The organism is Streptomyces europaeiscabiei, from assembly GCF_036346855.1.
GTDB classification, from domain to species: Bacteria; Actinomycetota; Actinomycetes; order Streptomycetales; family Streptomycetaceae; genus Streptomyces; species Streptomyces europaeiscabiei.
Map to the genome: position 1 here is coordinate 3,444,708 of NZ_CP107841.1, position 115,343 is coordinate 3,560,050.

94 protein-coding genes and 2 pseudogenes (1 of these 96 only partly in view) are annotated in these 115,343 nt (G+C 71.2%); 42 read left to right on the plus strand and 54 right to left on the minus strand.

Annotated features, from left to right (window positions below; genetic code table 11):
• Positions 1 to 138: 138 nt before the first annotated feature.
• From OG858_RS14900 to nirD, 3 genes are read left to right on the plus strand one after another with little or no spacing between them, the layout of a single operon-like run.
• Positions 139 to 1,356, plus strand: coding sequence for an NAD(P)/FAD-dependent oxidoreductase (locus OG858_RS14900; protein ID WP_319064767.1), 1,218 nt, complete (start codon positions 139 to 141; stop codon positions 1,354 to 1,356).
• A complete protein-coding gene (gene nirB, locus OG858_RS14905) occupies positions 1,357 to 3,960 on the plus strand; it encodes a nitrite reductase large subunit NirB (protein ID WP_319064768.1) in 2,604 nt (867 codons plus the stop codon).
• Entirely contained in the window at positions 3,957 to 4,307 is a 351-nt protein-coding gene (gene nirD / locus OG858_RS14910; RefSeq protein WP_086750621.1) for a nitrite reductase small subunit NirD, read from the plus strand. Before nirB ends, nirD begins: the two co-directional genes overlap by 4 nt.
• 232 nt (positions 4,308 to 4,539) lie before the next feature.
• Here nirD and OG858_RS14915 read toward each other — a convergent pair whose 3' ends face one another.
• From OG858_RS14915 to OG858_RS14925, 3 genes are all read right to left on the minus strand, one after another.
• A complete protein-coding gene (locus OG858_RS14915) occupies positions 4,540 to 5,472 on the minus strand; it encodes an oxidoreductase (protein WP_086750620.1) in 933 nt (310 codons plus the stop codon).
• Between the two features lie 504 nt (positions 5,473 to 5,976).
• Positions 5,977 to 7,857: a SulP family inorganic anion transporter gene (locus tag OG858_RS14920; protein WP_408059402.1), complete on the minus strand. Its 1,881-nt coding sequence runs from the start codon at positions 7,855 to 7,857 to the stop codon at positions 5,977 to 5,979.
• 65 nt (positions 7,858 to 7,922) lie between these two features.
• Complete coding sequence (locus OG858_RS14925) at positions 7,923 to 8,564, minus strand: carbonic anhydrase (protein WP_086754124.1); 642 nt, start codon at positions 8,562 to 8,564, stop codon at positions 7,923 to 7,925.
• A gap of 274 nt (positions 8,565 to 8,838) precedes the next feature.
• Between OG858_RS14925 and OG858_RS14930 the strand changes: the two are divergent.
• The 6 genes and pseudogenes from OG858_RS14930 to OG858_RS14955 form a co-directional block, all read left to right on the plus strand.
• A pseudogene (locus OG858_RS14930) lies at positions 8,839 to 9,111 on the plus strand (response regulator); the annotation flags it as partial.
• Between the two features lie 978 nt (positions 9,112 to 10,089).
• A pseudogene (locus OG858_RS14935) lies at positions 10,090 to 10,548 on the plus strand (winged helix-turn-helix domain-containing protein); the annotation flags it as partial.
• Positions 10,545 to 12,176, plus strand: a complete 1,632-nt coding sequence (locus OG858_RS14940) for a sensor histidine kinase (protein WP_328544797.1) — start codon at positions 10,545 to 10,547, stop codon at positions 12,174 to 12,176. The pseudogene OG858_RS14935 and the gene OG858_RS14940, both read left to right, overlap by 4 nt.
• A gap of 308 nt (positions 12,177 to 12,484) precedes the next feature.
• Positions 12,485 to 13,645, plus strand: coding sequence for an alkaline phosphatase PhoX (locus tag OG858_RS14945; RefSeq protein WP_319064770.1), 1,161 nt, complete (start codon positions 12,485 to 12,487; stop codon positions 13,643 to 13,645).
• 185 nt (positions 13,646 to 13,830) lie between these two features.
• A complete protein-coding gene (locus OG858_RS14950; protein ID WP_319064771.1) occupies positions 13,831 to 15,165 on the plus strand; it encodes a glycosyltransferase in 1,335 nt (444 codons plus the stop codon).
• 54 nt (positions 15,166 to 15,219) lie between these two features.
• Positions 15,220 to 16,698 (plus strand): condensation domain-containing protein, encoded by a 1,479-nt coding sequence (locus OG858_RS14955; protein ID WP_327724016.1) that lies wholly within the window; start codon positions 15,220 to 15,222, stop codon positions 16,696 to 16,698.
• Between the two features lie 32 nt (positions 16,699 to 16,730).
• On the opposite strand, the gene OG858_RS14960 is transcribed toward OG858_RS14955, so the two are convergent.
• The 4 genes from OG858_RS14960 to OG858_RS14975 all read right to left on the minus strand — a co-directional run bounded on the left by OG858_RS14960 (position 16,731) and on the right by OG858_RS14975 (position 22,242).
• Positions 16,731 to 17,084, minus strand: a complete 354-nt coding sequence (locus tag OG858_RS14960) for a hypothetical protein (RefSeq protein WP_319259555.1) — start codon at positions 17,082 to 17,084, stop codon at positions 16,731 to 16,733.
• Between the two features lie 167 nt (positions 17,085 to 17,251).
• Positions 17,252 to 17,398, minus strand: coding sequence for a hypothetical protein (locus OG858_RS14965; protein WP_319064774.1), 147 nt, complete (start codon positions 17,396 to 17,398; stop codon positions 17,252 to 17,254).
• 188 nt (positions 17,399 to 17,586) lie between these two features.
• Positions 17,587 to 20,334: a pyruvate, phosphate dikinase gene (ppdK, locus tag OG858_RS14970; protein WP_408059403.1), complete on the minus strand. Its 2,748-nt coding sequence runs from the start codon at positions 20,332 to 20,334 to the stop codon at positions 17,587 to 17,589.
• Positions 20,335 to 21,021: 687 nt separating this feature from the next.
• On the minus strand, positions 21,022 to 22,242 hold the full coding sequence (locus OG858_RS14975; RefSeq protein ID WP_179201053.1) for an ROK family protein: 1,221 nt from the start codon (positions 22,240 to 22,242) through the stop codon (positions 21,022 to 21,024).
• A gap of 155 nt (positions 22,243 to 22,397) precedes the next feature.
• Between OG858_RS14975 and OG858_RS14980 the strand changes: the two genes are divergently transcribed.
• Together OG858_RS14980 and OG858_RS14985 are read left to right on the plus strand one after the other, a co-directional pair.
• Complete coding sequence (locus OG858_RS14980; protein ID WP_319259562.1) at positions 22,398 to 23,987, plus strand: MGH1-like glycoside hydrolase domain-containing protein; 1,590 nt, start codon at positions 22,398 to 22,400, stop codon at positions 23,985 to 23,987.
• Positions 23,984 to 25,924 carry an amylo-alpha-1,6-glucosidase gene (locus OG858_RS14985; RefSeq protein WP_319259565.1) on the plus strand — a complete coding sequence of 647 codons (1,941 nt, stop codon included), beginning with the start codon at positions 23,984 to 23,986 and terminating at the stop codon, positions 25,922 to 25,924. The genes OG858_RS14980 and OG858_RS14985 overlap by 4 nt, the downstream gene beginning before the upstream one ends.
• Before the next feature lie 261 nt (positions 25,925 to 26,185).
• On the opposite strand, the gene OG858_RS14990 is transcribed toward OG858_RS14985, so the two are convergent.
• Together OG858_RS14990 and dusB are read right to left on the minus strand one after the other, a co-directional pair.
• The gene (locus tag OG858_RS14990; RefSeq protein ID WP_328544795.1) at positions 26,186 to 27,367 is read right to left on the minus strand and encodes a polysaccharide pyruvyl transferase family protein; all 1,182 of its coding nucleotides are present in this window, start codon (positions 27,365 to 27,367) and stop codon (positions 26,186 to 26,188) included.
• Between the two features lie 112 nt (positions 27,368 to 27,479).
• Positions 27,480 to 28,622, minus strand: coding sequence for a tRNA dihydrouridine synthase DusB (gene dusB, locus OG858_RS14995; RefSeq protein ID WP_086752749.1), 1,143 nt, complete (start codon positions 28,620 to 28,622; stop codon positions 27,480 to 27,482).
• Positions 28,623 to 28,703: 81 nt separating this feature from the next.
• Between dusB and OG858_RS15000 the strand changes: the two genes are divergently transcribed.
• The 3 genes from OG858_RS15000 (at position 28,704) to OG858_RS15010 (ending at position 31,140) form a co-directional block, all read left to right on the plus strand.
• On the plus strand, positions 28,704 to 30,149 hold the full coding sequence (locus tag OG858_RS15000) for an MFS transporter (RefSeq protein ID WP_328544794.1): 1,446 nt from the start codon (positions 28,704 to 28,706) through the stop codon (positions 30,147 to 30,149).
• A gap of 86 nt (positions 30,150 to 30,235) precedes the next feature.
• The gene (locus OG858_RS15005) at positions 30,236 to 30,763 is read left to right on the plus strand and encodes a hypothetical protein (RefSeq protein WP_319259569.1); all 528 of its coding nucleotides are present in this window, start codon (positions 30,236 to 30,238) and stop codon (positions 30,761 to 30,763) included.
• Positions 30,764 to 30,933: 170 nt separating this feature from the next.
• Positions 30,934 to 31,140 carry a hypothetical protein gene (locus tag OG858_RS15010; protein ID WP_037699770.1) on the plus strand — a complete coding sequence of 69 codons (207 nt, stop codon included), beginning with the start codon at positions 30,934 to 30,936 and terminating at the stop codon, positions 31,138 to 31,140.
• A 13-nt stretch (positions 31,141 to 31,153) separates the two neighbouring features.
• Here the strand turns inward: OG858_RS15010 and OG858_RS15015 are convergent, their stop codons facing one another.
• Complete coding sequence (locus OG858_RS15015) at positions 31,154 to 31,558, minus strand: SRPBCC domain-containing protein (protein ID WP_256960262.1); 405 nt, start codon at positions 31,556 to 31,558, stop codon at positions 31,154 to 31,156.
• A gap of 41 nt (positions 31,559 to 31,599) precedes the next feature.
• Positions 31,600 to 32,271, minus strand: coding sequence for a CGNR zinc finger domain-containing protein (locus tag OG858_RS15020; RefSeq protein ID WP_319064781.1), 672 nt, complete (start codon positions 32,269 to 32,271; stop codon positions 31,600 to 31,602).
• 21 nt (positions 32,272 to 32,292) lie between these two features.
• Here OG858_RS15020 and OG858_RS15025 point away from each other — a divergent pair, with 21 nt between their 5' ends.
• Positions 32,293 to 32,751: a VOC family protein gene (locus OG858_RS15025; RefSeq protein WP_086747285.1), complete on the plus strand. Its 459-nt coding sequence runs from the start codon at positions 32,293 to 32,295 to the stop codon at positions 32,749 to 32,751.
• Between the two features lie 117 nt (positions 32,752 to 32,868).
• Here OG858_RS15025 and OG858_RS15030 read toward each other — a convergent pair whose 3' ends face one another.
• On the minus strand, positions 32,869 to 33,819 hold the full coding sequence (locus OG858_RS15030) for a DUF4394 domain-containing protein (protein ID WP_328544793.1): 951 nt from the start codon (positions 33,817 to 33,819) through the stop codon (positions 32,869 to 32,871).
• Positions 33,820 to 34,031: 212 nt separating this feature from the next.
• On the opposite strand from OG858_RS15030, the gene OG858_RS15035 reads away from it, so the two are divergent.
• Entirely contained in the window at positions 34,032 to 35,168 is a 1,137-nt protein-coding gene (locus tag OG858_RS15035) for an endonuclease/exonuclease/phosphatase family protein (RefSeq protein WP_086747284.1), read from the plus strand.
• A gap of 115 nt (positions 35,169 to 35,283) precedes the next feature.
• Here OG858_RS15035 and OG858_RS15040 read toward each other — a convergent pair whose 3' ends face one another.
• The gene (locus OG858_RS15040) at positions 35,284 to 36,666 is read right to left on the minus strand and encodes a glycine--tRNA ligase (protein ID WP_037699777.1); all 1,383 of its coding nucleotides are present in this window, start codon (positions 36,664 to 36,666) and stop codon (positions 35,284 to 35,286) included.
• 216 nt (positions 36,667 to 36,882) lie between these two features.
• On the opposite strand from OG858_RS15040, the gene OG858_RS15045 reads away from it, so the two are divergent.
• The 4 genes from OG858_RS15045 to OG858_RS15060 all read left to right on the plus strand — a co-directional run bounded on the left by OG858_RS15045 (position 36,883) and on the right by OG858_RS15060 (position 40,091).
• A complete protein-coding gene (locus OG858_RS15045) occupies positions 36,883 to 37,845 on the plus strand; it encodes a metal ABC transporter substrate-binding protein (protein ID WP_086747283.1) in 963 nt (320 codons plus the stop codon).
• 19 nt (positions 37,846 to 37,864) lie between these two features.
• Positions 37,865 to 38,632: a metal ABC transporter ATP-binding protein gene (locus tag OG858_RS15050; protein ID WP_319123774.1), complete on the plus strand. Its 768-nt coding sequence runs from the start codon at positions 37,865 to 37,867 to the stop codon at positions 38,630 to 38,632.
• 20 nt (positions 38,633 to 38,652) lie between these two features.
• Complete coding sequence (locus tag OG858_RS15055) at positions 38,653 to 39,597, plus strand: metal ABC transporter permease (RefSeq protein WP_086747281.1); 945 nt, start codon at positions 38,653 to 38,655, stop codon at positions 39,595 to 39,597.
• Positions 39,598 to 39,677: 80 nt separating this feature from the next.
• Entirely contained in the window at positions 39,678 to 40,091 is a 414-nt protein-coding gene (locus OG858_RS15060; protein ID WP_037699787.1) for a Fur family transcriptional regulator, read from the plus strand.
• Between the two features lie 76 nt (positions 40,092 to 40,167).
• Here the strand turns inward: OG858_RS15060 and OG858_RS15065 are convergent, their stop codons facing one another.
• The 5 genes from OG858_RS15065 to OG858_RS15085 form a co-directional block, all read right to left on the minus strand.
• Entirely contained in the window at positions 40,168 to 41,532 is a 1,365-nt protein-coding gene (locus OG858_RS15065) for a histidine-type phosphatase (RefSeq protein WP_327724021.1), read from the minus strand.
• A gap of 355 nt (positions 41,533 to 41,887) precedes the next feature.
• Positions 41,888 to 42,412 (minus strand): YcxB family protein, encoded by a 525-nt coding sequence (locus tag OG858_RS15070; RefSeq protein WP_319064786.1) that lies wholly within the window; start codon positions 42,410 to 42,412, stop codon positions 41,888 to 41,890.
• A gap of 3 nt (positions 42,413 to 42,415) precedes the next feature.
• Positions 42,416 to 43,252 (minus strand): isoprenyl transferase, encoded by an 837-nt coding sequence (locus tag OG858_RS15075; protein ID WP_086747278.1) that lies wholly within the window; start codon positions 43,250 to 43,252, stop codon positions 42,416 to 42,418.
• A gap of 110 nt (positions 43,253 to 43,362) precedes the next feature.
• A complete protein-coding gene (gene recO, locus OG858_RS15080; protein ID WP_086747289.1) occupies positions 43,363 to 44,112 on the minus strand; it encodes a DNA repair protein RecO in 750 nt (249 codons plus the stop codon).
• 29 nt (positions 44,113 to 44,141) lie between these two features.
• Positions 44,142 to 44,372 carry a hypothetical protein gene (locus OG858_RS15085; RefSeq protein ID WP_086747277.1) on the minus strand — a complete coding sequence of 77 codons (231 nt, stop codon included), beginning with the start codon at positions 44,370 to 44,372 and terminating at the stop codon, positions 44,142 to 44,144.
• 298 nt (positions 44,373 to 44,670) lie between these two features.
• Here OG858_RS15085 and OG858_RS15090 point away from each other — a divergent pair, with 298 nt between their 5' ends.
• Together OG858_RS15090 and OG858_RS15095 are read left to right on the plus strand one after the other, a co-directional pair.
• On the plus strand, positions 44,671 to 45,264 hold the full coding sequence (locus tag OG858_RS15090) for a phosphohydrolase (protein WP_086747276.1): 594 nt from the start codon (positions 44,671 to 44,673) through the stop codon (positions 45,262 to 45,264).
• Between the two features lie 310 nt (positions 45,265 to 45,574).
• A complete protein-coding gene (locus OG858_RS15095) occupies positions 45,575 to 48,673 on the plus strand; it encodes an AfsR/SARP family transcriptional regulator (protein ID WP_327743804.1) in 3,099 nt (1,032 codons plus the stop codon).
• On the opposite strand, the gene OG858_RS15100 is transcribed toward OG858_RS15095, so the two are convergent.
• Positions 48,624 to 49,463, minus strand: a complete 840-nt coding sequence (locus OG858_RS15100; protein ID WP_086747274.1) for a hypothetical protein — start codon at positions 49,461 to 49,463, stop codon at positions 48,624 to 48,626. The two genes, OG858_RS15095 and OG858_RS15100, sit on opposite strands and share 50 nt — an antisense overlap.
• A gap of 463 nt (positions 49,464 to 49,926) precedes the next feature.
• Between OG858_RS15100 and OG858_RS15105 the strand changes: the two genes are divergently transcribed.
• Positions 49,927 to 50,583: a M15 family metallopeptidase gene (locus tag OG858_RS15105; protein WP_319064789.1), complete on the plus strand. Its 657-nt coding sequence runs from the start codon at positions 49,927 to 49,929 to the stop codon at positions 50,581 to 50,583.
• 224 nt (positions 50,584 to 50,807) lie between these two features.
• Here the strand turns inward: OG858_RS15105 and OG858_RS15110 are convergent, their stop codons facing one another.
• Entirely contained in the window at positions 50,808 to 51,656 is an 849-nt protein-coding gene (locus OG858_RS15110; protein WP_406196351.1) for an AraC family transcriptional regulator, read from the minus strand.
• Between the two features lie 56 nt (positions 51,657 to 51,712).
• Here OG858_RS15110 and OG858_RS15115 point away from each other — a divergent pair, with 56 nt between their 5' ends.
• On the plus strand, positions 51,713 to 52,285 hold the full coding sequence (locus OG858_RS15115; protein WP_086746925.1) for a class I SAM-dependent methyltransferase: 573 nt from the start codon (positions 51,713 to 51,715) through the stop codon (positions 52,283 to 52,285).
• A gap of 20 nt (positions 52,286 to 52,305) precedes the next feature.
• Here OG858_RS15115 and OG858_RS15120 read toward each other — a convergent pair whose 3' ends face one another.
• The gene (locus OG858_RS15120) at positions 52,306 to 52,746 is read right to left on the minus strand and encodes a protein-tyrosine phosphatase family protein (protein ID WP_086746926.1); all 441 of its coding nucleotides are present in this window, start codon (positions 52,744 to 52,746) and stop codon (positions 52,306 to 52,308) included.
• A 224-nt stretch (positions 52,747 to 52,970) separates the two neighbouring features.
• Between OG858_RS15120 and OG858_RS15125 the strand changes: the two genes are divergently transcribed.
• The gene (locus OG858_RS15125; RefSeq protein WP_086746927.1) at positions 52,971 to 53,906 is read left to right on the plus strand and encodes a dihydrodipicolinate synthase family protein; all 936 of its coding nucleotides are present in this window, start codon (positions 52,971 to 52,973) and stop codon (positions 53,904 to 53,906) included.
• Between the two features lie 152 nt (positions 53,907 to 54,058).
• Here the strand turns inward: OG858_RS15125 and OG858_RS15130 are convergent, their stop codons facing one another.
• Both OG858_RS15130 and leuA read right to left on the minus strand, forming a co-directional pair.
• Positions 54,059 to 54,790 carry a TerB family tellurite resistance protein gene (locus tag OG858_RS15130; RefSeq protein ID WP_406196354.1) on the minus strand — a complete coding sequence of 244 codons (732 nt, stop codon included), beginning with the start codon at positions 54,788 to 54,790 and terminating at the stop codon, positions 54,059 to 54,061.
• A 219-nt stretch (positions 54,791 to 55,009) separates the two neighbouring features.
• Positions 55,010 to 56,731: a 2-isopropylmalate synthase gene (gene leuA, locus OG858_RS15135; protein ID WP_086747976.1), complete on the minus strand. Its 1,722-nt coding sequence runs from the start codon at positions 56,729 to 56,731 to the stop codon at positions 55,010 to 55,012.
• A gap of 430 nt (positions 56,732 to 57,161) precedes the next feature.
• On the opposite strand from leuA, the gene OG858_RS15140 reads away from it, so the two are divergent.
• From OG858_RS15140 to OG858_RS15160, 5 genes are all read left to right on the plus strand, one after another.
• Positions 57,162 to 58,232 (plus strand): M4 family metallopeptidase, encoded by a 1,071-nt coding sequence (locus OG858_RS15140; RefSeq protein WP_319064790.1) that lies wholly within the window; start codon positions 57,162 to 57,164, stop codon positions 58,230 to 58,232.
• Positions 58,233 to 58,291: 59 nt separating this feature from the next.
• Complete coding sequence (locus OG858_RS15145) at positions 58,292 to 58,558, plus strand: protealysin inhibitor emfourin (protein WP_086747974.1); 267 nt, start codon at positions 58,292 to 58,294, stop codon at positions 58,556 to 58,558.
• A gap of 88 nt (positions 58,559 to 58,646) precedes the next feature.
• Positions 58,647 to 59,972 carry a GH1 family beta-glucosidase gene (locus OG858_RS15150; protein ID WP_319064791.1) on the plus strand — a complete coding sequence of 442 codons (1,326 nt, stop codon included), beginning with the start codon at positions 58,647 to 58,649 and terminating at the stop codon, positions 59,970 to 59,972.
• Positions 59,973 to 60,027: 55 nt separating this feature from the next.
• Positions 60,028 to 61,260 carry an MFS transporter gene (locus tag OG858_RS15155; protein WP_107482304.1) on the plus strand — a complete coding sequence of 411 codons (1,233 nt, stop codon included), beginning with the start codon at positions 60,028 to 60,030 and terminating at the stop codon, positions 61,258 to 61,260.
• Between the two features lie 234 nt (positions 61,261 to 61,494).
• Positions 61,495 to 63,435, plus strand: a complete 1,941-nt coding sequence (locus OG858_RS15160; RefSeq protein ID WP_319064792.1) for a protein-arginine deiminase domain-containing protein — start codon at positions 61,495 to 61,497, stop codon at positions 63,433 to 63,435.
• Positions 63,436 to 63,501: 66 nt separating this feature from the next.
• Here OG858_RS15160 and OG858_RS15165 read toward each other — a convergent pair whose 3' ends face one another.
• Together OG858_RS15165 and era are read right to left on the minus strand one after the other, a co-directional pair.
• Positions 63,502 to 64,212, minus strand: a complete 711-nt coding sequence (locus OG858_RS15165) for a bleomycin resistance protein (protein WP_328544792.1) — start codon at positions 64,210 to 64,212, stop codon at positions 63,502 to 63,504.
• A gap of 77 nt (positions 64,213 to 64,289) precedes the next feature.
• Complete coding sequence (gene era, locus OG858_RS15170) at positions 64,290 to 65,252, minus strand: GTPase Era (protein ID WP_319064794.1); 963 nt, start codon at positions 65,250 to 65,252, stop codon at positions 64,290 to 64,292.
• Positions 65,253 to 65,406: 154 nt separating this feature from the next.
• On the opposite strand from era, the gene OG858_RS15175 reads away from it, so the two are divergent.
• Together OG858_RS15175 and OG858_RS15180 are read left to right on the plus strand one after the other, a co-directional pair.
• Positions 65,407 to 66,777, plus strand: a complete 1,371-nt coding sequence (locus OG858_RS15175) for an ammonium transporter (RefSeq protein WP_408059404.1) — start codon at positions 65,407 to 65,409, stop codon at positions 66,775 to 66,777.
• Positions 66,774 to 67,112, plus strand: a complete 339-nt coding sequence (locus OG858_RS15180) for a P-II family nitrogen regulator (protein WP_319069396.1) — start codon at positions 66,774 to 66,776, stop codon at positions 67,110 to 67,112. The genes OG858_RS15175 and OG858_RS15180 overlap by 4 nt, the downstream gene beginning before the upstream one ends.
• An 89-nt stretch (positions 67,113 to 67,201) precedes the next feature.
• Here OG858_RS15180 and OG858_RS15185 read toward each other — a convergent pair whose 3' ends face one another.
• Positions 67,202 to 67,678, minus strand: coding sequence for a hypothetical protein (locus OG858_RS15185; RefSeq protein WP_319069397.1), 477 nt, complete (start codon positions 67,676 to 67,678; stop codon positions 67,202 to 67,204).
• Positions 67,679 to 68,107: 429 nt separating this feature from the next.
• Here OG858_RS15185 and OG858_RS15190 point away from each other — a divergent pair, with 429 nt between their 5' ends.
• Complete coding sequence (locus OG858_RS15190) at positions 68,108 to 69,667, plus strand: oxidoreductase (protein WP_328544791.1); 1,560 nt, start codon at positions 68,108 to 68,110, stop codon at positions 69,665 to 69,667.
• Positions 69,668 to 69,701: 34 nt separating this feature from the next.
• Here OG858_RS15190 and OG858_RS15195 read toward each other — a convergent pair whose 3' ends face one another.
• The 6 genes from OG858_RS15195 to OG858_RS15220 form a co-directional block, all read right to left on the minus strand.
• Positions 69,702 to 70,055 carry a cytidine deaminase gene (locus OG858_RS15195; RefSeq protein ID WP_328544790.1) on the minus strand — a complete coding sequence of 118 codons (354 nt, stop codon included), beginning with the start codon at positions 70,053 to 70,055 and terminating at the stop codon, positions 69,702 to 69,704.
• Between the two features lie 49 nt (positions 70,056 to 70,104).
• Positions 70,105 to 70,464: an MmcQ/YjbR family DNA-binding protein gene (locus OG858_RS15200; protein ID WP_086750314.1), complete on the minus strand. Its 360-nt coding sequence runs from the start codon at positions 70,462 to 70,464 to the stop codon at positions 70,105 to 70,107.
• Between the two features lie 7 nt (positions 70,465 to 70,471).
• Complete coding sequence (locus tag OG858_RS15205; protein WP_086750313.1) at positions 70,472 to 71,779, minus strand: hemolysin family protein; 1,308 nt, start codon at positions 71,777 to 71,779, stop codon at positions 70,472 to 70,474.
• A complete protein-coding gene (gene ybeY / locus OG858_RS15210) occupies positions 71,776 to 72,273 on the minus strand; it encodes an rRNA maturation RNase YbeY (protein ID WP_033530060.1) in 498 nt (165 codons plus the stop codon). The genes OG858_RS15205 and ybeY overlap by 4 nt, the downstream gene beginning before the upstream one ends.
• Positions 72,274 to 72,285: 12 nt before the next feature.
• A complete protein-coding gene (locus tag OG858_RS15215) occupies positions 72,286 to 73,344 on the minus strand; it encodes a PhoH family protein (protein WP_086750312.1) in 1,059 nt (352 codons plus the stop codon).
• Positions 73,345 to 73,582: 238 nt separating this feature from the next.
• Positions 73,583 to 74,374 carry an IclR family transcriptional regulator gene (locus OG858_RS15220; protein ID WP_086750311.1) on the minus strand — a complete coding sequence of 264 codons (792 nt, stop codon included), beginning with the start codon at positions 74,372 to 74,374 and terminating at the stop codon, positions 73,583 to 73,585.
• Between the two features lie 135 nt (positions 74,375 to 74,509).
• Here OG858_RS15220 and OG858_RS15225 point away from each other — a divergent pair, with 135 nt between their 5' ends.
• The 4 genes from OG858_RS15225 (at position 74,510) to OG858_RS15240 (ending at position 80,024) form a co-directional block, all read left to right on the plus strand.
• Complete coding sequence (locus OG858_RS15225; protein WP_086750310.1) at positions 74,510 to 75,547, plus strand: 5-dehydro-4-deoxyglucarate dehydratase; 1,038 nt, start codon at positions 74,510 to 74,512, stop codon at positions 75,545 to 75,547.
• 14 nt (positions 75,548 to 75,561) lie between these two features.
• Positions 75,562 to 76,857, plus strand: a complete 1,296-nt coding sequence (locus OG858_RS15230) for a glucarate dehydratase family protein (RefSeq protein WP_319259700.1) — start codon at positions 75,562 to 75,564, stop codon at positions 76,855 to 76,857.
• A 507-nt stretch (positions 76,858 to 77,364) separates the two neighbouring features.
• Complete coding sequence (locus tag OG858_RS15235) at positions 77,365 to 78,474, plus strand: carbohydrate kinase family protein (protein WP_319069400.1); 1,110 nt, start codon at positions 77,365 to 77,367, stop codon at positions 78,472 to 78,474.
• A 356-nt stretch (positions 78,475 to 78,830) separates the two neighbouring features.
• Entirely contained in the window at positions 78,831 to 80,024 is a 1,194-nt protein-coding gene (locus tag OG858_RS15240; protein ID WP_319069401.1) for an MFS transporter, read from the plus strand.
• 10 nt (positions 80,025 to 80,034) lie between these two features.
• Here OG858_RS15240 and OG858_RS15245 read toward each other — a convergent pair whose 3' ends face one another.
• The 10 genes from OG858_RS15245 to hrcA form a co-directional block, all read right to left on the minus strand.
• Positions 80,035 to 81,027 carry an adenosine deaminase gene (locus tag OG858_RS15245; protein ID WP_086754120.1) on the minus strand — a complete coding sequence of 331 codons (993 nt, stop codon included), beginning with the start codon at positions 81,025 to 81,027 and terminating at the stop codon, positions 80,035 to 80,037.
• 20 nt (positions 81,028 to 81,047) lie between these two features.
• Positions 81,048 to 81,956 (minus strand): ribonuclease Z, encoded by a 909-nt coding sequence (locus OG858_RS15250; protein ID WP_328544789.1) that lies wholly within the window; start codon positions 81,954 to 81,956, stop codon positions 81,048 to 81,050.
• A gap of 6 nt (positions 81,957 to 81,962) precedes the next feature.
• Positions 81,963 to 82,316: an HIT domain-containing protein gene (locus OG858_RS15255; protein WP_037699849.1), complete on the minus strand. Its 354-nt coding sequence runs from the start codon at positions 82,314 to 82,316 to the stop codon at positions 81,963 to 81,965.
• A 244-nt stretch (positions 82,317 to 82,560) separates the two neighbouring features.
• Entirely contained in the window at positions 82,561 to 85,806 is a 3,246-nt protein-coding gene (locus tag OG858_RS15260) for a S41 family peptidase (RefSeq protein ID WP_328544788.1), read from the minus strand.
• 66 nt (positions 85,807 to 85,872) lie between these two features.
• Positions 85,873 to 86,436, minus strand: coding sequence for a hypothetical protein (locus OG858_RS15265; protein ID WP_319069405.1), 564 nt, complete (start codon positions 86,434 to 86,436; stop codon positions 85,873 to 85,875).
• An 85-nt stretch (positions 86,437 to 86,521) separates the two neighbouring features.
• Complete coding sequence (locus OG858_RS15270) at positions 86,522 to 86,914, minus strand: VOC family protein (protein WP_037699853.1); 393 nt, start codon at positions 86,912 to 86,914, stop codon at positions 86,522 to 86,524.
• Positions 86,915 to 86,958: 44 nt separating this feature from the next.
• Entirely contained in the window at positions 86,959 to 87,699 is a 741-nt protein-coding gene (locus tag OG858_RS15275) for a 16S rRNA (uracil(1498)-N(3))-methyltransferase (protein WP_086750395.1), read from the minus strand.
• Entirely contained in the window at positions 87,696 to 88,802 is a 1,107-nt protein-coding gene (locus OG858_RS15280; RefSeq protein ID WP_086750394.1) for a nitronate monooxygenase, read from the minus strand. The genes OG858_RS15275 and OG858_RS15280 overlap by 4 nt, the downstream gene beginning before the upstream one ends.
• A gap of 147 nt (positions 88,803 to 88,949) precedes the next feature.
• Positions 88,950 to 90,083, minus strand: a complete 1,134-nt coding sequence (gene dnaJ, locus OG858_RS15285; protein WP_037699860.1) for a molecular chaperone DnaJ — start codon at positions 90,081 to 90,083, stop codon at positions 88,950 to 88,952.
• Positions 90,084 to 91,100, minus strand: coding sequence for a heat-inducible transcriptional repressor HrcA (gene hrcA, locus OG858_RS15290; protein ID WP_028796968.1), 1,017 nt, complete (start codon positions 91,098 to 91,100; stop codon positions 90,084 to 90,086). It abuts the gene before it with no gap.
• A gap of 337 nt (positions 91,101 to 91,437) precedes the next feature.
• On the opposite strand from hrcA, the gene OG858_RS15295 reads away from it, so the two are divergent.
• Positions 91,438 to 92,175 carry an MBL fold metallo-hydrolase gene (locus OG858_RS15295; RefSeq protein ID WP_086750393.1) on the plus strand — a complete coding sequence of 246 codons (738 nt, stop codon included), beginning with the start codon at positions 91,438 to 91,440 and terminating at the stop codon, positions 92,173 to 92,175.
• A gap of 129 nt (positions 92,176 to 92,304) precedes the next feature.
• Positions 92,305 to 93,120, plus strand: a complete 816-nt coding sequence (locus OG858_RS15300; RefSeq protein ID WP_086750392.1) for a DUF3097 domain-containing protein — start codon at positions 92,305 to 92,307, stop codon at positions 93,118 to 93,120.
• Between the two features lie 39 nt (positions 93,121 to 93,159).
• Here OG858_RS15300 and OG858_RS15305 read toward each other — a convergent pair whose 3' ends face one another.
• The 3 genes from OG858_RS15305 to OG858_RS15315 all read right to left on the minus strand — a co-directional run bounded on the left by OG858_RS15305 (position 93,160) and on the right by OG858_RS15315 (position 97,541).
• Entirely contained in the window at positions 93,160 to 93,687 is a 528-nt protein-coding gene (locus OG858_RS15305; protein ID WP_143677350.1) for a hypothetical protein, read from the minus strand.
• A 158-nt stretch (positions 93,688 to 93,845) separates the two neighbouring features.
• Positions 93,846 to 95,078, minus strand: coding sequence for a radical SAM family heme chaperone HemW (hemW, locus tag OG858_RS15310; RefSeq protein WP_086750390.1), 1,233 nt, complete (start codon positions 95,076 to 95,078; stop codon positions 93,846 to 93,848).
• Between the two features lie 135 nt (positions 95,079 to 95,213).
• Complete coding sequence (locus OG858_RS15315; RefSeq protein WP_327743812.1) at positions 95,214 to 97,541, minus strand: ATP-binding SpoIIE family protein phosphatase; 2,328 nt, start codon at positions 97,539 to 97,541, stop codon at positions 95,214 to 95,216.
• 104 nt (positions 97,542 to 97,645) lie between these two features.
• Here OG858_RS15315 and OG858_RS15320 point away from each other — a divergent pair, with 104 nt between their 5' ends.
• Complete coding sequence (locus OG858_RS15320) at positions 97,646 to 101,806, plus strand: HAMP domain-containing protein (protein WP_319069411.1); 4,161 nt, start codon at positions 97,646 to 97,648, stop codon at positions 101,804 to 101,806.
• Positions 101,803 to 102,381 carry a response regulator gene (locus OG858_RS15325; protein ID WP_319069412.1) on the plus strand — a complete coding sequence of 193 codons (579 nt, stop codon included), beginning with the start codon at positions 101,803 to 101,805 and terminating at the stop codon, positions 102,379 to 102,381. Before OG858_RS15320 ends, OG858_RS15325 begins: the two co-directional genes overlap by 4 nt.
• 77 nt (positions 102,382 to 102,458) lie before the next feature.
• Here the strand turns inward: OG858_RS15325 and OG858_RS15330 are convergent, their stop codons facing one another.
• Both OG858_RS15330 and lepA read right to left on the minus strand, forming a co-directional pair.
• The gene (locus OG858_RS15330) at positions 102,459 to 104,336 is read right to left on the minus strand and encodes an AMP-dependent synthetase/ligase (protein ID WP_179201211.1); all 1,878 of its coding nucleotides are present in this window, start codon (positions 104,334 to 104,336) and stop codon (positions 102,459 to 102,461) included.
• Positions 104,337 to 104,636: 300 nt separating this feature from the next.
• Positions 104,637 to 106,505 (minus strand): translation elongation factor 4, encoded by a 1,869-nt coding sequence (gene lepA / locus OG858_RS15335; RefSeq protein WP_086750304.1) that lies wholly within the window; start codon positions 106,503 to 106,505, stop codon positions 104,637 to 104,639.
• 273 nt (positions 106,506 to 106,778) lie between these two features.
• On the opposite strand from lepA, the gene rpsT reads away from it, so the two are divergent.
• Positions 106,779 to 107,045 carry a 30S ribosomal protein S20 gene (rpsT, locus tag OG858_RS15340; protein WP_086750302.1) on the plus strand — a complete coding sequence of 89 codons (267 nt, stop codon included), beginning with the start codon at positions 106,779 to 106,781 and terminating at the stop codon, positions 107,043 to 107,045.
• A 418-nt stretch (positions 107,046 to 107,463) separates the two neighbouring features.
• On the opposite strand, the gene holA is transcribed toward rpsT, so the two are convergent.
• The 7 genes from holA to OG858_RS15375 all read right to left on the minus strand — a co-directional run.
• Complete coding sequence (gene holA, locus OG858_RS15345) at positions 107,464 to 108,450, minus strand: DNA polymerase III subunit delta (RefSeq protein ID WP_199845995.1); 987 nt, start codon at positions 108,448 to 108,450, stop codon at positions 107,464 to 107,466.
• Between the two features lie 142 nt (positions 108,451 to 108,592).
• Entirely contained in the window at positions 108,593 to 108,838 is a 246-nt protein-coding gene (locus tag OG858_RS15350; RefSeq protein ID WP_037699972.1) for a hypothetical protein, read from the minus strand.
• 117 nt (positions 108,839 to 108,955) lie between these two features.
• Positions 108,956 to 109,774 (minus strand): arylamine N-acetyltransferase family protein, encoded by an 819-nt coding sequence (locus OG858_RS15355; protein WP_319069413.1) that lies wholly within the window; start codon positions 109,772 to 109,774, stop codon positions 108,956 to 108,958.
• Positions 109,775 to 109,778: 4 nt separating this feature from the next.
• Positions 109,779 to 112,283, minus strand: coding sequence for a ComEC/Rec2 family competence protein (locus tag OG858_RS15360; RefSeq protein WP_328545332.1), 2,505 nt, complete (start codon positions 112,281 to 112,283; stop codon positions 109,779 to 109,781).
• A 62-nt stretch (positions 112,284 to 112,345) separates the two neighbouring features.
• The gene (locus OG858_RS15365) at positions 112,346 to 113,248 is read right to left on the minus strand and encodes a ComEA family DNA-binding protein (protein ID WP_328544787.1); all 903 of its coding nucleotides are present in this window, start codon (positions 113,246 to 113,248) and stop codon (positions 112,346 to 112,348) included.
• A gap of 479 nt (positions 113,249 to 113,727) precedes the next feature.
• On the minus strand, positions 113,728 to 114,573 hold the full coding sequence (locus OG858_RS15370) for a DegV family protein (protein ID WP_327724038.1): 846 nt from the start codon (positions 114,571 to 114,573) through the stop codon (positions 113,728 to 113,730).
• A 90-nt stretch (positions 114,574 to 114,663) separates the two neighbouring features.
• On the minus strand, positions 114,664 to 115,343 hold the 3' portion of the coding sequence (locus OG858_RS15375; protein WP_319069416.1) for a hypothetical protein. It continues 106 nt past the right edge of the window; only the last 680 of its 786 coding nucleotides appear in the window; the start codon falls outside the window, past its right edge; the stop codon is at positions 114,664 to 114,666.

A 115,343-nucleotide genomic window follows, 5' to 3' on the forward strand; every position in this document is an offset into this window, starting at 1 on the left:
ATCCCGGGCGTCCTCACACCCCACCCAGGCCTTCCGGAAACCCCTCACACCGCGCTCGGGGCCGCGGGGAGGGCAGCGTTCCTCGTGGGAAACAGACGCGATGCGGTCGGGTAACACCGGCACCGCACGCTCAAGGACATGACCTCGAATGAGCGTGTGGTGGTGATCGGCTCCGGCCTCGCGGGTGCACGTCTCGCCCGGCGGCTCGGAGAGCTCGGCATGCCCGCCACCCTGGTCGGCGAGGAGGAGCACACACCCTACAACCGGGTGCTGCTCGCCGAAGTCCTGGCCGGGCGGTACGCGCCCGAGGTCATCGCGTTGCCCGCCCCCGCCGAGCTGACGCACGGCCGGGTGGTCCGTATCGACCGCGAGATGCGAGCCGTACATCTCGCGGACGGTACGGAGATCGCGTACGGCAAACTGGTCCTCGCGACCGGCTCGAACCCGGTGCTGCCGCCGCTGCGCGGCCTCTGGGACCCGGAGCGGCACGAGTTCCCCGACGGGGTGCACGCCTTCCGGACCATGGACGACTGCCTGCGCCTGTCCAAGGCCGTACGGCCGGGCGTGCGGGCCGTCGTCATCGGCGGCGGGCTCCTCGGGGTCTCCGCCTCCCGCGCGCTCGCCCTGCGCGGCGCACAGGTCGTTCTCGCCCAGCAGGGCGAACGGCTGATGGAGCGTCAACTCGACCCGTCCGCCTCGAAGTTGGTCCGTCGGCACCTCGCCGACCTCGGCGTCGAGGTGCACACCGAGACACGCGTACGCGCCGTCCGCAGCCTCGGCGGGACCGTACGGTCCGTGTCGATGGCCGACGGTTACGCGCTCGACGCGGACCTGGTCGTCATCGCCTGCGGGGTCCACCCCCGCGTGGGTCTCGCCCAGGAGGCGGGACTCGCCGTGCACAAGGGCGTCATCGTCGACGAGGAGCTGCGCAGCTCCGACCCGCACATCCACGCGATCGGCGACTGCGCCCAGTTCGAGGGCACGGTGTACGGGCTCGCCACCCCGGCACTCGAACAGGCCGACGTGCTGGCCGAGTTGCTGGCGGGGAACACCGCCTCCCGTTACACCGGAACCCGCGCCCTGACCCGACTGACGCTCGCCGGAGCGGACTTCCTCGATCTCGCGGCGTTCGGCGAGCCCGAGCCGCTGCCCGGTGACGACGTCATCCAGCTCACCGACGCCACCCGCGGCACCTACCGCAAGGTCGTCGTCCGCGACGACCGCCTGGTCGGCGGGGTGCTCGTCGGCGAACTCGGCACCGTGGGCGCGCTCGCCCGCGCCTGGGAGGGAGCGGAGCCGCTCCCCACGAACGGCGCTCCCCTGCTCCACCTGCTCACCAACGATGGAGGCTCCTGAATGTCCGCCACCCTGGGGCCCACCCCCACGATCGTGCTCGTCGGCCACGGCATGGTCGGCCAGCGCTTCCTCGAGGCGCTCGCCGAGCGCGGCCTGACCGCCACGCACCGCGTGGTCGTGCTGTGTGAGGAGCCGCGCCCGGCGTACGACCGGGTGGCGCTCACCTCGTACTTCGCGGGCAAGACGCCCGAGGACCTGTCGATGACCGACATGGAGTTCATCGAGACGCACGGCATCGAGCTGCTCGTCGGCGACCCGGCCGAGACGATCGACCGCGAGGCCAAGAAGGTCACGGCCCGCTCCGGGCAGGTCTTCGAGTACGACACCCTCGTCCTCGCCACCGGCTCGTTCCCCTTCGTTCCGCCGGTCCCGAACAAGGACGCCAAGGGCTGCTTCGTCTACCGCACGATCGAGGACCTGCTCGCGATCGAGGAGTACGCGAAGACGGCCGAGACCGGTGCCGTGGTCGGCGGTGGTCTGCTCGGCCTTGAGGCGGCCGGTGCGCTGAAGGGCCTCGGACTCACCTCGCACATCGTGGAGTTCGCGCCCCGGCTGATGCCGGTGCAGGTGGACGACGGCGGTGGCGCCGCCCTCCTGCGCACGATCCAGGACATGGGCCTGTCGGTCCACACCGGTGTGGGCACGCAGGAGATCGTCGTCGGCGAGGACGGCGCGGTCACCGGCATGAAGCTCTCCGACGGCTCCGAACTCAGCACCGACCTGGTGGTGTTCTCCGCCGGTGTCCGCCCCCGCGACCAGCTCGCCCGCGACTGCGGTCTGACGGTCGGCGAGCGCGGCGGCATCAGCGTCGACGAGCAGTGCCGGACCGTCAACGACCCGCACGTGTTCGCGATCGGCGAGTGCGCGCTGGCCTCGGACGGCCGCGTGTACGGGCTGGTGGCCCCCGGCTACGAGCAGGCCGAGACGGCCGCCGCGACGATCGCCGCCGACGAGGCCTCGTTCACCGGCGCCGACCTGTCCACCAAGCTGAAGCTTCTCGGCGTCGACGTGGCCTCCTTCGGTGACGCGCACGGCGCGACCGCCGACTGCCTGGACGTCGTGTACTCCGACTCCCGCTCGGGCGTCTACAAGAAGCTGGTCATCGGCCGCGACGGCGAGCTGCTCGGCGGCATCCTGGTCGGCGACGCGGAGGCGTACGGCACGCTGAAGGCCTTCACCGGGTCCGTCCCGCCGGTCTCGCCCGAGTCGCTGGTGCTGCCCGCCGGCGCCGGGGAGTCGGTCCAGCTCGGCCCGACCGCGCTGCCCGACGACGCGATCATCTGCTCCTGCAACAACGTCCGCAAGGGCACGATCCGCGGTGCGGTGACCGAGCACAACTGCACCACCGTGCCCGAGGTGAAGAAGTGCACCAAGGCCGGTACGACCTGCGGCAGCTGCGTCAAGGTTCTCGGCCAGCTGGTCACGGCCGAACTGGAAGCCGGCGGTGTCGTCGTCGACAAGGGCCTGTGCGGCTGCTTCTCGCAGACCCGCGAGGAGCTGTACGAAATCGTCCTCGCGCTGCGGATCAACACCTACCAGCAGCTGCTGGACCGGTACGGGCGGGACGAGGCCAAGGGCGGCGACGGCTGCGAGGTCTGCAAGCCCGCGGTCGGCTCGATCATCGCCTCCCTCGCCCCGACCATCGGCGTGAGCGGCTACGTCCTGGAGGGCGAGCAGGCGGCCCTGCAGGACAGCAACGACCACTTCCTGGCCAACCTCCAGAAGAACGGCTCGTACTCCGTCGTCCCGCGCATCCCCGGCGGTGAGATCACCCCCGAGGGTCTGATCGTGATCGGCGAGATCGCCCGCGACTTCGGTCTCTACACGAAGATCACGGGTGGTCAGCGGATCGACATGTTCGGCGCACGCGTCGAGCAACTGCCCATCATCTGGGCCCGGTTGGTGGACGCCGGCTTCGAGTCCGGGCACGCCTACGGCAAGTCGCTGCGGACCGTGAAGTCCTGTGTCGGGCAGACCTGGTGCCGCTACGGCGTCCAGGACTCGGTCCGCATGGCGATCGACCTGGAGCTGCGCTACCGGGGGCTCAGGTCGCCCCACAAGCTCAAGTCGGCGGTCTCCGGATGCGCCCGCGAGTGCGCCGAGGCCCAGTCGAAGGACTTCGGCATCATCGCCACCTCCAACGGCTGGAACCTCTACGTCGGCGGAAACGGCGGCGCCACCCCTCGCCACGCGGACCTCCTGGCCCAGGACCTCGACGACGCCGAACTGATCAAGCTGATCGACCGGTTCCTGATGTTCTACATCCGCACCGCGGACCGCCTGGAGCGCACCTCGACGTGGCTGGAGCGGATCCCAGGCGGTCTGGACCACGTCCGGGACGTGGTCGTGGAGGACTCCCTCGGCATCTGCGAGGAGCTGGAGTCCCTGATGACGGACCACGTCTCGCACTACGCCGACGAGTGGGCCTCCACCATCAACGACCCCGAGAAGCTCGCCCGGTTCGTGTCCTTCGTCAATGCCCCGGACACCCCGGACCCGGTCGTCGGCTTCGTCCCCGAACGCGACCAGATCAAGCCCGACCTGCCGCTGCTGTCCATCGGCCTGCGGCCCGCCGATGTCCTGGAAGGAAGCGCCCAGCGATGACCCTCGCTCCCGAGAAGACCGATGTGAAGGTCCAGCTGCGGCTGGCGGACGGCTGGTTCACGGTCTGCGACCTGACCCTGCTGATCCCGGGCCGCGGCGTGGCCGCCCTGCTCCCCGACGGCAACCAGGCCGCGCTCTTCCTCGACCGCGCGGGCAGGCTGTACGCCGTCGACAACCGCGACCCCTTCGGCGGCGCCGCCGTCCTCTCCCGCGGCCTCACCGGCTCCCACCAGGGCCGCCCGTTCGTGGCCTCCCCGCTCCTGAAGCAGCGCTTCGACCTGGCGAGCGGGGAGTGCCTGGACGACGAGACGGTACGGATCACGGCGTACGAGGTGCGCGCCGCGTAGCGTTCGCCCCGGGCCCTCACCCCTGCTGTGGCGCGCGAGCCGTACGAGGCTACGGTTCGCGCGTCACGACTTCGGCTCGTGTCTCACGACTTCGGCTCGTGTCTCACGACTTCGGCTCGTGTCTCACGACTTCGGCTCGCGTCTCACGCTTTCAGCTCGTCGCGTCTCACGCCTTCGGCTCGTCGTGTCTCACGCCTTCGGCTCGTCGTGTCTCACGCCTTCCGCTCGCGTCTCACGCTTTCAGCTCGTCGTACGTGACCCCTGTCAGCTCCTCGGAAGCCGTCCAGAGGCGTTCGCCGGCCCGGTCGTTGCGGGCCCAGGGCGCCCGCTTGGCCGGGCCCGGCGCGCCGCGCCACATCAGGAAGGACGGGCCGATGAAGGAGTCGGGGCGTACGTCGGGCGCGGTCGCCGCGTACAGGGTGGGCAGGGCGCCCGCTTCGGCGGACTGGGCGAGGATGCTGTTGCCTACGCGCATGAAGCGCTCAACGCCCTTGCGGCCCTCGGCGGTGGCTCCGGCCGTCTGGAGATTGGTCGCCGCGTAGCCGGGGTGGGCGGCCGCCGCGACGACCTCCGAGCCGTTGGCGGCCAGCCGCCGGGCCAGTTCATGGGTGAAGAGCAGGTTGGCGGTCTTGGAGCGGCCGTAGGCGACCCAACGTCCGTACCGGCGCTCACTGTTGAGGTCGTCGATGTCGATGTTCGCCCTCAGGTGCATGGTGCTGGAGACGGTCACGACCCGGGCGCCCGGTGTGGCCAGGAGCATGGGCAGCAGCAGACCGGTCAGAGCGAAGTGACCGAGGTGGTTGGTCCCGAACTGCGTCTCGAAGCCGTCGGCCGTGCGACTCTGGGCCACGGCCATCACGCCCGCGTTGTTGACGAGCAGATCCAGCCGGTCGCTCGCGCGCCCGTACGCCTGCGCGAAGTCCCGTACGGAACCAAGGTCTCCGAGGTCGAGCCGCATCAACTCGACCCTGGCGTCCGGGACTTCGGAACTCATCCGCTCCAATGCGGCGGCGCCCCGCTCCGGGCTGCGGCAGGCGAGGACGACGTGGGCGCCGCGGCGGGCCAGTTCCCGGGCGGCGGCATATCCGATGCCGCTGTTGGCGCCGGTGACGACGGCGGCGCGGCCGCGCTGATCGGGGATGTCGCCCGCGTTCCAGCCTGCCATGACGCCGCCTTCCCGATGCGTTCCTCAGCCGTTGTCAGCGTAGTCCCGCCGGGGGTGTTGCGGGAGGTGTGACGGCTGCGGGTCCGGTGGGGGCTGGTCGCGCAGTTCCCCGCGCCCCTGAGAGGCAGGGGCTGCGCCCCTGCTTCTCAGGCCCGCAGGCCCGTCGTCTTCAGGCCCGCAGGCCCGTCGTCGTTCAGGCGCACGGGCCCGTCGTCGTTCAGGCCCGCAGGGACTGCTGGCCTTCAGAGGTGCGGGGCCGTCGTCGTTCAGGCCCGCAGGCCCGTCGTCGTTCAGGCGCACGGGCCCGTCGTAGTTCAGGCCCGCAGGGACTGCTGGCCTTCAGAGGTGCGGGGCCGTCGTCGTTCAGGCCCGCAGGGACTGCTGGCCTTCAGAGGTGCGGGGCCGTCGTCGTTCAGGCCCGCAGGGCCTGCTGGCCTTCAGGGGTGCGGGGAACTGCGCGAGAAGCCCCACCGGACCAGCGCCCGCCCACGAACCCCCGTCCTTTCAATCCGCCCAGTCGCGCCCCCGGCGCAGCAACGGCGGTGGAGAATCCGGCACGCCCGGCATGGGGCGAGTGTCGAGATAGAACCACTCGGCGGTGGGCCCGGGCCCACCCCCGGACACCGACGGCATCTGTCCCATACCCCCCACCGCCGCCGTACCGACCGTCGCGTAGTCCCACACCTCCGCCGGATCCAGCTCCACATCCGGCACCGGCACCGGCACCGGCACCGGCATCGGCATCGGCATCGGCTCAGCCGCCGCAGGCACCCGCGTGCCGGTGTCGGTGAGGTCCGGCATCAGCAGTTCCACCCGCAGCCCCGCTCCCCGCTGCTGCGCCACGAACTCCTCGACCTGGCTGCGGCACGCATGGTCGAGGTGGGTCACCCCGAGCAGATCGAGGCGGATGCGCGGCTTGCCGGAGGCGGCCGCGCTCTCCAGCGCGTCGATCAGCTTCGGCAGCCGCAGGAACGTCGCGTTGCCCGCCATGACGACCTTCGCCGTGTCGTCCTCGATGTGCTGCCGCACGACGGTCTGCGACATGCGCAGCGCGGCCAGCACGACACCCGCGGCCAGCCCGAACAGCACCCCTTCGAGCAGCGCGGTCGCCGTGATGACCAGCGTCGTCAGCGTCATCACCGCGAACTCGCCCCGGTCCTGCCGCCACATCTTCGGGAACTCGTCCGGCGCGAACAGCTTCCACCCGCTGTGCACGAGGACACCCGCGAGCACCGAGATCGGGATCAGTGCCAGTACCTGCGGCAGCAGCAGCGCGAAGGCCAGCAGCCAGAGGCCGTGCAGCGTGCGGGACAGGCGGGTCTTGGCTCCGGCCTGGACGTTCGCCGAGCTGCGCGCGACGACCGCCGTGATGGGCAGCGCGCCGAGGATTCCGGCGATCGTGTTGCCCGCGCCCTGGGCGATGAGTTCGGTGTTGTAGCGGGTGCGCGGGCCGTTGTGCATCCGGTCCACGGCGGCGGCGGTGAACAGGCTCTCCGCCGAAGCGATCACCGTGAACGTGAGGATCGCCGTGATGATCCCGGCACTGGCCAGCCCGGACAGCTGCTCCGGCCCGGGTACGTCCACGGACGCCAGCAGATTGCCGACCTGGAGCGTCTTCACCTCGACGCCCGGCAACGATGCGACGGCGATCCCGATCCCGACGGCCACGAGCGCGGCCGGAACCTTCTTGACCGGCCCCGGCGCCTTCTTCCACAGGAAGCTCAGCACGATCGTGACGCCCCCGAGCCCGGCGGCGATCAGCGCCTGCGGGTTCGTCACGGTGTCGGCGATCAGCCCGGGGACACCCGCCATGTTCTCCAAGGGGGTGCCCGGCGCCTTGGAGTCGGACATCGGGTACAGCTGGCTGAACATCAGCGGCAGGCCGATGCCCGCGAGCATGCCCTGGACCACGGCGAGGGAGATCGCCTGGAACATCCGGCCCAGTTTCACCAGGCCCAGCACGATCTGGAGGATGCCGGAGAAGAGGACGATCACGCCGAGCATCGCGACGCCGAACTCCATGACCGTCTCCGCGACGAGCGCGGCGAGACCGGCCGCCGGTCCGCTGACCTGGAGCGTGCTGCCACGCACGGCGCCGACCACCAGACCGCCGATCACCCCGGAGATGATGCCCAGCTCGGCCGGCACCCCGGAGGCCACGGCCACGCCGATACAGAGCGGCAGCGCGACGAGGAAGACGACGAGGGAGGCGGTGATCTCGGTGCCGAAGTCGATACGACCGCGTGGGGCTCCGGCGCGGGTGCCCTTGGGCCCGTTCTGTTCCCGCGAACCGCCGCTGTAGTCAAGCGTGTCGGGAGCGCGGTCGGGCATGTCGGCCGTACCGGTCTGCCTGAACCGCTCGGCCATGCCCGCGATATCGGCCATATCGGCCTGACTGTTCCTGACCGCTCGGCGGGCGCCCCCCGCGTGACGTCGTCCGTGTGCGCCGCTCATGAGTCGTGCACCTGGAAGTCCCCGTCCGCGTCCAGTTCGTGGACCTTGCCCGTGTCGATCTCGTAGTACCAGCCGTGCAACCGGAGCCGTCCGGCGTCGAGCTGCTGCCGGGCGACGGGGTAGTCGCGCAGGACGGCGAGCTGGTTACGGATGTTGAGCTGGACGACCTCGGTCAGGGCAGGGTCCTCGGACGACGAGGTGGCGTCACGAGCGGTGTCCACGCCGCGTTCGCCGAGTACCGGTGCGAGCGCGGGCCGCGCGTGGTCGAGCCAGGCGTCCACCCTGGGCAGGCCGGACAGGTCGGCGCCGTACGTCAGTGCGCCCATCGCGCCGCAGTGGGAATGACCACACACCACGATGTCCTGAACGCCGAGCACCTCCAACGCGTACTCGATGGTGGCGGCCTCACCGGAGGCGGCCCCGTACGCGTCGTGCGGCGGCACGATGTTGCCCGCATTTCGCAGCTCGAATATCTCACCGGGTCGCGCCCCGGTGATCAGGGCGGGAATCACCCGCGAGTCCGAGCAGGTAATGAACAGCGCCTCGGGAAATTGTCCGACGGCGAGTTTCCGGTATTCATCGCTCTCGAAGTCGACCCGTCGCTTGAACGACCGGGCGCGATCCAGCAACGCCTTCATCCTGCCTCCCTGAAGTGGCTCCGACCAGCTCTTTCGACCGTAGAGGGGCGATGACCAGAGGAAGGTTAAGCGAACACTAAAGCGACGCCAGATTTTCCATAGATTTCAGCCAGACACCCCTTCGCCGCAGGTCGGGTGACCGAATACAAGCGATTTCTGAGGGTCATTTCACAATGCTCCGGATTCCCTGCACGTTCGTGTTCGGTCTCTTGTAGCGTGGCGCCCCACAGCACGGGTCTCGTGTTGTCCCGACTTTCTGGAGAGACAGGCGGCCATGGGCGTACGAGTGCTGCTCATCGAGGACGACGAGACGATCGCCGAACCGCTCGCCGACGGGCTGCGGCACTTCGGCCTGACGGTCCACCACGTGGCCACCGGCGCGGACGGGTTGAGAGGTCCGCACGGCGACGTCGTCCTGCTGGACCTCGGCCTGCCCGACATGGACGGCATAGACGTCTGCCGCGGGATCCGCCGGACCTCCGACGTCCCCATCATCATCCTCAGCGCGCGCGGTGAGGAGGCCGACCGCGTACTGGGCCTGGAGCTCGGCGCCGACGACTACCTGGCGAAACCATTCAGCATCCGAGAACTGGTCGCCCGGATACGGGCGGTGTCGCGACGCCATCAGCGACCGGGGGGCGGGGCCGTGCCCGGCGTGGTGGCGGGGGTTGTGGTGGCTGAGGCGGGGGCCGGGGCCGACGTCGAGGGCGGTGCTGGAATCGGGGTCGACGCCGGAAGTGGGGCGTACGCACAACGGCCTCCTTCAGCACAGGAGTTGGCGGTACGGCGGGAGTCGGCCACCGGGGGCGGCCTCGGTGTTCCTGCCGGTGTCGGGGGCCGGTCCCGGATCGGCTTCGGGACCGGGAGCGACTTCACGGCCGCGAGCGATTTCGGGGGCGGCAGCGATCGCGGGGCGGTGGACGACCTCGGCGCGGGGGACGTTCTCGGGGCCGTGGGGTCCGGCCGCGCCGGAGACGGCGGGTCGGGTCGCACCGGCCTCGGGGACGCCGGCGACGGGGCCGGTGTCGGCGACGGGGACGCGGGCCGCCGTAGGGCCGGTTTCGGCGTGGGGGCCGACGGGTCGGAGTACGACTGGTCTGCCACGTACGAGACGCCGCCCCAGGGGGAACCGGCGCACGGGGCATCCCGTCATGGCGCGTCGCCTCATGGCGAGTCGACCCATCGCGCACCGGACTACGAGACATCGGCCCACACGGCGCAGTCGCAGGCAACCCCCGCGCACGGAACACCGATGAGGGGAACGCCCTTCGAAGGCACCTCCGCACACGGAACCCCGACCGCCCCCGGCGACCCGGCGTGGGGAAGCCCGGCGTTCGGCGGCACCCCCGCGCAGGGCACGCCCCCGCACGGCTCGCCGATGTACGGGACCCCAGCGCATGGCAGCCCCGCCTTCGGGAGCCCGGCGTACGGAACCCCAGCGCATGGCAGCCCGGTCTACGAACAACCGCCCGTCTACGAGCCCCCCATGTACGAGCAGGTCCCGCCGCAACCGCGTACCCCCGTCGGCCCGGCCGCCGACGACGACGGCTCGGCTCCGCCGCCGCCCGGCCCGCTGGTCGTGGACCGGCGGACCCGGCAGGTGTGGGTGGGTGAGGTGCCGGTCGCGCTGACTCCGAAGGAGTTCGAACTGCTGGCGCTGCTCACCGAGGACCCCGGCGCGGTCTACTCCCGGCAGCAGATACTCAACCGCGTCTGGGACGACCACTACCATGGCCCGACCAAGACACTGGACGTCCATGTCGCCACCCTGCGCCGCAAGTTGGGCGACCCGGCGTGGATCCAGACCCTGCGCGGTGTCGGCTTCCGACTGGCCGTACGCACCCCCGGGCAGGCGCCGGGCCCGGGCCAGGGCCAGGGCCAGGGCCAGGGCCAGCCCCAGGGTCGCGGGCAAGGGCCGGGGCCAGGCCGGGGCCGCGGTCAGGGATCCGGGAGGCATCGCACACCCGAGGCCAGGGCGTCGTGACCCGGCGCCTGCTGCTGAGCTACCTCAGCCTCGCCGCCCTGGTCCTGCTCGGCCTGGAGATCCCGCTGGGCTTCGTCTACTCCCGGGCCGAACGCGAGCGGATCGTCAACTCGGCCAACGACGAGGCCGAGTCGGTGGCCGCGTATGCCGCGCTGTCCCTCGCCGCCGACCGCCAGGACGAACTCGTCGAACGGGCCAGGCACTGCGCCGAGCGCATCGGCGGCAAGGTCGTCATCGTCGACGCGGACGGGAAACTGCTCGCCTCCTCGCACTCCCTGTCCGACGACGAGGAACAGGCCCTCTCGTCCCAACCCGAGATCTCCGCCGCGCTCCGCGGCCGCGCCACCACGGACGTACGCACGACGACGACCGGCGGCGTCCACTACCTGTCCGTGGCGGCTCCGGTCGGCCACGCGGCGGCGGACACCGGCGCCGACGCGGACACGGACACCGGCTCGATCACAGTCGTCGGCTCGACCACGACCACGACCACAGCCACAGCCACAGCCACAGCCACAAGGACGGTGACAAGGACAGGGGCAGGGACCGGCTCCGACTCGGGCGCGCTGACGCAGGGCGCCGTACGCGTCACCCTCCCGACGACCATGGTGCACGCCCGCGTGTTCGCGGTCTGGCTGCTGCTGGCGCTCGCCGGACTCGCGGTGCTCACCGGGGTGGCAGCGGTGGCGTTCGCGTTCGCGCGCTGGACGGGGCGCCCCATCCGCCAGTTGGAGGAGGCCACGCACCGGCTGGCCGAGGGGGGCGCGGCCACCAGTGTGGTGGTCACCTCGGGCCCGCCGGAGGTACGGAGTCTCGCGGCGGCCTTCAACACGACCGCCGCCCGCCTCGAACACCTGCTGGCCTCCCAGCGGGCCTTCGCCGGCGAGGCCTCGCACCAGCTGAAGACCCCCTTGGCGGCGCTGCGGCTACGGCTGGAGAACCTGGAGCCGGACATCGCCCGGCACGCCCGGCCGAGCCTCGACGCCGCCGTCACCGAGACGGACCGGCTGGCCCGGATGGTCGAGGGGCTGCTGGCGATGGCCCGCCTGGAGGAGGCGGCGGCCATCCCGGCCCAGGTCGACCTGGGCACGGTCTGCGCGGAACGGCACCGTACGTGGGGGCCGTTGTTCGAACGCGAGGGGGTCTCACTGGTCCTCTTCGCCGGGGTGGTCGGGCCGGTGACGGCAGTCCCCGGAGCCGTGGAGCAGATCCTCGACAACCTCCTCTCCAACGCACTGCGCGCCTCCCCCGCCCACAGCACGGTCACCATGGAGCTACGGCTCCTCGTCCCCGCCCGCCGGGCGCTGCGCGACGCCCGGCCCAGCTGGGTCGACCTCCACGTCACCGACGAGGGCCCCGGCATGACGCCCGAACAGCGCGCCCGCGCGTTCGACCGTTTCTGGCGCGCCCCCGGCGCCCCCAAGGGTGGTACCGGTCTCGGTCTCTCGCTCGTCCAGCGCCTCGCGCACGCCAGCGGCGGAGAGGTGGCGCTGCGGGAAGCGGGCACGGGTGGGCTGGACGCGGTGGTCCGCCTTCCGTCGGCCGAGCCGCCGGTTCACCCCCACGGCCACGGCTTCGGAGGGCGCCCGGGGCAACGCCGCCGGGAGGCTCCGCCGCTGCCCGCCTGAGTGGATCGCCCGCCCAAGAGTCGGGGGTGGCGCTTGTACGGCGACGGCGGGTCGTACGTGGCTGATCGCGCGGTTCGCCGCCGCCCCCTTCGGGGCCCTCGACCCGCCCGTCCGTGTGCGTCACTCACACGCCGTCCCTGTGCGTCAACCATGCACCATCCATGCGCGACCCATGTGCCATCCGTGAACGCCGCCGTAGAGTCATGAGTTGTCCATGCTCCGTCAATCACGCTCCCGTAAGTTCCCTCACCGCGCGACCCCGCCGCCGACCGGCAGGCGGGCCGGTCAAGGTACCCCTTGGAGCGACAGTGGAACGTCGTACTCTCCTGCGCGCGGCCGTACTCGGCGGCACATCGACCGCCTTCGGCGGGACCCTGTGGCGCGGTGCCGCGTACGCCGCGCCCGCCCAGCCCGGCGCGGGCCCGTACGGGGCCCTCGGTTCGGCGGACGCCAACGGCATCAGGCTCCCGGTCGGCTTCACCAGCCGGGTGATCGCCCGCTCCGGCCAGACGGTCCCCGGAACGTCGTACGCCTGGCACAACGCCCCCGACGGCGGCGCCTGTTACGCGGACGGCACCGGCTGGATCTACGTCTCCAACTCGGAGATCAATCCGTCCGGCGGGGCGAGCGCGGTGCGGTTCTCGTCGACGGGCGCGGTCACGTCCGCGTACCGCGTCCTGTCCGGCACCCGCCAGAACTGCGCCGGCGGCAGGACCCCGTGGAACACCTGGCTGTCCTGCGAGGAGGTGGACCGGGGGTACGTCTACGAGACCGACCCGTGGGGCACGACGGCGGCGGTCCGCCGGGACGCGATGGGCCGTTTCAAGCACGAGGCGGCGGCCGCCGATCCGGTCCGCCGGGTGGTCTATCTGACGGAGGACGAGACGAACGGCCGCTTCTACCGCTTCGTCCCCACGACCTGGGGCGACCTGTCCTCCGGCACCCTCCAGGTCATGGTCGCCGGCACCGCCGCGTCCGGCTCCTACACCTGGGCGAACGTCCCCGACCCGGACGGCTCCCCCACGACCACCCGCGCCCAGGTCTCGGGCTCGAAGTCCTTCAACGGGGGCGAGGGCTGCTACTACGCCGACGACACGGTCTGGTTCACCACCAAGGGCGACAACCGTGTCTGGCAGCTCAACCTCGCCGCCGGCACCTACGAGTTGGCGTACGACGACTCCCTGGTCACCTCCGGCACGGCTCCCCTCACCGGCGTCGACAACATCACCGGCACCTCCTCCGGCGACCTCTACGTCGCCGAGGACGGCGGCACCATGGAGATCTGCCTCATCACCCCGAACGACACCATCGCCCCCTTCCTCCGCATCGACGGCCAGTCCGCCTCCGAGATCACCGGCCCCGCCTTCTCCCCCGACGGCCGGCGCCTCTACTTCTCCAGCCAACGCGGCACGAGCGGTAGTTCATCGGGCGGAATCACCTACGAGGTGACGGGCCCGTTCCGAACCTGATGGCAGGGACATAAACGATTAGCACATCGAATGCCCCACCTCCGCAAAAAAGAAAATCACAGAACCCGCAGACATCTCAGGAACCGTAGAATCCGCAGACATCGCAGACACCGCAGAAAAGGACTCGAACTCACTGTCGCCCCAGACTTGTTCGATTCTCCTTCTGCTAGGTTCAGCACGTGGTCATGCCCAAAGAATTGGGGCCGGAGAGCCTCGAAGTCGGCGCTCGCTCGCGCAAGGTTCTCCTGGCGGCCTGCGGTACTCGCGGGGACGTACAACCCTTTCTCGCATTGGCCGTGGCGCTGCGTCGGCACGGCCATCACCCGTTATTGGCCGCCCCCTCCTCCTATGCGGCCGACGCCGCCGCCCATGGCGTCGATTTCGCCGCGATCGACGACGGCCCCACCCGCATCCTCGACGAGACGGCGACCCGCAGGATCATCGACAACGGCCTCGTGGGTGTACGCGGCAAAGTCGCGGCCGCACGGACCGTCGCCCGCCTCAAGCACCTGCTCATCGCCCCGTTGCGGGACGTGGCGGCCATCGCCCACGACCACGGTGACGTGGCGGCCGTGGTGCATTCGGCGGCGTTCCCCGTCCAGCATGTGGCCGACATGCTGGACGTACCCGCCTTCGTCGTGGCGCTGCAACCCGGCTGGATCCCCACCGACATGTTCCCCTGCCAGCTGATGCCGCTCCCCCGAGTGCCACGCTTCCTCAACCGGAGCACATACACCCTGGTCACAGCGGCCCAGCGGTCCCGTGAAGTGGAGCGCTGGCGGACGGCCGAACTGGGCCTGGCCCCTCGCCGCCACGGTGCACGGCGGTGGCTGCGGGACCCCGCGGGCCGACGGCGCCCCGTCCTGCAGTCGTTCAGCCGACACATCACACCGACCGACCCGGCGTGGGGTGACGCCGTACGCACCACGGGTTTCTGGTACCTGCCCGCCCGCCCCGACTGGACACCGTCCAGGGAGCTGACCCGCTTCCTGGACGAGGGGCCGCCACCCGTCTACATCGGCTTCGGCAGCATGACCGGCACCCGGGCGCACCGCAACAACGCGCTGGTCACCGAGGCGATCCGCCTCGCCGGTGTTCGGGCCGTGGTCGCGACCGGCTGGGGCGGCATCGCCGCGGCGGCAAGCGCATCCGGCCCCCCGTCGCCGAACATCCTGATGATCGAACAAGCCCCGCACGACTGGCTCTTCCCCCGTACGGCCGCGATCGTCCACCACGGCGGCCCCGGCACCGTCGGCGCCGCCCTCGCCGCAGGCCGCCCTCAGGTCCTCTGCCCCCACATGGGCGACCAGACCCACTGGTCCGCCCGCATGCGTGCCCTGGGTGTGGCCCCCGCTCCCCTCACCCCCCGCACCCTCACCGCACACCGGCTCGCGGAAGCGATCGGTACGGCGGTGACGGACCGAAGCCTGCGACACCGGGCAAGTGAGATCGCGCCCCTCGTCCAGGCCGAGAACGGTGTCGACGCAGCGGTGGATTCGCTCCTGTCCCACCTCGCCTGATCCCCAGAATTCCCCTCGCCTTCCCCCCACAGGTCACGAGCAGAAAGCCCCCGAGTGCTGCAAATCCCTTTCTCCGACGCCACCATCGAGCCCGGAACCGTAATCTCCTGGTCCCTGCGCACGAAGCACTCCTCCCAGGACGGGCAGAATTCCACTTGCACATCAGCCTCGTTCAACCAGGACAAGCACCACTCCTCGTCCGAAGCGACCCGGAGTACGAGCGACGGAATCGCCAGCTCGATCACGGTCACCTTCGAGATCGAGGGCCGACTGGACACCGCCTCCCTGGAATCCGCGCTCCTTCTCCTCGTACGGCGCCACGAAGTGCTCCGCAGTGAGTTCCAGCGCCTGGCAGGTGACCTGAACTGCACGGCACTGGCGCCCGAGTCCATCGTCCTGGAGGCGGAGGAGGTCGGTCACTTCTACACCGGGGACGACCTGCACACCCACCTCGACAAGACGTTCAAGAGCATCGACACACTGTCCTGGCCGCTGTTCCTCATGGGCGCGGTGGTCCGGGAGACGAGCGCGACCGTCTACCTCTGCTTCGACCACATCGTGTGCGACGGCCTGTCCATGCCCGTCGTCGTGAACGAACTCCAGACCGCGTACACCGCTCTCACGGCCAAACGCTCTCCGCAACTCCCCTCCGCGGGCAGCTACTTGACCTTCGGCGACGACCAGCGTCGCCGCCATGCCTCCCTCCGTCCCGACGACGACCGTCTGACGTACTGGAAGGACTTCATCCACGGGAACGGCGGCTTCTTCCCCAGGTTCCCCTTCGACCTGGGCGTGCCGGGAGACCACCTGTACCCCCTCGTGAACCGGGCCCTCCCCCTCCTGGACGCTCACCGGACCGACGCGCTGGCCGCGGGCGCCCGCGCGTCAGGAGGCAGTGTCTTCACGGCAGTACTGGCGGCCGCGGCGACGGCCCAGCACCGTTTCGGGGGCCCGGGGATCTACCGGGGCCTGCTCCCCATCAGTGAGCGGACGGACGAGGGCGCAGGGAAGGCCGGAGGAACCCCGAACCCGTGGCAGCACTCCATCGGCTGGTTCGTGAACACGATGCCGATCGAGTTCCAGGTGGGTGAGGGCGGCACGGACCACGCGACCACGATCGCGCGGGCCCGCACGGCGTACGGCGAGTTGCAGCGGCACGCCGACATCCCCTTCGTACGGGCGTGGGAGTTGCTCGCCCCGGAGACCTTCTCGCTGCACCACTGGCCGTTCCCGGTGAACTTCTTCTCCTACATCGACTTCCGAAGGACCCCCGGAGGCCTCCAGCACCCGCTCTGGAACCCGACGTTGCATGTCTGGGCAGCCCGCGGCAACGGCATCAGCCACTGGTTCCACCGCACCGCCACCGGCCTCCACGTCAACATGCTGCACGTCGACACCCCCCAAGCACATGAGATCAGTGACGCGCTCCACGACGAACTCGTACGGGTCCTGCTGGAGATCGCGGGCGAACGCAGCGCGGAGCCGGTGTCCATCCCACGGCCGTCCCGGGGGGCGACGACCGTGAGGAGCTGACCTGTGAACCATGACTTCGGCTGCCGTTTCGGCTATCGGAACTCGTGCACGACCTCGATCTCGCCCACGATGTGCGCGTTGAACTCGGCAAGCTCCTCCGCCGGCACCCACAACTCGAGAATCGTCTCCCCGCCGGCCTGCCGCACCGGATACCGCCGCAGGAACTCCGCCTCGACCTCGAACCGCGTGACGTACCCCGCCCCGTCATGCTTGACGTTCCAGTCCCGAGCGATCTTCACCGCGTACGCCTCGATGAGCACCGGATAGAAGATCGGCTGCTCGGGAAGGCGAGGAGGCCAGGCCCGCCACCCCGACTCCCGCACCAGTTCCAACTCCACGGGCCCGGTGGGCCGCCACAGTGTCGTCGTCTCTCGCTGCCTGCTCACGGAATCGGTTCACTCTCCGGACACACGGCAAACCGCGGGTTCGGCCGGCCGGGGGAACGACGGTATCCAGGGACCGGCACACGGGCCACAGAGTTGTCGCCGGCGCGAAAGGGGCGGCGCCCCCGCACGGGCGCCGCCCCTTTCACACATCACCACCGCCGCCGCCCTCAGTCCCGCCGGATCAGCTCCGGATCGATCCGGCGCCCGACGAGGGGCAGCGCACCGACGGCGGCCACGGCCACCGCGCCCAGCGCGCAGGCCGGCAGCGGCGGAATCCCGGCCCCGTCCCAGTAGATGGCACGATCTTGAAGCACAGGAGGACACAGGAGGGCACAAGAGGACACAAACCACCCCAAGCCGAAAGGGCGGCACCCCCCGCACGGGGTGCCGCCCTCTCCTCGTGATCCGGAACCGCCGCCCATCGGTGAGGGTCGGTCGGGGACAAGCGGCGGTTCCGGGGTTCGGGGTCGCGGGGTGAAGCCCGCGGTGACCCGGTGGTGGTCTAGCGGTGATCGCTCCCCGTCGACTGCGAGGCCGCGCGCCCCGCCTCCAGGCGGGCGACCGGGATGCGGAACGGGGAGCAGGAGACGTAGTCGAGGCCCACCTCATGGAAGAAGTGGACGGACTCCGGGTCGCCGCCGTGTTCGCCGCAGACACCGAGCTTGAGGTCGGGGCGGGTCGCGCGGCCGGCCTCCACGGCCAGCTTCACCAGGGAGCCCACGCCGTCCTTGTCGATCGTCTCGAAGGGGGAGACTCCGAAGATGCCCTTCTCCAGGTAGGCCGTGAAGAAGGACGCTTCGACGTCGTCGCGGCTGAAGCCCCACACCGTCTGGGTCAGGTCGTTCGTGCCGAAGGAGAAGAACTCCGCCGCCTCCGCGATCTGGCCTGCCGTCAGGGCGGCGCGCGGCAGCTCGATCATCGTGCCGATCGACAGCTTCAGGGCCACGCCCGTCGCCGCCTCGACCTCCGCGATCACCGCGTCCGCCTCCTCGCGGACGATCTCCAGCTCCTGGACCGTGCCGACGAGCGGGATCATGATCTCGGCGCGCGGGTCGCCCTTCGCGTTCTTGCGCTCGGCCGCCGCCTCCGCGATCGCCCGTACCTGCATCGTGAACAGGCCGGGGATGACCAGGCCCAGGCGCACGCCCCGCAGGCCCAGCATCGGGTTCTGCTCGTGCAGGCGGTGGACGGCCTGGAGGAGGCGGAGTTCGTTCTCGTGGGGCTCCTGGCGGGACTCCGCCAGGGCCACGCGGACCGACAGCTCCGTGATGTCCGGGAGGAACTCGTGCAGCGGCGGGTCGAGGAGACGGACCGTCACCGGGAGGCCGTCCATCGCCGAGAAGAGTTCGATGAAGTCCTGCTTCTGGAGCGGGAGCAGCGCCTTCAGGGACTCCTCGCGCACGGTCTCCGTGTCGGCCAGGATCAGGCGTTCGACCAGTTCACGGCGGTCGCCGAGGAACATGTGCTCCGTACGGCACAGGCCGATGCCCTGGGCGCCGAAGCGGCGGGCGCGCAGCGCGTCCTCGGCGTTGTCGGCGTTGGCCCGGACACGGAGACGGCGCTTGCGGTCCGCGAAGGCCATGATCCGGTGGACCGCCTCGACCAGTTCGTCGGCGTCGTTGGCGCCGGCGTGCATCCGGCCCTCGAAGTACTCCACGACGGGGGACGGGACCACCGGGACCTCGCCCAGGTAGACCTTGCCCGACGAACCGTCGATGGAGATGAGGTCGCCCTCCTCCACCACATGGCCGCCGGGGACCGTCATACGGCGTCGCTTGGTGTCGACCTCCAGCTCCTCCGCGCCGCACACGCACGTCTTGCCCATGCCGCGCGCGACCACGGCCGCGTGGGACGTCTTGCCGCCGCGCGAAGTGAGGATGCCCTCGGCCGCGATCATGCCGTCGAGGTCGTCGGGGTTCGTCTCGCGGCGGACCAGGATGACCTTCTCGCCCGAACGCGACCACTTCACGGCCGTGTACGAGTCGAAGACCGCCTTGCCGACCGCCGCACCCGGGGAGGCGGCGATGCCTCGGCCGACCGGGGCGACCTTCGCCTCCTCGTCGAAGCGGGGGAACATGAGCTGCGCGAGCTGGGCGCCCGTCACCCGCTGGAGGGCCTCCGCCTCGTCGATCAGGCCCTGGTCCACCAGCTGCGTGGCGATGCGGAAGGCCGCGCCCGCCGTGCGCTTGCCGACGCGGGTCTGGAGCATCCACAGCTGGCCGCGCTCGATGGTGAACTCGATGTCGCAGAGATCCTTGTAGTGGTTCTCCAGGGTCTCCATGATCTGCATCAGCTGGTCGTACGACTTCTTGTCGATCGACTCCAGCTCGGCCAGGGGGACGGTGTTGCGGATGCCCGCCACCACGTCCTCGCCCTGGGCGTTCTGGAGGTAGTCGCCGTACACGCCCTGGTGGCCGGAGGCGGGGTCGCGGGTGAAGGCGACGCCCGTGCCGGAGTCGGGGCCCAGGTTGCCGAAGACCATCGAACAGACGTTGACCGCCGTGCCGAGGTCGCCGGGGATGCGCTCCTGGCGGCGGTAGAGCTTGGCGCGGTCGGTGTTCCAGGAGTCGAAGACCGCGTGGATGGCGAGGTCCATCTGCTCGCGCGGGTCCTGCGGGAAGTCCCGGCCGGCCTCGGTCTTGACGATCTTCTTGAACTTGGTGACGAGCTTCTTGAGGTCGGCCGCCTCCAGCTCGGTGTCGACGACGACCTTCTTGGCCGTCTTCGCCGCCTCCAGCGCCTCCTCGAAGAGGTCGCCGTCGACGCCGAGGACGGTCTTGCCGAACATCTGGATGAGCCGGCGGTAGGAGTCCCAGGCGAAGCGGTCGCCGCCGGCCTGCTTGGCGAGGCCCTGGACCGACTTGTCGGAGAGGCCGATGTTGAGAACCGTGTCCATCATGCCGGGCATCGAGAACTTCGCGCCGGAGCGGACCGAGACGAGGAGCGGGTCGTCGGCCTGGCCGAGCTTTTTGCCCATCTTCTCTTCGAGGGCCGTGAGGTGGGCGCTGACCTCGTCACGGAGTGCCGCGGGCTCGTCGCCGCTGTCGAGGTAGACCTTGCAGGCCTCGGTGGTGATGGTGAAGCCGGGGGGCACGGGGAGACCGAGGTTGGTCATCTCGGCGAGGTTCGCACCCTTGCCGCCGAGGAGGTCCTTGAGGTCCTTGTTTCCTTCGGTGAAGTCATAAACAAACTTCACGCCCTCAACGCTCTGAGCTACGTGGCCTACGTGGGGATCTTTGTTTTCCGACACAGGTCCCAACTCCTTGAGGACGCGGTGGCTGCCCTGACGGCGAGGAACATACCCAGATCGAAGGCCCCTGGGTACGTCCACTTGCGCGTCATGCGCCTGTAACCACCCGTCCGCCAGGAGATCGAAAGTCAAAGCTTGGCAAGGAACGACCCCGGGATGCGTTCACCTCTTGAACACACCCACCCCCAACAGGGCGCCGCAGCGCTCACATGAGCAGCAATCCATACAGCTGAGTTCGCCCGATGAACGATCAAAGGGTGGCACCGAGTGCCACCCCTTGAAGTCGCGGAACCGCCCGCAATTCGCTCATCTGAGCGCAACCCCTATCAGGGGTGGCGAGAATCACGCGGTTTCAGGGGCCCGGATTTCACCATGCGGACCGGTCCTCGGGACGGAAACACGCCCGTCACACGGGTCAGGAACGACCGCCCGCCGCCACGCGGACCGGGCGGGACCACCCTCCCGCCACACCGCTCACCCGTCACACGGACCGGGAAGCCGTCCACCCGTCACGCGGACCGGAAAGCCGTCCACCCCTCACACGGACGGGGAAGCCGTCCACCCGTCACACAGACCGGGCAAGGCCATCCACCCCTCACACAGACCGGGCAAGGCCATCCACCCCTCACACAGACCGGGCAAGGCCATCCACCCCTCACACAGACCGGGCAAGGCCGTCCGCCCGGCTCACACCCCCAGCGCCACCAGCCGCGCCTCGGCCCGCTCCGGCGCGTACAGGTACTCGACGACCAGCGCGCCCGCCCCGACCAGGCCCGCCCGCTCCCCCAGCCTGGAGGTCACCACGTCCAGGTGGGCCGTGGAGCGGGACAGGGCCCGCTGGTAGAGCAGTTCGCGTACGCCCGTGAGGAAGGGGGTTCCGGCCAGATCCCCGGCGATCATCAGAACGCCCGGGTTCAGCAGGGTCACGACCGTCGCCAGGACGTCCCCGACGACCCGGCCCGCCTCCCGCGCGAGCGCCGTCGCCCCGGGGTGCCCGGCGGTCAGCAGGTCCCGCACGTCCGATCCCGAGGCCGCCGGAACCCCTGCCTCCGCCAGCCGTCGCGCCACGGCGCCGCCGCTCGCGACCGCCGCGAGACAGCCGTACGAGCCGCACTTGCACAGCGCGTCCGCGCCCTGCGGGACCCGGATGTGGCCGATGTCGCCGGCGCCGCCGTCGATGCCCCGGTATATCGAGCCCCCGACCACCACACCCGCGCCGATACCCGTGGACACCTTGACCAGTGCGAACGCCGAGCAGTCGGCGTATCCGGCGCGCTGTTCGCCGTACGCCATGAGGTTGGCGTCGTTGTCGACGAGGACCGGGACACCGACCGGGCCGGCCGCGTGTTCGGTGAAGGCGCGGGCGAGGCGGCCTCTTATGTCGTAGCCGTCCCAGCCGGGCATGATCGGCGGCTGGACGACACGGCCGGTGTCGGTGTCCACCGGGCCGGGCACGGCGAGACCGATCCCGCAGACCGCGTCCGCCGGGCGGCCCGCCTTCTCCAGCAACTCGGCGAACCAGCCGCCGAGTTCGTCCAGCACGGCGTCGGGGCCCTCGTCGATGACCAGGGTGCCGGTGTGTTCGGCATGGATCTCGCCGGTGAGGGAGAGGACGGCGGCGCGGGCGTGGCGGGTGTCGAGGTCGGCGGCGAGGACGAGCGCGTGTGCGTCGTCGAACTCCAGGGTGATGGAAGGGCGGCCGCCGAGCGGGGAGTCGACGGGGCCGCCGACGCCCTCGCGGAGCCAGCCCGCGCGGAAGAGACGGTCAAGGCGCTGGCCGACGGTCGCCCGGGACAGGCCGGTGGCCTGCTGGAGCGCGCCACGCGTGGTGGCCCGGCCGCTGCGGACCAGCTCCAGCAGATCTCCGGCACCGGCATGACTGCCCACCTTCACGGCCCTTCTGCTCATGCCGCCATTGTCGCGGCCCCTCGGGGATTCATTCCCGCGCACCCTCTTGCGTTCACCAACTCTGCATTACATATTGAGTTTTGCGTGTTAAGTAGACGTAACCCTACGGTAGCCACTGCCGAACCGGTCGGCACCTTGTCCTCAGGGAGCCCTGCGTGGACCGCACCACCCAGCTCACCGCCCGTCGACCGGGCACCGCCGCGCACGTCGGCGGCGACGTATACGATCCGGCCGCACCGGCGGCGGTGACCGGATCGGCCGGTTCGCTGCACCGTGCGGCGGCGGAGGTGCTGGCCGCCAACTGGACGGGCCGGTCCACGGTGCCGTCGCGCAAGCTGTATCCGCACCAGTGGTCGTGGGACTCGGCGTTCATCGCGATCGGGCTGCGTCATCTGTCGCCGCTGCGGGCGCAGACCGAGCTGGAGACGCTGCTCGCGGCGCAGTGGGGCGACGGACGGATCCCGCACATCGTCTTCAACCCCTCCGTACCGCTCGACGCGTACTTCCCGAGCCCCGACTTCTGGCGCTCCTCGACCGCCGGGCGCGCCGCGGGCGCCCCGTGCTCCACGCAGACCTCGGGCATCGTGCAGCCGCCGGTGCACGCGCTGGCGGCGTGGCTGGTGCACCGGGCGGACCCCGGACTGTCCCGGGCGCGTGGCTTCCTGTCCCGGGTGTATCCGCGGCTGGCGGCCTGGCACCGCTATCTGCTGCACCGCCGCGACCTGGGCGGGGGCGGACTGACGTCCGTCGTCCACCCCTGGGAGCAGGGCATGGACAACAGCCCCACCTGGGACGCGCCCCTCGCCCGCATCACCCCGGCCCCAGCCCGCTCCTTCCGCCGGGCCGACCTCGACCACGGCGCGGCCGAGGACCGGCCGACGGATCTGGACTACGGGCGGTACGTGCGGCTGGCGGCGGACTACCGGGACGCCGGGTATACCGACGGACAGGGCGGGTTCGCCGTCGAGGACCCGGCCTTCAACGCCCTCCTCATCACCTCCGAGCACGCCCTCGCCCGCATCGCCAAGGAGTTGGGCGCACCGGGGACGGCCCGCCACGAGCGCGCGGAACGCCTGACGGCGGCGCTGGTGGAGCGGCTGTGGGACCCGGCGGAGGAGATGTTTTTCTGCCGGGACGTCACCACGGACGCCCTCCTCCCCGAGCGCGGCGTCTCCGGCCTCCTCCCCCTCCTGCTCCCCGGCCTCCCCCGCGACATCACGGCCGCCCTCGTCCGGACGGTCCACGGCCCGCACTTCGGGCTCGGCGACGCCACCCGGCTCGTGCCGTCGTACGACCTGACCGGCGAGGCGTTCGATCCGCACCGGTACTGGCGTGGGCCCGCGTGGTTCAACACGAACTGGATGCTGGAGCGGGGGCTCAGGCTGCACGGGGAGCGGGGGCGGGCCGACGCGCTGCGGACGGCGTTGCTGGAGACAGCGGAGGCGTCCGGGTTCGCCGAGTACGTGGACCCGTACACCGGCGAGGCCTGCGGAGCGCTCGGTTTCGGCTGGACCGCCGCGCTCGCCCTCGACCTGCTGCACCAGGACGACCGGGACCACGGCCACGATCGCGGCCGGCGGGACGAGCATGGGCAGCACCTCGACGGCCATGAGCGGCACCACGGACCGAACGACGGACCGAACGACGGACCGCGCCACGGACCGAACGACGAACGGCACGACGAACGGCATCACGACAACGAGGTCGTGTTCGGCATGAGTGACCAGGGAGGGGACCGGGAATGACGGACCGGCATCACCTGCTCGTGCGCGGCGGGACGTTCGCCGCCGTGAGCGACGGCGGCGACATCAGCGGGGTGCGGGGCGGCAGTTCACCGGACGGGCTGTTCGTCCGGGACGCCCGGCATCTGAGCCGGTGGCAGCTGACCGTCGACGGCGCTGTCCCCGAGACGCTCACACCGGTCGCCGACGGCGACACCGCGCGCTGTGTGCTCGTCCCCCGGGGCGGCCGCCAGGAGCCGCCCGCATACACGCTCTTCCGCGAACAGGCCGTCTCCGACAGCGCGTTCGTGGAGACGCTGCGCGTCACCAGCAACCGCCCGGTGGCGACGACCGTCCGGATCGCGATCACCGCGGACGCCGACTTCACCGACCAGTTCGAGCTGCGCTCCGACTTCCGCACCTACGCCAAGAGCGGCGTCGTCAGGAAGCGTGAGGTCCTCGACGACGGTGTGGAGTTCAGCTATCGGCGCGGCGAGTGGCGGTCCTGTACGACGGTGACGGCCGAGCCCGCTCCGGACAGTGTCGAGGAGACCGGGACAGGGGCGCGGCGCCTCGTCTGGGCCCTCGATGTAGCACCACACGGTTCGGTGGAGCTGACCTGCCGGGTGATGGCGCGGCCGCACGGCAACCGGCGGGCGCTGCGGGTACCGCGCTCACCCGCCGCAGTGCAGGACCAGCTCCTCGCGCTGGAGGGCGAGTTCATGGAGGGCGTGGCCTTCCCCACCGGCTGGCCGGAGCTGGCCGCGGCCTGTGCGCGCGGCCTCGCCGATCTCGCCGCCCTCCAGGTGCCGGCGACCGGCCCGGAGGGCGAAACCCTGCGCGTACCCGCCGCCGGAGCACCCTGGTTCCTCACCCTCCTCGGCCGGGACGCCCTGCTGACCTCCCTCTTCACGCTCCCCTACCGACCGGAGCCGGCCGCCGCCACGCTGCTCGCACTCGCCGCGGCCCAGGCGACCGAGGTGGGCGTGGACTCGGTGGCCCAGCCCGGCAAGATCGTGCACGAGGTGCGGCACGGCGAGCTGGCGCACTTCGGGCAGGTGCCGTACGGGCGTTACTACGGTTCGGTGGACGCGACCCCGCTGTTCCTCGTCCTGCTCGGCGCGTATGTGGAACAGACCGGGGACGTCACGCTGGCCCGCCGCCTGGAACCCCACGCGCGGGCCGCGATCGGCTGGATGCTGGACCACGGCGGGCTCACCTCGCGCGGCTATCTCGTCTACCGCGCCGACCAGGGCGGTCTCGCCAACCAGAACTGGAAGGACTCCCCCGGCTCGATCTGCTCCGCCGACGGCAGCCGGCCCGCCGCCGGCCCCGTGATGGCGGCAGGCGCGCAGGGCTACGCGTACGACGCGCTGCGCCGCACCGCCGTGCTGGCCCGCACGGTCTGGGAGGACGAGGTGTACGCGGCGCTCCTGGAACAGGCCGCGAGCGACCTCCGCGACCGTTTCCAGCGGGACTTCTGGATGCCCGGACACGGCTTCCCCGCGCTGGCGTTGGACAGCGAGGGCAGGCAGGTCGACGCCCTCGCCTCGGACGCGGGGCATCTGCTGTGGTCGGGGCTGCTGGACAAGGAGTACGGGAAGCTGGCCGGGCGACGGCTGCTGGAGCCCGACTTCTTCTCCGGGTGGGGTGTGCGGACGCTGGCCTCCGGGCAGCCCGCGTACCACCCGCTGTCGTATCACCGGGGGTCGGTCTGGCCCCACGACAACGCACTGATCACGCTGGGGCTCGCGCGGTACGGGCTGCACGACGAGGCGCGGGCGGTGGCCTCCGGCATGGTCGACGCGGCGACGGCGGCGGGGCATCGGCTGCCGGAGGTGCTGGCCGGGTACGGGAGGGACACGCATCCGGAGCCGGTGCCGTATCCGCACGCGTGTGTGCGGGAGTCGCGGTCCGCGGCGGCTCCCTTGGCGCTGTTGACCGCGGTGGGCGGAGCGTAGTCGCTCCGCTGGGTGAGCTGTTGGGCGCCGTTGGGGTGGTGGTGATTGGCGGGGTGCGGGTGCGTCGTGGCTGGTCGCGCAGTTCCCCGCGCCCCTGACAAGCACGGGGCTACGCCCCTTGCCTTCGGCCCACAGACCCGCCAAAAGCCGCCTGCCTCCGTCTCCGTCCAAGCCCATCTGGGGGGCGCAATCGCCGTTGAAGAGCGGGCGTTCCGCGGCCCGCAAGTACGTCGTGGCTGGTCGCGCAGTTCCCCGCGCCCCTTACGGGGCCCGGAGGCCCGCCAGCAGCCTTCCCGCCGTCCGCCTCGCCTCCGCCTCCGTCCATGCCCACTCGGTGGTCGTGGGGCGGTGGGTCGTCCAGGTGTCCCAGTAGCTGCGGATCTTGCCGTAGCGGTCGGCCACCAGGACGTGGGGGAGGCTGAGGAGGAGGGCCAGGACATGACCGTGCAGGCGGTCGGTGACGGCGACCCGGCCGGCGGTCAGCAGACGGCAGCCTCGGGCCAGTTGGAGGCGGGCGAGGCCGTCGTAGGCGGCGAGGAGGGCGGGGACGGCGCCGGGCGGGTCGCCGGAGCCGGCCCGGCACAGGGCGCGGGCCCTGCCTCGCCACAGCGCCTCCTTGGCCTGCCGCCAGTCGAGGTCGGCGCCCTCCCGGGCCCAGTCGAAGACGTAAGGGCCGCCCTGCTGCCCGCGGAAAGCGCCCGGCCCGGCCGGTGGGCCCTTCGCCGATTCCTTGTCCTCCCGGGCCAGCCAGACGACGTCATGGGCGACCGTGCCGCCGGCCAGCGCGTCCGGCGGCACGGCGAAGGCCAGGTCGGGGGCGAGCAGCGCGGGGGCCTCGAAGACCGTGCGGCAGCGGTGCAGGCTGTGCCGGTCGCGCAGCAGCAGCGTGAGGTCGGGGTGGGCGTCGAACACGCGGCGGGCGCGGGTGAGGTTGGTGTGGTCCGTGAAGTGCACGGACTGGGGCAGCTGGACGATCCGGCGGTCCGGGAAGTCGCGCAGCACCCGTTCGCGCAGGAGCTGGCTGTCCTCCCACAGGTCCCCCAGGTTGCCGCCGCCCGTCAGCATGATCGGGCCGTCCGGGAGACAGGCCGCCAGGTGCCCGGGGTCGTACGACATCAGGTCGCAGGCGTAGCGGACCTCGGCCCCGAGCGCGCCGAGCAGCGCGCGCTGGCCAAGCCAGATCGCGCTGTCGCCGACGTTGGAGTTCAGCGGGGCGCCGATGACCGCGCACCGGGTGCCGGCCGGCACCAGCCGGTCCAGGACGGTGAGGACGTACGAGACGTAGTGGGCGCAGTGCGGGACGTAGGCCGGGGGCGGGGCGTACGGGGCGGGGGGCCGGGAGGGTTTGCCCGGCTGCGCCGGCGGTTTCCGCGCCGGCCGCTTCGAGGGCCTCCTCGCCCGGTTCGCCGCAGGCTTCTTCGGTGTCTCATTCGCTCCGCACACCGAAACGCACTACCCGGACATTTCCTACTCATTCCGAGATGACGGAAACCGGCCGCACAACGACCGGAAAAGCGGCAGAACAGGGCAACCAGTCCTCCAGGCAAGCCCGTTGCTAACCCCCGGACGTGTCCAGCTCGGCTTCCTCGCCCACGCCCGCGCAGTCGTACGGGTCCTTGAGCCAGCCGTCCGGCAGGACGACGCGGTTGTTGCCGGAGGTGCGGCCGCGCGGGCCGTCCGCGCCGGTGGGCCAGGGCTGGTCGAGGTCCAACTCGTCGAGTCCGGTACGGAGTTCGGCGAGGGAGGAGGTGATGGCGAGACGTTTGCGCATCTCGGAGCCGACCGCGAAGCCCTTCAGGTACCAGGCCACGTGCTTGCGGAAGTCGACGACACCCTTGGACTCGTCGCCGATCCACTCGCCGAGCAGGGTGGCGTGCCGGACCATGATGTCGGCGACCTCGCGGAGGGACGGCGCCGCGATGTCGTCCGTCCGGCCCTCGAAGGCCGCGACCAGGTCCGCGAACAGCCAGGGCCGCCCCAGACAGCCGCGCCCGACGACCACCCCGTCGCAGCCCGTCTCCCGGACCATCCGCAGGGCGTCCTGGGCGGACCAGATGTCGCCGTTGCCGAGGACCGGGATCTCGGGGACGTGCTCCTTGAGGCGGGCGATGGCCTCCCAGTCGGCCGTGCCGCCGTAGTGCTGGGCGGCCGTGCGGCCGTGCAGGGCGATCGCGGTGACGCCCTCCTCGACGGCGATGCGGCCGGCGTCGAGGTAGGTGATGTGGTCGTCGTCGATGCCCTTGCGCATCTTCATCGTGACCGGGAGGTCACCCGCGCCGCTCACGGCCTCACGGAGGATCGCGCGCAGCAGGTGCCGCTTGTACGGGAGGGCCGAGCCGCCGCCCTTGCGGGTCACCTTCGGGACGGGGCAGCCGAAGTTGAGGTCGATGTGGTCGGCGAGCCCCTCCTCCGCGATCATGCGGACGGCCTTGCCGACGGTCGCCGGGTCCACGCCGTACAGCTGGATCGAGCGCGGCTTCTCGGTCGCGTCGAAGTGGATCAGCTGCATGGTCTTCTCGTTGCGCTCGACCAACGCCCGCGTGGTGATCATCTCGCTGACGAACAGGCCCTTGCCGCCGCTGAACTCCCTGCACAGGGTGCGGAAGGGCGCGTTCGTGATGCCGGCCATGGGGGCCAGGACGACGGGCGGGGTGACGGCGTGCGGACCGATCCGCAAGGAGGACACGGGCGTGGACATGGCCCCATTGTCACGCACATGGACGCATGCCCGCGATTCATTAGTTAGGCGCACTATTGAGTCGGGCGTACGATGGTCCGCATGCCCGAGCTCAGCCGCCGCCACCGTCTGCTCGTGCTCGCGATCTGCTGCACCAGCCTCCTGATCGTGAGCCTGGACAACACCGTCCTGAACGTCGCCCTTCCCTCGATGCAGCGCGACCTGAACGCGAGCCTCGCGGGCATGCAGTGGACGATCGACGCCTACACCCTGGTCCTGGCGGCCCTGCTGATGCTGGCCGGCTCCACCGCGGACCGGCTCGGCCGCAAGCGGGTGTTCATGGCGGGCCTGGTCGTCTTCACGGCCGGCTCGGTGCTCTGCTCCCTCGCCCCGAACCTCGAATCACTGGTCGCCTTCCGCATGGTGCAGGCGGTCGGCGGCTCGATGCTCAACCCGGTCGCCATGTCGATCATCACCAACACGTTCACGGAGCCGCGCGAGCGGGCCCGTGCGATCGGCGTCTGGGGAGCGGTCGTGGGCATCTCGATGGCCGCGGGGCCGATCATCGGCGGCGTCCTCGTGGACTCCGTCGGCTGGCGCTCGATCTTCTGGATCAACCTGCCGGTCGGTCTGGCCGCGCTCCTGCTGACCTGGCGGTACGTCCCCGAGTCCCGCGCCCCCAAGCCCCGCCGCCCCGACCCCGTCGGACAGCTCCTCGTCATCACGCTGCTCGGCTCCCTCACGTACGCGATCATCGAGGCGCCGACCGCGCCGCTCGCCGAGACCCTCGCCCTCGGCGGGGTCTGTCTCGCCGCGCTGCTCGGCCTCCTGCGGTACGAGCCCCGCCGCGAGGAACCCCTCGTCGAGCTGCGCTTCTTCCGCTCGGCGCCGTTCAGCGGGGCGACGGTGATCGCGGTCAGCGCGTTCGCCGCACTCGGCGGTTTCCTGTTCCTGTCGACCCTGTACCTGCAGAACGTGCGCGGCCTCGACGCCCTGCACGCCGGTCTGTGGATGCTCCCGATGGCGATCCTGTGCTTCGTCTGCGCGCCGGTCGCCGGACGGCTGGTCGGCAGCCGGGGGCCGCGGCTGCCGCTGCTGGTCGCGGGGGTGGCGATGACCACCAGTGGGGTGCTCTTCGCCGCGTTCGAGGCCGAGACCGGGAACGTCACCCTCGTCATCGGCTACGTCCTCTTCGGCCTCGGCTTCGGCTTCGTCAACGCGCCCATCACCAACACGGCCGTGTCCGGGATGCCGCGCGCCCAGGCCGGTGTCGCCGCCGCGGTCGCCTCCACCAGCCGCCAGATCGGCCAGACGCTGGGCGTCGCGGTGATCGGCGCGGTACTGGCGGCGGGCATCGGCTCGTCCTCGTACGCCGACTCGTTCGTGTCGGCGGCACGCCCCGCCTGGTGGATCGTCGCGGCGTGCGGCTTCGCCGTCCTGGTGCTGGGAGCGCTGACCACCGGGGCATGGGCCCGGGGCACCGCCGACCGGACGGCCGAACGGCTGGAGTCGCCCGAGGTCCGGCAGGCCGCCCCGGCTTCTGGCTGACCACCGCGCCGGACCGGACAGGCCGGCGCAGGACGGGAACGGGAACGGGAACGGGCCAGAACCCGGAGGGCGCACGCTTGCTTCCCATGGACCGGATCCGGGCGCTCCTGAGAGAGTGCGACGACCCCCACCACCTCGAACGCCCCCGGGACTTCGACCCGAAGACCTCGGCAGGCAAGTTCGCCGATCTCGCCCGCGCGGTCGGGGAACGCTTCGGGTCTTCCTGCCGGAGTGGTCTGCACCAGGACTCCAGTGCCTACGGCCTGATCTCGGTCCCCGTGGAGGCGACAGGCCTCGGCCGGCCCCTGCGGGTGACGCTGAGCAACTTCGGCCACTTCGTCATCGCGGAAACGGGCGACTGGTCCGAGCCCGATCCCACGCGGGGGCTGACCGAGGAGGTCGTGACCTGGCTCGACGAGGTCTGTACGGCGGCAGGGTGCGTCTTCGTGCCGCTCACGCTGCTCCAGGAGCCCTATGACGGGCCGTCCCTACCGGTCGGCCCGGAGATCCCCGCCGAGACATGGGCGGGGATCTCGGCCATCGGCGAGGACGACGGCGAGGACGAGGCGGAACCGCCGGTGGTCTGGGCGGAGCGGTATTTCACGTACATGTGACCCGAGTTGTGGGGTGTGCCCCGGGCGCGGGGCGCCGACCGCCGGGCGAACTCAGCGAACTCCCCGTCCGACTTCCCCTGTTGATGTTGGTCTTGCTGCACACTCCTCACGGACGCAGATCCCCGAAGCACGGACGCAGATCCCCGAAGTGTCGACTGGAGACCGGCCTCATGCAGCAGATCAACACGAGCAAGGTGAGCCGCTGGGACCAGCACGGACGGGAGCACATAGTGCGGGTCCAGCGCTCGGGAGTGCAGCGCACGATCAGATGCGACACCTGTGGCTGGCGCAAGGGCGCGCAGTTCCTGCCCTGGCTGAAGGCCGAGGAACACCTCGCCGAGGCGCACCAGGCGACGGTGGACCCGGCGGGCTCGTAGTCGCCCTCGGCAGTCAGGCCAGTTCGTCGAGGGCCTCGGCCACCTGGTCCATCACCCGCCGCCAGTGCGCCCGTTGACGCTCACGTTCCTCGGCGCTCGCCATGCGTTCCTGGTGGAAGACGAGTACGGTCCGGCCGCCGCCGGCCGCCGAGACGGCGACCTGGACGGTCGTCTCGCCGTAGGTGACGCGGATGCGGTCACCGGGCCGGTAGCCGCGCACCTCACCCGTGTCGCCCGCGTCGGTCTCGTACGCGGTGCCGCGCTCGGGAGTGAGCCGCGCCCCGGCCCCGAGCCACAGCTCCAGCCCGCGCGGTCCGCTGATGAACTCCCATACGGCGGCGGGTGACTGGGGCAGGGTGCGGGAGACGCCGACTTCCCACCCGGCGCCCTTGGTGAGTCCGGTGGATCGCATGGTCATGAGGATCACCCTTTCTCGTGGACTGCTGCTCGACCGGACCGCTACTCGACCGGCGCCGCCCCGGAGCGGCGCACGCGGTGGGCGCGGACCTTGTGGCGGTTGCCGCAGTGCTCCATCGAGCACCAGCGGCGGCGGCCGGGGCGGGAGGTGTCGACGTAGAGGAGGTAACAGCGGTCGCCGGCGCACATGCGGATCCGTTCCGCGTACGGCCCGGTGAGGAGGTCGACGGCGTCGCGGGCGACCGTGGACAGGAGCTGCGCCCCGGTCGCCGTACCGGCGGCCCAGCCCCGGGCGCCGTCCGCGCCGATGGCGGGGGCGAGCGGCGGTCGGGCGGCGGCTTCGTTGACGAGGTCGAGATCGACGGTGTCGGCCGGGGCTATACCCAGCTCGGGGAGGCCGCCGCCGACGACGCGGGAGACGACCGTACGGGTCAGCGCGTCGCGCAGCCCCCGGGCGTACGCCACGTCGCCCTCCGTGACACGCAGGGCGAGCGGCGTGGGGGTGAGCCGGGACTGATCGACCCATTCGACCAGGTCATCGGGGGTGTGCAACACCTCGTAGCGCGTCAGGGCGCCCGGACCTCCGGTGACGAGCAGCTCCAGGCAGAGGGCGCCCGGATCGAACCGGAAGACGTTCCCGGAGTAGGACCTCAGCCGGATGCCCGACACTCCCGACACCCCCTTCGAAGTCGATGCCCTGGACGACAAAGCCATGTAACCAATATAACCGGTTACATGACTGCCGCACTGAACTGGAAACTGGTCGTGGACACGCGGGACGCCCAGCCCCTGGCCGACTTCTGGGCCGCGGCGCTGGGGTACGAGGTGGAGGACCCGAGCACACTGGTCACCCATCTCCTCGCCACGGGCGACCTCCCCGAGACCGCCGTCACCGAGCACAACGGCCACCACGTCTTCCGCGGCTACGCCGCGGTCCGCCACCCCGACGACCCGTACGACCCGTTCACCGGCATCGGCAAGGGCCGCCGCCTCCTCTTCCAGGACGTCCCCGAACCCAAGACGGCCAAGAACCGCCTCCACATCGACATCCACGCCGGACCCGGCGGCCTGGACGCGCTGGTCACCCGCCTGGAAACCCTGGGCGCCACCCGCGTCGAGGAGTTCGACAGGGGCCCGGCGGGGCACTGGTGGGTGATGCGGGATCCGGAGGGGAACGAGTTCTGCGCGGCGTAGGCGCGGCCGACCGCTCCCCGCCCTGCCGTGCACTCCCCTGCCCTCCCCTGCCCTGCCGTGCCCTGCCGTGCCCCCGTTCCGGGGTGGGGGCACCCATCGACCCCCACCCCGGACCCGTCAGCCCTGTCGCAGCGGGATCGCCAGGTCCATCACCTGCCGCTTCTTCGGGAAGCCACCGGTCGGACTCGCCTTCCCCGTCAGCAGGTCGACGCTGAACACCTGCGCCCCCGTCACCGCGTATCCGGCGTTCACGCCGCTCCTCGTCGAGCTGTAGATGTCGAACCCGGAGTCCGGCGGGGTGTCGACGCCGAGCCTGCCGGTGGGGGCGAGGTTGCCGGCGTTGGCCGGGGACTGGACGGCGACCTGGTCCTGGGCGGTGTCGAGGTCGAAGAGGGTGGTCGCGGTGGTGGTGTCGAGGTCGTTGTTCGTGTACGCCGCCCCGGTCACCCCCTGGGCGGTGGCGCCGGCCGTGGCGGGCGGGACCGGCGGGTTGCCGAGGGTGCCGTCGACCGCCGTGGTGCCCGCGGCCGGGGCGCCCTGGGGGTCGTCGAGGTTGTGGCGGAGGTTCTGGCCGGTGTCGCTGATGACGCGGAGCCGGTTGGCGGCGGGGTTGAAGTCGACGCCGTACGCCTTGCCCTGGAGGGCGGCCGTGAGCTGGGAGACCTTGGTGGCCTTGGCGCCCACCTCGCGGATCGTGTAGATGCCGCCCTTGTCGCCGACGCCGTACAGCTTGTTGTTCTGGACGCGGTAGTCGATGCCGACGAGCCTCGTGTCGCCCTTGAGGCCGCCGACCTTGCCGAGCGGGACGGCGGCGCCGGGCCTGTCGACGCGGAAGACGACGAGCCGCTGGTCGGCGGTGAGACCGATGGCCTTCAGGCCGCTGGGCACCTTCGCCCCGCCCACCGGGCTGCCGCCCTTGGACTCGATGCCGGCCACTGCGTCGCCCTCCGAAGCCCCGGACGACCCCGCCGACGCGGACGATCCGCCCAGCGCCCCCGCCCCGACCGCGCCGACCGTCCCGATCGCCACCGCCATCGTGATTACGCCGATGATCGCTTGCTTGCGCATGTACGCCCCCGTGAAGATGCGCGGACCCGCCCCATGCGGGCCGTATGTCATCTCGTTCGGAGCGGCGGTCGGGGTGGATTGGTGCCCGGGCAGGATATTTCTCCCTTCGTTCCGGAAATTCCCCATGACGCTCCGTTGGACACGGCTCACCCCTTCTCGGAGAATTTGGGTTGTCGGCGCACAGTCACCTCCGCGCCGCCCGAGGAGGCGCCATGACCATCCGTATCGCCACCTTCAACGCCGAGAACCTCTTCCAGCGCCCCAAGGCCTTCGGTCTCGCCGACGAAGAGCGGCGCAAGAAGATCCTGGAGGACTTCGCCACTCTGGTCTCCCTCCTCGACCGTGATCCCTACACGGCCCCGGACAAGCGGAAGATCGCCGCACTGCTGGAAGAACACACCTACAACAGCACCCGGGCCGAGCCGCGTTCGATCATCGTCAACGAGCCCCGCGGTGGCGCCAAGTTGCACACGACGAGCAAGGGCGCGGACGACCGGACCGTCGTCAAAGTGATCGCGAACGGCCGTTCTTCATGGGCTGGTTGGGCCGAACTCGAGCGGGGCGACATCCGGCGGATCGCCGTGGAGAACACCGCCCGGGTGATAGCCGAGGTCGACGCCGACATACTGCTGACGGTCGAGGTGGAGGACCGGCTCACGCTGGACCGCTTCAACACCCAGATCCTCAACACCGAGATCCTGGGCGCCTCGTCGGGCGCCCGCCCGTACCCCTACAACCTGCTGGTCGACGGCAACGACAGCCGGGGCATCGACGTGGGCATCCTCAGCCGCTTCCCCGTCCGGTCCGTTCGCTCGCACATCTTCGACGGGACCGAGAAGGGCGGCGATCCGGTCTTCAGCCGGGACTGCCCCGAGTTCGAGATAGAGCTACCGGGCGGCGACTCCCTGTGGGTCCTCGGCAACCACTTGAAGAGCAAGGGCTTCGGCACGGCCAAGCAGAACGACGAGAAGCGTCTGAAGCAGGCCAAGGAGGTCAGGAAGATCTACCGGGAGGCACTCAAGCGCTCGGCCCACGTCGTGGTTGCCGGAGACCTCAACGACTTCTTCGACAGCCCGCCGATCATGGCCCTGCGCCGCGCCGGCCTGAAGGAAGCGATGACCCACAGGAGCTACGAGGGAACCCCCGGCACCCACGGCACCGGCAACTCCCCCGAGCAGAAACTCGATTACCTCATGTTCTCCCCAGAGCTGTGGGCCCGGGTCCAGGGCGTCGACGTCGAGCGGCGCGGCGGTTGGGCCCCGAGAACCTTCGAGTCGTTCGAGACCGTGACATCGAAGATCACCAGGGCCTCGGACCACGCGGCTCTCTTCGCCGACCTGGACCTGTAGAAACGCCGAGTTCCCCGCACCCCGTAAGGGGCGCGGGGAACTGCGCGACCAGCCACGGACAACCCGCGGCCGGTCGATCACCCAAGCCAGGCGGACGCGAACCCGGTTCCCACCATCACGCGCCGACGAGCCGACCCGCGAGGTATCCCTCGATCTGGTCGAGAGACACCCGCTCCTGCTTCATCGAGTCCCGCTCACGCACGGTCACCGCGTTGTCGTCCAGCGTGTCGAAGTCGACCGTCACGCAGTACGGCGTACCGATCTCGTCCTGGCGACGGTACCGGCGCCCGATCGCACCCGCGTCGTCGAAGTCGATGTTCCAGTTCTGCCGCAGCGCCGTCGCGAGCCCCTTCGCCTTCGGGGACAGCTCGGGGTTGCGGGACAGCGGAAGCACCGCCACCTTCACCGGCGCGATGCGGTGGTCCAGCCGCAGCACCGTGCGCTTCTCCAGCTTGCCCTTGGCGTTGGGCGCCTCGTCCTCGGTGTACGCGTCGAGGAGGAACGCCAGCATCGTGCGGCCGACACCGGCCGCCGGCTCGATGACGAACGGCGTGTACCGCTCGCTCGATTCCTGGTCGTAGTACGACAGGTCCTGGCCGGAGGCCTTGGAGTGGGCGGAGAGGTCGTAGTCGGTGCGGTTGGCGACGCCCTCCAGCTCACCCCACTCGTTGCCGCCGAACTGGAAGCGGTACTCGATGTCGGCGGTGCGCTTGGAGTAGTGGGAGAGCTTCTCGGCCGGGTGGTCGTACCAGCGCATGTTCTCCTCGCGCATGCCCAGGCCGGTGTACCAGTTCCACCGCTCCTGCATCCAGTACTCCTGCCACTTCTCGTCCTCGCCCGGCTTGACGAAGAACTCCATCTCCATCTGCTCGAACTCGCGGGTGCGGAAGATGAAGTTGCCGGGCGTGATCTCGTTGCGGAAGGACTTGCCCATCTGGGCGATGCCGAACGGGGGCTTGCGGCGCGAAGTGGTCTGCACCTGGGCGAAGTTGGTGAAGATGCCCTGGGCGGTCTCGGGGCGCAGGTAGGCGACGGAGCCGGTGTCCTGGGTGGGGCCGAGGTGGGTGGAGAGCAGACCCGAGAACTGCTTGGGCTCGGTGAACTGGCCCTTGGTGCCACAGTTGGGGCAGTTAACGTCCGCGAGGCCGTTCTCCGGCAGGCGGCCCTTCTTCGCCTCGTACGCCTCCTCCAGGTGGTCCGCGCGGAACCGCTTGTGGCAGGAGGTGCACTCGGTGAGCGGGTCGGAGAAGGTGGCGACGTGGCCGGAGGCGACCCAGACCTCGGGGGCCAGGATGACGGACGAGTCGATACCGACGACGTCCTCGCGCGACGTCACCATGTAGCGCCACCACTGACGCTTGATGTTCTCCTTGAGCTCGACACCCAGCGGTCCGTAGTCCCAGGCGGCCTTCTGGCCGCCGTAGATCTCGCTGCAGGGGAATACGAAGCCTCGGCGCTTGCTCAGGCTGACGATGGTGTCGATCTTGTCGGCGGCCACGGTGCTCTCTTCATTACGACGACGGGCGACGAAGCGCTGCGCTCCTGGAGGGAAGCGAACGCGCTTCAGAGCGAATGCCTCAGGTTACCGGCGGGGCCTCCCCTCCGATCAAATCGGTTCGGAGACGGAGACGGCGAGAGCCGGACAAAGGCCTTACCAAGGGCTTACCACCAGGCTTGTTGACAATCGTTTCCAGATAAGATGAAAATGACTGTCATGAACGTAGTACGACGACGACTCCTGATACCCGCGGCGGCGACCGCGGCCGCCGCCCTGAGCCTCACCACGCTCTCGGCCTGCTCCACCGACAGTGCCGCCGCCGGCAACACGGACAAGTTCGACGTGGTCGCGTCGTTCTACCCGATGGCCTTCCTCGCCGAGCAGATCGGCGGGAAGTACGTGAACGTCACCAGTCTGACCGAACCCGGCCAGGAGCCGCACGACCTGGAGATCAGCGCCAAGCAGACCGCCGCGCTCCAGGAGTCGGACGCCGTGCTCTACCTCAAGGGTCTGCAGCCCTCCGTGGACGACGCGGTCGCGCAGTCCGAGCTGAAGACGAAGATCGACGCCGCCACACTGACGGCCATGGAACACCACGGCAACGAGGTCGGCGGCCACTCGGAGGAGCACGACGAGCACGAGAACGAGGAACTGGCGGGCAAGGACCCCCACGTCTGGCTCGACCCCGTGAAGTACGCGGAGATCGCCAAGGGCGTCGGTGCCGCCTTCGAGAAGGCCGACCCGGACCACGCGGACACCTACAAGACCAACACCGAGGCCCTGGTCGAGAAGCTGGGCGCGCTGAACGACCAGTTCGAGAACGGTCTGAAGACCACCGACACCAAGGTCTTCATCACCACCCACGCCGCCTTCGGCTACCTCGCCGAGCGCTACGGCCTCACCGAGGAGGCCATCTCCGGCCTCGACCCCGAGTCCGAGCCGAGTGCCGCGCGGGTCAAGGCACTTGAGAAGATGGCGAAGGCCGACGGTGTGACCACCGTGTTCTACGAGACACTGGTCAGCGACAAGACCGCGAAGACCATCGCCGCCGACGCGAACCTCAAGACGGACGTCCTCGACCCGATCGAGGGCATCACCGAGAAGTCGCGCGGCAAGGACTACTTCTCGGTGCAGGAAGCCAACCTCAAGGCGCTCCGGACCGCCCTGGGAGCCAAGTGATCACTCGGAGGCAGCAGGCATGACCGAGCCCGTCATCTCGCTCCGCGGCGTCCGCGCAGAACTGGGCTCGCGCACGGTCCTGCGCGGCATCGACCTCACCGTTCACCGCGGTGAGGTCGTCGCGCTGCTCGGCGCCAACGGCTCCGGCAAGTCCACCGCCGTACGCACGGTGATCGGGCAGGTGCCGCTCAGTGACGGCGAGATCGAGCTGTTCGGCACCCCGCGCCGCCGCTTCCGCGACTGGCGGCGCCTCGGCTACGTGCCGCAGCGCACGACGGCGGCGGGCGGTGTCCCGGCGACGGTGACGGAGATCGTGGCCTCGGGCCGGCTCTCCCGCACCCGCCTCGGCATCCTCCGCAGGGCCGACCACGAGGCGATCCGGCGTGCCCTGGACATGGTCGGCATGGCGGACCGCGCCAAGGACTCGGTGAACGCCCTCTCCGGCGGCCAGCACCAGCGCGTCCTCATCGCCCGCGCCCTCGCCTCCGAACCCGAGCTTCTGATCATGGACGAGCCGATGGCGGGCGTCGACCTGGCCAGCCAGGAGGTGCTGGCCGCGACCCTGCGCGAGCAGGTCGCGAAGGGCACGACGGTGCTGCTGGTCCTCCACGAACTGGGTCCGCTGGAGCCGCTGATCGACCGCGCGGTGGTCCTCCGCGACGGCTGTGTCACCCATGACGGCCCGCCCCCGAAGGCGGTCGGCCAGCACGCGCTGCCCGGCCACGACCACGTCCACCCGCACGCGGCACCGGGCACGGAGCCGGTCCGTACGGGCCTGCTGAGCTGAGAAGGCAGACGGCATTCACGATGGAAATCCTCGACTACGCCTTCATGCAGCGGGCCCTGCTCGCCGCCGTCCTCGTCGGCATCACCGCCCCCGCGATCGGCATCTACCTCGTCCAGCGCCGCCAGGCCCTCATGGGCGACGGCATCGGCCATGTCGCGATGACGGGCGTGGGCCTCGGCTTCATGCTGTCGTGGTCCCCGGTCTGGATGGCGACACTGGTGGCCGTGGTGGGCTCGGTGCTGATGGAGCTGATCCGCTGGTACGGCAGGACGCGCGGCGACATCGCCCTCGCCATGCTCTTCTACGGCGGCATGGCGGGCGGTGTGATGCTCATCAACCTCGCGCCCGGCGGGACCAACGCCAACCTGATGTCGTTCCTCTTCGGCTCGCTGTCGACCGTGTCACAGGAGGACATCACCGCGATCTGCATCCTGGCCGCGTTCGTGATCGTGATGACACTGGCCCTGCGGCGGCAGCTGTTCGCGGTCAGCCAGGACGAGGAGTTCGCCCGGGTCACCGGCCTGCCCGTGCGCGCGCTGAACCTGCTGACGGCGGTCACGGCGGCGGTGACCGTGACGGTCGCCATGCGCGTGGTCGGCCTGCTGCTGGTGTCCGCGCTGATGGTCGTCCCCGTCGCCGCCGCGCAGCAGCTCACCCGCAGTTTCGCGGCCACTTTCGCGATCGCCGTGGCCATCGGGGTGTCCGTGACGATCGGCGGCGCGGTCACCTCGTACTACCGGGACGTACCGCCCGGCGCGACGATCGTGCTGCTCGCCATCGCCGTGTTCATGGTGCTCACCGCGCTGGCGACACCGCTGGCCAGGCGGCGCGCGAAGGCCCTGGAAGCGGCCGCCGGCGACCCGGCGGTCTGTGTGATCCCGAAGCCCGGCGAGGCCGCCGGGGCGGAGGTGGTCAGGGACACGGTTCCGGCCAGCCGGGGCTCCGTCGAGGGGTCCGCGGGCTGACCGGCGTCCGCCCGTAACTCATCGGGCCCGCGCGGACTGGCACAATGGCCCCCGCAAGACCGCTACGCGAGGAGGCAACGGTGACGACCGCCGGACCCGTACGAGGTCGTTCCACCCGACAGCGGGCGGCTGTGGCCGCAGCACTCGACGAGGTCGACGAGTTCCGCAGCGCGCAGGAACTTCACGACATGCTCAAGCACAAGGGCGACTCGGTCGGGCTCACCACCGTGTACCGCACGCTGCAGTCCCTCGCCGACGCGGGCGAGGTCGACGTCCTGCGCACCTCCGACGGCGAGTCCGTCTACCGGCGCTGCTCGACCGGCGAGCACCACCACCACCTCGTCTGCCGTGTCTGCGGCAAGGCCGTGGAGGTGGAGGGCCCGGCGGTCGAGAAGTGGGCCGACGCGATCGCCGCGGAACACGGCTTCGTGAACGTCGCCCACACGGTGGAGATCTTCGGCACCTGCGCGGAGTGCGCGGCGAAGACCGCGTAGGCCGGGCCGGCATCGAGCCTGGCCCCGGCTTCGGCCCCGGCTTCGGCTTCGGCTTCGGCTTCGGCTTCGGCTTCGGCTAGGCCTTGCGTCCGAAGCAGCGCTCCAGCTCGTTCAGTTCGTAGAAGGGGCTGTTCTTCGAGACCGGACGGCAGCCGCTCTTGAAGGCGGTCTCCTTCTCGTTGTAGAGCATCCGGACGAGATAGGTGGAGCCTCTCTTGAAGACGTCCCACTGGATGTTCGCGCCCAGCGGCGCCACGTTCGCGCCGCGCCAGGGGCTGTCGGCGTAGGTGTACGGCTTCCCCGCGGTCGCGGCCTCGGTGCTGCCGGGCAGGCCCATCAGCGCGGCAAGCGGAATGATCTCCTCGGCGTGGGTGAACCGCAGCTCGGCGCCCAGGTCGCTCGTCCCGTCGCGCTTGGCCTCGACCTGCTGGAAGAAGTCGTCGAGCAGGACGTTCGCCATCCCGTAGGTGATGTCGCTGCCGGCGAAGCTCGGGCCCTTCTCGTAGAAGTCCTCGGCGTCGCCGAGGTAGCCGAACCAGTCGGCGTCGCGCCGCGCGATGTACCGGTCCAGGTGCCAGCCCTTGCCTCCGGGGCTCTCCTCGCTCATCGCCGGGGCGATGGCGTAGAGGTTGTAGACGGCCTCGGCGGCGTCGACGGCGCTGCCGGTGGAGGCGAACTCACCGGCGGCGATCCGCCGCACGAACGCCGGCTTGAATATCTTCTTCAGGACGTTCTTGGCGGCGCGGGCCGTGGCCGGCTGGTCCTTGATGCTCTCCAGCGTGTCCGCCAGCCGCCGGTCGTTCGCCAGCCAGGTCTGGTAGGCGGCGCCGCCGGAGGACTTGTGGAAGTACAGCAGGTCCTTGTCGGTGCGGGCGGGGCCGATGAGCGGCTTGACGGCCGGAGCGGCGTCGCCGAGGGCGGTGGCGAAGGTGTTGCCGCTGTCGACGGCCCGTCCTTGCCCGGAGCTGACCACGTCGATCTTCTCGGAGCCCTGGGCGATCCGCCGGAACAGCCCCGGCAGCCGCTTCTCCAGCCGGGTGGCCGTGTCACGCATCTCCTGCCTGCCGCGCCCGCTGAGGTTGCCGTACCCGACCTTCGCCATGGCGGCCTGCAACGCACGCACCCTGGGTCCGAACTCCCGCCCGCGCGCGGTGAGTTGCCCCTCGCTCGACGCCTTGTCCCACAGCGCGAGGATCAGGTCGCCGTCCGAGCTGTCGGTCGCGGAGCGCGAGCCGTGCCGGGAGACGTTCTCCGTGAACACCGGGACGAAGCCCTCGGGCGCGCTCCGGTAGGAGCGGGCCTTCTGCTGCGGCGCGTACGTGGCCTTCGTCCCGTAGGAGAGGGTGGTGGCCGAGGCGTGTCCGACGGCGGCCTGCGCCGACAGCGGGGCGACCAGCAGGGCACTGAGCCCGAGGGCCAGGGCGGGGGCGGTGCGTCTCATGGTGGGACCGTTCCGTCATGGGGAGACTGTGAAGCCTGGGGAGGCTGGGGAGACTGTGAAGCCTGGGGAGGCTGGGGAGGCTGGGGAGGCTGGGGAGGCTGGGGAGGCTGGGGAGGCTGGGGAGACAGGGTGATCACCGGGGATCTCCTGCATGGTCCGCGGACGACATGAACGCGCCATGGCGGAAAAGTATGGTTCGCCCCAAGCGCCTCACTGGCGTGCGCCAAGCGCGCAGGCCGGGCCGGGCCTTCGCACGGGAGCCGGGTGGGGCGGCAGCCGGGTGGGGCCGGACCTGCGGCGCATCGCATCCGGGTACGGCCGTCGCACCGCATCCGGGCAAGGCCTTCGCACCGCGCTACAGCCGGGTGAGACCTTCGCGGTCGAGGACGGCGCGGAGCCGGTCGGCGTCGGCCGGGTTCGTCAGGCCGCGCTTCGGCAGCACGGTGAGGCGGGGCGCGTGGGCCCCGCTGAAGAGGACGAAGGTGTGCGGGGTCTCCGCGTACCGGGACACCTGTGACCAGCGGGCCGGGTGTTCGGTGCCGTGGTCGTGCTCGACGGTCACGCCCCACAGGTCCAGCACGGTGCGGTGCAGCCCCCGGGCCGCCGCCCGCCGGTGGAGGAGGCGGGCCTGGAACCGGGGCAGCAGGACGAGGCCGACGACCGCCGCCACCGGCATCACGAGGACCTGGGCGTCAGGCGTACCGCCCGACGCCAGGGCCAGGACCGTGACGAGCGCGCCCGCCCCGGCCGAGAACAGCAGCAGCCCCTGTCCCCACCGGCCAACGGCCGACGCACGCGTGGACGCGCGGACCGCCTCGCGGAAGTCCCCGACCGTCGCCCGGTACACCAGCTCCACGTTCTCCCCACCGGCCTCGGCCAAGGGTCAGTCCTCCGTCCGGCCCTCCATCGCGAGCAGCTCCTCGTTCGGGATGGCGCCGCCGAAGCGGCGGTCACGGGAGGCGAACTCCACGCAGGCGCGCCACAGATCGCGGCGGTCGAAGTCCGGCCACAGCACGTCCTGGAAGACCATTTCGGCGTAGGCGCTCTGCCAGAGCAGGTAGTTGGAGGTGCGCTGCTCACCGCTGGGGCGCAGGAAGAGGTCGACGTCCGGCATGTCCGGGTAGTAGAGGTACTTCGCGAAGGTCTTCTCGTTGACCTTGGAGGGGTCCAGCCGGCCCGCGCGGATGTCTTCGGCGAGGGCCTGCGCCGCGTCGGCGATCTCGGCGCGGCCGCCGTAGTTCATGCAGAAGTACAGCGTCAGCAGGTCGTTGTCCTTGGTCTGCTCCTGGGCGACCTGGAGCTCCTTGGCGACCGACTTCCACAGCTTGGGCATACGGCCCACCCAGCGGACCCGGACGCCGAGCTCGTCGAGCTGGTCGCGGGTCTTGCGGATGAAGTCGCGGTTGAAGTTCATGAGGAAGCGGACCTCGTCGGGCGAGCGCTTCCAGTTCTCGGTGGAGAAGGCGTAGAGCGAGATGTTGCGCACGCCGATCTCGATCGAGCCCTGGAGGACGTCGAGCACGCGCTCGGCGCCGACCTTGTGGCCCTCGGTGCGCGGCAACCCGCGCTCCTTGGCCCAGCGGCCGTTGCCGTCCATGACGATCGCCACATGCTTGGGGACCAGCTCGCCGGGGAGCTTGGGCGCGCGGGCGCCGGACGGGTGCGGCGTCGGTGCCTTGTGCTCGCGGCGCTGACGCCCCAGGAACCCGCGTACCACCATGTGCTTCTCGTCTCCTCTGTGATGCTTTACGACTCTGCGGTGCTTGACGACTCTGTCGCTTGACGACCGTGCCGTTCGACGACCGTGCCGTGTTGACGACTCTGTGCTGCTTACGACTTTTCCACGTACCGGAGCGAGCGCAGGCCGCGCTCCAGATGCCAGTGCAGATAGGCGGACACCAGGCCGCTGCCCTCCCGGACGTGCCGCGGCTCGCTCGCGTCCGCGGTCTCCCAGTCTCCCGTAAGAAGCGCGGCGAGCAGTTCCAGCGTCTGCGGCGAGGGTACGACGCTGCCGGGCACCCGGCAGTCCACGCAGACCGCCCCTCCGGCGGCGACGGAGAAGAACCGGTTCGGGCCGGGCATGCCGCACTTGGCACAGTCGCTGAAGCTGGGGGCGTAGCCGTTGACGGCGAGCGAGCGCAGCAGGAAGGCGTCGAGGACGAGGTGCGGCGCGTGCTCGCCGCGGGCGAGGGTGCGCAGCCCGCCGACGAGCAGCAGGTACTGCTGCACGGCGGGCTCGCCCTCGTGGTCCGTGAACCGCTCGGCCGTCTCCAGCATGGCCGTCCCGGCGGTGTAGCGGGTGTAGTCGCTCACGATGCCGCCGCCGTAGGGAGCGATGGTCTCGCTCTGGGTGCACAGGGGCAGCCCGCGTCCGATCAGCTCGCTGCCCCGCGCGAAGAACTGCACGTCCACATGCGAGAAGGGTTCCAGCCGCGCCCCGAACTTCGACTTCGTCCGCCGCACCCCCCGGGCCACCGCCCGCACCCGTCCATGACCACGAGTGAGCAGCGTGATGATCCGATCCGCTTCACCCAGCTTCTGGGTGCGCAGGACGACTCCGTCGTCGCGGAACAGGCTCATGCCGCCCATTCTCGCCTACGGTCACCCCTTCAAGGGACCTCGCCCCGGCTGCGGGCGTTCTCGTACGCGGTCGCCGCGCGCAGCCGTTCTATGGTCGTGGCGGCCCGTACGGCTTCGGGGGCGCAGTCCCATTCCCTCCCTCCGCCGACCGGCCGCAGCTGTACGTACGGGCCCTCGTGGCCCATGACCCGGCCGACCCTCCCGGTGCGGATATCGACCGCGTAGGTGCCGATCGTCGGCTTCTTCCCGTTACCGCTCACCGCAGGGCCGCCGCCGAAATGCCCGGTTCAGGAAGAACAATTCCTGCCTTTCCGGCCGTCTGCCGCAATTCCTCCACCAAATCCTCCGCCTCTTCGACGCACCCGCCGAGTACCGTCCCCCGGACCCTTCTCGCACTGCTTTCACGGTGCTCCCCCACACCATCGGATTTCACTCTTCGCATCTCCCTGGTGACCTGCCGTGTCTAAACTCGGCGGGAGTCTGTCCTGTACAACTTCGGGGCGGCACAAAAGCGTTGGGCCTTGGTCGATGAACCCGGACGGCGTGTATACAAATGCGGTGCATTCGTCGCGTCCCACCGACCCGCTGACCGCCGTCACCGACCCTCCGCTGCGACCACTGCCGGAGCGGGCCGTCGCGCTGCTGCGGAGCCTCGACGCCCCACCCCGGCTCGTGGCACATCTGCGGCTCGTGCACGACGTGGCGTACGACCTGGTCGACTGGGTGGAGCGGCGGTACCCGGAGCTGCCGTTCGACCGTCCGGCCGTGCTCTTCGGGGCGGCCACGCACGACATCGGGAAGACGGCGCACATCGAGGAGCTGTCGGGCCCAGGATCCGCACACGAGGAGGCCGGGCGCCGACTGCTCCTGGAGCACGGCGTCGAGCCGGAGTCGGCGAGGTTCGCGGTGACGCATGCCGCGTGGGCGGAGCCGGGGATCGGCACGGAGGACCTGCTGGTCGCCCTCGCGGACAAGGTGTGGAAGAACAAACGGGTCCGGGAGCTGGAGGACCTCGTGGTCGGGCGGCTGGCCGAGGTGAGCGGCAGGCCCGCCTGGGAGGAGTTCTTGGCCCTCGACGCCCTGCTCGACCCGCTCGGCGCGGACGCGGACCGGCGACTGGCCTTCCAGGCCGACCATCCCGTACACCCGTAGGCCCGTACACCCGTAGGCCCGTACACCCGTACACCCGTACACCCGTACACCCGTAGGCCCGTACTCCCGTAGACCCCACGACTCCCGCGCCACATCGTCGCAGGGGGTCCTCACAGCATCGTCACAGGTGGTCCTCACATACATGGGGAATCTCCGCGTCGTCCACCTAAGATTCCCTTTGGTTCCCCCGTTTTCCGACAACTCGCCGACGCATCATGCGTCATGGGAAACCACTCGGCGTACATGAGCGTCGAACGTTGCGTGAGCAACCGCTGTCCCGGCGGTCCGACAGCACGGAAGATGGGGACCCGTGGAGCTGGAATTCCGACTGCTCGGCCCGGTCGAGGCGTGGCACGGTGACAGACCCCTGCGGCTGGGCGGGCCGAAACCGCGTGCACTGCTGGCCGTGCTGCTGCTGCGGGCCGGGCAGGTGGTGCCCGCGGACGCGCTGGTGGACGTGATCTGGGGGGACGAACCCCCCGATACCGCGCGGGCGCTGGTGCAGACGTACGTGTCGGCGCTGCGGCGGGCCCTGCCCGCCGAGGTGGCGGAGGCGATCGAGACCCGGCCGCCGGGGTATGTGATGCGGCCCGGGGTCGGGCGGGTCGATGTGGCGGAGTTCGAGGCGCGCACGGCGGACGGGCGGCGGGCCGCCGCCGACGGGCACCACACCGAGGCCGCCCTGCTGCTGCGGCAGGCCCTGCAGCTGTGGCACGGACCGGCACTCGGCGGCGTCGGCGACGCGCTGCGGGGCGAGGCCGGCCGGCTGGAGGAGGCCCGGCAGGCGACCCTGGAGGAACGCATCGCCGCCGAGCTGGAGGCCGGTGGGCACGAGGCGGAGCTGGTCACCGAGCTGACCGCGCTGGTCGGGGCCCGTCCGACCCGGGAGCGGCCGCGCGGGCAGCTGATGCTGGGCCTGTACCGGCTGGGCCGGCAGGCCGACGCGCTGGCCGTCTACGCGCAGGGCCGGGCCGTGCTCGCCGAGGAGCTGGGGCTCGACCCGGGCCCGGAGCTGAACCGGCTGTACGAGGCCATCCTGCGGGCCGACCCGAGCCTGCTCGCCTCCACGACCACCACCGCCGCTCCGCAGCCCGCCGCCGCACCCCGGCCCGTGTCGCTGCTGCCGCCCGCCATCGGGGACTTCACCGGGCGGGAGGAGGAACTGGCGCGGGTCGTCGCGGGGCTGACCGGCGCACGGGAGGCGATGCCCGTCGTCGTGGTGTCGGGGGCCGCCGGGGTGGGCAAGTCCGCGCTCGCCGTGCAGGCCGCGCACCGGGTGGCCGGCGAGTATCCCGACGGGCAGCTCTACGCCGAACTGCACGGCTTCAGCGAGCCCGTGCCGCCCGCCGAGGTGCTGGGCCGGCTGCTGCGGGCACTGGGCGCCGACCCGCCCGAGGACACGGCCGAGCGCGGCGACCTGTTCCGCAGCCTCGTCGCCGGGCGGCGGATCCTGCTGGTCCTGGACGACGCGAACGGCGAGGCCCAGGTGCGGCCGCTGCTGCCGGGCAGCGCCACCTGCGGGGTCCTGGTGACCTCACGGGCCCGGCTCGGCGGGCTCGTCGGGGCCCGGCGCACCGACCTGGACGTCCTGGACGACGTGCGCGGCCTCGAACTGCTCACCAGGGTCACCGGCCCGGAACGCACCCCGGACGACCCACGCGAACAGGCCGCGGCGCGACGCATCGTGGAGCTGTGCGGCGGGCTGCCGCTGGCCCTGCGGATCGCGGGAGCCCGCCTGGCGACCCGGCGGCACTGGACGCCCAGCGTGCTCGCCGAGCGCCTCGCCGACGAACACCGCCGCCTCGACGAGCTGTCCGTGGGCGACCTGGAGGTACGGGCCGGCCTCGGCCTCAGCTACCAGGCGCTGGACGAGTGCGCCCGCCGGGTGCTGCGCCGGATCGCCGCCCTGGGCTCGGCGGACGTCGCCGTGTGGACGGTGGCCGCGCTCTCCGGCATGCCGGAGGACGAGGCGGAGGAGAACCTGGAACGCCTCCTGGACGCCCAACTGATCAACTGCCCGGGCACCGACCAGGTCGGTCAGCCCCGCTACCGCCTGCACGACCTCGTCCGCGTCTACGCCGCCGAGCGTGCGGAGGCCGAGGACCCCGTCGGCGACCGCACGGCGGCGGTGGGGCGGGCGTTGACCGCCGGTCTGTGGCTGATGGACCGGGTGACGGAGGCGGCGCCCTCGGGTGCTGTGATCTTGAGGCAGGGTTTCAGGCGAGCGCCCCTGAAGGGACGCGGGGAACTGCCCGAGCAGCCACGAACGACCGGCAGCCGCGAAGCGGCCGAGCACACCTCCCCGGTGGGCGAACAGACCGCCCGCCGAGCCCTGGAAGACCCCTTCGCCTGGTTCGACGCGGAGGCCGACACCCTCACCAACGCGGTCGAGCGCGCGGCAGCGATGGGCCTGCACACCCTCGCCTGCGAAGCCGCAGCAGCCCTCTGCTCCTCCTCGTTCGCCATCAAGAACCGCTTCGACGCCTGGTGGCGCAGCCACGACGCCGCCCTCGCGGCAGCCCGCCGCGCCGAGGACCGCTCGGGCGAGGCCCTGCTGATCATCGGCCTGGGACAACTCCGCTACGAGCAGGACCGCATCGCCGAGTCCCAGGAGTACTTCCGCACGGCGGAGCGCATCTGCACGGAACTCGGTGACGTACGCGGCCGTTCCGCCGCCCTCGCCGGCCTCGGCAGCGCCTGCCGCGAGGTCGGCGAACTGCGTGACGCGGAACGGGCCCTGACCGACGCGGCCGACGGCTTCCGGCGGGTCGGCGACGACACCGGGGTCGGGGTCGCCTGCCGGTACGGCGGTTCCGTACGCCTCGAACTCGGTGACCAGAAGGGCGCGTTCCCGCTGCTCGACGAGTCGCTGCGGGCGTACCGGCGGCTCGGCAGCCGGCGCGGTGAGGCCCTGGCACTGCGCACGCTCAGTCTGGTGCACCGCTCGCTCGACGCGTACGAGGAGGCCGCGCGCGTGGCCGAGCAGGCGCTGGAGATCCTGCGCGCCCTCGGCGACCCGCACATGGCGGCGTACGCCCTGCGGGCGCGGGCCAAGGCCCGGCTGCGGCTGGGGCACACCCGGGAGGCGGAGGCGGAGCTGCACGAGATCCTGGAGGTCTGCCGGGTCCACGAGGACCGCTTCGGCGAGGCCCTGACACTGCGCACGCTCGGCGAGTGCGCACTGGCGGACGGCCGGCTGGCGGACGCGGAGGGGCTGCTGACCGCCTCAGCCGCCCTCTGGGGCGTCCTCGCCCTGCCCCTGCCCCGGGCCCGCGCCCTGCGCAACCTGTCCGTCGTACGGGCCGCGCTCGGCGATCAGGCCGGCGCCGACGCGCTGCGGGCCGAGGCCATGGAGGTGTTCAACGCCTGCGAGGCCCGCGAACGGCACGAGCCATGGCCGTGGGTGTGACCCGGGTGATCCAGGTGATCCGGGACCGGAGGGCCGACGCCACGCCGGTGGCCGGGCGGCGGGCCCGGAGCTGCCGCCAGGTCGGCTTCGGGCAGCGGCCCTTGGGCGAGACGTTGGTGAACTTCCCGTAGGGGACGAGCCGTGGGGACAGGCCGATCTCGACCCAGTGGGCCTTGCCGGAGGAGAGGTCCCAGCCGTCGTTGGGGATGCGGACGTGATCGGCGCGGTGGTCCTTGTCCTGGCTGGTGATCTGGAGGACCTCGACATGGCGGAGCCGGGGCCGCATGACCACGCAGTAGTGGGGCAGTTCGTCGGCCGACTCCCGGAAGGGCACCACGGCGTGCCAGATCTCGCCGGGGGCGGGGCGGCGCCGGCCGCCGTTGAACCCGCCGCCGTCCCACCAGCGCACCGCCCGGTGGTAGAGGAACGCGGCGAGCCCGGACGCACCGCTCAGCGCAATCGTCGCCGAGTCGAACCGGGTCTCCGCCCAGAGCACGGCCGCGCGGCTCGCGGCGAGCACGACCGCCGCGTGGCAGAGGTAGGACCACCACGGGCTGGGCCGGGAACGTCTGGTGAACGCGGCCAGGCCCAGCGCGACCGCGACGGGGACGCCGTACAGGACCGCGTACTGCTCGGCCGTGGGCGGTGGCAGCGGGGGGTCCTGGGCGGCCATCAGGTCCGGCACGGCGATCGGCAGCGCCAGTGCGTAGCCGACCGTGTTCCACACCACCAGCAGCAGATAGACCTTGACGGCCATGCCCAGGCACGACGTGTTGGTGCGACGGGCCACCGGATCCTCCTGTTCACCTGTGGAAGATCAGCATCCGTGCGGGGAACGCGGCCCGGGATCCGTGGAATTGCGTACCCGGTTACGTAATGGGACCGCGTTCCCTGCCGGCGGTGGGCCCCGTCGGTTGCCGGTCGGCCAGGCCGAAACCCGCTTGCGGCGGACTTGCAGAGAACTTCCAGCGGAGTGCGCCATTCTCGGTGTTCTCGGGGGAGCAACGGATCGGCCGGGCGACCACCGCCCGGCCGGTCCGCTCACCGGAGCGCACAGGGGACGGACCGGTGGGAACGTGACAACAGTGGGTTCGGAACAGCAGGACGGGCTGGGGGAACACCCGGGTCCAGGCCGCAGACCACCACTCAAGGGGGGAAGCCCCCGGGGAGGGACATCAGGGGATCAGGTCCCTCCCCGGGGTGCTGCCACGCACCCCGACGCCTCACACCTCCGGCCCGGTGGAAGACGACGCATGCCTTCGATCATCCTGATGAGCGACCCTCTGGTCGCCGGTGTACCGGTCCAGGAGTGCGGTGAGCCCCTCGTCGACCTGAGGGAGCTGCCCTTCGTGGTGGTCGACTCCCGTCAGGCCGACTCCGAGGGGGCGTACGCGCACCTGCGCGAGGGCGTCGCCTGGCGCCTCGCCCGCGCCGCCCGGCTGCTACCCGACGGGTTGCGGCTGCTGGTCACCGAGGGGTACCGGCCGCTCGCCCTGCAGATCGAGTACTTCGAGGCGTACGCCGCCGAGCTGCGCCTGGCCAACCCCGACTGGACCGAGGAGCACCTCCGCGTCCAGGCCAGCCGTTCCCTCTCCCCGCCGGAGATCGGGCCGCATGTCGCGGGCGCCGCGGTCGACCTGACCCTGTGCACCGCCGCCGGGGAGGAGCTCGACATGGGTACCCGTCTCGACGCCAGCCCCGAGGAGAGCGACGACGCCTGCTACACCGACGCGCCGAACATCTCCGACACCGCCCGCCGCAACCGCCGCACCCTGAGCGCGGCCCTCACCACGGCCGGGCTGGTCAACTACCCCACCGAGTGGTGGCACTGGTCGTACGGGGACAGGTACTGGGCGCTGATGACGGGCGCGCCGAACGCGCTGTACGGGCCCGCGCGGATCGGTCCCTAGCGCCGCGGCACCAGCCCGGCGGCACCAGCCCCGGCGGCCCGCCAGGCGTCCGTGGTTCCCCGCCCTCGCCGTCCCTACCCGTCCCATCCCCGAGGGCTGCACCCCGTCCCCCGTCGTCGCCCCGGCGGCGAACCCGTAGCGGGGGTCAGGGGCAGCACCCTGCGGATGGGGCGGGCAGGGGTGGCGGGGGCTGAGTCATGTGCGGGACGGGGATGGTCACCCGCTCAGCGGTGCAAGGGGAAGTACTGGCGGGGTGTCACGCCCACGATCCGGTGGAACGCCGCGACGAAGGAGCTGGCCGAGGCGTAGCCGACGCGGTGGGCCGCGGACTCGATGGGCAGGCCCTCCGCGAGGAGCGGCATCGCGGCCCGCATCCGGGCCTGTTCGCGCCACTGGCCGAAGGTGAGGCCCGTCTCGACGACGAAGAGGCGGGCCAGTGTGCGGGCACTGGCGCCGACCTGGGTGCCCCAGGAAGCGAGGGGGCGGGGGTCGGAAGGGTGCGCGGTGAGGGCGCGGGCCACCTCGCGGGCCCTGGGGTCTCGGGGTTCGGGGGCGGTGACGCTGGTGACGGGGACGGGGTGCAGGACGTCGAGGAGGACGGCCTCCGCACGGGCGCGGGCCCCGGCGGGCAGGTCCGTGCGGAGAAGGTGGTCGACGAGCGCCTGGAGCAGCGGGCCCACCGCGACCACGGTCGGCTCCCGCCAGTCGATGCCGGGGCAGCTCGCGGGGTCCACGTACGGGCTGCGCATCACCGTGTCGCCGGCCGACTCGGTGGTGTGGGGGACGCCTGCGGGGATCCACAGGGCGAGGGTGGGCGGCAGGAGCCAGGAGCCCCGTCGGGTGGTGACCCGCAACAAGCCCTTCGCCGACCAGGCGAGTTGGTGGACCGCGTGCCAGTGCCGGGAGAAGGCGGTGCCGCGTGGCATGGCGAAGTGACCGATGAAGATCGCGGTGGGGTGCGGACCGTGCAGCATGGCGGGTGGATTCCGCTCGACGTCCGGACCGGCGTCCCACCGGACACCGGCCGCCTCCCGCTCATCGGCCCGCGCACCCCGCTGTCCGTCTGGCGACATGGGACGGCAGCCTAGCCCGTGGTGGACACAGGAGGGCCGGGCCTAGCGTCGGCGGTATGCCGATGAATCAGATGCACCAGAGGATCTGCAGTTCCGAGAAGTGGGCACTCAAGACCCGGGAACGACTGCTGCCCTGGGCGCTCCACGGGGTCGAACTGGGCACGGACGTCCTGGAGATCGGGCCGGGTTACGGCGCCAACCTGCGTGTCCTCGTCGAACAGGTGCCGCACCTGACCGCCGTCGAGGTCGACGCGGAGACCGCCCGGCTGCTGGACGTCGCCTGGGGCGAGCGGGCCCGGATCGTGCACGCGGACGGGGCGGACATGCCGCTGCCGGACGCGTCGTACGACTCGGTCGTCTGCTTCACGATGCTGCACCACGTGCCGAGCGCCGAGCTGCAGGACCGGATCTTCGCGGAGGCGTTCCGGGTCCTGCGCCCCGGCGGCACCTTCGCCGGCAGCGACAGCCAGTCGAGCCTCCGCTTCCGGCTGGTCCACTTCCGCGACACCATGAACGTCGTCGACCCCGCGACCCTGCCCGCGCGCCTCACCGACGCGGGCTTCACGGACGTCGCCGTGACCGTGCACGAGCAGGGCGGCAGCCTCCGCTTCCGCGCCCGCCGGCCGTAGCCCCGCCGCCTCTCGGCCGGTCAGGCCCCGAACCGCCGTACGTACCGCCGCTGCCAAGGGGTCTCCACCGCGTGCCGGTCGTAGTGCCGGCGTACGTACGCCACGGCCTCCTTTGGCGGTACGCCGTCCAGCACCGCAAGACAGGCCAGCGCGGTACCGGTGCGGCCCCGGCCGCCGCCGCACGCGAGTTCGACCCGGTCGCCGGTCGCCCGGTCCCAGGCGTCCCGCAGCACCTCCGCCGCCTCCGCCCGGTCACCGGGCAGCCGGAAGTCGGGCCACCGCAGCCAGCGGGACGCCCAGGGGACTTCGGGCGGCTCCTTGCCGAGGAGGTAGACGGCGTAGGTGGGGACAGCGCCGTCCGGGAGCGGGTGGCGGAGCCCCCGGCCGCGCACCAGCCGCCCGGAAGGCAGCCGCAGTACACCGGAGTCGTCCGTGTCCCAGGGATCGATCGCTTCCGCCATGGGCCCAACCTAACCCCCCGTCCCTTCTCGGACGACGTCAGCGCGGAGATCATGCCCGACTTCGAGGCCGCGTCGGCCCCACGACACCGCTGCCGATGCCACCATCCTGTACGTACGGGAGGCGGAGTCGACGCATGACCCGGTCCCGCCCAGGCGGTGTCCGGGCCGGCTCCCGGCGAGCGAGCAGTACGCGATACGCGATGCCTAGCACCGAGGGAGCCACGATGACCGTCCCCGCCCCGCTGACCGGTGTCATCCCGCCCGTCTGCACACCCCTGACACCGGACCGCGAGGTCGACGTCCCCTCGCTCACGCGGCTGGTCGACCATCTCGTGGCGGGCGGTGTGGACGCGCTGTTCGTGCTCGGTTCGTCGTCGGAGGCGGCGTATCTGACGGACCCGCAGCGGCGGCTGGTCGTGGAGACGGTGGTCGGTCATGTCGGCGGCCGACTCCCCGTCCTCGCCGGGGTGATCGACATGACGACGCCCCGCGTACTGGACCACGTCCGCGCCGTGACCGCCGCCGGAGCCGAGGCCGTCGTGGCGACCGCCCCCTTCTACACGCGCACCCATCCTGCGGAGATCTCCCGCCACTACCGGCTGCTCGCCGCCGGCTCCCCCGTCCCGGTCTTCGCCTACGACATCCCGGTCGCCGTCCACTCCAAGCTGCCCGCCGACGTGGTCCTGGAGCTGGCGGCGGACGGGGTCATCGCCGGCCTGAAGGACTCCAGCGGCGACCTGGCCGCCTTCCGTACGGTCGTCACGGGCGCCCGCACCGACGCCGCCATCACCGGCTTCAGCGCCCTCACCGGCTCCGAACTCGTCGTCGACGCCGCCCTCGCCCTGGGCGCGCACGGTGCGGTGCCGGGGCTGGCGAACGTCGACCCCGCCGGGTACGTCCGCCTCGACCGCCTCTGCCGCGCCGGGGACCGGGACCGGGCTCGCGCCGAACAGGAGCGCCTGTGCGCCCTCTTCGGCATGACCGGCGTCGGCGCCCCCACCCGCATGGGCGCCGGCTCCGCCGCCCTCGGCGCCTTCAAGACGGCCCTCCACCTGCGCGGCGTCATCGCCTGCCCGGCCACGGCGGAACCACAGGTACCGCTGTCGCGGGCGGAGACCGAGCAGGTCGGCAAGTACCTGGCGGCGGCGGGGCTGCTGTAGGCGGGCCCCGCACTCATGGTCCTCGGGACACGGCGTGCTCCCCGAGGCGCGCAGAAACCGCTCGACTCGTGTGTCCGGGCGTTCACCGGACTCCCGGCGCGAGGACCCGCACAAGGCTTGTGAAACCGCCGCCGCCGACTACCGGAGGACCGCTACGACGGCGTGCGCGCCGTCTCCAGGAGCCGGGTCACGTCGTCCGAGCAGATCGTCAGGGCCGCGCCGACCGTGGCCAGCGCGTCCCGCTCCGCCGGGGTGTACGGGCCGTCCGCCAGGGCGATCCGCGCGCCCTGGAGGAGGATCGCCTCGCGGCCGGTCGGGGCGAGGTGGGGTGCGAGCGGGTCCAGGGCCTCGTGGAGCTCTATGGCGAGGCCGGGGCCGCAGGGTTCGCCGTATACGCGGCCCGTGTCGGCGGCCAGGGCCTCGACCAGGGCGCCGAGCTGGTCCTCGGTGCAGTCGTCGAACCCGGCGGAGCGGACGGCGCCGGCGGCGACGGTCAGCGCTGTGCGGGAGCAGGCGCCGCCGGCCGCGAGGACGGCCAGGGCCACCGTGTGGACGGCGTCGCGGAGCATCGCGGAGAAGCGGGTGGTGGTGGGGTGGTCGAGGACGTCCGTGGCGTAGTGGTGGCGGCAGGCCGCGCATTCCACCACGGGGCCCGTCTCGCCGCGCGGCAGGACGGGGACACCGAGGAAGGTGAAGCGGCGGCGGCCGGTGAGGCGTTGGTAGTTGCGGTCGCCTCCGCAGCCCGGACAGAAGAACTCGCCGTCACCGACGCCCGTCCACGCGATCCGGGTGCCCATGACACGCGACAGGCCGGTGGCACGGCTGGTGTACCCGACGCGGGCGAGCGCGGCGGCACCGCCGATCGGGTCCCGTCCTGGCAGCACGTCGCACCTCCGTCACTCCCCCACACACGGCCCCTTGGGCGCGGGAGGTGACCCCTCGGCAACATCGCCGCGCTTGCGTGATGTTAGCCACATTGGTGAGGCGCAGTCAGTACTCCGGACGAGGCCTACCCGCGACCCGCACAGGGTTTGGCCGGTAAACGACGGGCCCCGCCCGCCAAAATTCGGCGAACGGGGCCTTCAAACCGCCGGTCAGGCTGGTCAGCGAGCCGCTCGGTTGACGGCGGAGACGACCGCCTTCAGTGACGCACGCGTCGTGTTCGCGTCGATACCGATGCCCCACAGAACCTTGTCCTCGATGGCGACCTCGATGTACGAGGCGGCCTGCGAGGAGGCGCCCTCGCTCATCGTGTGCTCCTGGTAGTCGAGCAGCCGCGCGTCGATGCCGATGCCCTGCAGCGCGTGGAAGAACGCCGAGATCGGGCCGTTGCCGGTGCCGACCAGGGTGGTCTCCGCGCCGTCGACCTCGGCCTCCACGGTCAGCGTGTCCACGCCGTCCTTGTCGGTGGTCGACTGGTTGTTGCGGACCTGGACCCGGCCCCACGGGTTCTCGGGGTTCGGCAGGTACTCGTCCTGGAAGACCGCCCAGATGTCGCCGCCGGTGACCTCGCCGCCCTCGGCGTCGGTCTTGGCCTGGATGAGCTTCGAGAACTCGATCTGCATCCGGCGCGGCAGGTCCAGCTTGTGGTCGTTCTTCAGGACGTAGGCGATACCGCCCTTGCCGGACTGCGAGTTGACCCGGATGACGGCCTCGTAGGAGCGGCCGACGTCCTTGGGGTCGATCGGCAGGTACGGGACCGCCCACTCGATGTCGTCGACGGTCCTGCCCTGCTCCTTCGCGGACGCCTCCATGGCGTCGAAGCCCTTCTTGATGGCGTCCTGGTGGGAGCCGGAGAAGGACGTGTAGACCAGGTCGCCCACGTACGGGTGGCGCGGGTGGACCTGCATCTGGTTGCAGTACTCCCACGTGCGACGGATCTCGTCGATGTCGGAGAAGTCGATCTGCGGGTCGACACCCTGCGAGAACAGGTTCATGCCCAGGGTGACCAGGTCGACGTTGCCGGTGCGCTCGCCCTGCCCGAACAGACAGCCCTCGACGCGGTCGGCGCCTGCCATCAGCGCCAGCTCGGCCGCCGCGACGGCCGTACCGCGGTCGTTGTGGGGGTGGACGGAGATGACGACGTGCTCGCGGCGGGAGAGGTTGCGGCTCATCCACTCGAAGCGGTCCGCGTGTGTCGACGGGGTCGAACGCTCCACCGTGGCGGGCAGGTTGAGGATGATCTCGCGGCCCGGACCGGGCTGGTAGACGTCCATCACCGCCTCGCAGACCTCCAGCGCGAAGTCCAGCTCGGTGTCGGTGAAGATCTCGGGGCTGTACTGGTAGCCGAACTCGGTCTCCGGGCCCAGCAGTTTCTCCGCGTACTCCATCACCAGCCGCGTACCGTCCACGGCGATCTGCTTGATGTCGTCCTTGGAGCCACGGAAGACGACCCGGCGGAAGACGGGGGCGGTGGCGTTGTACAGGTGGACGGTCGCGCGCTTGGCGCCCTTCAGGGATTCGACGGTCCGCTCGATCAGGTCCTCACGAGCCTGGGTCAGTACGGAGATGGTGACGTCGTCGGGGATGGCCCCCGGCTCCTCGATGATCGACCGTACGAAGTCGAAGTCCGTCTGGCCCGACGCCGGGAAGCCGACCTCGATCTCCTTGTAGCCCATCTTGACCAGCTGGTCGAACATCCGGCGCTTGCGCTCGGGCGACATCGGGTCGATCAGGGACTGGTTGCCGTCGCGCAGGTCCGTGGAGAGCCAGCGGGGGGCGGCGGTGATCCGGTTGTTCGGCCACGTGCGGTCGGGGATGTCGACCTGCTCGTACTGCCCGTACTTGTGGATCGGCATGGACGTGGGCTGCTGGCGGTTCGCCATGATTGCGTGGGCTCCTCGATGGTCCGACAAGGACGGCCGACGCAACGCCAAAGCACCGCGGGGAGGGGGTCGGCCTCGACTACAGGCCCTCGCCGCGGCAGCTAAGGAGAAGCAGCCCGAAACGCATGATGCTGCGCAGCCTAGCCGAGTCCTGCTCAGTGCGGGGGGCTGTATCAGTATGCGGGACCGGGGCGCCAAAGGGGGCAAAAGGTGCGCAAGGCCACAGCGGGGGCGATGAGCGTCCGCAAGGGGCGCGGGGTCGCGCGGATCCGCGGCTCCACCGCATGGGCGCGGGAAGCCCCGCCCACGGGGAGCCCGGACTCAACCCTCAGTAACACGAAGGCAACGAAACGCAACCCATACGGCGACATTTCACCAATCATGGTTGCCCCTAGTGACACGCCTTTAACGGAGTGCAATCGTGCGAACCATGACGACCAACGGGGGCCACGAGCCCGTCTTCTGCACCGTCGTACCACCCCATGTCCTCGACAAGCTCTCCCGGGCCGAGGACCCGGCGCTCGCCAACGCCGCGCGCAAGACCCTGGAGCGCGACGCCTTCGAGCGCACCCACCGCCGCCTGACCACGGTCATCGGAGCCCCGGCCATCGCCGCGCCCGCCGGGGCCGAGGCGGGCACACCGCACCGCACGATCCACGACGCCCGCCACGGCACGGACCTGCCCGGCAGGAAGGTGCGCGGCGAGGGCGAGGAGCCCGGCAAGGACGCCACGGTCAACCGCGCGTACGCGGGCCTGGGTGCCACGTACGAGCTGTTCTGGAAGTCCTTCGAGCGCGACTCGATCGACGGCAACGGGCTGCCCCTGGACGCGACCGTGCACTACGAGCGCGACTACAACAACGCCTTCTGGAACGGCGAGCAGATGGTGTTCGGCGACGGTGACGGCGAGATCTTCCTCGACTTCACCATCCCGATCGACGTCATCGGCCACGAGCTGAGCCACGGTGTCACCCAGTACACGGCGAACCTGACGTACTTCGGCCAGCCGGGCGCTCTCAACGAGTCCATGTCGGACGTCTTCGGCGCCCTCATCAAGCAGTACACGCTCGGCCAGACCGCCGCCGAGGCCGACTGGCTGATCGGCGCGGGCCTGCTCGCCCCGCGCGTCACGGGCACCGCCCTGCGCTCGATGAAGGCCCCGGGCACGGCGTACGACGACGACGTCCTCGGCAAGGACCCGCAGCCGGCGACCATGGACGACTACGTCCGCACCGGCCGCGACAACGGCGGCGTCCACATCAACTCCGGCATCCCCAACCACGCGTTCTACCTCGCGGCCACCGCCCTCGGCGGCTACGCCTGGGAGCGGGCCGGACGGATCTGGTACGACGTCCTCACCGGCGGCGAACTGAGCAAGCAGGCCCTCTTCGTCGACTTCGCCACGCTCACGGTGAAGGCCGCGAAGGACCGCTACGGCCAGGGCGACGAACTGACGGCCGTGCTGAAGGCCTGGGAACAGGTGGGCGTGCGGACGCTGTAGTACCGGGACCGGGCATCGCGGTGCTGTGGTTCGGGCCCGATCCGTACTAGACATGACCCATGCGTATCGAAGTGCGGCGCACGGGCGGTTTCGCGGGCATCGAGCGGCACGCGGTGGTGGACACCGCCGGGCGGCCCGATGCCCAGGAGTGGCAGACCCTGGCCGAGCGCGCGCTCGCCGCCGGCCGGGGCTCGCCGCCGCTGGGGGTGCCGGACGGTTTCGCGTACGAGATCACGGTGGACCACACCACCGTGTACTGCGCGGACCCCCGGCTGACGGAGGACCAGCGGGAACTGATCAGAAGGGTGCTCAAGGAGGGGGCGTGAGGGGCCCCTCAGCCGCGCCGGGGGCGCGTAACGGGCACTTCACCCTCGGGCGTTGACTTCCGTTACCAGTGGTACGGATGATCCGCCCATGGCGACGAACCCGATACCCCAGTTCCCGGCAGACTTCCTGTGGGGCGTCTCGACCTCCGCGCATCAGATCGAGGGGGCCGCCGGCGAGCGCGAGCCGTCCGTGTGGGACGCCTTCACCGCCGGGACGGGGCACATCAAGGACGGCTCGACGGCGGCGGTGGCCTGCGACCACTACCACCGCTACCCCGAGGACGTGGCCCTCCTGCGCGACCTGGGCGTGGGGGCGTACCGCTTCTCGATCTCCTGGCCCCGGGTGAACGCTCCGGGCGGACTCGACTTCTACGACCGCCTGGTGGACGAGCTGGCGGGCGCCGGCGTACGCCCCGTGCCGACCCTCTTCCACTGGGACCTGCCGTCGTCGCTGGAGGAGGCCGGCGGCTGGCTGAACCGGGACACCGCCGAGCGGTTCGCCGAGTACGTCGCCGTCGTGGCCGCCCGGCTCGGCGACCGCGTCACCAAGTGGATCACCCTCAACGAGCCCGCCGAGCACACCCTGCTGGGCCACGCCCTCGGCACCCACGCGCCGGGCAAGCAGCTGATGTTCGACGCGCTCCCGGCCGCCCACCACCAGCTGCTGGGCCACGGCCTGGCCGTACGGGCCCTGCGCGCGGCCGGAGTCACGGACATCGGTATCGCCAACTCGCACGGGCCGACGTGGGCGGCGTCGGAGGAACAGGCGGACGTCGAGGCGGCGGGCTTCTACGACCTCCTGCTGAACCGCCTGTTCGCGGAGCCGGTCCTGCTGGGCGAATACCCGGAGGGCATCGGCGAGCTGATGCCGGGCACGGACATCGGCTCCGACCTGAAGATCATCTCCGAGCCGCTCGACTGGTACGGCGTCAACTACTACGCGCCGACCCGCGTGGGCGCCCCCGAGGGCGCGGACATCGAGTTCGGCGGCATCACCATCCCGGCCGAACTCCCCTTCACGGTCAAGCAGATCGAGGGCGCCCCGACGACCGACTTCGGCTGGCCGGTCGTCCCCGGGGGCCTCACCGAACTCCTCACCACCTTCCGCGACCGCTACGGCGACCGTCTGCCCCCGATCGTCATCACCGAGAACGGCTGCTCCTACGAGGGCGTCGACGACCAGGAACGCATCGCCTACCTCGACGGCCATGTGCGCGCCCTGCACGAGGCGGCCGAGGCGGGCGTCGACATCCGCGGCTACTTCGTGTGGTCCCTGCTCGACAACTTCGAGTGGGCCGAGGGGTACGCACGCCGGTTCGGCCTGGTCCACGTGGACTTCGAGACGCTGGAGCGCACCCCGAAGGCGTCGTACGCCTGGTACCGGGACCTGCTGCGTGCCCAGAGCCGGGGATGACGACGACACGGCCGACGGACGCCCTCTCCGAGCCCGGCATGGGGGTCCCCCCGGTTTGAGCGAAGTCGAAAACCGGGGGAGGGTCGGCGGGGGCTGGACCTCCGCCCTGGCGCTGGCCAACGGGGCGATCTGGGTGGGCTGGTACGGCCCGCTGCAGATCCTGCTGGCCTCCCAGGCGGAGGACTTCGCGCCCGGTGCCGGCATGTCGAAGGAGACGATGCTGGCGTGGGTGACCGGCGCCGGTGCGGTCGTCTCGCTGCTGGCCACGCCGCTGTTCGGGGCGCTGTCGGACCGTACGACGTCCCGCTGGGGCCGTCGTACGCCCTGGATCGTGGCGGGGTCGGCAGGCGGGGCGGTGTCGCTGTTGCTGCTCGCGGGCGCGGGCGGGCTGTGGACCATGGTGGCCGGCTGGTGTCTGGTGCAGCTGACCCTGAACGCGTCCTGGGCGGCGGTCACGGCGGCGGTCCCGGACCGGGTGCCCCGGCTCCAACGGGGCTCGGTGGGCGGCTGGTTGGGGGCGGCTCAGATCCTGGGCGTGGTCGTCGGCACCGGGCTGGCGACGCTGGGCGGGGGTGTCGGTGCGGGGTACGCGGCGTGCGCGGTGTTCACCCTGGTGGGCGTGTTGCCGTACGTGCTGGGGCACCGGGATCCGCGGTTGCCGGCGGCGGTCCGCCCGGTGTGGTCGTGGCGGGGGTTCCTGGGAGGCTTCTGGCTGAGCCCGCGGCGGTACCCGGACTTCGCGTGGGCGTGGCTGACGCGTTTCCTGATCAATCTGAGCAACAGCATCGGCCTTCTCTACCTGCTGTTCTACCTGCGGGACCGCGTCGGGTATCCCGATCCGCAGGAGGGCGTGCTGATCCTCACGGTGGTGAACGCGTCGACGCTGCTGGCGACCGTGGTGGTCTCCGGGGTGTGGTCGGACCGTGTGGGGCGGCGCAAGCCGTTCGTGTACTGGTCGGGGATGGTGATGGCGGCCGCGACCGGCATCATCGCCCTCTGGCCGACCTGGCCCGGCACGATCGCCGCCTCGGCCCTCCTCGGCCTGGGCTTCGGGGTGTTCACCTCGGTCGACTTCGCCCTCATGACCGATGTCCTGCCGAAGGCCCTCGACCGGGGCAAGGACCTGGGCGTCATGAACGTGGCCAACTCCCTCCCCCAGGTCGCGGCCCCGGTCATGGCCGCGCCGATCGTGACGTATCTGGGCGGCTACCGGGCGCTGTACCTGGTGGCGGCGGTGATCGGGCTGGCGGGGGCGGTGTTCGTGGGGCGGATACGCGCGGTGGAGTAGGGCTCCCGGGCGGAGTGCAACAGACGGCGGAGTACGGCCGCTCACTCCGGCGAAGGGCGGCCGCTCACTCCGGCGGAGTGCGGAAGATCACGCGTTTCACAGCCGGTGCACAGACAACGGATCCGTCCTTTCACCCGTCTTCAGTGCTGACCACGCTCGCCCCCGAAGGGACGCACTGTGCCTACGCGTTCAACCAGACCATCCCGAACCCGCCCCGCACGACAGGCGATAGCCGTGCTGGCCGTGTCCGGCACACTGCTCGCGACGCCCTCGCTGGCGGCGCCCTCGGCGTTCGCGGCCGGGGCGCCCCCGACCGACCTGCGCGTGGACACGAACCGGGACGGGAAGGTCGACGTCACCGGCACCACCGACACATCCGGCGAGAACGGCTGGACCGTCGCCCGGGGCGCGCTGATGCTGCCCAACATCGACGACGACACCAAGCGTTGCCCGGCCACCGGCCCGAACGGCAAGCCCCTCTCGGACGCCAAGCTGGCCGCCTGCAACGACGCCTCAGACACCAAGGTGAACGGCACCGCCGACGCCGCCGACCTGGCCCGTGTGCGGTCCGTACCGATGGCGGGCGTCCCCGCCGGGGCACAGGGCACCGTCAAGGTCACGGCGGGCGCCGCGCAGACCCGCGTGTTCGTCAAGCGGGGCACCAAGTGGGAGCCGGTCACCGCCAAGACCCGCCTGACCCGGGCCGAGCTGAAGGCCGGCGTCGAGTTCGGCGTCGAGGCCCGTGACGTGATCCGGGACGCCGCGAAGTGGGACGGCACGGCCCGGGTCCGGCTGACCGTGAAGTCCTCCAAGGGCACCACCGCGGACTCCGTCACCCTGCGCGTGGCCCCACTGCTGACCCACCACCACCTGCAGAACGCCCAGCAGATGCTGGTCACCAAGATCTCCGGCGGCAACTACGGCAAGCTCAACCGCGCCTTCCGCGAGGGTCTGGACAAGGCGGCCAAGAGCGCCGGGATCACCCGGCCGACGGTGAACTTCACCAAGTACGGCGACATCTGGGCGCAGGACTTCGTCGAGCCCGCGTACGTCAGCATGACCGGCACGGACGGCAAGCGGCAGTCCATGCGCGTGATGCTGCGCTCCGCTCAGCTGGACCGGGAGGCGGGCCGGGAGCTGTTCGAGAAGATGCGCGGCCCGAACATCGGTGCCGTGCAGGTGACGGGCGCCAAGGACTCGGAGGAGTGGACGCTCAACTCCATGGGCAACCTGGAGACCATCCCGCCGTACGCGCAGGGCGACCGCTCGTACCCTGCGGGCCGCATCATCATGGGCCAGCGCCCGGACACCGGCTCCAAGCCGGCGAAGGTGATGCGGACGTTCCTGAAGTCGCAGGGCCTTCAGGACCCGCTGTTCCTCGACACGTCCTGGCTGCACGTCGGCCACGTCGACGAGTTCGTGCAGTTCCTGCCCGCTGACACCCCGCGCGGCTGGAAGATCGCGATCGCCGACCCCGCGGCGGGGCTGAAGCTCCTGCGTGACGCGAAGGCCGCCGGCCACGGCTCGACGAGCATGTTCTCCCTGCCGAACGTCCCCTGGGAGAGCATCTCCGAGGCCCTCGCCTCCAAGAACCTGGTCTCCGACAACAACCTCGCCACGCGCCGCATCGAGGCCAACCTCACGGTGCTCAAGCGCGAGACGGGCGTCACGGACGCCGAGATCGTCCGCGTCCCTGCGCTCTACACCCAGGGCAGGGAGATGGCGGGCGAGTCGCAGTCGGGCGGCGACGAGAAGATCCGCCTCCCCCGACTGACCCGCCTCGGCGCCGGCACCGAACTCCCGGACGTGGCACGGGACTACGGCCAGCAGCGCCGGCTCGACGACGCGGAGGCCGACACGGGCGCCTTGACGCCCGACAGCTCGGCGGCGGCCTCCCCGGCGGCCCCGGCGCCCTCCGTCATGACCAGCGCCTACGTCCCCGGCGCCGTCAACGGCATCGTCCTCAGCCGCACCCACTACCTCGCACCGCGCCAGTGGGGCCCGGTCATCGGCGGCAAGGACATCTTCACCGAGGCCGTGACGGCCGCGTACACCGGCGCCGGCATGAAGGTGTCGTACATCGACGACTGGGAGACGTACCACCTCGGCATGGGCGAGATCCACTGCGGCACCAACACCCTGCGGAACACGTCGGCGGCCTGGTGGACGCGCTAGCCTCCAGCGTCACCTGACCCCGCACGACAGGAGCCGCCGCCCCGGAGCACCGGGGCGGCGGCTCTTTCACGCCGGACCCCGGTCCCGCAGGTCCTCCAGTCGTACGAGCGCGTCACGCGCCGCATCCCGCTGTTCGCCGGTGAGCGGCACCGCCTGCGCCTGTACGAGCGCGGCCGTCGCCGTCTCCTCGTCCCCGAGCCGCACGGCGACATCGGCACGCAGCACGAGCAGCCGCACCAGCAGTGGTTCCGCCGGCTTCTCCCCCGCCGCCAGCACCTTGTCGACGACCCTCGCCGCGCCCGCCGGATCGTCCTTCGAGTCCGCCAGCAGGGACGCCAGGTGCAGGGCCCGCGCGAAGGTGTCCTCCGGGGCGGGCCGGTGACTCTGGTCCTCACTCGTAGGCTGCCCGACACGCACGCAGTTGCCGCCCGGATCGGTCATCAGGAACTGCCGCATGCCGTACGACATGTCCTTCAGCGGTCCGAGACGCGGCAGCCCCCGCGTCGGGATCCGCCCGTACGCCTCCTTGAGACCGGCCCGGAACGCCGCGTACAGCGCGTCGACGTCGTCCGTGCGCACGTAACACGTACTGAACGACGCGGCCGGCTCGTACCGCTTCATTCCGAAGAACTGCAGCTCGATCCCGCCCCTCACCACCACGGCGTACGGATTGGGGCTGCGCTGCTGGAAGGCGACCTCGAAGCCGAGGGCCTCATAGAAGTCGAGGAGGGGTGGGAGACTCTGACACGGAAGGATCGGAATCGTCTTCTCGCCCATACCCCCACCCTAGTCAAATTTGACCAGAAAGGGCGACCCTTTAGAGGGCCAGCCGTGCCCAGCTGATGGCCGAACGGTCAGAACCCCAGCTTCCGCAGCTGCCGGGGGTCCCGCTGCCAGTCCTTCGCCACCTTCACGTGGAGGTCGAGGAAGACCGGGGTGCCGAGGAGGGCCTCGATCTGCTTGCGGGACTTGATGCCGACCTCCTTCAGGCGCTTGCCCTTGGGGCCGATGATGATGCCCTTCTGGCTGGGGCGCTCGATGTAGACGAAGGCGTGGATGTCGAGGAGGGGTCTGTCGGCGGGGCGGTCCTCGCGGGGGATCATCTCCTCGACGACGACGGCGATGGAGTGCGGAAGCTCGTCACGGACGCCCTCCAGAGCCGCCTCGCGGATCAGCTCGGCGATCATGACCTGCTCGGGCTCGTCGGTGAGGTCGCCCTCGGGGTAGAGGGCGGGACCCTCCGGGAGGAGAGGGACGAGCAGATCCGCCAGCAGGTCCACCTGCTTGTCGGCGACGGCCGAGACGGGCACGATCTCGGCCCACTCGAAGCCCAGTTCCCTGCCGAGCTGGTCGATGGCGATCAGCTGCTCGGCGAGCCGCTTGCTGTCCACCAGGTCGGTCTTCGTGACGATCGCGATCTTCGGCGTCTTCTTGATGGACGCCAGTTCCTTCGCGATGAAACGGTCACCGGGGCCGAGCTTCTCGTTCGCGGGCAGGCAGAAGCCGATCACGTCGACCTCGGCCCACGTCGCGCGGACGACGTCGTTCAGGCGCTGGCCCAGCAGCGTGCGCGGCTTGTGGAGACCCGGGGTGTCGACCAGGATCAGCTGGGCCTCCGGACGGTGCACGATGCCCCGTACGGTGTGCCGCGTCGTCTGCGGCTGGTCGGCCGTGATCGCCACCTTCTGGCCGACCAGAGCGTTCGTGAGGGTGGACTTGCCCGCGTTGGGGCGGCCCACGAAGCAGGCGAAGCCGGCACGGTGGGCGGCCTCGGCCGGCTGCTCGGATGACTGGGTACGGACGCTCATGGCGCCCATTCTCCCTGATCATCAGAGCCGCGCCGCACCCAGCACGGACCGTGAGCTTTCCGAAACCCTCACGCAACGAAACGTCACGGAAACACACCTGTACACGTCCGGAAACGCACGCCGGTGACCCTCTGACGAGCCCCCGCCCCGCCCGAGAAAGGCCGTGCCGACCGTGACCCTCGCCGCGCCCCTCGCCGCGCCGATCGCCGCGCCCCTGGCCGCACCGGCCATCGACACCGGCGACACCGCCTGGCTGCTCGCCGCCACCGCCCTCGTCCTGCTGATGACCCCCGGCCTGGCCCTGTTCTACGGCGGCATGGTCAGGACGAAGAGCGTCCTCAACATGCTGATGATGAGCTTCGTGTCGATCGCCCTGGTCACGATCGTGTGGCTGGCCGTCGGATATTCGCTCGCCTTCGGGGACGACGCCTTCGGCGGCCTCGTCGGCGACCTCGAACACGTCGGCATGAGCGACCTCGGCCCCGCCAGCGTCCACGGCACCGTCCCCACCCTCCTCTTCGCCACCTTCCAGCTGACCTTCGCGGTCATCACGGCCGCGCTGATCAGCGGCGCGATCGCGGACCGGGCGAAGTTCGGGGCGTGGCTGGTCTTCGTGCCGGTGTGGGCGCTGCTCGTATACGTTCCGGTCGCCCACTGGGTGTGGGGGCCGGGCGGCTGGATCCTCGACGACCTCGGCGCCCTCGACTTCGCGGGCGGCCTGCCCGTCGAGGTCACGTCGGGCGCCTCCGGACTGGCGCTGTGCCTGGTCCTCGGGCCGCGGCTCGGGTTCAGGAAGGACGCCATGCGTCCGCACAACCTGCCCATGGTGATGCTGGGCGCGGGCCTGCTGTGGTTCGGCTGGTTCGGCTTCAACGCCGGCTCCGCGCTCGGCGCCAACGGTCTGGCCGCCGCCGCGTTCCTCAACACCCTCGCCGCCGGCTGCACCGGCCTCCTCGGCTGGCTCTTCGTCGAGCAGAAGCGCGACGGCCACCCGACGACGCTGGGCGCGGCCTCCGGCGCGGTCGCCGGTCTCGTCGCCATCACGCCGTCCTGCGGCTCGGTCTCGCTGCTCGGCGCGCTGGTCATCGGCCTCGCCGCCGGTGTCGTCTGCTCCTACGCCGTGGGCTGGAAGTTCAAGCTGAACTACGACGACTCGCTCGACGTGGTGGGCGTCCACCTCGTCGGCGGCGTCATCGGTACGGTCCTGATCGGCGTCTTCGCCGTCGAGTCGATGACCGGCGGGGCCGAGGGCCTCCTCTACGGCGGCGGGCTCGCCCAGCTCGGCAGGCAGCTGGTGGCCGTGGCCGCCGTCGGGGCGTACGCCTTCCTCGTCACGTACGGCATCGGGAAGCTGATCGACAAGGTGCTCGGCTTCCGTGCGGACGAAGAGCACGAGCACACCGGTCTCGATCTTACGGTGCACGCCGAGACGGCATACGATCACGGCGTCCTGGGCCACGGCGCCCAGGTCAGCGCGTCCGTACCGTCCACGTCCTCCACGTCCTCCACGCAGAAGGCCAGGGCCCAGGCATGAAGCTCATCACCGCGATCGTCAAGCCGTACCGCCTCGACGCGATCAAGACCGCGCTGCAGGAGATGGGCGTGCACGGTCTGACCGTCAGCGAGGCCAGCGGCTACGGTCGGCAGCGCGGCCACACCGAGGTGTACCGGGGCGCCGAGTACCAGGTCGACCTCGTCCCCAAGGTCCGGATCGAGGTCGTCGTCGACGACGCCGACTCGGACGCCGTGATCGAGACGATCGTGAAGGCCGCCCACACCGGGAAGATCGGCGACGGCAAGGTGTGGGCGCTGCCGGTGGAGACGGTCGTACGGGTACGTACGGGCGAGCGGGGTCCCGACGCGCTCTGAGCCGTCCGCACGGGCGGAGCCGGCATGAGGGGTGGTGCCGCCGGCGGGCGGCACCACCCCTCACCCGTGGCTCAGGTGCGTGCGGCAGGTCAGTCGAAGACGAACGGCCCGGGCGACTGTGCCGCGCCGGCCGTGCACGTCACGGGGAACCCGAAGATCACCATCTGCAGCGAGCCGCCGAAGGCCTCCAGGCTGTCGCCGGGGGCGACGGTGCCGGTGAGGGGCCCGACCTCCACGCCGTCACCGGCGGCCAGCGCCGGGTTCTCGGTGCCGGTGAAGGCGACGGTGCCGCCGCTCGCGTTCACGAGGGTGAGCGTGGACTGGATGGAGTCCTCGGCGAGGGCGATCGGAGCGGTGATCTCCTCGGAGGTGACGGTGACGGTGGCGGAGGTGCCGTCCTGTGTGGCCGTGAGCGTGGCCACTCCGGAACCGCCGATCGTGCAGGTGGCGTTGATCGTCGCGACGTCAGGGGTGACGGCCACGGCGGTGGGGGCGAGCGCGAGGCCGGTGACGGCCAGCGTCCCTGCCGCGAGCGCCGAGCCGACTCCGAGTCGTATGCGTCTCATCGAGCGAATTCCCTTCCCTGGTACGGGATGTGGCACGGGGCCTGGGGGAGCCCCGTACGTCCCGGTACGGGCGTTGCCATGTGGGGGCGGTGCAATGCGCGGCCGCGCGGCGGAATGTGACAGTCCGCCAAGAGAACGGCTCCATTGAGACGCGAGCGGCCCGAGATTGCAAGAGATGTTCTGCCGGTTGCGGCAGGGGGCGGCGAAAGTGGCCGAAGCCGATCGCCGGCCGGGCCGGCCAACTCTGCGGCGAGGCCGTGATGTTGAACCGATCTGTCCCGCGCCGCACGGTTTCGCCGACACCCCGGCCCGGGTGTCCACTCGCGCACGCATGATTTTTCACCCAGCCCGGAGGGCTGTTACCGGCCGTAACACTCTGCGGCGAGCGACTCCCGGCACGGCACGGCCAAAGATCACTACCCTGTACTGGTGCTCACATACGACGAGTTGACGGGCCCGGAGCGTGAGCTTTGGGACGCGTTCCCGGAGGGGCGGCGGGTCGATCTGCGCACGGGGACGCCGGAGAACGACCGGGTTGCCGGGGGCGGGGAGTGGGGGCCGGAGCGGACGGTTCGGGCGGCGGTGATCGTGGCGCTGTTGCTGGGCGCGAACGCCGGACAACCGGGCGCTGTGGCATGCCTGAAGCTCGCCGGGGCTCGGACAACCGGGCGGCTCGACCTGGCCGGCGCGCAGATCGCCCACGCCCTCTGGCTGGAGGACTGCTGGTTCGAGGAGGCGGTGAATCTCCTCGGAGCGTCGACGCAGACACTCGTGCTCACGGGCTGCCGGATACCCGGGCTCGAAGCCGATTCGGCCCGGGTGGAGGGCAACGTCGACCTGCGACGCTCCGTCGTGGAGAGCGGCACCCTCTCCCCCTTCACCCCCGAGGGCACCGCACTGTCACTCACCGACGCCAGGGTGACCGGCGGACTACTCCTCAACGGGGCCGAGTTGATCGCACCCAACGGGTGGGCCCTGTCGGGCGGTGGCCTCACCATGGAAGGGGGCATCTTCTGCCGGAACGGGTTCGTCGCACACGGCGAGGTCCGGCTGGTCGGGGCACAGTTGCCAGGAGCGCTGGTCATGCAAGGAGCCCGACTGGAAGGGCCCGGCCCGCGTGGCGTGGTCCTGACCCTCGACAACGCCGTGGCCTCGACGCTCAAGCTTTCCGAGGGATTCACCGCGAACGGCACCGTGAGACTGCGGGGCGTTCAGGTCACGGACAACCTGACCTTCGACGGAGCCTTCCTGAACGGGGCGCCAGACGGCGACGCCCCCGCCCTGCTCGCCATGCGTATGCAGGCCACCGACTTCGATCTCACCCTCGCCCGGCCCCCGTCCGGCACCGTCGACCTACGGGGCGCTCAGGTGTCGTACCTCCACGAGAACGAGCACAGCTGGCCGGAGAGGGTGGAGCTGGACGGCTTCGTCTACGGCTCCATCAAGACGGCGGAGGCGAACGGCGACCGACGGGAGGCCGTGGGCGACCGGGAGTCGGTGGCCCGCCGGGTGGCCTGGATACGGAGCAGCCCCGGCTACAGTCCCCAGCCCTACGAACAGCTGGCGGGCTGGTACCGCAAGGCCGGCCACGACGACGACGCCCGCCGCGTCCTCCTCGCCCGACAACGCCACCGGCGTCGCACGCTCGCCCCGGCAGCCCGTATCTGGGGCCACCTCCTCGACGTCACCGTCGGCTACGGCTACCGCCCCTGGCTGGCCGGCGTCTGGCTCCTCGCACTGACCCTGCTGGGCACGACGGCGTTCACCACCGACTCTGCCACCGCGGTGAAACCGGGCGAGGGCGCCCCCTTCCAGCCGTTCGTCTACACCCTCGACCTGCTCATCCCCATCGGCGGCCTGGGCCAACGCACCGCCTGGTACTGGACCGACGGCACCCTTCAGTCGCTGGCCTACACCCTGATAGCCGTCGGCTGGATCCTGACCACGGCCGTCATCGCCGGGGTGACGCGCACACTGCAGAAGAACTAGCGGGGCCCCTCGTGGCTTCTCGGTGGCCCGGCCCTCAGCCCGCCGTCACCGTCGCCCGTACCGTCCCGTCCGGGCCCGCCAGCAGCACCGGTGTCCCGGGACCGCCAAGGTCCCGTACGGCGGCCCGGTCCTCGTCGGAGAGGGTGCCGGCGTCGGTCACCACGGCCGCCGCCTCCAGGGACTTGGCGCCGGATGCCACGGCCATGGCGACGGCAGTGCGCAGCGCGCTCAGCCACAGGGAGTCGAGGGCGACGGTTCCGGCGACATACGTACGCCCCGTCTCGTCCCGCACGGCCGCCCCCTCGGGCACCCCGTTGCGGGCCCGCGCGGAACGGGCCAGGGTCACGATCTTGCGGTCCTCGGGGTCGAGCGCGCTGCTGTCGGTCATGAGCCGAGCATACGGAGACCGGGTGGGCCCACCACGCCACGGGGTGCGTTCAGGGGCGGTCGAGGCGGAGCCGCTGCGCGCGAGGCAGGCCCGCCACCACCAGGTCGTACGAGTCCTCGATCAGTTCCCTGGTCAGGGGGTCGGGGAGGGCGCCGTCGACGGTCACCGTGTTCCAGTGGCGCTTGTTCATGTGATAGCCGGGGGCGATGAGGCCGGGATGCTCGGCGCGGAGCCGTACCGCGTCCTCGGGGTCGCACTTGAGGTTGACCCTGAGGGGGCGTTCGCCCGTCCAGGTCAGGGCGAACATCTTGCCGAGGACCTTGAAGACGGAGATCTCGGGACGGAAGGGGAAGTCCTCGACGGCCTCGTTGAAGGACAGGCAGAAGGCGCGCAACTCCTGTGGGGTCATGGGGACTTCACTCCGGCTTCGCCTCCTCCTCCGGCGGCCCGGCGGGGCCGACCGGCTCCACCAGCACCGTGATGATCTTGTTGCGGCGGCCGGCCGCTGCCTCCGCCGTCAGACGCAGTTCGCGCTCGTCCGGCAGGGCGACGACCGAGGAGGCGCCGGCGATGGGGACGCGGCCCAGGGCCTTGGCGAGGAGGCCGCCCACGGTCTCCACGTCCTCGTCGTCGTAGGAGTCCAGGCCGTACAGCTCGCCGAGGTCGGTGATGTCGAGGCGGGCGGTGACGCGGTAGCGGTCCTCGCCGAGGTCCTCGACCGGCGGGATTTCGCGGTCGTACTCGTCGGTGATCTCGCCGACGATCTCTTCGAGGATGTCCTCGATGGTGACGATGCCGGCGGTGCCGCCGTACTCGTCGATGACGACGGCGACGTGGTTGCGCTCCTGCTGCATCTCGCGGAGCAGGTCGCCGGCGTTCTTCGTGTCGGGGACGAACACGGCGGGGCGCATGGCCGTGGACACCAGTTCGCTCTCGGCGTCCCGGCTGATGTGCGTCTTGCGGGCCAGGTCCTTCAGGTAGACGATCCCGACGATGTCGTCCTCGTTCTCACCGGTGACCGGCATGCGCGAGAAACCGGACCGCAGGGCGAGGGTGAGGGCCTGGCGGATGGTCTTGTAGCGCTCGATGGCGACCAGGTCGGTGCGCGGGACCATCACCTCGCGGACGAGGGTGTCGCCCAGCTCGAAGACCGAGTGCACCATGCGGCGTTCCTCGGCCTCGATCAGCGACTCCTTCTCGGCGAGGTCGACCAGCGCCCGCAGCTCGGCCTCGGAGGCGAACGGGCCTCTGCGGAAGCCCTTGCCGGGGGTCAGCGCGTTGCCGATGAGGATGAGGAGGGACGGGATCGGGCCCAGGACGCGGGCCAGCGGCAGCAGCACGTACGCCGCCGCCGTGGCCGTGTTCAGGGGGTGCTGACGGCCGATGGTGCGCGGGGAGACACCGACGGCCACATAGCTGACGAGGACCATGACGCCGATGGCGACGGCCAGGGCCTCCCAGGTCGCGTCGAACTGCTGCAGGCAGGCGTACGTGACGAGCGCGGCGGCGGCCATCTCGCAGGCCACGCGCACCAGCAGCGCGAGGTTCAGATAGCGGGTCGGGTCGGCCGAGATCTGGGCGAGCTTGGCGCTGCCGCGCCGCCCGGACCGTACGGCCTCCTCGGCCCGGAAGCTGGAGACGCGCGCGAGGCCCGCCTCCGCGCAGGCGGCGAGCCAGGCGACGACGACCAGGGCGACGGCACCACTGACGAGGGTCGCGCTCATGAGACGGTCGGTGCCGGAGAGGGGCCGGTGAAGCCCTTCTCCGCGCGCCAGCCGTCCACGATGGCGGCCTGCAGGCCGAACATCTCGGCCTTCTCGTCCGGTTCCTCGTGGTCGTAGCCGAGCAGGTGCAGCACTCCGTGGACGGTGAGGAGCTGGAGCTCCTCGTCCATGGAGTGCTGCGTGTCCGCTTCCTTGCCCTGCTTCTCGGCGACCTCGGGGCAGAGCACGATGTCGCCGAGCAGGCCCTGCGGCGGTTCGTCGTCGTCCTTCGACGGCGGACGCAGCTCGTCCATCGGGAAGGACATGACGTCGGTCGGACCGGGGAGGTCCATCCACTGGATGTGCAGCTGTTCCATGGCGTCGGCGTCCACCACGATCACCGACAGCTCGGAGAGGGGGTGGATGCGCATCCGTGTCAGCGCGTAGCGGGCGATGTCGAGGATCGCCTGCTCGTCGACCTCGGTTCCGGACTCGTTGTTGACGTCGATCGACATGGTCGTGCTGGTCTACTTCCGCTTGTCACGGGCGCCCTTGCGGGTGCCGTTCTCCGTACCGTTCTGGCTGTCGTACTTCTCGTACGCGTCGACGATACGGCCGACCAGCTTGTGCCGTACGACATCCTGCGAGGACAGCCGGGAGAAGTGCACGTCGTCGAGGCCCTCCAGGATGTCCTGGACCTGGCGCAGACCGGACTTCGTTCCGTTGGGCAGGTCGACCTGCGTCACGTCACCCGTGATCACGATCTTCGATTCGAAGCCGAGGCGGGTGAGGAACATCTTCATCTGCTCGGCCGAGGTGTTCTGGGCCTCGTCGAGAATGATGAAGGCGTCGTTGAGCGTGCGGCCTCGCATGTACGCCAGGGGCGCGACCTCGATCGTCCCGGCGGCCATGAGCCTGGGGATCGAGTCGGGGTCGAGCATGTCGTGCAGCGCGTCGTACAGCGGGCGCAGGTAGGGGTCGATCTTCTCGTAGAGCGTGCCGGGCAGGAAGCCCAGGCGCTCGCCGGCCTCGACCGCCGGACGGGTCAGGATGATGCGGTTGACCTGCTTGGACTGCAGGGCCTGGACGGCCTTGGCCATGGCCAGGTAGGTCTTGCCGGTGCCGGCGGGGCCGATGCCGAAGACGATGGTGTGCTTGTCGATGGCGTCGACGTACCGCTTCTGGTTGAGCGTCTTGGGGCGGATGGTGCGGCCGCGCGAGGACAGGATGTTCTGCGTCAGGACCTCGGCCGGGGTCTCCTGGCCGTCGCTCTTCCCGTTCTCGCTCGCCCTCAGCATGGCGATCGAGCGTTCCACTGCGTCCTCCGTCATCGGCTGTCCGGTGCGGAGCACCAGCATCATCTGGTCGAACAGGCGCTGGACGAGAGCCACTTCCTCCGGCTCGCCGAGTGCGCTGATTTCATTGCCCCGGACATGGATGTCGACCGCCGGGAAGGCCTTCTCGATCACACGCAGGAGGGAGTCGCCGGAACCCAGCACGGTCACCATGGGGTGCGCCGCGGGGACGGTGAACTGTGCTCTCGCCTTGCCCTGCGCGGAGCTGGGAGCTGTGGGTGTCTGAGTCATGGGCCGGCTCGTAGGCCGCACGTCCTCCTTGGGGCGACTCGCAGGTGGTGGCCTGCGCTTGTGACCCAAGGGTACGCCGGGGGACTGACAGGGCCGTAGGGCTTTTACGGGAGAGCTGGGGGCTCGTCGTCGTGCTCCTCGGGCCGCGGGTCGGTCGCGGCCGGTCTCGGCCGGTCGCGCCCACTCGGCGGAGCCGCACATCGGCACAGCCCCGCGCCCCTGAAGGGTCTGCGCCCCTTCAGCGCCAGATCGGCGCCCCGGCCCCTCCCGGGGTCGTCGTCTCGATCTTCGTGCGGATCTCTCGCATCACGTCCACGATCCGGTGCTCGTGTTCCGGGGTCAGTCGGGCCACCGGTACCGAGCAGCTGATGGCGTCCTCGGCGGGGGTGTCGGTGCGCAGGGCGAAGCCGAAGCCGATGATGCCCGGGACGCCTTCCTCCCGGTCCACGGCGTAGCCGCGGGCGCGGATGCCGGCGAGGTCGGCGGCGAGGGCGTCCCTGGTGGTGTGGGTGCGGGGGGTGAGCGCCTCGTAGGGGCCCTCGGGGAGGTCCGTGTCGGGGCGTTCGGCGAGGAGGGCCTTGCCGAGGGCGCCGGCGTGGGCGGGGAGGCGGCGGCCGACGCGGCTGATCGTGCGCAGGTACTCGTGGGACTCGCGGGTGGCGAGATAGGCGACGTCCGTGCCGTCGAGACGGGCGAGGTGGATGGTCTCGCCGAGGGCCTCGGACGCCTCGTCGAGGTAGGGCCGTACGGCGCGTACGCGCGGGTCGGAGTCCAGATAGCTGGTGCCCGTGAGCAGGGCGCGGATGCCGATGCCGTAGAGGGAGCCGGTGGTGTCCGTGCGGACCCAGCCCCGGCCGATGAGGGTCTGCAGCAGGGCGTACATCGAGCTGCGCGGGACCTGGAGTTCGTCGGCCAGTTCCTGGAGGCGTGCGGGCCGGTCGCCGCGCGCGGCCAGCAGTTCCAGCAGGTCGACCGTGCGCGCCGCCGACTTCACCTCGCGGACGCCCCCGGCGCCGTCTGTCTCCGACATGTGCCGATCGTAAGCGGGGCGGCACCGGCCCCCTTGACGCCCTTTGTTCATCTATCTAATCTCTGTCTTCATACATAGATGGCTTTCAGGCAGAGACGGTCTCTTCGGTCTCTTCGGTCTCTTCACAGGAAGACGATGCGCGTGGCCCTCGACACGGACCCGGCAACTGGCCCGGCAGCGGATCCCGGCGCGGACACGGTCCGGCGGCTGCGGCACGGCATGGCGAACGGCGTCCTGTCGTTCCCTCTCACCAGCTTCCACACCGACGGCTCCCTCGACCTCGACGGCTTCCGCGCACATCTCGACGCGCAGGTGGCCTCCGCTCCCGGCGCCGTCTTCCCCGCCTGCGGCACCGGCGAGTTCTTCTCGCTCGACGAGGATGAGTACCGGCAGGTCGTGACCGCCGCCGTGGAGGTCACGGCGGGCCGGGTGCCCGTCGTCGCGGGCATCGGCTACGGATGGGCGCAGGCCGTACGGTTCGCGCGGATCGCCGAGGAGGCGGGCGCGGACGCACTGCTCGTGCTGCCGCACTATCTGGTCGCCGCCCCGCAGGAGGGGCTGGTCCGGCAGCTGGAGGAGATCGCCTCCCGCACCCGGCTGCCCCTCATCGCCTACCAGCGCGGCCAGGTCGCCTTCACCACCGCCTCGCTCCGCCGGATCGCCCGCATCCCGAACGTCGTCGGACTCAAGGACGGCCACAGCGACCTCGACCGGCTCCAGCGCCTCACCCTCGCCGCACCCGAGGGCTTCCTCTTCTTCAACGGCGCCGCCACCGCCGAGATGCAGGCCCGCGCCTACGCCGCCGTCGGCGTCCCCGCCTACTCCTCCGCCGTGCACGCCTTCGCGCCCGAGATCGCCGGCGCCTTCTTCGGTGCGCTGCGCCACGGTGACGACCGGGCGGTGGACAGGCTGCTCCGCGAGTTCTACGTCCCGCTCGTCGAACTGCGCGACCGCCGGCCCGGGTACGCGGTCTCACTGGTCAAGGCGGCGGCCCGGCTGCGCGGCCGCCCCGTCGGCCCCGTACGCGCCCCGCTCACCGACCCCTCGCCCGCCGACCTCGCCGACCTGGAGAAGCTCCTGGCCGGCGGCCTGGCCCTCGTCTCCGTTCCCACCCCCGCGGAGTCCGCCGTCCCGACCGTGACCGCCGTCCCGACCGTAGGAGCCGCCCTGTGACCGCGCCCCGCGACCTGACCGTCGACCTGACCGTCACCGAGGTCCGGCTGACCCCGATCCTGGTCGCCGACCCGCCGCTGCTGAACACACAGGGCGTGCACCAGCCGTACACCCCGCGGCTCATCGTGGAGGTCGTGACCGCCGAGGGGACCACGGGCGTCGGCGAGACCTACGGCGACACCAAGTACCTGGAGCTGGCCCGGCCGTTCGCGCAGAAGCTGGTGGGCCGCCGGGTCAGCGATCTGAACGGGCTGTTCGTCCTCGCCGACGAGATGGCGGTCGACGGGTCACGGGTCTCCGGGCAGGTCGACGTGGGCGGGCTGCGCGGTGTCCAGACCGCCGACAAGCTGCGGCTGTCGGTCGTGTCGGGGTTCGAGGTCGCCTGTCTCGACGCGCTCGGCAAGGCGCTGGGGCTGCCCGTGCACGCGCTGCTCGGCGGCAAGGTGCGGGACACCGTGGCGTACAGCGCGTACCTCTTCTACAAGTGGGCGGACCACCCCGACGGCGTCGCCTGCGAGAAGGACGACTGGGGGGCGGCCGTGGACCCGGCCGGGGTCGTGGAGCAGGCCCGGAAGTTCAAGGAGCGGTACGGGTTCACGTCGTTCAAGCTGAAGGGGGGCGTGTTCCCGCCGGAGGAGGAGATCGCCGCGATCCGTGCGCTGGCCGAGGCGTTCCCCGGGCATCCGCTGCGGCTGGACCCGAACGGGGCCTGGTCCGTGGAGACTTCGCTGAAGGTCGCGGACGAGCTGGCGGACGTACTCGAGTACCTGGAGGACCCGGCGCTCGGGACGTCCGCGATGGCCGAGGTCGCGGCGCGGACGGATGTGCCCCTGGCCACCAACATGTGCGTGACCACCTTCGCGGAGATCGAGGAGGCGTTCACGAAGGGCGCCGTGCAGGTCGTCCTCTCCGACCACCACTACTGGGGCGGGCTGCGCAACACCCGTGAACTGGCCGCCGTCTGCCGTACGTTCGGCGTCGGTGTGTCCATGCACTCCAACACCCATCTGGGCATCAGCCTGGCCGCGATGACGCATGTGGCGTCCACCGTGCCCGACCTCCACCATGCCTGCGACTCGCACTATCCGTGGCAGTCGGAGGATGTCCTCACCTCGCGACTCACGTTCGAGGACGGGGCGGTACGGGTGTCGGACGCGCCGGGGCTCGGGGTCGAACTCGACCGGGAGAAGCTGGCGTTCCTGCATCGGCGGTGGCTGGGCGATGACGGGGCGCTGAAGGACCGCGACGACGCGGCGGCGATGCGGGTCGCCGAGCCGGGGTGGGTGACGCCGACGGTACCGCGCTGGTAGCACCGCGCGTTTGCCGGCGGGGTGCGGGTCCGGTGGGGGCTGGTCGCGCAGTTCCCCGCGCCCCCGAAAGACCAGGCCCTGCGGCCTGAAGGCAACGGGCTCGCCGGCCTGGGAGGCAACGGTCCTACGGGCCCGAAGGGCGACAGGCCTGCCGACCTCAAAGGCCACGAGCTGCGGACCTCAAAGGCAACGGCCTCGCGGGCCTGGGAGGCAACGGCCCTGCGGGCCCGAAGGGCGACGATCCTGCCGGCCTCAAAGCACGGGGCGCAGCCCCTGCTTTTCAGGGGCGCGGGGAACTGCGCGACCAGCCCCCACCGGACCCGCACCCGCCAGAATCCCTCCGGAACCGAGCTGGAAGGCGAATCAGCGGGGTCAAAGGGGCGGCAGCCCCTGGAGACGGGCCCCACACCCGCACAACGCACCGGGGCGCACCCCGGCGTGACCCGCACCCCCCGCGGAGCGTTTGGTGCAGACTGGCTGGATCCGCACCACGCCAGGGAGCACATCGTGACCGCGTTCAAGGGAGAGCGACCGCACCGGCCCCAGGTCGACCCGCTGAGGTCCCTGAGAGCACCGGACGACCCGCCCTGGGACGTCTATCTGACAGGCACCGTCTTCCTCGACATCATCTTCACCGGGCTCGACTCCGCCCCGGTGCGCGGGACCGAGTCCTGGGCACGCGGGATGGGGTCGAGCCCCGGCGGTGTCGCGAACATGGCCACGGCCCTGGCCCGGCTGGGCCTGAAGACCTCCCTCGCGGCGGCCTTCGGCGACGACCACTACGGCGAGTACTGCTGGGACGCCCTGGAGCAGGGCGAGGGCATCGACCTCTCCACCTCCCGTACGGTCCTCGGCTGGCACTCCCCGGTCACGGTCTCCATGGCGTACGAAGGCGAACGCACGATGGTCTCGCACGGCCACGCGGCGCCCCCGGAGCAGTCCGAGGCGGAGAACCCGCCCCACGCCCGCGCCGCCGTCGCCTCCCTCACGCCCGGCGTACGCGCCCCCTGGATCGAGCGGGCCGCGAGCGAGGGCACCCGGATCTTCGCGGACGTCGGCTGGGACGAGACCGGCGCCTGGGACCTGGCGGGGCTCGCCGATCTCGCCCACTGCGAGGCGTTCCTGCCCAACGCGCAGGAGGCGATGCGGTACACCGGCGCGGAGTGCCCCCGGGCCGCCGCCCACGCCCTCACCGACCATGTGCCGGTGGCCGTGGTGACGCTGGGCGCGGAAGGCGCGTACGCGGTGGACGGCAGGACCGGAGAGACGGCGGAGGTGCCGGCGATCGCCGTGGAGGCCATGGACCCGACGGGCGCGGGCGACGTGTTCGTCGCCGGCTTCGTCACCGGCACCCTGGCGGACTGGCCCCTGGCGGACCGGCTGGCCTTCGCGGGCCTGACCGCCGCGCTGTCGGTGCAGGAGTTCGGGGGGTCGTTGTCCGCTCCCGGCTGGGCCGAGCTCGCCGCGTGGTGGCGCCGGGTGCAGTCCCTGGACGGCCAGGACCCCGCGGCCCTGCGCCGGTACGCCTTCCTCGCGGACCTCCTCCCGAAGGACCACGTCAGCCCCTGGCCGCTGCGCCGGGCAGTCCCCACGATCGGCTTCCGCCGCTCCGCCTGACGGCCCGCCGCCCGACACCTCGGGGGCACATGTCACTGCCGCCTGAGAGCTCGGGGGCGGGGGTTGTCGGGCGGGTGCGGGTTCGTCGTGGTGGCCCGCGCACACTCCCGCGCCCCTGAAGACCCCGGGGCGCGCCCCATGCCGTCAAGGGGCGCGGGGAACTGCGCGAGAAGCCCCACCCGCCCGCGGCCGAAGTACCCGCCCAGCAACCCAAAAATCCCCACTGCTACCCAGCAATCCCCGCCCCAAACGCGGCGTGATACTAATTCTCCGCGCGCCCCTGTCCGTCGACAGCCAGCCGCCCAACCCCCTCATCGAGCTCATCGAGCCGCACCTTCGCACGTCCAGGAACGCCCGTGTCCCCCCGCACCACCACCCCACCCTGGCCCCTCGTCGCCCTTTTCACGGCCGGGTATCTCGCCGCGTACCTCCTGCCCACCACCGTGGGCAGACTCGACGCGGCCCTCCCCCTCACCACCACCGAGGCGGGCGCCGTCGGCAGTGCCCTGCTGCTGGGTTCGGCCACGGCGGGCTTCACGCTCGCCGCCCACGTGGCACGGCTCGGCCCCCGCCGCCTCGCCCGCGTGGGCCTGCTGCTCGCCGCCGCCGGCTACGGCACCGCCGCGCTCACCACGGCCCTCCCCGCGGTGGTCGCGGGCGCGGTCCTCGGCGGCTTCGGCTCCGGTACGGCGACCGCCGTGGCCGCGACCGGCATCGCCGCGCAGAGCGACCCGCACCGGGTGTCCACGCAGGGCCTGCTGAGCGTCTCGGCGCTGGCCGGCACGCTGTATCTGACGATCCCCCGGCTGGGCCCCGGCCACGGCCTCCCACTCGCCGCCCTCGCCCTCGCGGCCCTGCTCACCCTCCCGGCGACGGCCCGTCTCGCGGCCCCGGTGGCAACGACCCACGTCGCCCGTGAACGGGGCCCGCTGCCCCACCTCCGCCACGGCATCACCCTCGCCGTCACGCTCGCCCTGTGGTCCCTGGCGCAGAACTCCCTCTGGGGTGTCAGCGGCCGGATCGGCACCACCCAGGCCGGGCTCACCGAGGTCACCGTCGGCGCGGTCTTCGCGACGGCGCTCGGCGCGGGCCTGCTCGGGGTGATCGGGGCGAGTGCGCTGGGCGCGCGCTTCGGCCGCGCGCTCCCCATCGGCGCCGGCACGGCGCTCATCGCCGGCTGCATCGCGCTCAGCGCCACCGCGAGGGACCTGCCGACGTTCGCGACGGGCGAGATCGCCTGGAACACCCTCTACCCGGTCGTCCTGTCGTACCTCATCGGCCTCGCCGCCTCCCTCGACCCGCGCGGCCGCTGGGCGGTCCTCGTCGGCTCCGCGTCCTCGCTCGGCACGGCCGCCGGCCCCCTCGTCGGCAGCCTGCTCGCCGCCCATGTCGGCTACCCGGCGATGGGCGCGCTCCTGGCCGTGGGCCTCCTCCTCATCACGGGCCCCATGACCCGGGTGGCCCTGCGCACGACCACACCCACGACGGAGCACGCCCGCTACCGGGAGCAGGCGACCGCCGAGCAGCCGCAGTACCGCCCGGCGGCCTGAGGCACCGCGCTCACCCGAACTCGTACGCGTCCACCTCGGCGAGGTACCGGGCCCGCCGCTCCTCGTCGTGTTCCAGGAAGGACGCGGTGAACGAGTTGCGGGCCAGTTCGCGCAGCCGGTCCTCGCCCAGGCCGAGCCGCTGCCGGACGGCGTCGAAGTTGTCTCCGGCGTACCCGCCGAAGTAGGCCGGGTCGTCGGAGTTGACCGTGCAGAGCAGGCCCGCGTCGAGCATGGCGGGCAGCGGGTGGTCGGCGAGGGTGTCGACGGTCCGCAGCCGGACGTTCGACAGCGGGCACAGCGTCAGCGGGACGCGGTCCCGCACCAGCCGCTCGACGAGGGCGGGGTCCTCCATGCACCTCAGTCCGTGGTCGACACGTTCGACACCGAGGACGTCGAGGGCCTCGGTGATGTACTCCGGCGGCCCTTCCTCCCCCGCGTGCGCGACGCGCCGCAGGCCCAGCGCGGCGGCCGCCTCGTACACCTCACGGAACTTGGCCGGCGGATGCCCGACCTCGGCCGAGTCCAGCCCGATCCCGACGATCCGGTCGAGGTACGGCTTCGCGGCCTCCAGGGTGTCGAGGGCCGACGCCGCGGACTCGTCCCGCAGAAAGCACATGATCAGCTGAGTGGAGACCCCGTGTGTCTCCTCGCTCCTCCGCAGTGCCCGCCACAGCCCCTCGACGATCGTCCCCATCCCGACGCCCCGCGCGATGTGGGCCTGCGGATCGAAGAAGATCTCCGCGTGCCGTACGCCCTGGGCGGCGGCGCGGGCCAGATAGGCGTCGGCGAGGTCCGCGAAGTCCTGTTCGGTGCGGAGCACGGCCATCAGCTCGTAGTACAGGTTCAGGAAGGACTGCAGATCCTCGAACTCGTACGCCTTGCGGAGCTCCTCCGTGTCCGCGTACGGCAGCGCGACCCCGTTCCGGGCGGCCAGCGCGAACGCCAGCTCCGGCTCCAGGGTTCCTTCGATGTGCAGGTGCAGTTCAGCTTTGGGGAGGGACATCAAAGCATCGTACGGCTGCTCTACCGCCGTTTCGGAAGCGCAACCCGCATCAGGTCGTGCGCCACGGTCAGCTCCCCCTCGAACCCGGCGGCCCGCGCCTGCCGTTCGAACTCGGCGGGCTCGGAGTACCGCTGGCTGAAGTGGGTCAGCACCAGATGCCGTACGCCGCACTCCCGGGCCACCGAGGCGGCCTGACCGGCCGTCAGATGCCCGTGATCCACTGCGAGTTGAACGTCCTCGTCGAGAAACGTGGACTCGATGACGAGCATGTCGGCCGCGTCGGCGAGGGCGTAGACCCCGTCGCACAGCCGGGTGTCCATGACGAACGCGAACCGCTGTCCGCGCCGCACCTCGCTGACGTCGTCGAGACGGACGCCGTCGATCGCGCCCTCCCGCTGGAGCCGCCCGATGTCCGGCCCCTTGATCCCGCGCTCGGCGAGCCGCTCGGGCAGCATCCGCCGCCCGTCGGGCTCGACGAGCCGGTACCCGTACGACTCGACGGGGTGCGAGAGCCTCCGCGCGTCGAGCGCGTACGACGGCCCGGCGGCCAGCGCCCCGCCCTCCCCGTCGACCGGTGCCTCGATCAGCGGGACCGTCTCCCGGTACGCGGTGGCGTACCGCAGCCGGTCGAAGAACCGCTGCCCGGAGCGCGGGTAGTGCGCGGTGACGTCGTGGGGCACACGGTCGAGGTTGATCCGCTGGATCACCCCGGCCAGCCCCAGCGAGTGGTCCCCGTGGAAATGGGTGACACATATGCGGTTCAGGTCGTGCGCGGCGACCCCGGCGCGCAGCATCTGCCGCTGGGTGCCCTCGCCCGGGTCGAAGAGCAGTCCTTCCGCGTCCCAGCGCAGCAGATAGCCGTTGTGGTTGCGGTGCCGGGTCGGGACCTGGCTGGCGGTGCCGAGGACCACCAGTTCACGTACGGACACGGCCCGTTATCCGGGGGGCCACTGCAGGCCACGACCACCGACGACGTGGGCGTGCGCGTGGAACACGGTCTGGCCTGCGCCGCCACCGGTGTTGAAGACGACCCGGTAGCTCTCCAGCTTGTCCTCGTCGGCGACGGCCCGCGTCTCGCGGAGGACGTCCGCGGCGAGTTCCGGGGCGGCGGCGGCGAGTGTCGCGGCGTCCGCGTAGTGCGCCTTCGGAATGACCAGGACGTGCGTCGGTGCCTGTGGGTTGATGTCCCTGAACGCGACCGTCGTGTCCGTCTCCCTCACGATCGTCGCCGGTACGTGCCCTGCCACGATCTTGCAGAACAGGCAGTCGTCCTGCGGCTCCCCAGCCATCCATGCCTCCAGCCACTGGTGTGATCGCCTACCGGGGCATCGTAGCGAGGTGATTCCGCCCCCGCCGCCCTTACCCATTCCCGTCCCCAGGGGCTGCGCCCCTTCGACCCCCGTCCGCGGGTTCGTCGTGGCTGTTCGCGCAGTTCCCCGCGCCCCTGAAAAGGGTCGCGGGGAACTGCGCGAACGGGTCCGGGGCGGAGCCCCGAGGGACGGGACGGGCAGGGGCGGCGGGGGCGAGGAAGAACTACGCCTCGGGCAGCGGCGGTGCCACCTTCGCCGGAGTCTCCTCAAGGCCCGCCAACGCGATCCGGATCGCCTCGTCCAACTGCGGATCCCGCCCCGCCGCGTGATCCTGCGGCGCCTGCACGACCTCCACGTCCGGATCGACCCCGTGGTTCTCGACCCCCCACCCGTACCCCTCCAGCCAGAAGGCGTACTTCGGCTGCGTCACGAGCGTCCCGTCCACCAGCCGATACCGGCTGTCGATCCCGACGACACCGCCCCACGTCCGCGTACCGACCACCGGCCCGATCCCCAGAGCCTTGATCGCCGCGTTGACGATGTCCCCGTCGGACCCGGAGAACTCGTTGGCGACGGCGACGACGGGCCCCCGGGGCGCGTCGTCGGGATAGCTGGTCGGCCGCATCCCGCGCGGCAGGTCCCATCCGACGATCCGCCGCGCGAGCTTCTCCACGACGAGCTGAGACGTGTGCCCGCCCCGGTTCTCCCGGACGTCCACGACGAGCCCCTCCCGGGCCACCTCGACGCGCAGGTCGCGGTGGAGCTGGGCCCAGCCGGAACCGACCATGTCGGGCACGTGCAGATACCCGAGCCGGCCACCGGACCTCCCGTGGACGTAGGCCCGCCGGTCCGCCACCCACGCGTGGTACCGCAACGGCTCCTCGTCGGAGATGGGCACCACGACGGGATGCCGGAGATCCCCGCCACCGGACGGCAGGACGGTCAGCTCGACCGCCTTGCCCGCCGTGCCGACGAGCAGCGGTCCGGGCCCGGCCACCGGGTCGACCGGCTGCCCGCCCACGGCGACGATCGCGTCCCCGGCCCGCACGGCCACACCCGGCGCGGTGAGCGGCGAGTGCGCGTCGGGGTCGGAGGTCTCCGACGGCAGCACCCGGTCGATGCGCCACAGCACGGACCCCTGCGGGCCGTCCTCGTGCCGGGAGACGTCCGCCCCGAGCAGCCCCTGCCGCCGGTCGCCGGAACCGCCCCGGCCTCGCGGGGTGACGTAGGCGTGCGAGGTACCCAACTCGCCCTGCACCTCCCACAGCAGGTCGACCAGGTCGTCGTGCGTGGCCAGTCGGTCGAGGACCGGACGGTACCGGTCCAGGACGCCGTCCCAGTCCACCCCGCCCAGGTCCGGGCGCCAGAAGTTGTCCCGCATGAGACGGCCGGTCTCGTCGAACATCTGCCGCCACTCGGCGGCCGGGTCGACGGTCCGGCGTACGCGCGAGAGGTCGACCGTGATGTTCGTGTCGCTCTCGTCGTCGTTCGAGGCACGCCGGTCGCTGGGGACGACCTTGAGCTTGCCGTCGGTCCACAGCAGGACCCGCTTGCCGTCGCCGCTGACGGTGAAGTGGTCGGCGTCGGAAGCGAGGTATTCGAGGCGCCGCTGCGCGAGGTCGTAGCGCTCCAGGGAGGACTTCGGGTCGGGGTCGTCGGGCGTGGCCCGGGAGTGGCCGAGGACGCCGGTGACGGGGTGGTGCAGCCACAGGACGCCGTCCTTGGCGGCGCGGAGCGTCGAGTAGCGGGCGGCCTCGACCGGGAAGGGGACGATCCGGTCGGCGAGCCCTTCGAGGTCGATCCGGGTCGCGGGGGCGCCCTCGCTGTCCGGGGTCTCGTCCTTGTCGGGCGCCTCGAACGGCCTGCCGTGGCGCTGCGGCCCGAAAGGGGACGGGGTGGTCGCGGCGAGCGTGATGAGGTGCGGGCGGGCCCCGCTGACGAAGTGGAGGTCGAAGACGTGTTCGTCGTAGACGGGGTCGAAGGCGCGGGCGGAGAGGAAGGCGAGGTGCTTGCCGTCGAGCGTGAACGCCGGTGAGAAGTCCTGGAAGCGGAGCGGGGTCGCCTCGGTGACGGAAAGGTCGGCCGTGTTGGCGAGCTTCAGCTGGCGCAGCGGGCGCGGGCCGGGATGCGACCAGGCGAGCCAGGCCGAGTCGGGCGAGAAGACCAGGCCGGTCACCTCGCCGTCCTCGCTGCGGTCGACCTCGCGGACCTCTCCGGTCTCCCGTTCGACGAGCAGGACCCGGCCGTCGTGCGTGGCGACGGCGACCCGGCTGCCGTCGGGCGCGACGGCGAGCCCGAGGACGCGGCCCAGCTGCCCTGCGGCGAGCCGGCGCGGGGTGGCGCCGGGGCCGACGCCGGTCGCCGGGGCGAACTCCAGCGCGTCGTCGCCCTCCGCGTCCGTCACCCACACCACCCACTCCTCGCCCTCCACCCGGAAGGTGCGCGGCAGTCGGGCCCGTACGCCCTGCTCGGCGGCGAGCGCGCGGGCGGGGCCGGAACGGTGGGTGATCCAGTGGACGGAGCCGCGTACGGAAACGGCGCTGCCCCGGGCCGTGTGGTCGGGCGAGGCGGAGCCGAACCAGCGGGAGGCGTTCGCCGGGAACGGCTGGAGGTCGACGCGCTGTCCACCGAGCCGAATGTCCAGCCTGCGCGGCTCGGCCCCGTCCAGGTCGTCCAGCAGCCACAGCTCACCGGCGGACGTGTACACGACCCGGGTGCCGTCGGTGGCCGCGTGGCGGGCGTAGAAACCGTCGACCGGTGTGTGCCGCCGCAGGTCCGATCCGTCGGCGAGGGAGGAGTACAGCGCTCCGACGCCCTCGTGGTCGGACAGGAACGCGATCCGGTCCCCGACCCACAGCGGGTACTCGATGTTTCCGTCCAACTCGGCGTGCAGCCGTACGAATTCACCGGCCGGCCCGGTGCCCTCGGTGTCCTTGCCGTCCTCGGCCGCGCGGTCGATCCACAGCTTGCCCGCCGTGCCGCCCCGGTACCGCTTCCACCAGGCGGCCTCGCGGCCCATCGGCGCGGACAGCAGCACGGTGGCGGGGCCGTGGGCGACATCGCCGACCGGCCCGTACGGGAGGGTGGTGGCCGGGCCGCCGTCGAGCGGGACGGCGCGCGCCCAGCTCCGGCGGAGGCTGGCCTGGCCCTGGGTGCTGAGCGCCAGGACCTGGCCGTCGGGCGTCCACCCGCGCACCTGGGTGCGCCAACTCCCCCAGTACGTCAGGCGCTTGGCCGATCCGCCGTCGAGGGGCGCGACATGCACCTCGGGCGCGCCGTCCCGCGTGGAGGTCCACGCGACGGTGGTGCCGTCCGGGGAGATCCGCGGATGGTTCACGGGCACGTTGTCCGCGCTGACCCGCCAGGCACGGCCGCCGTCCAGAGGCGCGACCCACACGTCGTCCTCGGCGGTGAAGGCGACCAGGTCGCCGTGCAGGTGCGGATACCGGAAATACGCGAGCTGAGTCACCCGGTCACTGTAAGCAGCGTTCGGACGGATTGGGAGGGGTTTGGATCATGTCCCTCGCGCCGGGCCTCACTTGCCCTCGGGCAGGCACGCCGGGTCCTTCTGGCACCAGATGGTCTGGGTGACGGTGACCGTCACGGTGGGTCCCGGCCGGTCCGGGTCGGGCGACCCGGGTGCCGGGTCGGGGGCGTCGCAGTTGCCCAGCACGTCGACGTGGAACCACTCCTTGCCGCCGACCTTCGCTCTCAGGTCCCCGCGGACGCACCTGCCGTCGACCTCTTTCGTCACCTTCCCGGTGAGGGAGATGTCCCGGCCTTCCTTGTCCTCGCCCGTGCAGTCGACGTTCGCGACGGTGTTGGCGGAAGCGGACGGCGACCTGGACGTCTTGCCGTCGTCCCGTGTGCCGCCGTCGCCGTCGTAGGACGCCGTGCAGGTGAGCCACTGGACGTCGAGACCCTGCCGCTCCAGTTCCCTGGTGCCCAGCTGGTCCGTCGTGAACGCGACCGCGCCGGTGTTGAGCCCGCCGCCCTCGCAGGCGACCAGGCCCAGGACCGCGCCGATGCCGAGCCCTGCTCCCAGCAGGAGCCGGCGCCCGCCTGTCCGGTATGCCCTGACCCGCCTCCATGGCCCCATGCACGGCAGCCTGCCACCGCCCGCCGCGCGACGGAAGACCGCATGCGGCCATGCTGCCGGGAGGAGTGAACGGGTGCGGAGGTCGTCAGCCGCGCAGCAGCAGCCATTCCTGCAGCTCCACCAAGTTCCCCTCGGGGTCCTTGAGATGGGCCACGCGCATCCGGTCGGTCATGGGTGCGGGCCCGTGGAGGAGCCGCGCGCCGCGCGCGGTGATCTGCTCGCAGTACGTGTCGAGGTCGTCGACCCGCAGGACGACCAGCGACCGGTGCCCGTTCGCCGCGTCGGCCAGCTCCCCGAGCACCTGCGCCATCATCGCCCGGTCCTGCAGGGCGATGCCCGCGGACCCGACCGCCGGACTGAACTTCTCGTACGGCCCCTCGGCCGCCCCGGACTGCGGCTTCAGCCCGAGGACATCGGCGTAGAAGCGGTAACAAGCGGCGAAGTCGGAGACGAGCAGCCTTACTTGTGCGAGTTCCACGATGCTCCCAGGGGTTTCGGGGACGGCGGTCGGGACCGGGCCGGTCAGGACCAGCGTCCGGTTCTGCCCAGCAGCAGCGCCCCGGCCGCCGTACCGGCGGTCGATGTGCGCAGCACACTGGGTCCGAGTCGATACGCCCCCGCGCCCGCCTCGCCGAAGAGCGCCAGCTCCTCGGGCGACACGCCCCCCTCGGGCCCCACGACGAGCACGATCTCCCCGGCCGTCGGCAGCTCGGCCGTGGCCAGTGTCCCGTCGCCGCTCTCGTGCAGTACGGCGGCGAAGTCGGCCTTCGCCAGCAGCGCCGCGACCTGCTTGCTCGTGGCCGCGTCCGCGATCTCGGGGAACCGCACCCGGCGGGACTGCTTGCCCGCCTCCCGCGCGGTGGACCGCCACTTGGCGAGGGCCTTCAGTCCCCGCTCGCCCTTCCACTGGGTGATGCAGCGGGAGGCGGCCCAGGGCACGATCGCGTCGATGCCGACCTCGGTCATGGTCTCCACGGCCACTTCGCCCCGGTCGCCCTTGGGCAGCGCCTGGACGACGGTGACACGGGGCTGCGCCGGGGGCTCCTCAAGGATGGACCCCACGTCCATGACGACCAGCCGGTCCTTGCCCTCGGCGGCCTTCACCGAGCCCTCCAGCCACCGGCCCCGCCCGTCGGTGAGGATCACGTCCTCGCCGGGCCGCAGCCGCTTCACCGAGACGGCGTGCCGCCCTTCGGGGCCGTCGAGCACGATCTCCGATCCCCGGCCGTCGAACCGCTCCACCACGAACACCGGCGCGGTCATCGGCCCTCGCTCCCGGTCCGGCCGCCCTGCCCGCCGACCTGCGCGGAGGCCTGCTCGGCCTGCGCGGCGGCGATCTCGGCGGCCAGCACCTCGACCAGTTCCCCGGCCGGCAGGTCCCGGGCCATCCGGTGCCCCTGCCCGGCCCACAGCGCCATGCCCTGCGCGTCCCCGGCCTTGGCGGCGGCCTTGCGCAGCGGCGAGGTGAGGTGGTGGACCTCGGGGTAGGCGACGGGCGCGTACGGGCCGTGCTCGCGCATGAACCGGTTGACCAGACCGCGCGCCGGGCGCCCGGAGAAGGCGCGGGTCAGCTCCGTGCGGACGAAGAGGGGATCGGTCAGCGCCTGCTTGTGCACGGCGTGCGCGCCGGACTCGGTGGTGGCGAGGAACGCCGTGCCGAGCTGGGCCGCGGTCGCGCCCGCCGTGAGGAGGGCGGCGATCTGGCCGCCGCGCATGATGCCGCCGGCCGCGACCATCGGCAGCGCCACGGCCTCGCGGACCTGGGCGACCAGGGAGAGCAGGCCGATGCCTGCGCAGTCCCGCTCGGGGTCGTCCCGGTGTGTGCCCTGGTGACCGCCCGCCTCGACGCCCTGCACGATCACGGCGTGGGCCCCGGACCGTTCCACGGCCTGTGCCTCCTCCGCCGAGGTCGCGGTGACCAGGGTGAGCGTGCCCTTGCGGGCGAAGGACTCGATGATCTCGGGGGTCGGGCAGCCGAAGTGGAACGACACCACCGGCACGGGGTTGTCCAGCAGCACCGCGAGCTTGGCCTCGTAGCCGTCGTCGCGCCCGCTGTCGGGGTCGCCCAGCTCGGCGTCGTACCAGGTGGCCTCACCGGCCAGCTGCTCCGCGTACACCTCGACGGCGGCCGGCTCGGCATACTCCGGCTGCGGCATGAAGAGGTTCACGCCGAAGGGGCGCGAGGTGAGCGCCCTGAGCGCCTTGATCTCCTGGTACATCCCGTCGGCCGTCTTGTACCCGGCGGCGAGGAACCCCAGCCCGCCCGCCTCGGACACGGCGGCGGCCAGCCGCGGCACGGACACACCGCCCGCCATCGGGGCCTGCACGATCGGCAGCGGGACGAGATCGGTCAGTGCGGAGGACATGACGGCATGTTGCCATGTCCACCGGACTTCGCCGAATCGGGGAAGGGTGCGGGCCCCGGCCCCGTAAGGGACGCGGGGCTGTGACATGTGCGGCTCCGCCACGTGGGCGACCGGCCACGCATCACCCGCACCCCGGCGGACAACCGGTCAGCGCCCGTTGAACGCGTCCTTCAGCCGCGAGAACAGGCCCTGCTGCCCGGGCTGGAACTGCCCCGTGGGCCGCTCCTCACCCCGAAGCACCGCCAGCTGCCGCAGCAGCCCCTCCTGCTCCGGGTCGAGCTTCGTCGGCGTCTGGACCTCGACGTGGACGATCAGATCGCCTCGGCCGCCGCCCCGCAGATGCGTGACGCCCCGCCCGTGCAACGGGATCGACTGCCCGGACTGCGTCCCGGGCCGGATGTCGACCTCCTCGAGACCGTCCAGCGTCTCCAGCGGCACCTTCGTGCCGAGGGACGCCGCCGTCATCGGGATCGTCACCGTGCAGTGCAGATCGTCGCCGCGCCGCTGGAACGTCGAGTGCGGCAGCTCGTGGATCTCGACGTAGAGGTCACCGGCGGGACCGCCACCGGGCCCGACCTCGCCCTCACCGGCGAGCTGGATCCGTGTGCCGTTGTCGACACCGGCCGGGATCTTGACGGTGAGCGTCCGCCGCGACCGCACCCGCCCGTCGCCCGCGCACTCGGGACACGGGTTGGGGACGATCGTGCCGAACCCCTGGCACTGCGGGCAGGGCCGGGAGGTCATGACCTGACCGAGGAAGGACCGCGTGACCTGCGAGACCTCACCACGACCGCGACACATGTCACAGGTCTGGGCGGTGGTCCCCGGGGCCGCGCCCTCGCCGCTGCAGGTCGTGCACACGACGGCCGTGTCGACCTGGATGTCCTTCGTCGTGCCGAAGGCCGCCTCGTCGAGGTCGATCTCCAGCCGGATCATCGCGTCCTGGCCCCGGCGCGTACGCGACCGAGGACCCCGCTGCGACGCCGTACCGAAGAAGGCGTCCATGATGTCCGAGAAGTTACCGAAGCCACCGGCGCCGAAGCCGCCCGCGCCGCCGCCCGCCTGGGACAGCGGGTCGCCGCCGAGGTCGTAGACCTGCTTCTTCTGCGGGTCCGAGAGCACCTCGTAGGCGGCGTTGATCTCCTTGAACCGCTCCTGGGTCTTCGGATCGGGGTTGACGTCCGGGTGCAGCTCGCGCGCGAGCCTCCGGAACGCCTTCTTGATCTCGTCCTGGGAAGCGTCGCGGCGCACGCCGAGCACGGCGTAATAGTCCGTGGCCACTCAGGACTCCGCCAGGATCTGTCCGACGTACCGTGCCACCGCTCGTACCGCTCCCATCGTTCCCGGATAATCCATGCGCGTAGGTCCGACCACGCCCAGTTTCGCTACCGCCTCGCCGCCCGAACCGTAACCGACGGAGACGACGGACGTGGAGTTGAGTCCCTCATACGCGTTCTCATGACCGATGCGTACGGTCATGCCCGAATCCCCGGCCTCGCCAAGCAACTTGAGGAGGACGACCTGCTCCTCCAAGGCTTCCAGAACGGGCCGGATGGTGAGGGGGAAGTCATGTCCGAAGCGGGTGAGATTGGCGGTACCGCCGATCATCAGCCGCTCCTCGCTCTCCTCGACGAGTGCTTCCAGCAGGGTGGAGAGCACCGTCGTGACCGTGCCCCGGTCCTCGACGTCGAACGCCTCGGGCAGGTCCTCGACCAGCCTCGGCACGTCGGTGAACCGGCGGCCCGCGACCTTGCTGTTGAGCCGGGCGCGCAGATCCGCGAGTGACGTTTCTCCGAACGGCGCCGGGCAGTCGACCAGCCGCTGCTCCACCCGTCCCGTGTCCGTGATCAGCACGAGCATCAGCCGGGCGGGGGCCAGCGACAGCAACTCCACGTGCCGCACCGTCGACCGTGTGAGCGACGGATACTGCACGACGGCGACCTGCCGGGTGAGCTGCGCGAGCAGCCGTACGGTTCTGGCCACCACGTCGTCGAGGTCGACGGCGCCGTCCAGGAAGTTCTGGATGGCGCGCCGCTCGGGCGGGGTCATCGGTTTGACGCCGGCCAGCTTGTCGACGAAGAGCCGGTACCCCTTGTCGGTGGGGATGCGGCCCGCGCTGGTGTGGGGCTGGGCGATGAAGCCCTCGTCCTCCAGCGCCGCCATGTCGTTGCGGACGGTCGCCGGGGAGACGCCCAGGTTGTGCCGCTCCGTGAGCGCCTTGGAACCGACCGGCTCCTCGGTGCCCACGTAGTCCTGGACGATGGCGCGCAGCACCTGGAGCCTGCGTTCACTGAGCACCGCGCACACCTCCAGCTCGCTCTCCTGTGGCTCTCCCTTGGCACTCACCCCGGGCGAGTGCCAACACTCCCCGCCCAGTGTACGGCGGTGGGGTACGCCCCCGGCAAGGCCGGTCCAGCCATGTCGTGCCGACGTGTACCGACCTGTCCGACGATGTCGGGCCACTTCCTACCGGCGAGTTCGGCGACCGTCGACGCCACCCGGACCGCCGGCCGGCGGCACATCGGTGGCCACGTCACCCTTCGGCCTGCCCGCGGCCGGTCCGAAGCCTTCCCGCCGGCCTCCCCCGGCGCCCTCCCTCACCCGGCACGCGGGGAGCTACAGCTAGCGTCGGCGCATGACGGTGACTTGGGAAGAGTGCGGATGGCAGGGATTGACGCCCCGGGTCGGACGGTGCCGCCTTCCCGGCTGGGACTGCACGGTCGGACTGGTGGTCGGGGACGGTTCGGCCCTCATGATCGACGCGGGTTCGAGCCTGCCGGAGGGCGCGCGGTTGCGCACCGAGGCGCGCCGACTGCTCGGGGGCGCCCGTGTGACACATCTCGCGCTCACCCACCCCCACTTCGACCATGTCTTCGGGGCGGCGGCGTTCACCGGGGTGGAGGTCTTCGGCGCGATGGGCGTCGACGGCGTCCCGACCGGTGCGTGCGACGCCCTCCGCGCGGACGCCGTGCACCACGGCCTCCCCCCGGCGGACGCCACCGAGGCCGCCGACCTCCTCGTACGCCCCCACCACCACGTCTCCGGCGAGTGGACGCTCGACCTGGGCGGCGACGTCCGGGTGCTCCTGGCGAACGTGGGCCCGGGGCACACGGGCCACGACCTGGCCGTCCTGGTCCCCGGGACCGCGCACGGCCGCCCCGGGGTCGTGTTCTGCGGGGACCTGGTCGAGGAGTCCGGCGAACCCCAGGCGGGCCCCGACGCGGTCCCCTCCCGCTGGCCGGCCGCCCTGGACCGGCTCCTGGAGCTGGGCGGCGAGGACGCGTTGTACGTGCCCGGCCACGGGGCGGTGGTGGACGCGGCGTTCGTACGGGCCCAACGGGACGCGCTGGCAGGGCGCTTCGGCGTGTCCTAGCCGGTCGCGGTGGACCTCGGTCGGCGCGGGCCATGGCCTGTCACCGGACATCGGCAATCAGCCATCAGCCATCGGCGTGTCGCGCTGAGCGGGGGACATCCGGGCGCGGCTTCTCCTATCGTCATCCGAATGCGCCAGTACTCACCCGACCTGACCCCTCCCTGGAAGAAGCCCAAGCCGGCCCCCGAGGTCCCGGCCGACCCCGGTCTGGTCGTCGAGGAGCCCACCACCGGCTTCTGCGGCGCGGTCGTGGGCTGCGAGGCGGGCACGGTGACGCTGGAGGACCGCTTCGGCAAACACCGTGTGTTCCCGCTGGAACCCCGGGGCTTCCTCCTTGAGGGCCGGGTGGTGACCCTGGTACGCCCCTCGTCCGCGGCCCCCGTCCGCCCCTCCCGCACGGCCTCCGGCTCGGTCGCCGTACCCGGCGCCCGCGCCCGCGTGGCCCGCGCCGGCCGGATCTACGTCGAGGGCCGCCACGACGCCGAACTCGTCGAGCGGGTCTGGGGCGACGACCTGCGTATCGAGGGCGTGGTGGTGGAGTACCTGGAGGGCGTGGACGACCTGCCCGCGATCGTCGCCGAGTTCGCCCCCGGACCGGACGCCCGTCTCGGGGTCCTGGTCGACCACCTGGTCCCCGGCAGCAAGGAATCCCGTATCGCCGAGTCGGTGACCAGCGACCACTCGCTCGTCGTGGGCCACCCGTACATCGACGTCTGGGAGGCCGTGAAGCCGTCGTCGGTGGGCATCACGGCGTGGCCCCGCGTGCCGCGCGGCCAGGACTGGAAGACGGGGGTGTGCCGGGCGCTGGGGTGGCCGGAAAACACGGGTGAGGTGTGGCAGCGGCGGATTCTGTCGCGGGTGCGGTCCTATCGGGACCTGGAACCCGAACTGCTGGGCCGGGTGGAGGAGTTGATCGACTTCGTCACGGTCGGCGAGGGTGCGTGACGTCGGCGGGGTGACTTCGGCGGTGCGTGACGTCGGCGGTCAGCCCTCTCCGCGCCTTGCCAACCGCTCCCGGTGTCCCGCCCGGTCGGGCTGCCCCGCGTACGGCAGCGGCTGCGCCACCAGCCCGAACCACAGCTCGGGCGCCCACTGGCTCAGGGCCTTCTCGTAGGGCTTGAAGGAGTGGGGGAGGTGGATGCGGTAGCGCAGCCGGGGCAGACCGGGCCGGAGCGGTTCCGTGTCACGGACGAACTGCCACAGCAGCGGGTCGTCGCGGTCGATCTCGCCCCGGGGGCACAGTTCGACGGTGAAGGTCCGGTGGTAGTAGATACCCACCCCGGCGAGCGAGTCCCAGCGGATCAGGGCGATCTCCTTGCCCCGGATCCACCAGAATCCCGTCGCGTCGAAGGCCATCATCCACCGGCGGGTCCGCCAAGTGGAGACGACCGGGATGGCGAAACCCACCGCGACCAGCATCAACAGCACGCCAACCCAACCGGTGCCGAGGATCCCGTCGCGGCTCAGACCACGGACCACCGCCATCACGCCGAACCCACCGGCATTGAGCACGATGAGACCGAACGGCAGGAGCGACAGAAACCGCCGCAGACCAAACCGCAATATCGTCGCGTCCGCAGCCGGCGCTCCCCCAGAGATCATGGGGCGGGACCCTATCCGAGGGACTACGCCCCCACCAGAGCCGTAGCCGTCTCGGTCCACCAGCAGTCTCAGTCCACCAGGTCGCGCACCACCGCGTCCGCAAGCAACCGCCCCCGCAGCGTGAGCACCGCGCGCCCCTCCTCGTACGGCGCCGCCTCCAGCAGCCCGTCGGACAGAGCGCGCCCTGCCGCCGCCAGGCCTTCCTCCCGCAGCAGCGACAGCGGGCAACCCTCCCGGAGCCGCAGCTCCAGCAGGATCCGTTCGACGCGGCGGTCCTCGTCCGCCAGCAGCTCCCGCCCGGCCCCCGGGGACCGACCCGCCGCCAGCGCGCCCGCGTACGCGCCCGGGTGCTTGACGTTCCACCAGCGCACGCCGCCGACGTGGCTGTGGGCGCCCGGCCCCGCGCCCCACCAGTCGGCGCCGCGCCAGTACAGCTCGTTGTGCAGGCAGCGGCCGGCCGCGGAGGTGGCCCAGTTGGAGACCTCGTACCAGGCGAAGCCGGCGGCCGAGAGCATCTCCTCGGCGATCAGGTAGCGGTCGGCGTGGACGTCGTCGTCCGTCATCGGGACCTCACCGCGACGGATGCGCCGGGCGAGCTGCGTGCCTTCCTCGACGATCAGCGCGTACGCCGAGACGTGGTCCGGTCCGGCGCCGAGCGCGGCGTCCAGGGAGGCCCGCCAGTCGTCGTCGGACTCCCCCGGCGTGCCGTAGATCAGGTCGAGGTTGACATGGTCGAAGCCCGCCGCGCGGGCCTCCGCGACACACGCCTCCGGGCGCCCCGGCGTGTGCGTGCGGTCGAGGATCTTCAGGACGTGCTGCCGGGCGCTCTGCATACCGAAGGAGAGGCGGTTGAAGCCGCCCGCCCGGAGGGTCTCCAGATAGGCGGGGTCGACCGACTCCGGATTCGCCTCCGTCGTCACCTCCGCGTCGTCCGCGAGGCCGAACTCCTCCCGGATCGCCCCCAGCATCCGGACCAGGTCGTCGGCGGCCAGCAGCGTGGGTGTGCCGCCACCGACGAAGACCGTACGGACGGGGCGCGGGTCGTCGCCGAGGACCTTGCGGGCGAGGCGGATCTCGTCGACGACCGTGTCCGCGTAGTTGTCGCGGGAGGCGAGGACACCGCCGGTACCGCGCAGCTCGGTCGCGGTGTAGGTGTTGAAGTCGCAGTAGCCGCAGCGGGTCGCGCAGTACGGGACGTGCAGATAGAACCCGAGGGGACGCTCGGCCGCGCCGGCCAGGGCGTGCGCGGGCAGCGCCCCGTCGTCGGGGACGGGCTCACCGTCGGGGAGTGCGGAAGGCATGCCCTCCATTGTCCAGCACCGGCCGACCCACGAAATCCGTCACTTTCTGTCACCTTCCGTCACGCCGCTGTCGCCTTCCGTCACACCGGCGTTCGGTGCTCCGCTCTCGTCATTCCGCTACGTCACCCCGCTACGTCACTCCGCCTGCAACACCAGCAGCGCCAGATCGTCGTCCGGCGGGCGTTCCCCGAACTCGTGCACGAGTCGTCGGATCCGTTCGGCGATCAGCTGGGCGTCGAGCCCGGCGCAGTCGGAGAGCACTGCGGCGAGACCGTCCCCGTCGTCGAACATGTGCGGGCCGTTGCGCCGCTCGGTGACCCCGTCGGTCACGCAGAGCAGCGTGTCTCCGCAGCGCAGCTCGAACGTCTCGGAGATGTACTCGGTGTCCTCGATCACCCCGAGCAGCGTCTGTGGCTCGGCCACGGCCCGTACGTCGCCGCCGGGGCCCAGGAGCAACGGCAGCGGGTGCCCGGCGGAGGCGAGGGTGCAGCGGACCCCGCCCTCCACGGGGACGAGTTCGCCGTAGAGGAGGGAGAGGAAGCGCGTCTGCGGGCCCTCGGGGTCGACGAGGCCGGGGTCGCCTGCCGTGACCAGGGCGCGGGCGGCTGCGTCCGCCGCCTCGGTCGCGTCGTCGAGGAGGAGCTGGTTGAGGCGGTCGAGCACGTCCGCGACGCCGTATCCCTCGCGGGCGAGCAGCCGCAGCCAGGGCCGGGCGAGGCCGATGACCACCGCCGCCTCGGGGCCCTTGCCCTGCACGTCGCCGATCGCGAAGCCCCAGCGGCCCCGGCCCGCCGGGAACAGGTCGTAGAAGTCGCCGCTGGGCCCGCCCTTGTCGCACGGCTCGTAGACGAGCGCGCTCGACACACCGGGGATCTCGGCGACCGCGCCCGGCAGCAGTCCGCGCTGCAGGACGCGGCTGATGGTGGCCTGGCGGGCGTACTGACGGGCCGCGCCGATGGACAGCGCGATCCGTCGGCTGAGGTCCTCGACCAGCCCGGTCACCTCGTCCGGGAAGCGGAGCAGTCCGGCCCGGCCGATGACGAGGGTGCCGAGCGGCCGCCCTCCGGCGATCAGCCGGTAGGCAAGCGCGGCCCCGCCTTCACCCGCCTCCACCACCTCGCTTTCACCCGCCTCCGCCGCCTCGCCTTGGCCCTCCTCCACCGGCCCGCCTTGGCCCCTTGGCGCGCCGCTCCCGGAAGCCGTTCCGGTCCCCGAACCCGATTCCGTCCCCTCATCCGTCGCTTCGATCCCCGACCCCGTGTGAGGCCACGGCACGGGCACCGCCCGCGACCTCACCGACTCGGGCAGCCTCGGTGGATCCTTCTCCAGGGCCCGGCGCAGTTCCTCGATGCGGTTCTCGCTGCCGTGCCAGACGCGGGCGAGCCGTGGCGCCGGGCCGAGCGAACCGTCGCCGCCGCGCCAGCCCAGCCCCTCCTCCTCCAGCCACACCGCGCACCAGTCGGCCAGTCTCGGCACCAGCAGTTGTCCGGCGAGCGCGGCGACCAGATCCTCGTCCAGCTGGCCGGCGAGCAGATCGGACGCCTCGGCGAGGAAGGAGAGCGCACCCCGGTTCAGCCACTCCCGGTCATGCTCCACGCCCCGCCGGGGCATGGGGGCGACCAGATCGACCGGGCCCACGCCGAGTCCGGGGCCTGCCTCACCGGCGTAGCCGGAGTAATCGGCGTACGCCCGCGCGCCTTCGAGCGCCGGCGCTTCAGCAGCACCGGCGTACGCCCGCGCATCCCAGCTCTCGCCCCCTTGAATCTCTTGAACCCCCTGGATCCCCCGGACCTCTTGGACCTCCTCGGTCCCCTCGCTCCCCGCAGCCCCCGAGCCGCCTTCGCCCCCCGCGCCCCCCTCATCCCCGCCGTACGCCTCGAACGTGCCCTCCACCGCCATCGCCCCGTCGACCGACAGCCGGGCCCAGACCGTCTTCACGCCGGTCCGATAGGTGATCCCCCAGGCTTCGGAGAGCGCGGCGACCAGACGCAGGCCACGTCCGTACTCGGCAGCCCCGTAGGGCCGTTCGACGAGGTAGGGGCGTTCGGCGCCCTCGTCCCGTACCGTCTTGGAGGGGTGGTGGTCCGAGACCTCGACGAGCAGCCACCCGGCTGCGGCAGGGACGTCGCGGCCGAGACGGCACAGCAGTTCGACGTCCGTGCCCGCGTGGACGACCGCGTTGGTGACCAGTTCACTGACCACCACGAGCACGTCCTCGACGAGGCGGGCGGAGAGGGCGGCGGCACCCGGTAGGTCGAGCTCGGCCCATTCCGCGAGCGCGGCGCCGACGAAGCGCCGGGCGGCTCCCGGCGCGAGCGGACCGCTGGGAAGCGACAGGTGCGCCGCCGCGCGCCGGTCGAGCCCCGCGTACGCGGTCGCGGCGTACAGGGACTCGGACCCGACGCGCGCCGGCGTATCAGAAGCGCAGGACACGATGTCCCGTTGCGTCGGAATGGCCCCCACTGAGCGGCTCCCTGAGAAAGTTCGGACGAATAGGCCTCAGGCGGCACGGCCAGAGTGACAGACTGACCACGCCCATAAGCGCCGAGTTACCGAAGTGGGCCACCATGAGTGAGAACAGTGCTACGCGGGTGCTCGAAAACGGCCAGAAAGACAGCCGAACGGACGGACTGATCCGGGCATCCGATCTCCGCGCGCTGATCGCGGCCATGACCGCCGCCCGCGACGGCAGCTTCACAAAAGTCCCGGAGGCGGGCCCCGCCCCGGTGGCGGAGCTGTGCGCCCTGTTCAACCAGATCATCGACCGTAGCACCCACTTCGGCACCGAAGTACAGCGTGTGCGGCGGGAGTTGGTCCGCCACGGCCGCCTCGACGAGCGGCTCTCCGCCAGTCCTGGCCAGGGCGCCTGGGCGACCCGTGTCGACGACGTGAACCAGACGCTCGACGCCCTGGTCGCCCCCGCCGCGAACGCCACGCGCGTACTGGACGCGGTGGCGGGCGGCGATCTGACCCAACGCGTCGACCTGCACGACGGCAACCGCCAGCTCCGGGGCGATCTGAGGCGGTTGGGCCGTGCCGTGAACAAGATGGTCGACCAGCTGTCGCTGTTCACCGGCGAGGTGACCCGGGTCGCCCGCGAGGTCGGCACGGAGGGTCGGCTCGGCGGCCGGGCCAAGGTCCGTGGTCTGTCGGGAAGTTGGCGGGACGTGACGGAGGCGGTCAACACCATGGCCGCCCGGCTGACCGCACAGGTGCGTGACATCGCCCTGGTGACCACCTCGGTGGCGCGCGGCGACCTCACCCGTACGGTGACCGTCGAGGCGACCGGCGAGCTGCTGGAGCTGAAGCTCACCGTGAACACGATGGTGGACCAGCTCTCCGCCTTCGCGGACGAGGTGACGAGGGTCGCCCGCGAGGTCGGCACCGAGGGGCAGCTCGGGGGCCGGGCCCAGGTCCGGGGCGTCTCCGGGGTCTGGAAGGACCTCACCGACAACGTCAACTTCATGGCCTCGAACCTGACTTCACAGGTCCGCAACATCGCCCAGGTGACCACCGCCGTCGCCAACGGCGACCTGAGCCAGAAGATCACGGTGGACGCGCAGGGCGAGATCCTGGAGCTGAAGTCCACCATCAACACGATGGTGGACCAGCTCTCCGCCTTCGCGGACGAGGTGACGAGGGTCGCCCGCGAGGTCGGCACCGAGGGCAATCTCGGCGGCCGGGCCCAGGTCCGGGGCGTCTCCGGCGTCTGGAAGGACCTCACCGACAACGTCAACTTCATGGCGGACAACCTGACCTCGCAGGTCAGGAACATCGCCCTCGTCTCCACAGCCGTCGCCCAGGGCGACCTCGGCAAGAAGATCACGGTCGAGGCGAAGGGCGAGATCCTCGAACTCAAGTCGACGATCAACACGATGGTGGACCAGCTCTCCGCCTTCGCGGACGAGGTGACGAGGGTCGCCCGCGAGGTCGGCACCGAGGGCAACCTCGGCGGCCAGGCCCAGGTCCGGGGCGTCTCCGGCGTCTGGAAGGACCTCACCGACAACGTCAACTTCATGGCCCTGAACCTGACTTCGCAGGTCCGCAACATCGCCCAGGTGACCACCGCCGTCGCCAACGGCGACCTCTCCAAGAAGATCACCGTCGACGCGCGCGGCGAGATCCTGGAGCTGAAGGACACCGTCAACACGATGGTGGAGCAGTTGCGCGCCTTCGCCGACGAGGTGACCAGGGTCGCCCGCGAGGTCGGCACCGACGGCGCGCTCGGCGGGCGGGCCCAGGTGCTGGGCGTGTCGGGTGTCTGGCGTGACCTCACCGACAACGTCAACTACATGGCGGACAACCTGACCTCACAGGTCAGGAACATCGCCCAGGTGACCACGGCCGTGGCGAACGGCGACCTCTCCAAGAAGATCGACGTGGACGCGCGCGGCGAGATCCTGGAGCTGAAGACCGCCATCAACACGATGGTCGACACCCTCTCCTCCTTCTCCTCCGAGGTCACCCGGGTCGCCCGCGAGGTCGGCTCCGAAGGCCAACTCGGGGGCCAGGCAAGGGTCGAGGGCGTGTACGGCACCTGGAAACGTCTGACGACGAACGTGAACGAACTCGCGTCGAACCTGACCACCCAGGTCCGTGCGATCGCCGAGGTCGCCTCCGCCGTGGCCCAGGGAGACATGTCCCGCTCGATCACGGTGGAGACCCAGGGCGAGGTCGCCGAGCTGAAGGACAACATCAACCTGATGGTGGCCAACCTCCGCGAGACCACCCGCGCGAAGGACTGGCTGGAGTCCAACCTCGCCCGCCTCGCCGCCCTGATGCAGGGCCACCGCGACCTGATGGAGGTCGCCGACCTGATCCTGCGGGAGCTGACCCCGCTGGTGAACGCCCAGTACGGCGCCTTCTACCTGGCCGACCCCGACGAGGACGGCGCGGCCCCGCTCCCGGTGGCGCCCACCAAGGGCCTCGCCTTCATCGCGGGCTACGGCGCGGCGCAGGGCGCGACCGTCGAGACCGGCGGCCTGCCCGTGCACGGCCTCGTCGCGCAGGCGGCCCGCGAGAAGAAGCGGATCCTGGTGGAGGAGGCCCCACCGGGGTACATCAAGATCAACAGCGGTCTGGGCGAGGCCTCCCCGTCCAGTGTCGTGATCATCCCGATCCTCTTCGAGGACAAGCTCCTCGGCGTCATCGAGCTCGCCTCCTTCTCCCGTTTCTCCGACGTCCACCTGGCGTTCTTCGACCAGTTCGTGAACACCATCGGCGTCGCCATCAACACCATCATCGCCAACTCCCGCACGGAGTCCCTCCTCGGCGAGTCCCAGCGCCTCGCCATGCAGCTCCAGGAACGCTCCGACGAACTCCAGAAACAGCAGGCGGAGTTGCAGCGCTCCAATGCCGAACTGGAGGAGAAGGCCGCACTGTTGGCCACCTCCTCGCAGTACAAGTCGGAGTTCCTGGCGAACATGTCCCATGAACTCCGGACCCCGCTGAACTCGCTCCTGATCCTGGCGCGGCTGCTCTCCGACAACCCGGACGGCCATCTCACCGACCAGGAGGTGCAGTTCGCGAGCACGATCCACCGCTCCGGCTCCGACCTCCTCCAGCTGATCAACGACATCCTGGACCTGTCGAAGATCGAGGCGGGCCGGATGGACGTACGCCCGAAGCGTCTCCCGCTCATCAAGCTCCTGGACTACGTCCACGCCACGTTCCGCCCCCTCACCCTCGACCGGGGCCTGGCCTTCGAGGTCACGGTCGGCGAGAACGTGCCGCGTGAGATGTACTCGGACGAGCAGCGTCTCCAGCAGATCCTGCGCAACCTCCTCTCCAACGCGATCAAGTTCACCGCGTCCGGCCGGGTCGAGCTGACCGTCAGCCGCGTCAAGGACCCCGACCACCGCCTCACCCGCGAGGACCACGACGAGGTGATCGCCTTCGCGGTCTCCGACACCGGTATCGGCATCGCGGCCGAGAAACTCCCGGTGATCTTCGAGGCGTTCCAGCAGGCCGACGGCACCACCAACCGCAAGTACGGCGGCACCGGCCTCGGCCTGTCCATCAGCCGCGAGATCGCCGGCCTGCTGGGCGGCCGCATCATCGCCGAGAGCGTCCCCGGCCAGGGCTCCACCTTCACGCTGTACGTCCCCGTCTTCAGCCCCGGCCACGGAGTGACGGGCCCCACCGCCGAGGAGCCCGGCAGCCTCGTACCCGAGCAGCTGACCATCGAGCCGTACCCGGCCGCCCACGACAGCGACGACACCTGGCCCGCGCCCACCAAGCTGGAGGCGTGGAAGGCGGGACGTGCCGGTCAGGTCCTGCCCGGGCGCCGGGTGCTGATCGTCGACGACGACATCCGCAACGTCTTCGCGCTCACCCATGTCCTGGGCCGCGTCGGCATGACCGTCCTGTACGCGGAGAACGGGCGCGAGGGCATCGAGACCCTGGAGCGCAACCCGGACGTCGAACTCGTCCTGATGGACATCATGATGCCGGAGATGGACGGCTACGAGACGATCTCCGCCATCCGCCGCACCCCGCGCTGGGCCGGCCTGCCCATCGTCGCCCTCACCGCCAAGGCGATGCCCGGCGACCGCGAGAAGTCCATCGCCCGCGGGGCCAACGACTACGTACCGAAGCCCGTGGACGTCGACCGACTGCTCACGGTCGTCTGCGCGGTCCTGGACCCGGAGGGCTCGGAGAGCCCGGCGGATCCGGCGGACCCGGCACCCGAGAAACGCACCGACGAGAACGAGGCACCTTCACCATGACCACTCAGGACCGGACCGACGGACGCGCGGGCATCCTCCTCGTCGACGACATGGAGGACAACCTGATCGCCCTGGAGGCCGTCCTGGGATCCCTCAACGAGCCGCTGGTACGGGCCCGTTCGGGCGAGGAGGCCATGAAGGCCCTCCTCCGGCAACGCTTCGCCGTCGTCCTGCTGGACATCCGCATGCCCGGCATGGACGGCTTCGAGACCGCCGCCAACATCAAGCGCCTCGACCAGACCAAGGACGTCCCGATCATCTTCCTCACCGGCACCGACGCGGACGCGGGCTACACCTTCCGCGGCTACGCCACGGGCGCGGCGGACTACGTGACCAAGCCCTTCGACCCCTGGGTGCTGCGGGCGAAGGTGAGCGTCTTCCTGGATCTGCACCGCAAGACCCGGCAACTGGAGAGCGTGCTGGCGGGGCACCAGGAGCTCACGGAACAGGTGGACTCGAAACTGGCCGCCCTGCAGAAACAACTGTCCGAATCCACTCCGGACCTGCCGGAGGTCCGAATACAGCTGCAAGACCTCCGAGCCCTGGTGACAAGGGACCACGGCAGCCGCTCCTGAGGGGCGCGGGGAACTGCGCGACAAGCCACGACGATCCCGCAGCCGCCAAGCAGTCCCCGCCACCCCCGCAGAAGGCGCTACGCCTCCCGGGCCCCCGCGTACATGTCCTCGATAAGGTGCTGGTACTCCTTCTCCACCACAGGCCGCTTCAACTTCAGGCTCGGCGTCAGCTCACCGTGCTCGACATCGAGATCCCGCGGCAGCAACCGGAACTTCTTGATCGTCTGCCACTTCTGCAGGCCCTCGTTGAGCTGCTTGACGTACCCCTCGACCATCTCGACCGTCGCCGGCGCCGCGATGATCTCCTCGTACGACTTGCCTTCCAGCCCGTTCTCCGCGGCCCAGCCCCGGATGGACAGTTCGTCGAGGGCGATGAGGGTGGTGCAGAAGTTGCGGTCGGCGCCGATCACCATGACGTTGGACGTGAACGGGCACAGCGCCTTGAACTGCCCCTCGATCTCGGTCGGCGCGATGTACTTGCCACCGGACGTCTTGAACAGGTCCTTCTTGCGGTCGGTGATCCGCAGATACCCGTCGGGCGACAACTCCCCGATGTCACCGGTGTGGAACCACCCGTCGGCCTCCAGGACCTCCGCGGTCTTCTCCGGCAGCCCGTGGTAGCCCTCCATGATGCCGGGGCCACGCAGCAGGATCTCGCCGTCGTCCGCGATGCGCACCTCCGTGCCGGGCAGCGGCTTGCCCACCGTGCCCGTGCGGTAGGCCTCGCCCGGGTTGAGGAAGGAGGCGGCGGAGGACTCGGTGAGGCCGTAGCCCTCCAGGATGGGGATGCCCGCGCCGGCGAAGAAGAAGCCGATCTCGGGCGCCAGCGCGACCGAGCCGGAGACACAGGCGCGCAGCCGGCCACCGAACGCCTCGCGCAGCTTCTTGTAGACCAGCGCGTCGGCGACCTTGTGCTTGGCCTCCAGCCCGAACGGGACGGACGCGGTACCGGTGCGCCGGAAGTTGTCCTGACTGACCTTGGCGTACTCGCGGGCGACCCCCGCCGCCCACTGGAAGATCTTGTACTTGGCCGGACCGCCCGCACGCGCCTTGCCGACGACGCCGTTGTAGACCTTCTCGAAGATGCGGGGCACGGCGGCCATGTACGTCGGCTGCACGACCGGCAGATTCTCGATGATCTTGTCGACCCGGCCGTCGACGGCGGTGATGTGCCCGACCTCGATGTGACCCGAGAGGAGCACCTTGCCCATGACGTGGGCGAGCGGCAGCCACAGGTACTGCACGTCCTCCGGTACGAGCAGACCGGTCGCGCCGATGGCCTTCGCCATGTACGCCCAGTTGTCGTGCGGCAGACGGACACCCTTGGGGCGGCCCGTGGTGCCCGAGGTGTAGATGAGGGTGGCGAGCTGGTCCTTGGTGATCGCGCCGACCTTCTCCTTGATCAGGTCGGGCTTCTTCTCCAGGTACGCGGCGCCGCGCTTCTCCAGCTCGGCGAGGGAGAGCACCCAGTCCTCCGAGAGGTCCGCGCCCTCGGGGTCGATGACGATGACATGCGTCAGCTCGGGCAGCTCGGCCTTCTTCTCACGGGCCTTGGCGAGCTGCGCGGCATCCTCGGCGATGAGGATCCGGCTGCCGGAGTCGGACAGGATGTACGCGGATTCCTCGGCGTTCGTCTGCGGGTAGACCGTGGTGTTGGCCGCGCCCGCGCACATGATGCCGAGGTCGCAGAGGATCCACTCGATCCTGGTGGCGGAGGACAGGGCGATGCGCTGCTCCGGCTCTACGCCCAGCTCGACGAGCCCGGCCGCGATGGCGTTCACCCGTTCGGCCGCCTGCGTCCAGTTCAGCGACTTCCACTCCGAGGGGCCCTGGCCGGAGGCGGGCGGCACCGGATAGCGGAAGGCCTCGGCGTCCGGCGTGGCCGCCACGCGCTCCAGGAAGAGGGCCGCCATGGACGGCGGACGGTTCTCGATCAGGGTCTGTGTGTCGCTCACGACATCCTCCGGGGCACGCGACAGTGCGGCTGGCTCATGGACTGTGCGGCTGGCTCAAAGCGGCTGTTGTTTAACTCGCGAGTAACCATCGAGTGGTGATCAGGGTAGAGCGCGGTTGGCCGGTTCGTAAGGGGCGGCGGGCAGTCACTTTCCACCGAGAACGACCTTACGAACACGTACCGACATCCCCCGGACGACCTGCGGGCCCGTCGCGCGAAACGCGACAGGCCCGCATCATGCCCGAGTTTCCGGGGGTAACAGCCCTCACCCCGCGATCGTCCCGGCGGTCGCCGCCGGTGGCTACTTCTTGCCCTTGCCGCCGCCGGCGCTGTCGTCGCTGGACAGGACGGCGATGAAGGCCTCCTGTGGAACCTCCACAGAGCCGACCATCTTCATCCGCTTCTTGCCTTCCTTCTGCTTCTCCAGCAGCTTCCGCTTACGGGAGATGTCACCGCCGTAGCACTTGGCGAGGACGTCCTTGCGGATGGCGCGGATGGTCTCGCGGGCGATGACACGAGACCCGATGGCCGCCTGGATGGGCACCTCGAAGGCCTGCCGCGGGATCAGCTCGCGCAGCTTGGCGACGAGCCGCACGCCGTACGCGTACGCCGCGTCCTTGTGCGTGACCGCCGAGAAGGCGTCCACCTTGTCGCCGTGCAGCAGGATGTCGACCTTGACCAGGCTGGAACTCTGCTCACCGGTGGGCTCGTAGTCCAGCGACGCGTAGCCGCGCGTCTTCGACTTCAGCTGGTCGAAGAAGTCGAAGACGATCTCCGCGAGCGGGAGCGTGTAGCGGATCTCGACGCGGTCCTCGGAGAGGTAGTCCATGCCGAGCAGGGTGCCGCGCCGGGTCTGGCACAGCTCCATGATCGACCCGATGAACTCGGAGGGCGCGAGGATCGTGGCGCGTACGACAGGCTCGTACACGGCGTCGATCTTCCCCTCGGGGAACTCGCTCGGGTTGGTGACCGTGTGCTCGGCGCCGTCCTCCATGACCACGCGGTAGACCACGTTGGGCGCGGTGGCGATCAGATCGAGCCCGAACTCGCGCTCCAGCCGCTCGCGGATCACGTCGAGGTGCAGCAGGCCCAGGAAACCGACGCGGAAACCGAAGCCGAGGGCGGCGGACGTCTCCGGCTCGTACACCAGCGCGGCGTCGTTGAGCTGGAGCTTGTCGAGGGCGTCGCGCAGCTCGGGGTAGTCGGAGCCGTCCAGCGGATACAGGCCCGAGAAGACCATCGGCTTCGGGTCCTTGTAACCGCCGAGCGCCTCGGTGGCCCCCTTGTGCAGGGTGGTGATCGTGTCACCGACCTTGGACTGGCGGACGTCCTTCACGCCGGTGATCAGATAGCCGACCTCACCGACACCGAGGCCGTCGGCCGCCTTCATCTCGGGGGCCGAGACGCCGATCTCCAGCAGCTCGTGGGTCGCGCCGGTGGACATCATGCGGATCCGCTCGCGCTTGTTGAGCTGACCGTCGATGACACGCACATAGGTGACGACACCGCGGTAGGAGTCGTACACCGAGTCGAAGATCATGGCGCGCGCGGGAGCGTCCTGGACGCCGACAGGGGCGGGGACCTCGGCGACGACCCGGTCCAGCAGCGCCTCGACGCCCAGACCGGTCTTGGCGGAGACCTTGAGCACGTCCTCGGGGTCGCAGCCGATGAGGTTGGCGAGCTCCTCGCTGAACTTCTCCGGCTGGGCGGCCGGCAGGTCGATCTTGTTCAGTACAGGGATGATCTTGAGGTCGTTCTCCATCGCCAGGTAGAGGTTGGCGAGGGTCTGGGCCTCGATGCCCTGAGCCGCGTCGACGAGGAGGACCGTCCCCTCGCACGCCGCCAGCGACCGGGACACCTCGTACGTGAAGTCCACGTGCCCGGGGGTGTCGATCATGTTGAGGATGTGGGTCCTGCCCGGTTCCTCGGTCGGGGCCCAGGGCAGTCGGACCGCCTGGGACTTGATCGTGATGCCGCGCTCGCGCTCGATGTCCATGCGGTCGAGGTACTGAGCACGCATCTGCCGCTGATCGACCACTCCGGTCAGCTGGAGCATGCGATCGGCGAGCGTGGACTTGCCGTGGTCGATGTGCGCGATGATGCAGAAGTTGCGGATCAGAGCCGGGTCGGTTCGGCTCGGCTCGGGCACATGGCTAGGGATCGCGGGCACGCAGGGTCCTGATTCTTGAGGCGTCCGCAGCCGTCTGCGGTCTCGGGTCGGATCGGATCTAGCGGGTCTATACGTAGGCACCATGGTCCCACGGGCGGAGAGCGGCGACCGGTTTGGGCCGACCGGCGGGCTGCTGGTAGCGTGGGCGGCTGTGTCTCATGCCCTCTCAGCAGGAGGCACACCCCAAGAAAATCAAACGGTGTCCGAGCCATGTGCGGCGTGTCCTGCATGACCTCCATGTCCTCGTACACCTGTAGCTGAAAAGGCTCATTCGTGGCGAACATCAAGTCCCAGATCAAGCGGAACAAGACCAACGAGAAGGCGCGCCTTCGCAACAAGGCCGTCAAGTCGTCGCTCAAGACCGCGATCCGCAAGGCCCGCGAGGCCGCTGCCGCGGGTGACACCGAGAAGGCCACCGAGTACCAGCGCGCTGCCGCGCGTCAGCTCGACAAGGCCGTCTCGAAGGGTGTCATCCACAAGAACCAGGCCGCCAACAAGAAGTCGGCGCTTGCTTCCAAGGTCGCTGCCCTCAAGGGCTGAGCTCCACCTTTGATCTGATCGCCGGCTGGACCAGAGCGGGCCCTCTCTCATCCGCTCCCACCCGGCACCCCGGACCCGTACGCGGCCTGCGTTCGCCACGCGGGTATGGGTCCATCCTCTTGACCCGAGGCCCCGCCTTCGCCCCTTCCCCGGGGTGGGGGCGGGGCTTCCGGCATGTGGGAGGGGACGACCGCACGCTCCTCAAAGCCGAGGCGACCGCACGCTCCTCAAAGCCGAGGGGAACCGGGGGGCTCCTGGGGGCTGGGGGAACCCCGTGTCTTTGAGGGGCGCGGGGAACTGCGCGACAAGCCACGACGCTCCCGCACATACCCACTCACCGCTACTCCCCCTCCTTCCGGGGTCGAAGGGGCAGCGCCCCTGGAGGATGGGACGGGTAGGGGCGGCGGGGGCGAAATACTCACCCCCGACGAGACCGCGCCGCCCGCGCGATCGTCACGACCGCCTTCTCCAACGCGTACTCGGGATCGTCCCCCCCACCCTTCACCCCCGCATCCGCCTCAGCCACCGCCCGCAACGCCACGGCCACCCCGTCCGGCGTCCACCCCCGCATCTGCTGCCGCACCCGATCGATCTTCCACGGCGGCATCCCGAGCTCCCGCGCGAGATCTCCCGGCCGCCCACCGCGCGCCGATGACAACTTCCCGATCGCCCGCACCCCCTGAGCCAACGCACTGGTGATCAGCACCGGCGCCACCCCCGTCGCCAACGACCACCGCAACGCCTCCAAGGCCTCCGCCGCCCGCCCCTCGACGGCCCGATCCGCCACCTCGAAGCTCGACGCCTCGGCCCGCCCCGTGTAGTACCGCCCGACCACGGCCTCGTCGATCGTCCCCTCGACATCCGCGACCAACTGCGACGCCGCGGCCGCCAGCTCCCGCAGATCACTCCCGATCGCGTCGACGAGCGCCTGGCACGCCTCCGGCGTGGCGGACCGCCCGAGCGTCCGGAACTCCCCCCGCACGAACGCCAGCCGATCCGCCGGCTTCGTCATCTTGGGGCACGCCACCTCCCGCGCCCCCACCTTGCGCGCCGCGTCCAGCAGCGCCTTCCCCTTCGCACCGCCCGCGTGGAGCAGCACCAGGGTGATCTCCTCGGCGGGAGCCCCCAGATACGCCTTCACGTCCTTGACCGTGTCGGCCGACAGATCCTGCGCATTGCGCACGACCACGACCTTCCGCTCCGCGAAGAGCGACGGACTCGTCAGCTCGGCGAGCGTGCCGGGCTGCAACTGGTCCGAGGACAGGTCACGTACGTCCGTGTCGGCGTCGGAGGCCCGGGCAGCGGCCACCACCTCCCGCACGGCACGGTCGAGCAGCAGATCCTCCTGGCCCACGGCGAGCGTCACGGGAGCGAGGGGATCATCATTCACACTCTTCTTGGCCATCCCGAACAGCATCCCACGGCCCACTGACAACCCGACCCGCGTGGCAGCCGCGCCCCGCAAGGGGCGCGGGGAACTGAGCGAGCACCCCCACCGACCCGCAGCCGACGAACGACCGGAGGGGCACCCGGCGCTCCCAGCGGAGCTACGGCTCCTCCCGCCACCCCTCCCACTCCCCCACGAACTCGTCCAACGCCACCGGATCAAGCCGCCCCCGTTCGTCCCGCAACACCAACAACCACTGTGCGTCCTCGGCGTCGTCCTCCCCCGCCAGCGCGTCCCGCACCAACTGCGGCTCCTCGTCCAGCCCGAACCGCTCACCGAGTGCCTCCGCCGCCTCCTCGGCCGCGTCACGATCGGGCAGCACCAGCACATGTCTCACATCGCTCACGCCTCCATTTTCCGCCATGCTCACCCTGGGTCCCGCCCCCTCGCCCCTGTCCCGCTGCCCTGTCTCCGTCCTCTCCCCCCTCCCCCCGCCCCCCGCCCCGCCCCGCCCCCACCCCTCCTAACGCCCCCCGCTCCCCTCCCTCACCTCCGGCACCCGCCCCAGCTCCATCCCGAACCGGTCCCGGTACACCGCCAGCACTTCCCTGTCCGTCGCCAGCTCGGTCACCGCCCGGTCGCCCTCCGCCGAGGTGACCGTGAGCGTGCGACCGCTGAGGGTGATGCGTCCGCCGTCCTCGGCGACCCGGGAGCAGACGAGGGACCGGGTGAAATGGGAGGCCGGCGAGGTGCTGTGCCACCAGGCGCCCGCCGCGAAGTCCCCGAGCACTCTCGGCCGCACCTCCAGCCGGTACTGGGGCTTGCCGTCCCGGAACACGTCCAGGTCCCCGAACTCCCGCCCCCCGCTCTCCCGGTCCGCCTCGGCCACCCGGAACGTGCCGCCCGGATCCGCCTGCTCCCCCCGCCCACCGAACTCCAGCGGATAGTGGCAGTGCGTCCCGAACCCGACATCGGCCAGCCAGTCGCCCCCGTCCACCGTCCGCACCCGCAGCGCGAGATGGTCGTACGGGATACCGAGCCGCTCCTCGTCGCCGTACACCCGCGCCGCGAGCAGCGTCACATCGAACCCGAGCGCCGCGAGCAGCGCCCCGAACAACCCGTTCAGTTCGAAGCAGAAACCGCCCCTGCGCTCCCCGACCACCTTGTCCAGCAGCCGCTTCTCCTCCAGGACGATCTCCTCTCCGAGGTGGATCGACAGGTTCTCGAACGGCACCGTCCGCAGATGGCGCAGGTGCAGTTCACGCAGCACGTCGACGGTGGGCCAGGCCGGCTGCTCGGCTCCGAGACGGCGAAGGTAGGCGTCAAGCTCTGCGGTGTCCATGCCGTCAGTCTCTCGCCACGAGCAACTCCTTCGCCGTACCCGCGACGGCGATCGCGCCGTCCTCGTCCGTACGCAGCACCGTGGCGCCCCCGGCCCGCAACGCCGCGACCGTACTGGGTGCCGGGTGACCGTAAGGGTTGTCCGCGCCCACTGAAATCAGGGCCAGCCGTGGGGCCATCGCGCGTATCAGACCCGGATCCTGGTAGGCCGAACCATGGTGGGCGACCTTCACCACATCCACGGCTTCCAGTGCCGCGGCCTCCGGGGATCTCGCCAGCTCCCGCTGGCCGGGGGGTTCCAGGTCACCGAGGAGCAGCAGGGTCAGCCCGGCCGAGCGGACGAGCATGGTCACGCTGGCGTCGTTCGGCCCGTCCGGTGCGGCGGCGTCGCCCGGCGGCCACAGCACCCGCCAGGTGAGACTCCCCGTGCGCCGTTCCTCCCCGGCCACGGCCCGCGTCAGCGGGATCCGCCGGGCAGCCGCCTCCCTGCGCACGAACTCGGCCTGGTCCGCGGGCTCCTCGAACCCCGTCGCCGCGATCGCCCCCACCGAACGTCCCCTCAGCACTCCCGGTAGCCCCACCACATGGTCGGCATGGAAGTGGGTGAGCACGACCAGCGGGATCCGGCTGATGCCGAGTGCCGTCAGGCAGCGGTCGACCAGCACCGGATCGGGACCGGCGTCCACGACCACCCCGGCACCGTCGCCCGCCGCGAGGACGGTGGCGTCGCCCTGTCCCACGTCGCACATCACAAAGCGCCAGCCCGGCGGCGGCCACCCCGTGATCACCCTGGTCAGCGGCGGTGGCTGCACCACGACCAGCAGAAACGCCACCAGACAGGCTCCCACCAGCCACGGATGGCTGATGAGCCGCCGCCCGACGAGAACGACGACCACGGTGACGAGGACCAGCAGCAACGCGCCGGTCCAGCTGCCCGGCCAGTCCACTCCCGCGCCGGGCAGCGACGCCCCGGTGCGGGCGATGTCCGCGATCCAGCCGGCGGGCCAACTCGCGCACCAGGCAAGGCACTCGGCCACGGGCATCGCCACCGGGGCCGTCGCCAGTGTGGCGAACCCCAGCACCGTGGCCGGGGCCACCGCGAACTCCGCCAGCAGGTTGCACGGCACCGCCACCAGACTCACCTTGGCCGACAGCACGGCGACGACCGGCGCGCACACCGCCTGCGCGGCTCCCGCCGCCGCCAGCGCCTCGGCCGGACGCGGTGGCACCCGGCGCCGCTGGAGCGCGGCACTCCAACGCGGGGCGAGAGTGAGCAGGGCGCCGGTCGCGAGAACGGACAGCAGGAAGCCGTAACTGCGGGCCAGCCAAGGGTCGTACAGCACCAGGAGCAGGACCGCCGTCGCCAGCGCCGGGATGAGGGACCTGCGACGCCCCGTCGCGATGGCCAGCAGTGCGAGCGAACCGCAGGCCGCGGCCCGCACCACGCTCGGGTCCGGCCGGCACACGATCACGAAGCCGAGCGTCAATACACCGCCGGCCAGTGCGGTCGCCCGCAGTGGAATCCCGAGCCGGGGCGCGAGCCCCCGTCGCTCGGCCCGCTGCGCCAATCCCGGCGGCCCGATGAACAGGGCCAACAGGATCGTGAAGTTGGCGCCGCTGACGGCGAGCAGGTGCGTGAGGTCGGTCGCCTTGAACGCCTCGTCCAACTCGGCCGGGACCCGCGAGGTGTCCCCGACGACGAACCCCGGCAGCAACGCCCTCGCGTCCGCGTCCAGCCCGTCGGTCGCCTCCCGCAGCCCCGCACGCAACCGCCCCGCGAGCCGCTGCACCGCGCTCGCCTCCTCCAGCACCACCGGTGCCCCACCGCCCCGCACCCGCAGCACGGCCGCCACCCGGTCTCCCCCGACCATGGCTGGCACGACCTGCGCCACCACCCGCACCCGGGTGGACGGCAGAAGCGAAAGCCAGGACGCCCGACCGGACCGCCCCGCCACGTCGACCATGACCAACACCGGTGTCCGCGTGTCCACGACCGTCCCGTCCGGGCTCTGTACACGTCGTACCTCGGCCTGGAGGAGCACGGCGGCAGGGGCCGCGTGGTTGCCCTTGATCCGGGGGCGGGTGAGCCGTGGGTCGGACGTCAGCTCGACATCCGCGGTCACACGGGCGTACCGCTCGGCCAGTGCGGGGACGGGCCCCCGCCTCAGATCAGCCCCGTGCAGCCCGGCCGAAGCGGCAGCCGCTCCGGCACACAGCAGCACAGCGGCGACGGACACCTTCGTCCAAGCCCCGGCCCCACGCCCTACCCACCCTCGCCCCTGCCCCTGCTCGTGCCCGTGCCGTCGCCCCTGCCCCTGCCACGGGAACAGCAGGGCCAAGCCCACGACCAGACAGACCACGACCACGCCCGTGACCCACCCGGGCGAGGCGTGCACCATCAGCGCCGCCGTCCCCCAGGCGGCCAGCGCCGGAGGCACCAGACGCAGATCCGTCGGTCCCTCCTGCCTGGGGTGGGCGTCGCCGAGCCGGGCACCGGAGGCCGCGTGCACGGCGGCCCGCAGCGGAGCGACCCGCACACCGGCCGCCGCCGACACCCCCTCGTCCGTCGCCGTCATGGCCGTACGAGATTTCGCAGGTCGGCGAAGCGGCGGTCGCCGATGCCGGTCACCTCGCGCAGTTCGTCGACCGAGCGGAAGCCGCCGTGCCGGGTGCGGTAGTCGATGATGTGCTGGGCGAGGACGGGGCCGACGCCGGGCAGGGTGTCCAGCTGGTCGGCGGTGGCCGCGTTGAGGGAGACGGGGGTTGTGGGCGCCGCCCCGGTCACGGCTCCCCCGGTCACGGCCGCACCACCCCCGCCCGCCCCTGCCCCGGGCGCCGCGCCCGGGGCAGGGGCGGGCACCGGACTCCCGACCAGGACCTGTTCCCCGTCCACGAGGAGTCGGGCGCGGTTGAGGCCGTCGGTGTTCGCACCCCGCCGCACACCGCCCGCCGCCCGCAGCGCGTCGGCGACCCGGGAACCCGCCGGCAACCGTTGGATCCCTGGTCTGCGCACCTTCCCGCCGACGTCCACCACGATCGAGGGCCCGGCAGTCGAAGCCACCGCCCCGGCCGAGTCGCCCGACACCGCCGCCCGGCCGTTACCGGGCTCACCGAACGAGGCCGGCGGCCCCCCGGAAGCCCCCGGGGCGCCCGCCCGCACCACCTCGGGCGCACTCACCGGCTGGGTCCGGCCCGCCCAGAAGTGCTGTGCCGCGAACACCGCCGCGACGACCAGCACCACACTCAGCGCGACCACGCTCTTCCGCTCGATGCCGCACCGCACCTGCAACCACAACGGCAACCGCTCCCGCACAGCCGGCCCCACCCGCTCCCGCCACGCACCGCTCGCTTCACGATCGACAGAGCTGTCGTCAGCGCCACTCCCGCCGAGGCCTCGCCCAGCCGCGACGCCCCCGCCCAGGAGGTCACCGGCACCGTCGGCCCGCCCCACGAACTCGTCCACAGCACCGTCCACGGCAAGAGCACCGGAGTCGACCGCCCCCTCCGCAGTGAGCGCGCGGGAGCCACGAGCGCTGACGGCCCCCTCCTGGACAAGAGCTCCCGGCCCCGCGGCCCCCTCCCGGGCCACGCCGTCCCCGACCCCCGTCCTGCCCCTGGGCGGACCCGGCGGCCCATGCCCCGACTCCCGGGGCTCCCTGGCCCTTTCGGGGAACAGGGCCTCCGCGCGCAGACGGAGTGTCTCCGCCGAGGCCCGGCGGCGTGCGGCCCTGCCCCTCTGCCGTCGAGGGCGGTGCCGGGCGCGCCCGTCGGAGGACGGGCCCCGGCCCGGACCGCTGGTGACCGTCGCAGTACGTGAACGTGATCGAAGTGCCATGCGACGAGGATCGGGTAACCTCACCGACTCGCGATGATCTTGCTCGATTCCCGTGGATTACTGCCTGGTTGTGGATAACTCCGTCACCTGCACGAGCGACGGAACCCGCGTGAGCCGACTCACCGGGGCGAGACGACGACCCCCAACAACCCAGGCCCCGTATGCGCCCCGATCACCGCCCCGACCTCGCTGACATGCAGATCGGCCAGCCCGGGCACCCGGTCCCGCAGCCGCTCCGCGAGCGCCGAGGCCCGTTCGGGCGCGGCGAGGTGATGGACGGCGATGTCGACCGGCGCGCCCCCCGCCCGCTCGGCGACGATCTCCTCCAGTCGGGCGATCGCCTTGGAGGCCGTGCGGACCTTCTCCAGCATCTCGATGCGACCGCCGTCCAGCTGCAGCAGCGGCTTGACGGCCAGCGCGGAACCGAACAGTGCCTGTGCCGCGCCGATCCGTCCGCCCCGGCGGAGATAGTCCAGGGTGTCGACGTAGAAGAAGGCGGACGTTCCCGCGGCCCGCTTCTCGGCGGCCGTGACGGCTTCGTCCACGGTGCCGCCCGCCTCCGCGCACTGGGCGGCTGCCAGGGCGCAGAACCCGAGGGCCATCGCGACCATCCCGGTGTCCACCACCCGCACCGGCACGGGTGCCTCGCGCGCCGCGAGCACGGCCGCGTCGTACGTGCCCGAGAACTCGGCGGAGAGATGGAGGGAGACGATGCCCGTGGCGCCCGACTCCGCGATCCTGCGATAGGTCTTGGCGAACAGTTCGGGGCTGGGGCGGGAGGTGGTGACGGGCCGTCGCTTCTGCAGCGCCTGGGCCAGGGACCGCGCCGAGATCTCGGTGCCCTCGTCGAGCGCCTGGTCGCCGAGGACCACGGTCAGGGGAACCGCGATGATGCCGTGCCGCTCCATCGCCGGCGGCGGCAGGTAGGCCGTTGAATCGGTGACGATCGCGACATGGCGGGACATGAGCTGGAGGTTACCCGCCGAGCCCCGCCGACGGCAGCCCGGCCCCTCTCACCTGTGACCGTACGGAGCGAGCCGAACGGGCCGGCCGGATCAAGTCGTGCTTTCCGGACGGGGCTTCTTCTGCCACGGGTACGTCGGCCGCGCACTCGGCGGGGCGATCGCAGGCTTGGGCGGCTCCTCGCCACCACGGGACTCACCACCACGGGACTCGGCGGCGCGCGACTCGGGAGTCTCCTGCCAGGTCTGCCCCGTGGAGGCGGTGGCCTCGGGCTTCGGTGCCTCGGGCCACACCGAGGCGGGTTCCGTCGTCCAGTGCCGCAGCGCGCCCGCCTCGACGTCGATCTGCGCGCTGAGCGTGTCCAGGTCGTCCTCCGCGAACTTGCGGGCCCGGTCGTGCGCCGCCCAGCGCAGCGAGTCGGCGGACTTGACGACCCGCTCCGTACGCTCGCGCAGCGCGGGCAGCCGCTGGGCCAGCTTGCTCCGGTCCGGCTCCGGCTCCAGGCGCCGCAGCTCGTCGTCCAGCTCCCGGCCGTGCTTGCTGAGCTGCTCGAAGAGGGCCAGGGACTCCTTCAGGGACTCGTCCTCGCCCACCCCCGCCTGCAACGCCTCCTGGGTGGCCCGCATCGACGTGCGCAACTTCAGCCGCAGATCGGCCAGTTGCCCCGCCGGTCCCGGCTGGGCCAGGCTTCTGGCGCGCAGGGTGGTGTCCTCGACGGTCCGCTTGGCCTGCGTGATCGTACGGTCCACGCCGCGCTTGGCCGCGCCGACCG

Bases quoted from the DNA above. Each gene is read 5' to 3' on its own strand.
- OG858_RS15185 (WP_319069397.1), bottom strand. From the start codon at position 67,678: ATGAGACGCATACGACTCGGAGTCGGCTCGGCGCTCGCGGCAGGGACG.
- OG858_RS15025 (WP_086747285.1), top strand. From the start codon at position 32,293: ATGACTGCCGCACTGAACTGGAAACTGGTCGTGGACACGCGGGACGCC.
- OG858_RS15110 (WP_406196351.1), bottom strand. From the start codon at position 51,656: ATGTCGCCAGACGGACAGCGGGGTGCGCGGGCCGATGAGCGGGAGGCG.
- OG858_RS15115 (WP_086746925.1), top strand. From the start codon at position 51,713: ATGCCGATGAATCAGATGCACCAGAGGATCTGCAGTTCCGAGAAGTGG.
- OG858_RS15180 (WP_319069396.1), top strand. From the start codon at position 66,774: ATGAAGCTCATCACCGCGATCGTCAAGCCGTACCGCCTCGACGCGATC.
- hemW (WP_086750390.1), bottom strand. From the start codon at position 95,078: ATGCCTTCCGCACTCCCCGACGGTGAGCCCGTCCCCGACGACGGGGCG.
- OG858_RS15220 (WP_086750311.1), bottom strand. From the start codon at position 74,374: ATGTCGGAGACAGACGGCGCCGGGGGCGTCCGCGAGGTGAAGTCGGCG.
- OG858_RS15105 (WP_319064789.1), top strand. From the start codon at position 49,927: ATGCCTTCGATCATCCTGATGAGCGACCCTCTGGTCGCCGGTGTACCG.
- OG858_RS15075 (WP_086747278.1), bottom strand. From the start codon at position 43,252: ATGGTGGTACGCGGGTTCCTGGGGCGTCAGCGCCGCGAGCACAAGGCA.
- OG858_RS15010 (WP_037699770.1), top strand. From the start codon at position 30,934: ATGCAGCAGATCAACACGAGCAAGGTGAGCCGCTGGGACCAGCACGGA.
- OG858_RS14920 (WP_408059402.1), bottom strand. From the start codon at position 7,857: ATGGCCGATATCGCGGGCATGGCCGAGCGGTTCAGGCAGACCGGTACG.
- OG858_RS15295 (WP_086750393.1), top strand. From the start codon at position 91,438: ATGACGGTGACTTGGGAAGAGTGCGGATGGCAGGGATTGACGCCCCGG.
- OG858_RS15125 (WP_086746927.1), top strand. From the start codon at position 52,971: ATGACCGTCCCCGCCCCGCTGACCGGTGTCATCCCGCCCGTCTGCACA.
- OG858_RS14900 (WP_319064767.1), top strand. From the start codon at position 139: ATGACCTCGAATGAGCGTGTGGTGGTGATCGGCTCCGGCCTCGCGGGT.
- OG858_RS15015 (WP_256960262.1), bottom strand. From the start codon at position 31,558: ATGACCATGCGATCCACCGGACTCACCAAGGGCGCCGGGTGGGAAGTC.
- OG858_RS15005 (WP_319259569.1), top strand. From the start codon at position 30,236: ATGGACCGGATCCGGGCGCTCCTGAGAGAGTGCGACGACCCCCACCAC.
- OG858_RS15045 (WP_086747283.1), top strand. From the start codon at position 36,883: ATGAACGTAGTACGACGACGACTCCTGATACCCGCGGCGGCGACCGCG.
- OG858_RS15120 (WP_086746926.1), bottom strand. From the start codon at position 52,746: ATGGCGGAAGCGATCGATCCCTGGGACACGGACGACTCCGGTGTACTG.
- OG858_RS15065 (WP_327724021.1), bottom strand. From the start codon at position 41,532: ATGAGACGCACCGCCCCCGCCCTGGCCCTCGGGCTCAGTGCCCTGCTG.
- OG858_RS15265 (WP_319069405.1), bottom strand. From the start codon at position 86,436: ATGGGGCCATGGAGGCGGGTCAGGGCATACCGGACAGGCGGGCGCCGG.
- OG858_RS14950 (WP_319064771.1), top strand. From the start codon at position 13,831: ATGCCCAAAGAATTGGGGCCGGAGAGCCTCGAAGTCGGCGCTCGCTCG.
- OG858_RS15165 (WP_328544792.1), bottom strand. From the start codon at position 64,212: ATGGGCGAGAAGACGATTCCGATCCTTCCGTGTCAGAGTCTCCCACCC.
- OG858_RS15020 (WP_319064781.1), bottom strand. From the start codon at position 32,271: ATGGCTTTGTCGTCCAGGGCATCGACTTCGAAGGGGGTGTCGGGAGTG.
- OG858_RS15255 (WP_037699849.1), bottom strand. From the start codon at position 82,316: ATGGCTGGGGAGCCGCAGGACGACTGCCTGTTCTGCAAGATCGTGGCA.
- OG858_RS15035 (WP_086747284.1), top strand. From the start codon at position 34,032: ATGACCATCCGTATCGCCACCTTCAACGCCGAGAACCTCTTCCAGCGC.
- OG858_RS15245 (WP_086754120.1), bottom strand. From the start codon at position 81,027: ATGTCCCTCCCCAAAGCTGAACTGCACCTGCACATCGAAGGAACCCTG.
- OG858_RS15050 (WP_319123774.1), top strand. From the start codon at position 37,865: ATGACCGAGCCCGTCATCTCGCTCCGCGGCGTCCGCGCAGAACTGGGC.
- OG858_RS14915 (WP_086750620.1), bottom strand. From the start codon at position 5,472: ATGGCAGGCTGGAACGCGGGCGACATCCCCGATCAGCGCGGCCGCGCC.
- OG858_RS14975 (WP_179201053.1), bottom strand. From the start codon at position 22,242: ATGAGCAGAAGGGCCGTGAAGGTGGGCAGTCATGCCGGTGCCGGAGAT.
- OG858_RS15280 (WP_086750394.1), bottom strand. From the start codon at position 88,802: ATGTCCTCCGCACTGACCGATCTCGTCCCGCTGCCGATCGTGCAGGCC.
- OG858_RS15320 (WP_319069411.1), top strand. From the start codon at position 97,646: ATGAGTGAGAACAGTGCTACGCGGGTGCTCGAAAACGGCCAGAAAGAC.
- OG858_RS15200 (WP_086750314.1), bottom strand. From the start codon at position 70,464: ATGACCCCACAGGAGTTGCGCGCCTTCTGCCTGTCCTTCAACGAGGCC.
- leuA (WP_086747976.1), bottom strand. From the start codon at position 56,731: ATGGCGAACCGCCAGCAGCCCACGTCCATGCCGATCCACAAGTACGGG.
- OG858_RS15150 (WP_319064791.1), top strand. From the start codon at position 58,647: ATGGCGACGAACCCGATACCCCAGTTCCCGGCAGACTTCCTGTGGGGC.
- OG858_RS15325 (WP_319069412.1), top strand. From the start codon at position 101,803: ATGACCACTCAGGACCGGACCGACGGACGCGCGGGCATCCTCCTCGTC.
- OG858_RS15355 (WP_319069413.1), bottom strand. From the start codon at position 109,774: ATGGACACCGCAGAGCTTGACGCCTACCTTCGCCGTCTCGGAGCCGAG.
- OG858_RS15205 (WP_086750313.1), bottom strand. From the start codon at position 71,779: ATGAGCGCGACCCTCGTCAGTGGTGCCGTCGCCCTGGTCGTCGTCGCC.
- OG858_RS15140 (WP_319064790.1), top strand. From the start codon at position 57,162: ATGACGACCAACGGGGGCCACGAGCCCGTCTTCTGCACCGTCGTACCA.
- OG858_RS14925 (WP_086754124.1), bottom strand. From the start codon at position 8,564: ATGAAGGCGTTGCTGGATCGCGCCCGGTCGTTCAAGCGACGGGTCGAC.
- OG858_RS15145 (WP_086747974.1), top strand. From the start codon at position 58,292: ATGCGTATCGAAGTGCGGCGCACGGGCGGTTTCGCGGGCATCGAGCGG.
- ybeY (WP_033530060.1), bottom strand. From the start codon at position 72,273: ATGTCGATCGACGTCAACAACGAGTCCGGAACCGAGGTCGACGAGCAG.
- OG858_RS15215 (WP_086750312.1), bottom strand. From the start codon at position 73,344: ATGACTCAGACACCCACAGCTCCCAGCTCCGCGCAGGGCAAGGCGAGA.
- OG858_RS15300 (WP_086750392.1), top strand. From the start codon at position 92,305: ATGCGCCAGTACTCACCCGACCTGACCCCTCCCTGGAAGAAGCCCAAG.
- OG858_RS15055 (WP_086747281.1), top strand. From the start codon at position 38,653: ATGGAAATCCTCGACTACGCCTTCATGCAGCGGGCCCTGCTCGCCGCC.
- OG858_RS15275 (WP_086750395.1), bottom strand. From the start codon at position 87,699: ATGACCGCGCCGGTGTTCGTGGTGGAGCGGTTCGACGGCCGGGGATCG.
- nirB (WP_319064768.1), top strand. From the start codon at position 1,357: ATGTCCGCCACCCTGGGGCCCACCCCCACGATCGTGCTCGTCGGCCAC.
- OG858_RS15000 (WP_328544794.1), top strand. From the start codon at position 28,704: ATGCCCGAGCTCAGCCGCCGCCACCGTCTGCTCGTGCTCGCGATCTGC.
- nirD (WP_086750621.1), top strand. From the start codon at position 3,957: ATGACCCTCGCTCCCGAGAAGACCGATGTGAAGGTCCAGCTGCGGCTG.
- OG858_RS14985 (WP_319259565.1), top strand. From the start codon at position 23,984: ATGACGGACCGGCATCACCTGCTCGTGCGCGGCGGGACGTTCGCCGCC.
- OG858_RS15370 (WP_327724038.1), bottom strand. From the start codon at position 114,573: ATGTCCCGCCATGTCGCGATCGTCACCGATTCAACGGCCTACCTGCCG.
- holA (WP_199845995.1), bottom strand. From the start codon at position 108,450: ATGGCCAAGAAGAGTGTGAATGATGATCCCCTCGCTCCCGTGACGCTC.
- recO (WP_086747289.1), bottom strand. From the start codon at position 44,112: ATGAGCCTGTTCCGCGACGACGGAGTCGTCCTGCGCACCCAGAAGCTG.
- era (WP_319064794.1), bottom strand. From the start codon at position 65,252: ATGGGCGCCATGAGCGTCCGTACCCAGTCATCCGAGCAGCCGGCCGAG.
- OG858_RS15225 (WP_086750310.1), top strand. From the start codon at position 74,510: ATGCGCGTGGCCCTCGACACGGACCCGGCAACTGGCCCGGCAGCGGAT.
- OG858_RS15195 (WP_328544790.1), bottom strand. From the start codon at position 70,055: ATGACCGACAGCAGCGCGCTCGACCCCGAGGACCGCAAGATCGTGACC.
- dusB (WP_086752749.1), bottom strand. From the start codon at position 28,622: ATGTCCACGCCCGTGTCCTCCTTGCGGATCGGTCCGCACGCCGTCACC.
- OG858_RS15030 (WP_328544793.1), bottom strand. From the start codon at position 33,819: ATGCGCAAGCAAGCGATCATCGGCGTAATCACGATGGCGGTGGCGATC.